The following is a 113,328-nucleotide window of genomic DNA, read 5'->3' on the forward strand; positions in this document are numbered from 1 at the left end:
CGACGACAGGGACTTCAGACTAACAATGCAAACCTGCGTCGCTGCGCTCCGACTGCCTGGCCGGATGAGCGTGGAAAGGGTGGCCGGATGTTGGTGGACTGGGTGGCCGGATGGCGTGGAATGCGCAGTGATAACGCAGAATTGCCTATGAAACGTTTCATCCAAGGTGACCATCGAGGACAAAGCGCTCTGCTTCCCGAAAGCCTTGACGACTACGTCAGTGATACCAATCCGGTGCGCGTAGTCGACGTCTTTGTCGACGAACTCGACTTAGTCAATTTGGGGTTTGATAGCGCTATTCCTGCTGATACAGGCCGACCTGGTTATCACCCTGCGATCCTGCTAAAGATCTACATCTACGGCTATCTCAACCGAATTCAGTCGAGCCGGCGCCTGGAGCGAGAAGCCCAGCGTAACGTCGAATTGATGTGGCTGACCGGGCGTTTGATTCCGGACTTCAAGACCATTGCCAACTTCCGAAAAGAAAACAGCAAGGCCATCCGAGGCGTCTGCCGCCAGTTCGTTATGCTGTGTCAGCAGTTGGGATTGTTTGGAGAAAATCTGGTCGCTATCGACGGCAGTAAATTCAAGGCCGTCAATAACCGCGACCGCAATTTCACCAGCGCCAAGCTGAAACGGCGGATGGAAGAAATTGAATCGAGTATCAATCGGTACCTGATTGCGCTCGACGAAACCGATCAACAAGAACCCTCGGTCGCTCAGCCCAAGGCTGCTCGTCTGCAAGAGAAAATCGACAAGCTCAAAGCTCAGATGAAAGAGTTGCACGTCATTGAAACTCAGCTCAACGAATCACCTGATAAACAGGTCTCACTGACCGATCCAGACGCCCGTTCCATGATGACGCGCGGCACTGGAATCGTCGGTTACAACGTGCAGACAGCGGTGGATACCCAGCACCATTTGATCGTTGCCCATGAGGTGACTAACGTCGGTTCCGACCGCGATCAACTCAGCTCAATGGCCAAGCAGGCCCGCGAGGCTATGGCGTCAGAAACGTTGTCGGTAGTGGCTGATCGAGGTTACTTCAAAAGCGAAGAGATCCTGGCTTGTCACGATGCAGGCATCACTGCCTATGTGCCCAAGCCGATGACCTCTGGGGCCAGAGCGGACGGGCGTTTCAATAACGATGCCTTCATCTATGACGCGGTAAAAAACGAATACATTTGCCCGGCTGGAGAAGCACTGATCTGGCGCTATACCACCATTGAAAAAGGCCTGACGTTACACCGTTACTGGAGTTCGAAATGTAGAGGCTGCGCAATGAAACCGCAGTGCACACCGAGTACGGAACGGCGGGTTCGACGCTGGGAGCATGAAGCTGTACTGGAGGAAATGCAGAACAGGCTGAGCAACGCGCCGGAGATGATGCGAGTCCGCAAGCGTACGGTCGAGCATCCCTTCGGGACACTCAAACAATGGATGGGCGCCACACATTTCCTGACACGAAAGCTGAACGGAGTAAGTGCGGAGATGAGCTTGAACGTCCTCGCCTACAACTTGAAACGAGTCATTAAAATTCTCGGTACCAGCGGTTTAATGAAGGCGCTGTCGGCCTGAAGAAGTCTGTATTTTGGCCACCCAGCAAGGTAGACGTGGTGCTAGGGGCTCCCAGGCCCTCGTGATGATCCGCAGAACTTGTTGTGAGCAATTACTCAGCTAACAGCCGTCAGCGCTGCACGCCGACAGTGCACCAGCGCGTTTTTACACACTCTGGGCCATAAGCGGCCAGTCATCAAAGCCCCAAAAATGTCCCGAGGCGAGTATCTAGTCACGCCAGTCAGGCCGTCATTGTGAGCAAGGCTAGAGGTTTCAGGCACTTGCTAGCTGGAGGTAATCTCAAATAGATTTTTGCACAAATAGGCATCCTCTCTTTGAATGAAATCTTCGGGGCTTTCATTGCAAGAATAAGCTTCGAAAACGTGATTGATAATCTTCTTCGCTTGGTCCGTAGTAAGGACAGGAATGTCTATCAGGTCAAGAAGAGCATCGGCTATCTCGTTTAAACTAATGCAGTACTCTTCAGCGGCAACCCTAAGCAGTGCTCGCATATCGCCATGTTTACTATCTGAATTTACATCATTTTTGAGAAATTCAAGTGGCTGTTCCAAGATTTCAAAAGGGTAAATCTTTTGATACCTGTCGCAGTATTCTATAAGGATCCGCCTAACCTTCACGCCATCAGGTTTTGGAGAGCTAGCCCCTAACAGCGCATTAATTTTCGTATTAGCTATCCAGCTTTTCATCGCGAAATTTACCCTGCTTAGCGCTTATTTAAGGGACGTCGACTGGCGGCTCTTGGCCGACAGACGTCTATCATAACAGGCAGAAACCGCTAGTTAGGAGCCATTTGGTGTTGCGTGTAAGAATTTACCGCCTTTAGCTTCAACTGCCGAGCGAACTGCCGCGGCATCTGATGTCGAGCCGATAAATGCAAGTTGCAACTTAGGGAGCATGCTTGATGTGTTACTTAAGGCTGCAATAGCTGAGTTGGCTGCAAAAGAACTATTGGTTCCTGAGATGGCGACACGAACATCAGCTTTGCTTGCAGGGGCAATTATTTGGTGGATGCTTGAAACAATTGGAGATTCTAAACCTGCACTTCCGATAAGCGCGGATGCCATAGCTCCGGAAATGCCGTTATTCGCTGCGGGAACCCAAACTAAATTGAATTTTTGTTGCTCAAATAAAATTGCCGCAGATTGTGCGGCTTGCTGTGGCGATTGGCTCCCAGTTGTAGCGCATCCTACTAATGCAAATAACAAAATTGTGAATGCCGCGAAAAGTTTCATAATTGCTCCTGGATATTTATTAGGCGACGGTTCTGTCGAGAATCACTGAGTGTATGTTGTATAACTTTCCATCGCCATACATAACCTCTTGATCATCATAAAAGGTGATTTTGTAAGCGCGACAGTGATGGGTACATCATTGCTGATGCATTAGCAGACTGCCCACCGTCTGCTTTGGGCCCAGCCCAGACGTCGCGCCAAGCCTTGGCTGTCGCCTTACTCCTGAGTTATGCGACGACTCATTCAGGCATGATGGCAAAGGCATTTCGATGTCGCGTTAGTGCGGATTCGCTGGGCCGTTGCTTTCCGTCGTGAGAGGCAGGAATCGGCCAAAAGCGGACCTTCTGTAAGGAGTGACAACCAGGTCTGGTGGACGATGCCCAATCGAATCCACTATCGCCTAAGTGTTAACCTTCTGTATGGCACGTACTAAGCCGTTTTTTGAATTTTCAGCTTGTGGTTGAGTAATATCGCGCATTTCAGTCCTGAAATCGGTGGAGCAATGCCAGCAGAAATAGAGCAAGAGGATGGGCTGACACTGACCATCATTCCGTGTCCAAGCGGCCGAACTGGTTGCATTGTCGTTCGACTCGCGGGTACTGATCTGCACGCAGAAATTACATCAGAATGGATTTCCTCTGCGGATAACCAGCATCTACTTGACGGGTTCTTCGCCTCGGTATCGCAACTTGAGGAAGGCGTCTCGAAAGACTGGCTTTCTGAAAGCGAGGATTTTGCGATCTCGGCCTGTCTGGATCCTGCTTTTCCGGGATCTGTTTTCTTGCGCGTCTACTTGGGTTCAACGTCAGATGACGGCTGCGATTGGCAAATAAATGCTTCTCTGTTGGTCCTCCCGAGCCAAGTCGAGCGTTTTGCCAAAGAATTGTCCGCCCTTTAACGACGTGGCCTAACTCAAGGTATTGAACCGCAAATGAGCAAACTGGGTTGCAAGTGTGGCCATGTGATTACCGATCAGACCGACAGCTTGCCCTATAAGGCAAGCCTGCTTCGCGACGAGGTAGAAAATGAATTTTGGGAAGAAGTGCACGGTGAGCTCAAATCTTTCGTAGCGGCTGCGGAGTCTGGGGACAAGGTCGCGATAGCTGAGAAATTTGGCGAGCTCACGCCATTGCTCAGCGCTACCGACGAACTGCAGGGCCGGATATCCAGCATCTACATTCACAGAATGTCGACTGCCTACGAATGCCAGAACTGTGGACGCCTTTGGGTGCAAAGGGATGCCAGTGAAAGATTTGTCTACTATGTTCCTGAGAAAGGCGCATATGCGGCAATCCTGGAAGTCGCTTCAGGAGAGCTTGGCGATCGAGATTGAGTGCGCGCGATCGGCCAGGAGCAGTCTCTCGCCAAGGGCAGCCATCGACTGTGGAGTCAGCGCTGCGACTCTTCGGCAAATGGTGGTACAAACTGAGCATATGACGACATGGATAAAGGCGAAATGAATCTGCTGAGTCCCGATCTGCGTGAAGACCTCCTCGAAGTGCTGGATGAGGTCTCTACACTGATGTCCGCTGAATATGCGCAGCTTGGCCCCTTGCCTGATGATCATCCACTGGCACAGTCAGGTCTTGAGAATGGGGCAGAGATCGTTCTGGACTACATCGCACACGGCGAAGCGAGTGTCGCACTCGATCATCTGTTCTACATGATCAAAGAGCCTCCTCTCGCTATCTCTGCCAGGTCTGCCGAGAAGCTGGCTCGGCTTGCCAAAGTGTTCGAAATGCCCTTGAGCTGGAGGGCATGAGGTCTGATCGGAGAGTAGAACAGGACGCGCCATTGGCGTAGCGGAAGACGGCTATCGGCCAGAGGCGGACGTAATGGCGTTTGTGTAGTATCTGTCTCTCTTCCCACCTGTATGAGGTGCCCGATGTCTAGCCGACACTCCCCATCCCCTACAAGAGCTGCCCTAGACCTGCAAAACGCACGTTCGCTTTTGGGAAAGCGGCTTAGTGTGCTGCTGCACGATCAGTACTATTTCAACGACGAGAAAGATCTGGGAGACATAGGTTCTCTAGAGTGGCGTTTTGGCGAGCGAGAAGTTGTATCCATGTATCTCTTGAGTGATGGCGAGAGAGTAGGCGCCGACTTGTTGTCTTCTGATACGCCGGCTTCCTTCGAGATAGAGTCGAACGTGACCTGCTCCTGGAAGAGGGAAAACCTACTTGCAGGTCTATCAGCAACCCACCTCGAGAACACAAAAATTTGCGCAGTTGAGGGGATTCTTGACTCTTTCAACGGGCAAGAGCCTTGGCTGGCCGGATTCAGAGTTACGTTCGAGACCGGTGACTCATTGATCTACCTTAACCAGGGCGACGACGCCGTCGTATTGATTAATGCGCTACCGCCAGTAAGTGTAGGTCTCGAAACCCGCTTCGTTACCTCAATTTAATGACAGCTATGGGTCGACTGCTGCCAGATATCGGGGTCAGACCACGTTATCTAACGTACTGGCCTCCCTCCGATCCCGACACATTTCACACGAAGCAATGTGCAACGCGAGGTGGTGAGAAGCGCACAAGCCCCTCCCACACCCTAGACCCATCCCTGATAAACTGCGCCCCATTCGCCTCGTTGACTCAGATCCCCAATGCCCCTACAAACAGCTCCCCTCTCCCGCCGCTTCTCCGTCGCTCCCATGATGGATTGGACGGACCACCATTGCCGGTACTTCCTGCGCCTGCTCTCCAAACACGCGCTGCTCTACACAGAAATGGTCACCACCGGCGCGATCCTGCACGGCGATCACGAGCGCTTCCTGCGTCACAACGAAGCCGAGCACCCGCTTGCGCTGCAATTGGGTGGCAGCGTGCCTGCCGATCTGGCGGCGTGTGCGCGCATGGCCGAGGCTGCGGGGTATGACGAAGTAAACCTGAACGTCGGCTGCCCCAGCGACCGGGTGCAGAACAATATGATCGGCGCAATTCTGATGGCGCACCCTGCCCTGGTAGCCGATTGCGTGAAGGCAATGCGCGATGCGGTGTCGATCCCGGTAACGGTGAAGCACCGCATCGGGATCAACGGACGGGACAGTTATGCCGAGCTGTGTGATTTCGTCGGCCAGGTGAAAGAGGCGGGCTGCACCAGTTTTACCGTGCATGCGCGGATTGCGATTCTGGAGGGGTTGTCGCCGAAAGAGAATCGCGACATTCCGCCGTTGCGCTATGACGTAGCGGCGCAGTTGAAACGGGACTTTCCGGAGTTGGAGATTATTCTCAACGGCGGAATCAAGACGTTGGAACAGTGCCATGAGCATTTGCAGACGTTTGATGGCGTGATGCTGGGGCGGGAGGCTTATCACAATCCTTATTTGCTGGCGGAGGTGGATCAGCAATTGTTTGGCAGCGCGCAGCCGGTGATCAGTAGGGCTGAGGCGTTGGCGCAGTTGCGGCCTTATATTGCTGAGCATTTGGCTGCGGGGGGCACGATGCATCACATTACTCGGCACGTGTTGGGGCTGGGGACGGGTTTCCCGGGGGCTCGCAGGTTCAGGCAGTTGCTGTCGGTGGATATTCATAAGGCGAGTGATCCGTTGGCGTTGCTGGATCAGGCAGGAGAGCTGTTGGAAGGACGGTGATGAGGGTGTGTCAGTCGGGGCAGGAGGTGACTGGACTGACGCTTTCGCGAGCAAGCCCTCTCCCACAGTTGGATTAGCTTACCTCTGGTAAATATCGGCGGCTGTGGTGCCGCTATCGCAGGCAAGCCGGCTCCGACATTTTATCGTGGTGTTCATGCGCTACTTCGGTTGAACCTGCTGGCCGTTTTGGCCTCCTATTTAGCAGCCAGACCTGCCATTCAAACGGCTGTTTTCAGGTTGTTGCCCTCGCAAACGATCGAACGCATTTGCGCCCTTGAGCGCCTGCCGGCGCTCGGGTAATGTCATCAGACCCATAGGACAGAGCACGCCCATGACTTCCAAGCTGGAACAACTCAAGCAATTCACCACCGTCGTAGCCGATACCGGCGATTTCTCCACCCTCGCCAAGCTCAAACCGCAAGACGCCACCACCAACCCTTCCCTGCTGCTCAAGGCCGCCTCGATCCCAGGCTATGCCAAGCTGCTGGATGAGTGCGTCAAGGACTGCAACGGCGACGTGGGCCTGGCCAGTGACCGTTTTGCGGTGGCGGTGGGTCAAGAGATCCTCAAAGTAGTACCGGGCCGCATTTCCACCGAGGTGGATGCCCGTCTGTCGTTCGACACTGACGCCGTACTCAAGCGTGCGCACCGTCTGATCGACCTGTACGACAAAGCCGGCGTTGGCCGCGACCGCGTACTGATCAAGATCGCTTCCACTTGGGAAGGCATCCGCGCCGCCGAACAGCTGGAAAAAGAAGGCATCCAGACCAACCTGACCCTGCTGTTCTCGTTCGCCCAGGCCGTGGCGTGCGCAGAGGCTGGTGTGTTCCTGATTTCGCCGTTCGTGGGCCGTATCTACGACTGGTACAAGAAGGCCAACGGCAACGACTACACCGGCGCCGAAGACCCAGGCGTGCAGTCGGTGACACGTATCTACAACTATTACAAGGCCAATGGCTACAAGACTGTGGTGATGGGTGCGAGCTTCCGTAACCTGAGCCAGATTGAAGAGTTGGCTGGGTGTGATCGCCTGACCATCAGCCCGGATCTGCTGGAGAAGCTGGCGGCGGATGAGGGCACGCTGGCGCGTAAGCTGTCGCCAGGCCATGCCGGTGAAGCCCGGGTGCATTTGACTGAAGCGCAGTTCCGTTGGGAGTCCAACGAGGATGCGATGGCGACTGAGAAGTTGGCTGAAGGGATTCGTCAGTTTGCGCGAGATCAGGAGAAGCTGGAGGCGCTGCTGACTGCCAAGTTGTAAGGCGGGCAGTTGCAAAAAGGGCGGTACCTTCGCGGGTACCGCCCTTTTTTGTGCCCACGGGCTCAAGCCGGCCTCGGCTCAACTGTGTTTCAGCAGTTGGGGATCAGTGGCGTTCCAGGGCATTCACGAGGTCGTGAAAGGCTTCGCGATTGGACTCGTTGAGGCCCATCAGGATCTTGTGTGCCTCCAGCACCTTCAAACGCACCACTTCCTCGGACTGGTCCTGCGACGGCAGGTCAGTCAGGCATTCCGGGCAGGGGATCGGGCGATCAACGATGTTGAACACCTGGTCGAAGCCCATGGACTGCAGCAGCCGGGTAATGTCTTCATGGGTGGTGACGACCGTAGGCAACAGGCCGACCTTCTGCCGAGACAGAATGGACAACTTGGCCAACAGCCCAAGGGTGGTGCTATCGATGCTGCGGGTTTCGGTCAGATCGATCACGATCGCCGAGAAATTCAATGCTGTGAAGATCCGCTCAATCGTCGCATCCAGCGCCGAACACAAGGTCAGGCGCACTTCACCGACAAATTTCAGGACGAAGGTCCCATCTTGCTCGGCGAATTGGATTCTTCCGGTACTCATCAAAGATTCCTGCTCAACACCAATAGGGCGATATCATCCGGCATCTCCCCTAGCGTGGCCAATCCAAAAACCTGCCGCAGGCCATCCAGGCTGCCGCCCGCCGACTTGACCTTTTGGGGCAAGGCGGCTTCTTTCTCTTTGAGTGTAGGCTCTGGAAGGAGGTCCAGGATGCCGTCGGACATCAGCGTAAGGCTGAACGTCGGCGGCAGTTCCAGGATGTGGTCTTCGTAGGTGGCTTCATTGAATAAGCCTACGGGCAGACCACGCCCTTCCAGGTAACGCACACTGTCTGGAGTGTATAACACTGGCATCGGCAGGTGGCCGCCGATGCTGTAGGTCAAAAGACCGGTTTCTTCGTCAATAACACCGCCGACCATCGTCACGTGCTTGCCCAGCTTGCAGCTGATCAAGCCCCGGTTTATGTGGCCCAGCACCGCGGAAGGGGTGAACTCCGGCAAGGTGCCATTGCGTTTGGATTCGAACAGCAGCCGTGTGGTCATGAACTTCAACAATACGGTGACAAAAGCCGAGGAAGCACCATGGCCGGAGACGTCGGCCAGGTAGAACGCGACACGCCGCTCGTCAACGCGGAAGTAATCGACAAAATCACCCGACAGGTACAGCGAAGGGATGATCTGGTGTGCAAACTGGAATTCGTCGATGGTCCAGGGGCTGACTGGCAGCATGTTCATCTGCACTTGGCGACCGGCGTTCTGGTCTTCCTGAAGCAGGTTAAGGCTGGCTTCGAGTTCGCGGTTGGCGGTTTCGAGCTTTTCACGGTAGCGCTGGTTTTCTACCAGAAGGCGTGCACGATCCAGGGCACGGCGCACCGAGTGCTCCAGCACCGCCAGGTCTTCAAGGGGCTTGATCAGGTAGTCGGCAGCACCCAGGCGCAGGGCTTCGACGGCATCATTCATCACGCCGGCGCCGGACACGACAATCACCGGCGTCTGCGGGGCGAGCTCAGTCACCTGCCGAATCAGCTCGAGGCCGCCCATCTGGGGCATGCGCAGATCGCAGATCACGAGGTCGGGCTGGTCGCGCTCGAATACCTGGAGACCCTGTTGGCCATTACTGGCCTGCAGGACGCTGAAGCCACTGTCTTCCAAATAGGCCGCGAGGCTCGCGCGCACTACTTCGTCGTCATCGATTATCAGCAGCGTGGCACTGGTTTTTTGCATGTGGGCAAACGGCGCCAGAATTAGGTTGGCGTAGGCGGCTCGGCAATGGCCGGGCTCACGTACTGGATTCGCTTTCTAGCCTCTCTGTCCTACAAAGCATTGGGATTTTGCCCATGCACAAAGGTAAAGCAGAGGTGCCCTTCTAAGGCGCAGACGGTACTCCCATCCGACAGGGGTTTCAAGCTCATGCCGATGGTCGCCGGACGTCTTTACACCGCAAATCACCGGGAGTTATAAGAACAGGCACGACCACAACACAAAGTAAGGATGAAACCTATGAGCGAGCATGAGCGCGACTACGCTGAAAAACGCGATTTCATCCGCATGCGTGTGGATGCCGATGTGTCTCTGATCCACGCGGGGCAAGAGATTGCCGGGGTTTGCGTGGACCTTTCCAGCTCTGGTATGCAGGTAAAGGCAACTCGCGAGTTCAACGTCGGCGACCTGCTGACGGTGCGCATCGATTCGGAGCACGCCGCACTGAAAGGACTGGAGGCGGACACCGAGGTGGTGTGGGCCAAAGCCAAAGGGGAAGACCAGCACCTTGGCCTCAAAATCCTGAAGATGCGCTGAAAGACGCGCACAAAAAAGGCGACCGCTGGGGTCGCCTTTTTCATTTCAAAACGTCACAGCTTAGAAGTCGTCGACAACCTTGCCATCCTTGACCTTGAACTCGCGGTTCTGCAGGTAGGCGTTGCGGATGAAGGTGTACTTGTCACCTGTGATCAGTTTTTCGCTGTCGAGCAAACTGGCGCGGGCGTCAACAATGCCCAGCCCCATGACACTGTTGCGCAGGGAAACATCATCCATGTAGCGGTACGGCTGCGTGTAGCTGTCCACGTACTTGGACGGCGCATCGCGCAGTGTGCTTGGGCCCAGCAGCGGGATCATCACGTATGGACCGCTGCCAACACCCCAGTAGCCGAGGGTCTGGCCGAAGTCTTCATCGCTGCGTTGCAGCCCCATTTTGGTGCCCACGTCAATAAAGCCGAGCACGCCGAAGGTGGTGTTGACCAGCAAACGGGCAGTGTCGACCCCGGCATTGTGAGGCTTGAGCTGCAGCACGTTGTTGGCCAGGTTGCCGACATCGCCGATGTTGCGGAAGAAGTTGTGGATACCGTCTTCGACAAATTGCGGGGTAATCCACTCATAGCCTTGGGCCAATGGCTTGAGGGCATAGGTATCAACGGTGTCGTTGAAGGTGAAGATCGGGCGGTTGACGCTTTCCCATGGATCATCTTCCGACGCTGCGTGTGCGGCGAACGGGGCCAGCAAGACAGTGGCACACACCGACAGCTGAGCGAAGTAGTGGCTCCAGCGCATAGCTTTTGCTCCTTGAATGGTCTGTCATGGGCGCTATGCCCTGAATAAGGCGCTCAGTATATGACGGAAGTGTCCAATTAGGCAGCTTCCGGGAAGCTGTCGCACGCAAAATGGACAAAATTCCTACAATTAACAATCTTGTCATCGACTTGTCATCTAGCCTCGATAGCGTCAGAGCTATTTCAGGGATGTCGACATGCCTCACGCCGAAATAGCCATCGCCAGTGCTCCCGCCTTGACTGCCGTTTTGTTTGGCTTGAGTGGCTGCCTGGTGGACTTCGGTTCCCGGGCGCGCACCGATTCGACCGCCCCCGATTCCCAAGCCACACTTGGCTCGCTGAAAATCCTGCGCAGCCTCAAGGAGCAAGGCGTCCCCTGCGCCTGGCTGGATGAACTCCCTCCCTCTGTCACTACGCCCCTGGCCGTCACGCTGCCAGACTGGGTCAAGGCGACGCCACCTTCCTCGATCCGCTGGCCGGCGCCGCATGCCTGCTGGCAAGCCTTGATGGCGCTGAACATCGAACGCCTGGGAGGCTGCGTGTTGGTCAGCGGCGAACCGCGCCTATTGCAATCCGGGCTCAATGCCGGGTTGTGGACCATCGGCCTGGCCTCCTGCGGCTCGCTGTGCGGCATGGCACCCGAACAATGGCAAGCGCTGACCGAACAGGAGCGCGAACACAAGCGCGGCAAGGCCACCGTCGCCCTGTACGGGTTGGGCGTGCACTCGGTCATTGATCACCTGGGCGAACTCGGCACCTGCCTGGCCGACATCAGCCTGCGCCAGCTCAAAGGCGAAAAGCCCTGACACGGATCATGCACAGTCGCCGCCGGTGGATTAATCTACAGGTCAGCCCGTAGACCTTTCTCGGCGTGCCGCGGTCTATGCCAGTGCCTATCGATAAAAGGAAACATGTCATGCCTGATCGCAAAAAACTGGAAGAACAGGTCGAGATCCTGCGCGGGCAGTTGGAACAGGAACCGCCGCTGTCGGAAGAGAAACGTGAAGCGCTGGAGGCCTTGATTGCCAAGTTCGAATTACAACTTGAACTGGAACCGGCCACCCAGACACCCAGTATTTCTGACGATGTGAATCAAGCTGCTATCGAGTTCGACGCCGAACACCCGGTCATTTCCGGGACTTTGCGCAACATCATGGTCACTTTGGGCAACATCGGGATCTGATTCCTGCCCCAAGCCAAACGCAGAACCCAATGGGGGAGCTGGCTTGCGATAGCGATCTTTCAGTCATTATTCAGTCGACTGATACACCGCCATCGCAGGCAAGCCAGCTCCCACATTGGCTTTATATGAAGGCTACTGACGGGCCAGGCGCACGTTCTGGAACGCCACCTCCTCCGTGCTGCGATACGGGTTGATATCCAACCCGCCACGCCGCACATACCGCGCATATACCGTCAACTTCTCAGGCTTGAGCAAACGCTGCAGGTCGAGAAAAATGCGCTCTACACACTGCTCGTGAAAGTCCGAGTGCTGGCGAAAGCTCACGAGGTATTCCAGCAGACTGGCGTGATCCAGCGCCGAGCCACGGTACTCCACCACCACACTGCCCCAGTCCGGCTGGCTGGTCACCGGGCAGTTGGATTTGAGCAGGTGGCTGTGCACGCTCTCCTCCACGATGCGCGATTCATCGCAACGCAGTAATTCCGGGCGCGGATGCTCGTAGCTGCTGACGTTGATATCCAGCTCATCAATGCACACGCCGGGCAACGCCATCACGCCTTCGGCCTCAATCTCGGCCAGGCTGCGGATGCGCACGCTCACCGGTTTGCCGGCAGCGGCGCTTAGGTCGGTACGCAGAGTCGCCTCAAGACTGGTCGTATCGGCAAACGCGGTCTGGTTCAGCGAGTTGAGGTACAGCTTGAACGACTTGGACTCGATGATGTTCGGCGAGTCGGCCGGGATACTGAATTCACCGATAGCCACCACCGGCTTACCCGACGGCAGCAGCCAGGACAGTTCGAAGCAGTTCCAGAAATCCACGCCCTTGTAAGGCAAGGTCTCGGCGCTCAGGCCCAGCTCGGCCCATTTGGCGGCACGCGGGATCGGGAACAGCAACGAAGGGGTGTAGGTGGAGATGTATTCACTGGACTTGCCCAGCGGCGAATGTTCGGCTGCGGGATGCATGGCGGAAACCTGGCTAAATAAACCGCGCCAGTCTACCAGCCTTTGCTACTACCCTTAAGAAACACAGCGCCGCCCCACCCAGTAGCAGCTGTCGAGTCTCGGCGAGGCTGCGTCAGCGGTGCGCCTGACACTCTGCAAACGCAGCCTCGCCAAGGCTCGACAGCTGCTACGCAAAGCTCAGGCAAGCGCTTCACCAGGCTCGCTTCAAGACGCCATCTGCGAATTAGTTGACGTTAAGCTTGCCGACCATGCCCGCCTGGTAATGCCCCGGAAGATTGCAGGCAAACTCCAGGCCCGTGGCCTTTGTAAAAGTCCAGGTCAGCTCGGCAGTTTTACCAGGCTCGACCAATACGCTATTGGGATCATCGTGCTTCATCGCGCCATGGCCCATGGCGCTGTGGTCCATTTCGCCCATACCGGTGGCGGTGAGCATGCCACTGGCCTGCATCTGTAACATTTCCTTCTGGTGCTCGGCATGCATGGCCGCGTCACCCAGGTTGAATTCGTGGAGCAACCGGCCCTTGTTGACCAGTACAAAGCGCACCGTCTCACCAGCTTTTACGTCCAGGGACTTGGGCGAAAAGGAAATGTCCTGCAGCGTCACTTTCACGGTGCGCGTGGCTTTGCTCGCCGGGGCTGCCTGGCCGAACGCATAGGCGTGCGCCGCATCAGCCACCGCATCGAAACTCAACGCCAGCAGGCAACCCGCCAACAACAGGGGTGTACGTAACGCCATGTCTATTCTCCAAAAATGTGTAACGCGCTTGGGCAGCACTCTAAGATAACGTCGCTGCCAGCCAGCTGACTGCTAGATTACAACTTTGTCAGCTTAGCCCCCTGCCCTGGCACCCAAGGTATAAAGCCGTCGTGAACCGTTGCCAAGAGCCGCCCATGAAACTGCTGATCGTCGAAGACCAACCCAAAACCGGCCATTATCTGCGCCAGGGACTGGCCGAGGCGGGCTTTACAACCGAATTGGTGGCCGACGGTACCAGCGGCCAGCACCTGGCACTGACCGGGGACTACGACTTGCTGATCCTCGACGTGATGCTGCCCGGCCGTGATGGCTGGCAAATCCTCCAAGCCGTGCGCAGTGCAGGCCTGGACATCCCGGTGCTGTTCCTCACCGCGCGCGACGCGGTGGAAGACCGTGTGCACGGTCTTGAACTGGGCGCAGACGATTACCTGGTCAAACCCTTCGCCTTTTCCGAACTGCTGGCCCGCGTACGCAGCCTGTTGCGCCGTGGCAGCAGCTCGCCTCAGGAAACCGCACTGCACCTGGCCGACCTGCGCCTGGACCTGATCCGCCGCCGCGTCGAACGGGACGGCCAGCGTATCGACCTGACCGCCAAGGAATTCTCCCTGCTGGAATTGCTGCTGCGCCGCCAGGGCGAAGTGCTGCCCAAATCGCTGATCGCCTCCCAGGTCTGGGACATGAACTTCGACAGCGACACCAACATCATCGAAGTCGCGATCCGCCGCTTGCGCCTGAAAGTCGACGATAACTTCCCTACTAAACTGATCCACACCGTACGCGGCATGGGTTACGTGCTGGAGGAGCGCGTCAATTGATCAAGCGCCTGTCCCTGGCCAGCCGCCTGGCGCTGCTGTTTGCCGCCTGCACCGCAGTGGTGTCGTTGATCGCCGGCGTGCTGTTCAACCACGCCAGCGAGGCGCACTTCATTGAGTTGGACCAGCAACAGCTCGACAGCCAACTGGTGGCGCTGCGCAGCACCTTGCAGGGTGTCGATTCGCCAGGTGCATTCGCCAGACGTGAAGCGCAACTGCGCGCCGAACTCAATCGCCAACCCGAGCTCAGGCTGCGCATCACCGCCGCCGGCCACCGCTGGCTGGACGATGCGCCAAGCGTGAACTTGCCAGACGCACCCGGCCTGCACAGCCTGCAAAATGCCGGCACCGACTATCGGGTGTACAACGCGCCGCTGAGGGCAAACCAACCCGACTCACCCCAACTGACGCTGATGCTCGACATCACCCACCACCAACATTTCCTGCAGCGCATGCAGCACCTGATCTGGCTCACCGTCGGCCTGTCGGCCCTGGCCACCGCCCTGCTCGGCGCCTGGGCCGCGCGCAGTGGGTTGCGGCCGTTGCGACGCATGGGTGAAGTGGCTGCCAGTGTGTCCGCGCACTCCCTGACCCAACGCCTGCCTCAGAAACACATGCCGGTGGAACTGGCCGAGCTGGCCCAGGCCTTCAACGCCATGCTGGGTCGCCTGGACGATGCGTTCCAGCGCCTCTCAGCGTTCTCCGCCGATATCGCCCATGAACTGCGCACGCCGCTGTCGAACCTGCTGACCCATACCCAAGTGATCCTGACCCAGCCACGCCCGCTGGAGGATTACCGCGAAGCGCTGCACAGCAACCTGGAAGAGCTGCAATGGATGGCGCAGTTGGTCAACGACATGCTTTACCTGGCCAAGGCAGACCATGGTTTGCTCATGCCTAAGCGTGTGCCTTTGGCGCTGGCTGATGAAGTGGATGCTTTGCTTGAGTTTTTCGCGTTGCTGGCGGAAGACGCCCAAGTCAGCCTGATTCGCGAAGGTACTGCCCATACGCTGGGTGATCGCAGCATGTTGCGCCGGGCCCTGTCGAACTTGCTGGATAACGCGCTGCGGTTTACGCCAGCGGGCGGCGAAGTAAGGGTGCAGATGACGGATGGCGTGAGGTTGACGGTTGAGAACACAGGGGAAGGCATTCCACCCGAGCTGTTACCGAAGTTGTTTGACCGCTTCTATCGGGCTGATCCAGCGCGGCACGAGGGCAGCAGCGAGCACGCGGGGCTGGGGTTGGCGATTACCCAGTCGATTGTGCGGGCGCATGGGGGGAGGATTTTTTGTGAGTCTGAAGTGGGGTTGACGCGGTTTGTAATTGAGTTGCCCATGGAGGGTTGATGCAAGCTGGGCCAGCCCTTTCGCGAGCAAGCCCGCTCCCACATTCGACCGAGTACATCCTGTGAAATGCGGTCAAAATGTGGGAGCGGGCTTGCTCGCGAAAGCGGTCTTACATCCTACGAATACCTGAGGGCATGCGCCGGCTCTATCTTCGCCGCCCGATACGCCGGGTACAGCGTCGCCAAAAAGCTCAACACAAACCCCGCCGCGCAGATCAGCACCACATCCCCACCTTGCAGCTCCGAAGGCAGGTTGCTGACAAAGTACACATCCGAACTGAAGATGTGCTGCCCGGTGACTCGCTCCACCCAAGCCACCAGCTCACTCACGTTCAGCGCCGCTATCACGCCAAGCACACCACCGATCAAGGTGCCGACGATACCGATCACCGTGCCCTGCACCATGAAGATCGCCATGATCTGCCGTGGCGTGGCGCCGATGGTGCGCAGGATCGCAATGTCTGCGCCTTTGTCGTTCACTACCATGATCAAGGTAGCAATGATGTTGAACGCCGCCACAGCGACGATCATCAGCAACAGCAGGCCGATCATGGTCTTTTCCATTTTCATTGCGCTGAACAGGCTGCCTTGAGTGTGCGTCCAATCATCAGGCTTATAGGCCGCGCCCAGGCTGGCGGCGATATCCGCCGAGACCTTGGGCGCCGCATACAGGTCTTTCACCGCCAGGCGCACGCTTTGCACCTGGTTCGGCTGCCAATGCTGTATCTCGGCCGCGTCGGCCATGTGGATCAAGGCCATCGAACCATCCAGCTCGGCGCCAACCTTGAAGATCCCGACCACGTTCAAGCGCTGCATGCGCGGGGTGATCCCTCCCGGTGCGGTGCTGATTTCCGGCACGATCAGGGTCAGCTTGTCCCCCACATTCAGGCGAAAACGCCGGGCAGTGATTTCGCCGACTACCACGCCGAACTCGCCGGGTTTCAGGTCATCCAGTTTGCCGCGCACGATGTGCTGGGCCACGATCGACACCTTGCCTTCCTGCGCCGGGTCGACGCCGCTGATCTCGATCGGCTGCATCGCGCCCTTGTAGGAAAACATGCCGTCCATCTGTGTGAAAGGTACTGCGGCAGTCACTTCCGGATTCTTCATCGCGGCGGCAGCCACGGGCTGCCAATCGTCAATCGGGTTCACGCCGACGATGGTGGCGTGGGGCACCATGCCGAGAATGCGCGAGCTCATTTCGCGCTGGAAGCCGTTCATCACCGACAGCACCACGATCATCGCCAATACGCCCAAGGCGAGGCCGATCATCGAGGTCATCGAGATAAACGATACAAAACGGTTGCGGCGCTTGGCGCGGGTATAGCGCGTGCCGATGAAAATCGATAACGGTCTGAACATTCGCGTGCACCGCCTGAAAAAATGAAAAAGCCCGGCGCTTAAAGCACCGGGCTTGAAACGGGTCAGATGGCGACCAGATGACCTTCCTGCAGGTGCAACACGCGGTCCATCTGCCGGGCCATGCTCATGTCATGGGTCACCACCAGGAACGCGGTGCGCATCTGGGTGCTCAGTTCCAGCATCAAGTCCTTGATGCCCTGGGCAGTGTGGGAGTCGAGGTTGCCGGTGGGCTCGTCGAGCATCACCAGGCCCGGGTTGTTCACCAGGGCGCGGGCAATCGCCACACGCTGACGCTCGCCACCGGACAGTTCGGCCGGCTTGTGTTCCAGGCGATGGCCGAGGCCGACGCGTTCCAGCAAGGCCTTGGCGCGCTGGCGGGCTTGCGGGATCGCGGTCTTGCCGATCAACAGCGGCATGCACACGTTTTCCAGCGCCGTGAATTCCGGCAACAGGTGGTGGAACTGGTACACAAAGCCCAAAGAACGGTTGCGCAATTGGCCACGGGCCTTTTCGCCCAGGGCCGACAGTTCTTCACCGGCCAGCCATACGCTGCCCTGGGACGGCGTATCAAGCCCGCCCAGCAGGTTCAGCAAGGTACTTTTGCCGGAACCGGAACTGCCAACGATCGCCACGCGCTCGCCGGGGTGCAGCTCAAGTTGCAGGTTGGACAACACGACAACAGATTCCGGGCCCTCCTCGTAGGATTTACCCAGGTTTCGGCAGCTCAGGATTGCTTTTTCACTCATGCCCGATTCACTCATAACGTAAGGCCTGTGCTGGCTGGGTACGCGCCGCGCGCCAGGCTGGATACAGGGTGGCAAGGAAACTCAGGACCAACGCAGCGCCGCCCACCATCAACACGTCCTGGGTCTGCACCTGGGACGGCAAGTAGTCGATGAAGTAGACGTCAGCGTTGAGAAACTTATGGCCGAGCACGTTTTCCAGTGCGGCAATGGCGGCGCTGACATTCAACGCCGCCAGGATCCCGACGGCGGTGCCGATCAAGGTGCCGACCACGCCAATCACCGTGCCTTGCACCATAAAGATCGCCATGATCTGCCCCGGCGTGGCGCCAAGCGTGCGCAGGATGGCGATATCGCCCTTCTTGTCATTCACCACCATCACCAGCGTGGAGATGATATTGAACGCCGCCACGGCGACGATCAGCAGCAACAGCAGGCCGATCATGGCTTTTTCCATGCGGATGGCCTGGTACAGGTTGCCGTGGGTACGGGTCCAGTCGCGGGCGTAGTATTGGCTCTCACCCAAATGCTGGGCGATTTCCCAGGCACCGCGCGGCGCGTCGAACAGGTCGTTGAACTTCAGGCGCAAGCCCTGCACCTGGTCCGGCTGCCAGCGATGCAGGCGGGCCAGGTCGGTGAGGTTGGTCAGGCCGAGGTAGCCGTCGATCTCGCCGGCACCCACGTGGAAGGTGCCCACCACGGTAAAGCGCTTCATGCGCGGAAACATGCCGGCCGGGGTCACAGTGACTTCCGGCGCGACGAAGGTCAGCTTGTCGCCGAGGCCCACGCCGAGCTTGGCCGCAGCCTTGTCGCCGATCACGATGCCGAAGCTGCCCGGCGCCAAGTCATCGAGTTTGCCCTGCAACATGAACTTGTCGATGATCGAGACTTTACGTTCCTGGGCCGGGTCGATGGCATTGAGCAGGATCTTCTGCACCTTGCCGTCGTTGGTCAGCAACCCCTGCATCTGGGTAAATGGCGCAACGGCCAGTACCTTGGGGTTCTGCTTGACCTTGTCGGCGAGGCTTTGCCAGTCACTGATGGGCGCATCGCCCTCAATAGTCGCGTGGGGCACCATGCCCAGCACGCGGGTGCGCATCTCATGATCGAAGCCGTTCATCACCGAGAGAACCACGATCATCACGACCACGCCCAAGGCGAGCCCGATCATCGAGGTCAGGGAAATGAACGACACAAAATGATTGCGACGCTTTGCACGGGTATAACGCGTGCCGATAAATACGAAGAGAGGTCTGAACATGTCGGGGCTTGTTCGGAGGAAAAGAAGACGTCCCGGTGGCGGGGTCTGGTAAGCAGCTTTACACTCAGACCATTACCGTTACCTGGGGTTCGCCATGTCGACATTAGATGAAGAAGAGCGCCGCGAATACTACCGTATCGACGACATGATCGCACTCCAAATCAAAAGCCTGTCTGCCCCCGAAGCGGCGAGCAAGGAAGTGTTGCTGGATGATTCGCCGCTGTTCAACCTGCTCAGCGAGTTGCACCTGAGTGAATTCGAAGCCCAGCACCTGTTGCGTCAGCTCAGCGAGAAGGATCGCACCCTCGCCGCCTTCCTCCGCGTGCAGAACAAACGCGTGGACCTGCTCAGCCAAATCATGGCGCGCGGCCTGCTGGATGAGGTCGGCGCACCGCAACCGGTGATCATTTCCGAAGGCGGTATCGACTTCCAACACCCCACTCCCCTGGCGACTGGCGCGCACCTCGCGGTCAAACTGGTGCTGATGCCCCAGGCGCTCGGCCTGCTGCTGCGCGCGCGCGTCACCCATTGCGATCCCAAAGGCGATGCCTTTGACGTCGGCACGGAATTCGAATCCATGACCGATGCCCAACGCCAACTGCTCGCGCGCTACATCCTGCAGAAACAGGCCCAGGAACGTCGCCTGGCGCGGGAACAAAGCGACGACATCTGAATGTGTATTCACTACGCCAGTCATCCTGGCGCGAAGGAGCAACTGTGACCCTGATCTACGGCCATCGCGGTGCCAAAGGCGAAGCACCGGAAAACACCCTGACCAGCTTTCAGGAGTGCCTCAAGCACGGCGTACGCCGTTGCGAACTGGACTTGCACCTGTCCATGGACGGCGAGCTGATGGTCATGCACGACCCGACCCTCAAACGCACCGCCGACCGGCGTGGCAAGGTCGTCGAGTATTCGGCGGCGGACCTGGTGAAGATGGATGCGCGCAAAGGCGGCCCGGGCTGGATCCAGCCGTGCCCGATCCCGCGCCTGGAGGAGCTGTTCGAAAAGTGCGACTTCGATCACTGGCAACTGGAAGTCAAAAGCGCCTCACGCACCCGCGCCGCCACCACGGTGCTGGCGATCCGCGAGATGGCCGTGCGCTTTGGCCTGATGGACAAAGTCACCGTCACCTCAAGCTCAAGGGAAGTATTGAAAGCAGCGGTTGACCTCACCCCCGACCTGTCACGCGGCCTGGTGGCCGAGTACGCCTGGCTCGACCCGCTGAAGGTCGCGCAAAACTACGGCTGTGAGTATCTGGCGTTGAACTGGACGCTGTGCACCCCTGAACGTCTGGAAAAAGCCCAGCGCCAGGGTTTGCACGTATCCGTGTGGACAGTCAACGAACCTGCGCTGATGCGCAGGCTCGCCGACTTCGGCGTAGATAGCCTGATTACAGACTTTCCCGGTTTGGCCACTGCCACCCTCGGGAATTACTGAAATCGGTCTCCCCGGCCGGCTCAGGCCACCGGCCGGAGCCGCTCAAAAAAGCCGGTTGAGGCCGTCGTAGGCAGCTACCCGATAGGCTTCAGCCATGGTCGGGTAGTTGAACGTGGTGTTGACGAAATACTTGAGGGTATTGAGTTCACCCGGCTGGCTCATGATCGCCTGGCCGATGTGCACGATCTCCGAAGCCTGGTAGCCGAAGCAGTGCACGCCGAGCACTTCCAGGGTTTCACGGTGGAACAGGATCTTCAGCATGCCTTGCGGCTCACCGGCGATCTGCGCACGCGCCATGCTCTTGAAGAACGCCTTGCCCACTTCGTAGGGCACCTTGGCCTTGGTCAGTTCGTGCTCGTTCTTGCCGATCGAGCTGATCTCGGGAATCGTGTAGATCCCGGTCGGCACGTCGTTCACGTAGCGCCAGCTGCCATTGTCGACGATGCTGCCCGCCGCCGAACGGCCTTGGTCATGGGCGGCACTGGCCAGGCTCGGCCAGCCGATCACGTCACCGGCGCCGTAGATATTGGTCACGCAGGTACGGTAGTTTTCGTCGACCTCGATCTGACCACGACTGTTGACCTTGACCCCGATGTTTTCCATGCCGAGCTTGTCAGTGTTGCCGGTACGGCCGTTGCACCACAGCAAGGCGTCGGCCTTGATCTTCTTGCCGGACTTGAGGTGCAGGATCACACCGTTATCCAGGCCTTCGACCCGCTCATACTCTTCGTTATGGCGCACGGTAATGTTGTTGTTGCTGAAGTGGTAGCTCAACGCCTGGGAAATTTCCGAGTCGAGGAAGCTCAGCAACTGGTCACGGTTGTCGACCAACTCCACCAGCACACCCAGGCCGCTGAAGATCGAGGCGTATTCACAGCCGATCACGCCGGCACCGTAGATGATCAGTTTGCGCGGGGTGTGGCCCAGGCTCAGGATGGTGTCGCTATCGTAGATACGCGGGTGGTGGAAATCGATATCCGCCGGACGATACGGGCGTGAACCGGTGGCGATGATGATGTGCTTGGCCACTAGCTTCTCGACCACGCCGTTGGGGCAAACCACTTCGACGGTTTGCTCGTCGGCGAAGCTGCCAGTGCCGAAGAACAGGTCGACACGGTTACGGGCGTAGTAGCCCGTACGCGAAGCAACCTGCTTGGAGATGACTTTCTCGGCGCTTTTCAGCACGTCCGGGAACGAGAACCAGCGCGGCTCACCAATGGCCCGGAACATCGGGTTGGTGTTGAACTGCATGATCTGGCGCACCGAGTGACGCAAGGCCTTGGACGGGATGGTGCCCAGGTGGGTGCAGTTACCGCCGACTTGGCGACGGCTATCGACCATCGCCACCTTGCGCCCGGCCTTCGCGGCGTTCATCGCCGCACCTTCTCCAGCTGGGCCGGAACCCAGTACCACCACGTCGTAGTTGTAGACAGCCATGCGTACTCCTCAGAACAGGCCAGGCGTACGGTTGGACGCCGGGCTAAATCATGCCGCGGCCAGCGGTCATGAAGGACAATTTGGCTCAAGTGTGTGAACCGGGGCACAGTCTATATAAGGCGTAACGCCGCGCACATTAACCCTTGGTCGCGTCGTAGGCCAGTATTGCCTTTACTACACAGCGCAGATTATCCCTGAACCCTGCCGCTGCCGGAAAATGAATTACCCTGTAGTCACGCATCTTTTCGGGACGGGCCATTATGCGGCATATAGTTTTCTGTTTATTACTGATGCTGTCGATCACAGCACACGCCAATGAGGCGGAACGGCTAAAGCAGGCCAACTTCCCGGCACAGTCACAGGAACTGACCCTGAAAAACCAGGCTGTGCTCACCTACCTCTGGGCCGACGTGTACGCGGCCGCGCTGTATACCCCTTCGGAATTGAGCGCCAAACAGGCCTGGGAGCAGAAAAAGGCGCTGCGCCTGACGCTGTATTACTTTCGCGACATCGACCGCAATGACGTGATCAAGGCGGCCAATACGACCCTGGAACGCCAGCAAGCCAGCGCGAGCTTGAAGCCTGAGCTGGAAAAACTGCATGCCCGCTTTCGTGACATTCAAGCCGGTGATCGATATGCCCTGGATTATCGACCAGGGCGTGGCTTGAACCTGGAGATCAATGGGCAAGTGCTGTTCAGCAGTCGCGATGGCGCGCTGGCGAGGGCCTACCTGGGGATCTGGTTGGCGCCCAAGGGGTTGTCCGAGGAGTTGCGCAGCAAATTGCTGAATTGAGGATTTGCGCCGACTGAACTGCCGCCTTCGCGAGGCACGTCGAATCGTCGCACCGCCGCGCCCACATTTTGACCGCGTTTTTTCAGGGAGTACACGGTCCAAATGCGGGACCTGGCTTGCCTGCGAAGCGGCCCCACAGACAACACAAAACCCCCAGCCATGAAAAAGCCCCGAACCAGTCGGGGCTTTTTCACTTACCGCTAATGCTTAGCGTGGAAACGCAGGCGGGTTGACCCCAGCCATGTCTTCCATCACGCGAACCACCTGGCAGCTGTACCCGAACTCGTTGTCGTACCAGACATACAGTACAACGCGGTTGTCCTGGGTAATGGTCGCCTCTGCGTCCACCACTCCGGCGTGGCGCGAGCCAACGAAGTCAGTGGAGACCACTTCCTGCGAGTTGACGTAGTCGATTTGCTTGTGCAGATCGGAGTGCAGCGCCATGTAGCGCAGGTACTCGTTCATCTCTTCACGGGTAGCGGCTTTCTCAAGGTTCAGGTTGAGAATCGCCATCGACACGTTAGGCGTCGGCACGCGGATCGCGTTACCGGTCAGCTTGCCGGCCAGCTCAGGCAGGGCCTTGGCAGCAGCAGTGGCAGCACCGGTCTCGGTGATCACCATGTTCAACGCGGCGCTGCGGCCACGGCGATCGCCCTTGTGGAAGTTGTCGATCAGGTTCTGGTCGTTGGTGTACGAGTGAACCGTCTCAACGTGGCCATTGACGATACCGAACTTGTCATTCACCGCCTTCAGCACCGGCACGATGGCGTTGGTGGTGCAGGAAGCGGCGGACACGATCTTGTCGTCAGCCGTGATTTCAGCGTGGTTGATGCCGTGCACGATGTTCTTCAGCTTGCCCTTGCCAGGCGCGGTCAGGACAACGCGGTCGATACCTGGGCAGGCCAGGTGCTGGCCCAGGCCTTCGGCGTCACGCCATACGCCGGTGTTGTCCACCAGCAGAGCGTCCTTGATGCCGTACTGGGTGTAATCCACCTCGGACGGGTTCTTCGCGTAGATCACCTGGATCAGGTTACCGTTGGCGGTGATGGTGCTGTTTTCTTCGTCGATGGTGATGGTGCCGTTGAACGAACCGTGTACCGAATCGCGGCGCAGCAGGCTGGCGCGTTTGGTCAGGTCGTTCTCGGCGCCTTTGCGCACCACAATGGCCCGCAGGCGCAGGCCGTCGCCACCACCGGTTTTTTCGATCAGGATGCGCGCCAACAGGCGGCCGATACGACCAAAGCCGTACAGCACAACGTCGGTGCCTTTGCGGGCTGCGGCGCTCTGCTGGCCAACCACATCAGCCATTTCTTCACGCACGAACTGCTCGGCGCTGCGGCCTGCGCCTTCTTTGCGGAATTTATAGGCCAGCTTGCCCAGGTCTACCGAAGCCGCGCCGAGCTTGAGCTCGCTCATGGCTTTGAGCAGTGGGAATGTTTCGTGGACGGAGAGTTCGCTGTCGTCGGCGGAACGGTGACGCGCAAAGCGGTGAGCTTTGAGAATCGCGATGACAGACTGGTTGATCAGGCTGCGGCCATAGATCGAGCTCACCACATTGTTATTGCGGTACAGCTGACCGATAAGCGGGATCATCGCTTCTGCGAGTGCTTCACGGTCGATCCATTCACCAAGACACTGGTCGGGCTTCTGAGTCACGGGAACCTTCCACATGTAGGGGCTGAAAAAAGGGGCTACATTATGCCGCCCGACTGCCCTTGGAGCAATGCGCGTCCTACAACAAAAAAGCTTTGCGCAAAAAAGCCACCCCGCTGGAGCCCAGTAAATACGCGGGTTCCAGAAGACCTCTCTTTGGGCAACAACGCCGACTTGTCCGTAACCCTCCAAAACAATCGCGTATTTCGGCACTACATATTGAGTCAAAACACGCCATTGTTTGTCTTAGCCACTACATTTCCTACAAACCGTAATAGGCTCAGTCAGAAACTGACAGGCGGCACCTCTGGCCGTTACAATTACCGACTTTGTCGCAACGCTTGGAGCTCAACCTTCCGTGCCCGTTCTGCGTCTACCGCTTCTCCCTGCCGCGGCAGGTAAACAGCACTGGGGCAACCTGCCCGGTGCCGCCCTTAGCCTGGCCATCGCCGAGGCTGCCAGCGCAGCCAAGCGCTTTACCCTGCTGCTCACCGCCGACAGCCAAAGTGCCGAACGGTTGGAGCAGGAGCTGAGCTTCTTCGCCCCCGATTTGCCGGTGCTGCATTTTCCCGATTGGGAAACCCTGCCCTACGACCTGTTCTCGCCGCATCAGGACATCATCTCGCAGCGCATCGCCAGCCTGTACCGCTTGCCGGAACTGGCCCACGGTGTGCTGGTGGTGCCGATCACCACGGCACTGCATCGCCTGGCACCGACCAAGTTCCTGCTGGGCAGCAGCCTGGTCCTGGATATCGGCCAGAAGCTCGATGTGGAACAGATGCGCACGCGCCTGGAGGCCAGCGGCTACCGCTGCGTCGACACGGTGTACGAGCACGGTGAATTTGCGGTGCGCGGTGCGCTGATCGACCTGTTCCCGATGGGCAGTAAACTGCCCTATCGCATCGACCTGTTCGATGACGAAATCGAGACCCTGCGCACCTTCGATCCGGAAAACCAGCGTTCCATCGACAAAGTCGACTCGATCAAGCTGCTGCCGGCCCGGGAATTCCCGCTGCAAAAAGACGCGGTCACGCGCTTCAAGGCGCGCTTCCGTGAGCGTTTCGACGTCGACTTCCGTCGTTGCCCGATCTTTCAGGACTTGAGCAGCGGGATTACACCCGCGGGGATCGAGTACTACCTGCCGCTGTTCTTCGACGAAACGTCTACCTTGTTCGATTACTTGCCCCAGGACACGCAAGTATTCTCGCTGCCGGGTATCGAGCAGGCGGCAGAAAACTTCTGGAACGACGTGCGTAACCGCTATGAAGAGCGCCGCGTTGATCCGTCCCGGCCTTTATTGCCGCCCGCCGAGCTGTTCCTGCCGGTAGAAGATTGCTTCGCGCGCTTGAAAAACTGGCCACGCGTAGTTGCCAGCCAACAAGATGTGGACGCGGGTAGTGGCCGCGAGCGCTTCCCGGCGGGGACACTGCCGGACCTGGCGATCCAGGCTAAAGCCACACAACCGCTGGAAGCGCTGTCCAACTTCCTGGGCGACTTCCCTGGCCGCGTGCTGTTTACCGCTGAGTCCGCCGGGCGTCGCGAAGTCCTGCTGGAGCTGCTGGAACGCCTGAAGCTGCGACCGAAAACCGTCGACAGCTGGCCGGACTTTGTAAAAAGCAAAGAACGCCTGGCGATCACCATCGCACCGCTGGACGAAGGCCTGTTGCTGGACGACCCGGCCTTGGCGCTGATCGCCGAGAGCCCGCTGTTCGGCCAGCGCGTGATGCAACGTCGACGCCGCGAAAAACGCGCCGACGCCAACAACGACGCGGTGATCAAAAACCTCACCGAGCTGCGCGAAGGCGCGCCGGTGGTGCATATCGACCACGGCGTTGGCCGCTACCTCGGCCTGCAAACCCTGGAAATCGACAACCAGGCCGCCGAATTCCTCACCATGGAATACGCTGAGGGCGCCAAGCTCTACGTGCCGGTGGCCAGCCTGCACCTGATCGCCCGCTACACCGGCAGCGACGACGCCCTGGCGCCGTTGCATCGCCTGGGTTCCGAGACCTGGCAGAAGGCCAAGCGCAAGGCCGCCGAACAAGTCCGCGACGTCGCCGCCGAACTGCTCGACATCTATGCCCGCCGCGCAGCGCGCGAAGGTTACGCGTTCGCCGACCCGAAAGCCGACTACGCCACCTTCAGCGCCGGCTTTGCTTTCGAAGAAACCCCGGACCAGCAAACCACCATCGAAGCGGTGCGCGCCGACATGCTCGCGCCCAAGCCGATGGACCGTCTGGTGTGTGGCGACGTGGGCTTCGGCAAGACCGAAGTGGCGATGCGCGCCGCCTTCATCGCCGTGCACGGCGGCCGCCAGGTAGCGATCCTGGTGCCGACCACCCTGCTCGCCCAGCAGCACTACAACAGCTTCCGCGATCGCTTTGCCGACTGGCCGGTGACCGTGGAAGTGATGAGCCGCTTCAAGTCGGCCAAGGAAGTGAACGCCGCCATCGCTGACCTGGCGGAAGGCAAGATCGACATCGTGATCGGCACCCACAAGCTGTTGTCGGACGATGTGAAGATCAAGAACCTCGGCCTGGTGATCATCGACGAAGAACACCGTTTTGGGGTGCGTCAGAAGGAACAACTCAAGGCCCTGCGCAGCGAAGTCGACATCCTCACCCTCACCGCCACGCCGATTCCGCGCACGCTGAACATGGCGGTGTCGGGCATGCGCGACCTGTCGATCATCGCCACGCCACCGGCGCGGCGCTTGTCGGTACGCACCTTTGTGATGGAGCAGAACAAAAGCACGGTCAAGGAAGCGCTGCTACGGGAATTGCTGCGCGGCGGGCAGGTTTACTACTTGCACAACGATGTGAAGACCATCGAGAAATGTGCTGCCGACCTCGCCGAATTGGTACCGGAAGCGCGCATCGCCATCGGCCACGGGCAGATGCGCGAACGCGAACTCGAACAGGTGATGAGCGACTTCTACCACAAGCGCTTCAACGTGCTGATCGCCTCGACCATCATCGAGACCGGTATCGACGTGCCGAGCGCTAACACCATCATCATCGAGCGCGCCGACAAATTCGGCCTGGCGCAGCTGCACCAGCTGCGCGGCCGGGTGGGTCGCAGTCACCACCAGGCGTATGCCTATTTGCTCACGCCGCCGCGCCAGCAAATCACTTCCGACGCGGAAAAGCGCCTGGAAGCCATCGCCAACACTCAGGACCTGGGCGCCGGTTTTGTACTGGCCACCAACGACCTGGAAATCCGTGGCGCCGGCGAGCTGCTGGGCGACGGCCAGAGCGGGCAGATCCAGGCGGTGGGTTTCACCCTGTATATGGAGATGCTTGAACGCGCGGTGAAAGCCATCCGCAAAGGCGAGCAACCGAACCTCGATCAACCCTTGGGCGGCGGTCCGGAAATCAACCTGCGCTTGCCGGCGTTGATTCCCGAAGACTACCTGCCGGACGTGCATGCGCGGTTGATCCTGTACAAACGCATCGCCTCGGCCACCGACGAAGAAGGCCTCAAGGACCTGCAGGTGGAGATGATCGACCGCTTCGGCCTGCTGCCGGAACCGACCAAGAACCTGGTGCGCCTGACCTTGCTCAAATTGCAGGCCGAGCAGTTGGGCATCAAGAAAGTCGACGCCGGGCCGCAGGGCGGGCGCATCGAATTTGAAGCACAGACCCCGGTGGACCCATTGGTGCTGATCAAGCTGATCCAGGGCCAGCCGAACCGCTACAAGTTCGAAGGGGCTACGCTGTTCAAGTTCATGGTGCCGATGGAACGGGCTGAAGAACGCTTTAATACACTGGAGGCGTTGTTCGAGCGCCTCATCCCGAAATCTGCTTGAAGGACGCCCCAATGCGCCTGTTCCGCATTTTGAGCTTGTTGTTGGTGGCAGTGGCACCTGCGGCATTTGCCGATAGCCCGTACCTGGTGGAAATGATCCTGGTGCGCCAGAACGCAGAGCCGCCGCTCAACAGCCGCGCCGCCCCGGAAAACTGGGATGCTGGCGCAGCGCGCCTGGGCGATAAACTGAGCCCGCCGCGCTTGTCCAACATTGTCGATAAGCTGCGCGCTGACGCCACCTACACGGTGCTGTTACACAAGGCGTGGGAACAGAACCTGGGGGAGCAGCCGGTCAACGTCGCAATCTCCGACGGCCAGGAGCAGTTTGGTCAGTTTCCTATCGAAGGCGTATTGAGCCTGCAACTGGGCCGATTTACCGATATCGATGCGAACTTCTGGATCAACCAGTTCGACAGCAACGGCAGTGTGATCGCCAGCGAACACTTGAGCCAGACCGACGTGCGCACCAAGAACAACCAACTCAACTACCTGGATGGCGGCCACCTGGCGCTGCTGATCAAGATCACCTCGCTGACCGCCAAGCCACCCAGCGCACCACCGCCCGACATTCAGGACTGATCCAGCGCCATGGCCCTGACGTCGTCGCTGACCAAACCCCTGGCCCCTTCGTGGGCCAATCGCTTCAAAGAGCAGAGCCTGGAGCGCGGGCGACGTTATGCCTTGGAGAACCGGGTGCGCATCGTTGAGTCCGGCGACAGCACCATCATCGCAAGCTGCGAAGGCTCGGGCAGCAACGTTTATCGGCAAACCATCTCGCTGCGCGAATCGGCCAAAGGCACGCTGATACTGGTGGACAGCCGCTGTACCTGCCCGGTGCACAGCAACTGCAAACACATCGCGGCGGTGCTGCTTAAAGTCCAGGAAACCCTGGCCTACCCGGCCGCCGCACAGGATGCCGAGTTGCTGGAAAAACTCCAGGCCGTGCTGGAAAACCGCGTGGCGTTGCCGCAGGTGGTGATGGAAGACGTGCTGCCCGTACCGCGTTTGTGGTTGGCCAGTGTCGAGTTCAGTGCATTTGAACCGCGCAACGGCAAGATGCAGCGCTACATCCAGCACCGCGCGGCACTGTCCTTCAACTACTTGGGCAATTACGTCAGCGGGCAGAAAAACGCCGACATCATCGTGCGCCAGGACACCCAGAGCCTGCGCATCAAGCGGCATCCCGAGCTGGAGCAACCCTATCGCGAGCAACTTCGGTTGCTCGGTTTCAAGATCGCCACGCGTCAGAGCAAAGCCCTGCCGGAAAGCGCCGGCGAGCTGTTCGAGCTGGTCAATGACAGCGCCTGGCTGAACTTTACCCTCAATGCCTCGCCGACCTTGCGGGCCGAGGGTTGGGAGTTGCAGATCGAAGAAGATTTCGGGTTCGACCTGAGCGCCGTCGATGACTGGTACGCCACCGTCGATGAAGGGCCGGAACGTGACTGGTTCGACCTGGAGCTGGGGATTATCGTCAACGGCGAACGGCTGAGCCTGCTGCCGATCCTGCTGAACCTGATGCGCTCACACACCGAGATCCTGAATCCGGAAAAACTCGCGCGACGCCGCGATGATGAGCTGATCCTGGTGAACATTCCCGGCTTGCCCAATGGCCATGGTCCGCTGCAAGTGGCCTTGCCTTACGGCCGGCTGAAACCCGTGCTGGCCACCCTGGGCGAGTTCTACCTGCAAGAAGCCGGCAGCACCACGCTGCGCCTGGCCAAGGCTGATGCGATTCGCCTGAACCCGCTGGAAGACCTGCCACTGCAATGGGAAGGTGGCGAAAAGATCCGTAACTTTGCCCAACGCCTGCGGGATATCAAGGATTTCACCTGCGTGGCGCCCGAAGGGCTGAACGCGACCTTGCGCCCGTATCAACTGGAAGGCTTGAGTTGGATGCAGTCGCTGCGTCAGCTGGACGTTGGCGGGATACTTGCGGATGACATGGGCCTGGGCAAAACCCTGCAGACCCTGGCGCATATTCTCACTGAGAAAGCCGCCGGGCGCCTGGACCGGCCGTGCATGGTCGTGATGCCCACCAGCCTGATTCCCAACTGGCTTGATGAAGCAGCGCACTTCACGCCACAGCTCAAGGTGTTGGCGCTGTATGGCGCAACGCGCAAGAAACACTTCGCCAACCTGCAGGACTATGACCTGCTGCTGACCACCTACGCCCTGCTGCCCAAGGACATCGAACAGCTCGCCGCCCTGCCCTTGCATGTGCTGATCCTCGATGAAGCGCAATACATCAAGAACCCTAATAGCAAAGCCGCCCAGGCGGCGCGCGAGCTGAATGCGCGGCAGCGCTTGTGCCTGAGTGGTACGCCGCTGGAAAACCACTTGGGTGAACTGTGGTCGCTGTTCCACTTCCTGTTGCCGGGCTGGCTGGGCGATGTAAAAAGTTTCAACCGCGATTACCGCGTGCCCATCGAAAAGCGCGCAAGCGATGTACGATTGCAGCACCTAAACGGTCGGATCAAACCCTTCCTGCTGCGACGCACCAAGGAACAGGTGGCCACGGAGTTGCCGCCCAAGACCGAGATCATCCACTGGGTCGACCTCAACGAGGCGCAGCGCGATGTGTACGAAACCATGCGCCTGGCCATGGACAAGAAGGTGCGAGACGAGATTACCCGCAAGGGCGTGGCGCGCAGCCAGATCATCATTCTTGAAGCGCTGTTGAAGTTGCGTCAGGTGTGCTGCGATTTACGTTTGGTCAACGACGCCGCCCTGCCCGCACGGGGCAGTAGCTCGGGCAAGCTCGATAGCTTGATGGACATGCTCGAAGAACTGTTTGCCGAAGGACGGCGAATTTTGCTGTTCTCCCAGTTCACCTCGATGCTGAGCCTGATCGAAGCTGAGCTTAAAAAGCGTGGCGTGGCCTACGCGCTGTTGACCGGCCAGACCCGCGATCGGCGTACGCCGGTAAAGGACTTTCAGAGTGGCAAGCTGCAGATTTTTCTGATCAGCCTGAAGGCCGGCGGTGTAGGCCTGAACCTGACCGAAGCCGACACGGTGATCCACTACGACCCATGGTGGAACCCAGCTACGGAGAATCAGGCGACTGACCGGGCGTACCGGATCGGGCAGGAGAAGCCGGTGTTCGTCTACAAGATGATTGCGCGGGGTACGGTGGAGGAAAAAATCCAGCACCTTCAGAAGGAAAAGTCAGACTTGGCGGCGGGTGTGCTGGATGGGCGCACGACCGGGGATTGGCAGTTGGGCAATGAGGATATTGAAGCGTTGTTTGCGCCGTTGCCCCACAAGCAAGAGAAGCGTTGACGGTTAGACCGCTATCGCAGGCAAGCCAGCTCCCACCTTGGAATGCACTCCCATGTGGGAGCTGGCTTGCCTGCGATAGCCGCGACGCGGTTTTCAGCCGACCAGCTGAGCATCCCGCAACGCGGTAAGCGCCGCCAACCACCGCGGATCCTGCTTGTAATCCGTCGAAGCAATCGCCTGCCCCCGCATCCGCGCAATGCGCGCCGATGGGGTGACCCTCATACGCTGAGCGGCCGTCAGTGCCAACTCAGCCGCCGCCCGATCATTGCACACCAGCCCCATATCACAACCAGCCGTCAACGCGGCTTCAATCCGGCTGGCCGCGTCACCGACCACATGTGCACCGGCCATCGACAGGTCATCGCTGAAAATCACCCCATCAAACTGCAATTCGCCGCGCAAAATATCCTGCAACCATCGACGCGAAAAGCCAGCTGGCTGAGCGTCAACCTGCGGGTAAATAACATGCGCCGGCATCACCGCCGCCAACTGCTTGCTCAGCCGCGCGAACGGCACCAGGTCATTCGTGCGAATCTCTTCCAGGCTACGTTCGTCATTGGGAATCGCCACGTGGGAATCAGCCTCAGCCCAACCGTGGCCCGGGAAGTGTTTGCCTGTAGCAGCCATGCCGGCGCTGTTCATGCCACGGATAAAGGCACCGGCCAGCACGGCGGCGCGCTCGGGGTCGCCTTCGAAGGAACGGGTGCCGACGACTGCGCTGCGTTGATAGTCCAGGTCGAGCACCGGGGCGAAGCTCAGGTCGAGGCCCACGGCCAGTACTTCAGTCGCCATGACCCAACCGCACTGCTCGGCCAAGTACTCGGCATTCGGGTTATCCGCCAGCGCACGCATGGCCGGCAGGCGCACAAAACCCTGGCGCAGGCGCTGTACACGACCGCCTTCCTGATCGACTGCCAGCAGCAGATCCGCGCGCACGGCACGAATTGCCGCGCTCAATTCACGCACCTGGCGCGGGTGCTCGATATTACGCGCGAAAATGATCAGGCCGCCCACTTCAGGCTGGCGCAGCAAATGGCGGTCCTCGGCCGTCAGCCAGGTACCGGCAACGTCGACCATCAAAGAACCTTGCAGGGCAGCAGTCATAAACCTTCCTTAAATAACGCACGCAACCCGTTGCCCTCACGCGGCGCGAATGGCGCGGTGAGCACAACGGGTTGCGAATAAATAGCTGAAATCGGCATGGCGGCTAGCTTAGCGGATGCAAGCGGCCTCGCACACCCGGGGCGGTTAAACCTTGGCGACAGCCGGCGTGGTTTTACTGCGCGGACGCAATTGGGCGGCGGCCATGGTCGGGTCGGTCACGCCGGTTTCGGCACGCATGCCGGCGGCGAGGAATGGCACCATGAGGCGCATGACCTGTTCGATGGAGGTGTTGACGCCGAAATCGGTCTCGGCAATAGCCCGCAATGCCTTGATCCCAGACATGCTGAACGCTGCGGCACCGAGCATGAAGTGCACGCGCCAGAACAGTTCGATGGGCGGAATGCGCGGGGCGGCCTCGTTGACCAGCAACATATAGCGACGAAATACCTTGCCGTACATGTCTTCCAGATAACGTCGCAAGTGACCCTGGCTCTGGCTGAACGCCAGGCCCAGCAGACGCATGAAGATCGACAGGTCGTTGCCGCTGCGCGGTTGAACCACCAGGGCTTGTTCAACCAGGATTTCCAGCAGGTCTTCGAGGGTAGGCTTGTGATCAGCCTTGGCCTGGCGGCGCTCCAACTCACGGTCGAGGCTGGCGCAGAACGGCCCCAGAAAGCGCGAGAACACCGCCTGGATCAGGGCCTTTTTCGAGCCAAAATGGTAGTTCACTGCAGCAAGGTTGACCCCAGCCTTGCTGGTGATCAGCCGCAATGAAGTTTCAGCAAATCCTTTTTCCGCGAACAATTGCTCGGCAGCATCAAGAATGCGTTCAACGGTTTCCGACTGGGCCATGGCTACTCCGCCTGACAAACACTTGTTTGAAACATACGTTTCAGACTGTGTCTTGTCAAGCCTGCGGGTTCGCTTTCCGGCCGGGCAGTCATGTAGTTCATCGCTATTTAATCACATCCCTAACGGTCTGTAGGCAGCGCTATCTCTGCCTTGTGGGAAGCATGCCCGATGACCGTCCAGCGGAGTGATAGAAAAGGATGATTGCCAAGCGCAGTCCACTGTATATAATCCCAGTCACTGTATAAAAAGACAGAGCGATCAACATGCTAAAACTGACGCCACGCCAAGCTGAGATTCTGGCTTTTATCAAGCGCTGCCTCGATGACAACGGCTACCCGCCGACGCGAGCGGAAATTGCGCTGGAACTGGGGTTCAAGTCCCCCAACGCCGCCGAAGAACACCTTAAGGCCCTCGCTCGCAAAGGCGCGATCGAGATGACTCCGGGTGCATCACGCGGTATTCGCATCCCTGGCTTCGAAGCCAAGGCCGACGAATCGACCCTGCCGATCATCGGTCGCGTCGCCGCCGGTGCGCCAATCCTGGCGCAGCAGCACGTCGAGGAATCTTGCAACATCAACCCGACCTTCTTCCATCCTCGCGCCGATTACCTGTTGCGGGTCCATGGCATGAGCATGAAGGACGTGGGCATCTTCGACGGCGACCTGCTGGCCGTTCACACCACCCGCGAAGCCCGTAATGGCCAGATCGTCGTCGCCCGTATCGGCGATGAAGTCACCGTCAAACGCTTCAAGCGCGAAGGCAGCAAGGTCTGGCTCCTGGCCGAGAACCCTGAGTTCGCCCCGATTGAAGTTAACCTGAAAGATCAGGACCTGGTGATTGAAGGCTTGAGCGTCGGCGTCATTCGCCGCTAAAGGAGGCATCATGCAGCTCATCCACACCCCACAACACACACAACTGTCGCTGTTCGAGGCCTTCATGGCCCAACCCCTTGCGCCCATCCTCAAGGAAACGGTCGAGGCGCCTTGGGGCGCCGAGCCTGAGGCGTTCAGTGAATTGTCGTTGCGCGGTGCGGCGGGGAGTTGCCTGAGCCTGCTGGCGCCGATCCTGCGCGAATTGAGCGAAGAGCAGGACGCCCGCTGGCTGACGCTGATCGCTCCGCCGGCCAGCCTGACCCAGACCTGGTTGCGGGACGCCGGCCTCAACCGCGAGCGCATCCTGTTACTGCAACCGCGCGGTGCGCAAAGTGCCCAGCAGTTGACCTGCGAAGCCTTGCGCCTGGGCCGTAGCCATACGGTGGTGAGCTGGTTGAATCCGTTGAACGCTACCGCCAAGCAACAGTTGATCAGTGCGGCACGCGTTGGCGATGCGCAGAGCTTGAATATTCGATTGGGATAAATGTCGCGCAGCCCTTTGATAGAAGGGCGTGTGTAGTGAGCGGGCTTGTCGAATCGTCGCACCGCCCGCGATGGGCTGCAAAGCGGGCCCTAAATAGATTGATGCGATATATCAGATATTCTACGGTGGCCGGTTTTTGGACCGCTTCGCAGCCCTGCGCGAGCAAGCTCGCTCACTACAACGCCGGGACTCAGTGAAGCACCCGCGGCCCATCTTCTTTCTCCGGTTCGCCTTCAGCCAAGCGACCTGCCATCTGTACACCCACGCTCAACATGGCTTTAGCCACTTCCACGTGCTGGCCCTGCAGGAACACCTTGGCGTCCTCGGAAAAATCCAGAATAACCAGAGAACCTTCGTCCTCAGCCCGGCGCAGCTCGATTCGGCCGTCAGGCAACTCAACAATTTCCAGAAAGGACGTCGGCATAAAAGTCTGTTCTCCACGAAAGACGGGAATTATATCAGTCATCCACCCAACCCCGCTGACGATCTGGACAGGTTTCTTTACGGCTTGATGAACGGTGCAGAGCTGACTCGATTCGAATGTGGGAGCGGCAGCTCAACGCTCCCATATTTTAATCGAGCCCTCTCAGCACTCGCTCAGGCCTTCGCGATAGCGCAGCGCCAGTTTTTTTAGCTCCTGGCGCCAGCCTTCCAACTCTTCCCGGCTCAACGGCTTGGGTTCGTTCTCTTCAACTGCCACCGCTACGATCAGCGGCTGGGTCACGTCACCCTTGGGAACGTGGGGAACACGCGGCGGCTGGAACATGTCGGCATGCGCCTTGAGCAAGCGCGCGATCCAGCTGTCGGGGCTTTGCGCCATTTCCACCAGCTCGGCCAGTTCCGGGATCGCCATTGTGTCGAGCACGTCGCGGTTAATGATCATTTCTGCGCGCGGCGAACCGGCCTGGGGCAGACGGTAAAACCCGGCGATTTCATGGCACAGCCCCAACAAGGCACCGTACAGGTGGAACAACGCGGCTTCACGCCCCGCCTGGACGAGCGCAATGGCATTCATCTCCTTCCCTTCCTCGGCACGGCCAAGGGCTTCCAGGGACAAACCCGCGAAGTAAATTTTCTGATTGGTACGGGTATAGAGTTCGTTGGCCATGCGGCAGTCTCCACAACGAATAAGCGTGATGCTGGCTTAACAGTGTTACGGATCAGCCAAGCGCACTGCAAGCGCAAAAAAAGGCCGCCTGTGCAGGCGGCCTTGGTCGTTAGCGGATCAGTCGATCAAGCGCCCTGGCGCTTGTCTTCGACCTTCCACTTGCCGCCGTCGTAGAATGCTTTCCAGCCGGTCGGTTTGCCGTCCACTTCCGACTGCACGTACTGCTCCTTGGTCTTGCGGCTGTAGCGGATCACGGCTGGGCGACCATCCGGGTCCTTCTTCGGCGCTTCACACAGGAAGTGGTACTTAGGGTCGATCTCATCCTTGTGCGGCACGATCTCCAGCACCAGCGGCGCACGGGTCTCGCGGTTTTTCGGGAACTGGCTGGCAGCCAGGAACAGCCCCGAAGCGCCGTCACGCAGGATGTAGGTGTCGTTGACCTTCTCGCACTTGAGTTCAGGCATCTTCACCGGGTCCATCTTCGGCGGCGCCGCGTCACCACTTTTCAGCAGTTTGCGGGTGTTCTTACAGGTCGGGTTAGTGCAACCGAAGAACTTGCCGAAACGGCCGGTCTTGAGCTGCATCTCACTGCCGCACTTGTCGCATTCCAGGCTCGGACCCTCGTAGCCCTTGATGCGGTAAGTGCCCTCTTCGATCTCGTAGCCGTTGCAATCCGGGTTGTTACCGCAGATGTGCAGCTTGTGTTTCTCGTCCAGCAGGTAGGCGTCCATCGCCGTGCTGCAGATCGGGCAACGGTGCTTGCCACGCAGTACCAACGACTCGGATTCACCCTCATCGTCGGCCGCGATTTCATCACCTGGCACCAGGTTAACGGTGGCCTTGCAGCGTTCTTTCGGCGGCAGGCTGTAGCCCGAGCAACCGAGGAACACGCCAGTGGACGCCGTACGGATTTGCATCGGGCGGCCGCAGGTCAGGCACGGGATGTCGGTCATCACAGGCTGGTTGGCGCGCATGCCGCTCTCAGGGCTTTCTGCTACTTCGAGCTTCTTCTTGAAGTCGCCGTAAAACTCGTCCAGCACATTTTTCCAGTCACGTTCGCCCTGGGCCACGTCATCGAGGTTCTCTTCCATGCCGGCGGTGAAGCCATAGTCCATGAGGTTCGAGAAGCTCTCGGACAGGCGCTCAGTGACGATATCGCCCATCTTTTCCGAGTAGAAACGACGGTTATGCAGCGCAACGTAGCCACGGTCCTGGATGGTCGAGATGATCGCTGCATAGGTCGAAGGACGACCGATACCGCGCTTCTCCATCTCTTTCACCAGGCTGGCTTCCGAATAACGCGCCGGCGGCTTGGTGAAATGCTGGGACGGGTCGAGCTTGATCAGCTTCAGCGTATCGCCCTGAGCCATATCCGGCAGCACTTCGTCATCGCCAGGCTTGGCGATCTGCGGCATCACACGGGTATAGCCGTCGAACTTGAGGATACGCCCCTTGGCACGCAGCTCGAAGTCACCAGCGCCCACGCTCACGGTGGTGGACAGGTATTGCGCCGGCAGCATCTGGCACGCCAGGAACTGGCGCCAGATCAGCTCGTAGAGGCGCTCAGCGTCGCGCTCCATGCCGCTCAGCTTGCTCGGCTCAGTGTTGGCGTCGGAAGGACGAATCGCTTCGTGAGCCTCCTGTGCGCCTTCCTTGCTGCTGTAGACGTTCGGCTTCTCCGGCAGGTACTTCTTGCCGAACTCGGTTTCAATATAAGTACGCGCCATGGCCACCGCGTCTTGCGACAGGTTGGTGGAGTCAGTACGCATATAAGTGATGTAGCCGGCCTCGTAAAGACGCTGGGCCATCATCATGGTTTTCTTCACGCCAAAGCCCAGGCGGTTGCTCGCGGCCTGCTGCAGGGTGGAGGTGATGAACGGTGCCGACGGCTTGCTGCTGGTCGGTTTGTCTTCACGCTTGACGATGCTGTAGCTGGAAGCCTTGAGCTTTTCCAGCGCGGCCATGGCCTGGGCTTCGTTCAGCGGCTTGAAGGCCTCGCCTTTCTCACGGGCCACTTCAAAGCGCACATTGGCGCCCTTGGCAGTGCCGAGGTCGGCGTGCACTTCCCAATACTCTTCGGGGTTGAACGCACGGATTTCGCGCTCACGCTCCACCACCAGCTTTACCGCAACCGATTGCACACGGCCAGCGGACAAGCCACGGGCGATCTTCGCCCACAGCAGCGGCGAGACCATATAGCCCACGACGCGGTCGAGGAAACGCCGGGCCTGCTGGGCGTTGACGCGGTCGATATCCAGCTCGCCCGGCTTGGAGAAGGCTTCCTGGATGGCTTTCTTGGTGATTTCGTTGAACACCACGCGCTTGTAGCGGCTGTCATCACCGCCGATGGCTTCCCGCAGGTGCCAGGCAATGGCTTCCCCTTCGCGGTCCAAGTCCGTCGCGAGATAGATGGTGTCAGCATCCTTGGCGAGCCGGCGCAGCTCCTCAATGACCTTTTCCTTGCCTGGAAGGATTTCGTACTTGGCCTTCCAGCCATGATCCGGGTCCACACCCATGCGCGAGACCAGTTGCTTGCGCGCTTTCTCTTTAGGCGTGAGCACCGGACCTTCGCCCGCGGCCGCCTTGCCGCGCTTGGCGGCAGGCTCCTTGCTGGCGCTAGCCGAACCGCTGGTGGGCAGGTCTCGGATATGGCCGATACTCGACTTCACCACGTACTCGTTGCCCAAGTACTTGTTGATGGTCTTGGCCTTAGCCGGGGATTCCACAATGACCAGCGATTTGCCCATGGATCGGAAAATTCCTGAATTCGAGAAAAGAAAGGCAGTTGGCGCCTGTCGCGGCAACGCTATATATAGTGGCAACAAGGTGAGGTCAAGCGCAGCATTCTGCGCGACCTGCCGTTATTGCCCGAAAAAAAGACTCGGTTCGGCCTGGACCAGAGCAAAGCGCGGGACCTGCTCGCCGTCAACTTCGACGCTCTCCAGGAACATGCTCAATGGGCGCACCCAAAAGCCGTAATCGCCATACAGTGCTTGGTAAAACACCACTTCTTCTTCAGTCTCGGAATGCCGTGCCACATTAAAAACACGGTACTGCGGACCTTTATAATGTTGGTAGAGCCCTGGTTCGACTTTCATGCTCTGGCCCTCTTACAAAATGTGTTGAAAAAAAAATATTAAAAATTCCAAAAAACAAAAACCGGGGCACTGGGCCCCGGCTTCCGTCAACCCAACGCTTAAACGCGTTCGAAGACGGTCGAAATGCCTTGGCCGAGACCAATGCACATGGTTGCAACCCCGAGGTTGCCGCCATTTTGCTTCATCACGTTAAGCAAAGTGCCGGAGATACGCGCACCGGAGCAACCGAACGGGTGGCCCAGGGCAATCGCACCGCCATGCAGGTTAACCTTCTCGTTCATCTTGTCGAGCACTTTCAAATCTTTCAGCACTGGCAGGGCCTGTGCGGCGAAAGCTTCGTTGAGCTCGAAGAAGTCGATATCGGAGATAGTCAGGCCTGCGCGCTTCAAGGCTTTTTGTGTGGCCGGTACTGGACCATAGCCCATGATCGCCGGGTCCACACCCGCCACCGCCATCGAACGGATCACGGCCAGCGGCTGAATACCCAGGTCCTGGGCACGCTGCGCCGACATCACGATCATGCACGAAGCACCGTCGGTGATTTGCGACGACGTACCGGCTGTCACGGTGCCGCCCTTTGGATTGAAGGCAGGCTTGAGGGCCGCCAGGCTTTCCAGGGTGGTGTCCGGGCGAATGGTTTCGTCATAGTCGAACAATTTCAGGAAACCGTTCTCGTCGTAGCCGTTCATCGGGATGATTTCATCCTTGAACTTGCCTTCCACGGTCGCCTTGTGAGCGAGTTGGTGGGAACGCACGCCGAACGCGTCCTGGGCTTCACGGGTAATGCCGTGCATTTTGCCAAGCATTTCCGCAGTCAAACCCATCATGCCCGAGGCTTTTGCTGCGTACAGCGACATGTGCGGGTTAGGGTCGACGCCGTGCATCATGCTGACGTGGCCCATATGCTCCACGCCACCGACCACGAACACATCACCGTTGCCGGTCATAATTGCCTGGGCGGCAGTGTGCAGCGCGCTCATCGACGAGCCACACAGGCGGCTCACGGTCTGGCCGGCCGCGGTGTGCGGGATCTGGGTCATCAGCGACGCCATGCGCGCGATGTTCCAGCCCTGCTCCAGCGTCTGGTTGACACAGCCCCAGATCACGTCTTCGACTTCGTTCGGGTCAACCTTGACGTTACGTTCCAGCAATTTGCTGATCAGGTGCGCCGACATGTCTTCGGCACGGGTATTGCGGTGCATGCCGCCCTTGGAGCGGCCCATCGGCGTGCGACCGAAGTCGACAATCACCACGTCTCTTGGATTCAAGCTCATAAATATTCTCGCTCTAGTCGTCTGGGCGCTTAACCGAAGAAGCTCTGGCCATTTTTGGCCATTTCACGCAGCTTCGCGGTCGGGTGGTACAGCGGGCCCAAATCAGCGTACTGATCAGCCAGGGCAACGAACTCGGCCACACCGATCGAGTCGATGTAACGCAGCGCACCACCACGGAATGGAGGGAAACCAATACCGTACACCAGGCCCATATCGGCTTCGGCGGCGGTTTCGACGATGCCATCTTCCAGGCAGCGCACGGTTTCCAGGCACAGGGCGATCATCATCCAGTTGATAATGTCTTCGTCCGACACCTCACGCTGTTCGTAGATGACCGGAGCCAGCACTTCGTGCACCGACGGGTCGGCCACTTTCTTCTGCTTGCCCTTCTTGTCGGCCTCGTAGGCGTAGAAGCCCTTGCCGTTCTTCTGGCCCAGGCGCTTGGCTTCGTAGAGCGCGTCGATCGCCGAACGGCGGTCGTCTTTCATGCGGTCCGGGAAGCCTTCAGCCATTACGTCACGACCGTGGTGGCCAGTGTCGATGCCGACCACGTCCATCAGGTACGCCGGGCCCATTGGCCAGCCGAATTTTTCCATGACTTTGTCAATGCGCACAAAGTCCACACCGGCGCTGACCAACTTGGCGAAACCGCCGAAGTACGGGAACAGCACGCGGTTGACCAGGAAGCCCGGGCAGTCATTCACTACGATCGGGTTCTTACCCATTTTCTTGGCGTAGGCAACGGTGGTGGCAACAGCCTGCTCGCTGGATTTCTCGCCACGGATCACTTCCACCAGCGGCATCATGTGCACCGGGTTGAAGAAGTGCATGCCCACGAAGTTTTCCGGACGCTTGAGGGCCTTGGCCAACAAGCTGATGGAAATAGTCGAGGTGTTCGAGGCCAGGATGGTGTCGTCCTTAACCTGGGCTTCCACTTCTGCCAGTACGGCTTGCTTGACCTTCGGGTTCTCGACAACCGCTTCAACCACCAGGTCGACGTGGCCGAAATCGCCATAGGACAGCGTAGGACGAATGCCGTTAAGCACTTCAGCCATCTTCGCGGCGGTCATGCGACCTTTGTCCACGCGGCCGACCAGCAGCTTGGCGGCTTCCGCCAGGCCTTGCTCGATGCCATGTTCGTTGATGTCTTTCATCAGGATCGGCGTGCCTTTGGACGCCGATTGATAGGCGATACCGCCGCCCATGATACCGGCGCCGAGTACGGCAGCCTGGTTCACGTCCTTGGCGATTTCGTCGTAGGCCTTGGCCTTTTTCTTCAACTCCTGGTCGTTCAGGAACAGGCCGATCAGGCTCTGGGCCGCCGAGGTTTTCGCCAGTTTGACGAAGCCTGCCGCTTCCACTTCCAGGGCTTTGTCGCGACCGAAGTTCGCGGCCTTCTGGATGGTCTTGATCGCTTCAACCGGCGCCGGGTAGTTCGGGCCGGCCTGGCCAGCCACAAAACCTTTGGCGGTTTCGAACGACATCATTTGTTCGATGGCGTTGAGCTTGAGCTTTTCCAGCTTCGGCTGACGCTTGGCCTTGTAGTCAAACTCGCCACTGATGGCGCCCTTGATCAGGCTCAGTGCCGCTTCGGCCAGTTTGTCCGGGGCAACCACGGCGTCGACGGCACCGACTTTCAGCGCGTCTTCAGCACGGTTTTCCTTGCCGGCGGCGATCCACTCGATGGCGTTGTCGGCACCGATCAGGCGCGGCAAGCGTACGGTGCCGCCGAAACCTGGGTAGATGCCCAGTTTGACTTCAGGCAGGCCGATTTTGGCAGTGGCCGACATGACGCGGAAGTCCGCTGCCAGGCACATTTCCAGGCCACCGCCCAACGCGATGCCATTGATCGCGGCGACGGTCGGTACGTTGAGGTCTTCGAAATCACTGAAAATCTTGTTGGCTTCGAGGTTGCCAGCCACCAGCTCGGCATCGGGCAGCTTGAAGTTCTCGACGAATTCGGTGATGTCAGCGCCGACGATAAACACGTCCTTGCCGCTGGAGACGATCACACCTTTGATCGATGCATCAGCCTTGATGGCGTCTACGGCCTGACGCAGTTCATTCAGGGTTAGACGGTTGAACTTGTTGACGGACTCACCCTTGAGGTCGAATTTCAATTCGACGATGCCACTTTCAAGAGCCTTAACCGTGATGGCTTTACCTTCGTAAATCATCAACTGATCTCCACGATATGGAAGCTGAACAGTACACATTGAACGCTGGCGAAACGGCGTGAGCATTGATGATTTCGTCAATGTTAAAGCCCATCCGCCAGGCACACCCGCCAATGCGATAGTCGGGATTCTGTATGAGTCGTCTGACAGACAAACGCTCAATTCATACGCCCGTTTGATTTGGGTATGCCACCTTCATCCAATTCCGGGCAATTGTCAATCGCTCGAAAGGCTAGGAAAAACGCGACTTTCCAGTCATTTCAGAACCCGAGTCATAGACCCGCAACCCGTCAATATTCAGCTATTCACTCAATCAATAATAGAAAACATACGGGAAAAGGCTGCACAGAATGGGATATGCCGCTAGGCTAGCGACAACCGTAACGCGCCTGGATGAACATCCGACGCGGAAAACACAGATTACCGGCCTGCCTGGCCAACTCCAGCCCGATGAGATGTCGGGCTTTTTATGGCCGGCTGTTTATCAGGCCAGGGCTTTAAGCAGCGTATCAATCTCCTTCAGGACGCTCGCGTCGCCCTTCTCGCCCCAATACAGGGCGATCATTTGCTTGTCGGCCTCGATCTTGTAGACGTTGTCCGGCAGCTTCGCAAAATACGGCAACAACTTTTCATCGACGCACACTTCACGCCACTGATTCACCCATACCCCTGGTTCCAACTGCCAATAGCTCCAGAGCGCCGGCGTGCTGCCGCGCCGTGGCCGGCAATACTGCGCGCACGGGCTCGGCGGCTCATGCTTTAGCCAGTGCGGCCACGCCTGGGGCGACAGTTGCATGGCCATGCCGATGCGGCGCGCCTCCATGCGCAGGGCCATGCGCCCGCTCTGATGGCGCGACGGGCGCAGCCATGCCAGAGGGCTCAGAACCACCACAAGGATTGACACCACTATCCAGACCGTCATATGTGTACTCCCGAATTTCTAGATGAGCGGATTTGACCTGACGCAACCGCATCCGCTTGAAAGCAGCCATACTGAATTTATTGCAGTCCCTTGGAGGAACGCCTCATGCCCTACAAACATATTCTGGTCGCTGTCGATCTGACCGAAGAGTGCGATCCGGTGATCAAGCGCGCGCAGGAATCTGCGTTGGCCAATGGCGCCATACTGTCGCTGGTGCATATCGTCGAGCCCATGGCCATGGCCTTTGGCGGTGACGTGCCGATGGACCTTTCCCAGTTGCAGCAACAACAATTTGACCAGGCCAAGGAGCGCCTGGACCGTTTGATTCTCAAATACCCGCACCTGAAAAAGGAAGACTGCCACCTGACATACGGCCAACCGCGCCAGGAAATCCACCACTTGGCCAAGGAAAAGGCTTGCGACTTGATCGTGGTGGGCAGCCATGGCCGGCACGGTTTGGCGTTGTTGCTGGGTTCTACTGCCAATGATGTACTGCACGGCGCGCCGTGCGATGTATTGGCGGTGAAACTGGTGAAGAGCTCCTAAGAACACTGAAAATCAACTGTGGGAGCTGGCTTGCCTGCGATAGCGGTGTGTCAGTCGCCAGGTGTATCAACTGACAGACTGCTATCGCAGGCAAGCCAGCTCCCACATTTAACTGTATTCCCCTATAAAAAACCCGGTGCTCACCTAAGTGAACACCGGGTTTTTTAATGCATTGGAATCACTCAGGCGTCCAGCTCAGCCCAACGCTCAACCAACACTTCCAGCTCTTGGTTCAAGGTTTCCAGGGAAGCGATGACCTTGGCAGTTTCCGCCGCCGGACGCAGGTAGAAACCCGCGTCAGCCATGTCTGCTTCTATTGCCGCAATCTGCTTTTCCTTGGCTTCGATATCCGCTGGCAAGGCTTCCAACTCACGCTGCAGTTTGTAGCTGAGTTTTTTCTTGGCCGCCGGTGCGGCTTCCTGAGCGGGTGCAGCAGCGGCCACCGGAGCAACGACGGCAGAGGTCAAGTCGGCCTTGCCGGACTTGCTCTCGGTCACGCCCAACAGACGCGGCGAGCCGCCCTGGCGCAGCCAGTCCTGGTAACCACCGACATATTCACGCACCTTGCCTTCACCTTCGAAGACCAGGGTGCTGGTGACCACGTTGTCGAGGAATGCCCGGTCGTGGCTTACCATCAGCACAGTGCCGTTGAAGGTCAGCAGGACTTCTTCCAACAGCTCGAGGGTCTCCACGTCGAGGTCGTTGGTCGGTTCGTCGAGTACCAGCAGGTTGGCCGGCTTGCTGAACAGCTTGGCCAGCAGCAGGCGCGCACGCTCGCCACCGGACAAGGCTTTCACGGGTGTACGCGCACGTTGCGGGCTGAACAGGAAGTCGCCCAGGTAACTGAGTACGTGCCGGCTCTGGCCGTCGATGTCGATAAAGTCGCGACCTTCGGCGACGTTGTCGATCACGGTCTTTTCCAGGTCCAACTGATGGCGCAACTGGTCGAAGTAGGCCACGTCGATGCGCGTGCCCTCTTCCACGCTGCCGCTGGTCGGCTGCAGACCATTGAGCATCAGCTTGAGCAAGGTGGTCTTGCCGGTACCGTTGGCACCCAGCAGACCGATACGGTCGCCGCGCGCCAGGACCATCGAGAAGTCCTTGATCAGGAACGGGCCGCCCGGGTGCGCGAAGCTCACGTTATCGAGGACCATTACCTGCTTGCCCGACTTGTCGGCGGTGTCCAGCTGGATGTTGGCCTTGCCGGTGCGCTCACGACGCTCGCTGCGCTCAACGCGCAGGGCTTTGAGGGCGCGTACGCGGCCTTCGTTACGGGTGCGGCGCGCCTTGATGCCTTGGCGGATCCAGACTTCTTCCTGGGCCAGTTTTTTGTCGAACAGCGCGTTGGCGGTTTCTTCAGCCGCCAGAGAGGCCTCTTTGTGCACCAGGAAGCTGGCGTAGTCGCCGTTCCAGTCGATCAGGCCGCCACGGTCCAGTTCGAGGATGCGCGTGGCCAGACTTTGCAGGAAGGCACGGTCGTGCGTGATAAACAGCACGGCGCCCTGGAAATCCTTGATGGCTTCTTCCAGCCAGGCGATGGCGCCGATGTCCAGGTGGTTGGTCGGTTCGTCGAGCAGTAGCAGGTCCGGCTCGGACACCAGGGCCTGGGCCAGCAACACGCGACGACGCCAGCCGCCGGACAACTCGGCGAGGGTCTTGTCGGCCGGCAGTTGCAGGCGGCTCAAGGTGCTGTCGACCAGTTGCTGCAAGCGCCAGCCGTCACGGGCTTCGAGGTCTTGCTGGACGTGCATCAGCTTGTCCAGGTCTTCTTCGGTGACACAGTTCTGCGCCAGGTGATGGTATTGCGCGAGCAACTCGCCCACGCCATCCAGGCCTTCGGCAACCACGTCGAACACTGTCCGTCCGTCGGCCACTGGCAATTCTTGCGGCAATTCGCCAATCTTGAGGCCCGGAGCGCGCCAAACAGAGCCGTCATCGGGCTTCTGGTCGCCTTTTACCAGCTTCATCATGCTGGATTTGCCGGTGCCGTTGCGGCCGATGATGCACACCCGCTCACCACGGGCGATCTGCCAGGACACCTTGTCCAACAACGGCATAGCGCCGAAAGCAAGGGACACATCGCTGAATTTGAGCAGGGTCATACGCTTCTCCAAAAACTGGGCGCGCATTCTACCTGAGTTGAGGGTGGGATGCGGCTGGCATTTTCGCTGCCGACACGTTCTGTAGGACATTTCCCACGAACTTGATCCAACCGGCCTGCAAAGCTTTCAACGGTCGCGGGCAAAAGGCTAAGCTAGGGGCAATCAGTGTCGGCGATGCCGGTGCTAGTCGTGATTTCTCTGCACGGACGTCTCATGCGCAGTCGCCTTTTCAACTTTTTATCTTGCCTGCTTCTTTCCGCCACCGCCGCTCAATCCGCCCAGGCCGTGGACCTCACCACCCAACGTCAATATTACGATGAAGCCAAACGCGCCCTGGCCAAGGGCGATACCGGACCCTACATGCAATACAGCCAGGCCCTGGCGGACTATCCGCTGACGCCCTACCTGGCCTACGACGAACTGACCGCCCGCCTGAAAAACGCGAGTAACCAGGAAATCGAACAGTTCCTCGCCAAAAACGGCGACCTGCCCCAGGCCAACTGGATGAAGCTGCGCTGGTTGCGTTGGCTGGCCGAACGTGACGACTGGCAGACGTTTGAAAAGTATTACGACGCCAAGCTCAATTTTGTCGAACTGGACTGCCTGCATGGCCAGTACCAGCTCACCCACAATCTGAAAGCCGAAGGCTACAAGACTGCCGAAAAACTCTGGATGACCGGCAAGTCCCGACCGGCGGCCTGCGATGTCACCTTCGGGCAATGGGCGGCTGACGGCCAACTCACCGAACAGAAAATCTGGGACCGCGCCAAGCTCGCCGCCGAAGCGCGCAACTACGCACTGGCCAACAGCCTGGTGAAAACCCTGCCCACCCTCGGCGTCCAAGGCCGCTTGATGGTGGATGTGGCGCAAAAGCCCGACATGCTCAGCGACCCATCACGCTTCCTGCCGGCCACCGAGGCCATGTCTGACGCCGTGGGGCTGGGCCTGCGACGCCTGGCACGCAAGGATCCGGACAAGGCCATGACCCTGCTCGACGGCTACGCCAGCAGCATGCACTTCTCCCGTGACGAAAAAGTGTCGATCGCTCGAGAGATCGGCCTGACCCTTGCCAAGCGCTTCGACCCACGTGCGCTTGAAGTAATGACCAAGTACGACCCTGAGTTGCGCGACAACACCGTCTCCGAATGGCGCCTGCGCCTACTGTTGCGCCTGGCCCGCTGGGAAGATGCCTATCAGTTGACTCGCAAACTCCCACAAGACCTGGCGACCACCAACCGCTGGCGCTACTGGCAGGCCCGTAGCCTGGAGCTGGCCGAGCCGAAAAACCCCCAAGCACTGGTCTTGTACAAGAACCTGTCGCGGGAGCGGGATTTCTACGGTTTTCTCGCCGCTGACCGCTCCAAGGCGCCCTACCAGCTGAACAACAAGCCACTGGTGATGAGCAAGGCGTTGGTCAACAAGGTGCGCAACACGCCTGGCGTGCGCCGTGCCCTGGAGTTCTATGCGCGCGGCCAGATCGTCGATGGCCGCCGCGAGTGGTACCACGTCACCCGTCACTTCAACCGTGACGAAATGGTCGCCCAGGCCAAGCTGGCCTACGACATGAAGTGGTACTTCCCGGCCATCCGTACCATCAGTCAGGCGAAGTACTGGGACGACCTGGACATCCGCTTCCCGATGGCCCACCGCGACACCCTGGTGCGTGAGGCCAAGGTACGCGGCCTGCATTCGAGCTGGATATTCGCCATCACTCGCCAGGAAAGCGCCTTCATGGATGACGCCCGCTCCGGCGTCGGGGCCAGCGGCCTGATGCAACTGATGCCCGGCACCGCCAAGGAAACTGCGCGCAAGTTCAGCATCCCCCTGGCCTCCCCGGCCCAGGTGCTGGACCCGGACAAAAACATCCAGCTCGGCGCGGCTTACCTGAGCCAGGTGCACAGCCAGTTCAACGGCAACCGCGTCCTCGCCTCCGCCGCCTACAACGCCGGCCCCGGCCGCGTGCGCCAATGGCTGCGCGGTGCCGATCACTTGAGCTTCGACGTGTGGGTAGAAAGCATCCCGTTCGACGAAACCCGCCAGTATGTGCAGAACGTGCTGTCTTATTCGGTGATCTACGGGCAGAAGCTCAATTCACCCCAGCCGCTGGTGGATTGGCATGAGCGGTATTTTGATGATCAATGACCGGTAATGCCGGTCATGTAGGCGCTGTCGAGTAAAACGAGGCTGCGCGCTTTTTGCCCGCCACAATGAAAATGCCCGCATTGAGAGATGCGGGCATTTTTTTCAGCGGGATTTAATGTGAAGCAGGCTCTTCCACCCCATCACTGAACTGCAACGCCGCCAACCGCGCATACAACGGATTGCTCGCAATCAACTGTTGATGCGTACCTACTGCCACCAGCTTGCCCTGGTCCATTACCGCAATCCGGTCAGCATTCTTCACCGTCGCCAAGCGATGCGCGATCACCAGCGTGGTACGCCCCTGCATCAATTGCGGCAGCGCTTGCTGGATCAGGTGTTCACTCTGGGCATCCAGCGCGCTGGTGGCCTCGTCCAGCAACAGGATCGGCGCGTCCACCAGCAACGCGCGGGCGATGGCCAGGCGTTGGCGTTGGCCGCCGGAGAGGCCCATGCCGCCGTCGCCGAGGTGGGTCTGGTAGCCATTGGGCATTTGCAGGATGAAGTCGTGGGCATGGGCGATGCGCGCGGCGGCTTCGACGTGTTCTGAAGTGGCCGTCGGGTTGCCATAGCGGATATTTTCTTCGACGCTGCCGTAGAACAGCGCCGGGCTCTGGGATACCAGGGCGAAGTGGCGGCGCAGGTCCATGGGGTCGAGATCGGTCAGCGCGTGGCCTTCAATCAGGATGCGGCCTTGCTGGGGATCGTAGAAACGTAGCAACAGGTCGAAAATCGTCGATTTGCCCGCGCCGGACGGGCCGACCAAGGCCAGGGTCTCACCGGGATTGATCGTCAGGTTCAAGCCGTCGATGGCGAAGCTGTCCGGCCGTGACGGGTAGGAAAAGCGCAGGTCGTGTAGCGCCATGCGGCCGCTGACCCGCTCAGGTAATTGGACAGTGCCGCTGGCCGGCGCCTGGATGTCGTTGCTCGACTGCAACAACTCGCCAATCCGCTCGGCGGCACCGGCGGCGCGCTGCAATTCGCCGAGCACTTCGCTCAGGGTGCCGACGGCACTGCCGACGATCAGGCTGTAGAACACAAATGCCGCCAGCTCACCGCCGGAAATGCGCCCGCTGATGACGTCCATGCCGCCGACCCACAACATCACGCCCACGGCGCCGAGCACCAGCATGATCACCAGGGTAATCAGCCAGGCGCGCTGTGTGATGCGTTTACGCGCGGTGGTGAATGCGTCTTCCACGGTCATGGCGAAGCGCTGTTCGTCCTGCACCTGGTGGTTGTACGCCTGCACGGTCTTGATCTGACCGAGGGTCTCGGACACATAGCTGCCCACATCAGCGATGCGGTCCTGGCTTTGTCGCGACAGGCTGCGCACGCGCCGACCGAAAAGCAGGATCGGCGCCAGCACCAGCGGCAACGCCACCACCACGATACTGGTGAGCTTGGGATTGGTGACAAACAGCAGCACGATGCCACCGATGACCATCAAGGCGTTGCGCAGGAACAGTGACAGCGACGAGCCGATCACCGACTGCAGCAAGGTGGTGTCGGTGGTCAGCCGCGACTGGATCTCCGAACTGCGGTTGTTCTCATAGAAGCCCGGATGCAGGTAGATCAGGTGGTTGAACACCTGCCGACGGATATCCGCCACCACCCGCTCGCCAATCCACGACACCAGGTAAAACCGCGCAAACGTGCCCACGGCGAGGCCCAATACCAGGATCATGAACAGTCCAATGGACTGGTTGAGCAGGTGCGGTGACTGGGTCATGAAGCCCTGGTCCACCAGCAAGCGAATGCCCTGCCCCATGGACAAGGTAATACCGGCCGTGACGATAAGCGCCAACAGGGCGCCGAGCGCCTGCCAGCGGTAGGGCCCAATGAAACGGCTGGCCAGGCGAATTGCGCGGCGTTGACGGGCTGAGAACATGGAGGGCATCACCTGTGGAGGGGATAAAGTTATCTACACCACAACATTGGGGGAACTTGCCTAAATAACAATGAGTCAGGTTAATTATGCCCCGCGATGTTGCCCCTAGAGGCTACCGGTCTAACGCCTGGCTGGAAATTTGTATCGGTTTCTGGTCGACTGGGTGTCTGAACCGCTGAACGGGTAGGAAGTTGTAACAGCTCGGTCACGCGGGGGTCTTAAAGTGGGTATACAACCTGATGAGGAGACAGGCCATGGCCTTGCAAAATAGCAGCGATGCCAACATTGAAGTGATCCGCCAGCCGCAGCAGTTGCCTTGCTCGTACATCGACGCCCAGGGCCGTGAAGTGCAGATCACCGAAGAGATGATCCAGCAAGCCTGCAGCGAACTGGAAGAAAAATTAGTCAAGCCTGCCCAGCAAGGCTGAAGCGCCACGCTCTTTCAAACCCGGCCCAGATGGCCGGGTTTTTTATTGGCGTTTAAATCGTCTGCGCGCCCAATGCGGAAACAATACTGGCCAGCGCCGTCGACGCCCCATTGATTCGCACCTTCACACCGTCGATCTCTCGGCGTGCGGGATAATGCTTGCGCAGCAGGTCAAAAGCCTTGCGCTGCTCTTCCACGGTTCCCACAAGGCTGCGGCGGAAATCCGCATCATCGCGGCGCGGGTCGTACACGCTGCGGCACAGGGTTGTCAGCGCCCAGGCCGGATCGGTCGATGCATTCAAATGCACCTCGTCCAGCCACAACGGTGGCAGCAGGTCGCTCAGTTGAATACCCGGTTCCTGGCCCAAGTGCGAACAGAACGCCTTATAAATCTGCGCCGTGCCGCGCTGCCGGCCTTCCAGGCTGTAGCCGGCGATGTGCGGCGTGGCCAGCACACACAAGTCAGCCAGGTCGACATCCACCTGCGGTTCGCCTTCCCACACATCCAGCACCGCTTGCAGGTCTTCGCGTTCCAGCAGTACCTCGCGCAGGGCGGCGTTGTCCACCACTGCGCCACGGCTGGCGTTGATCAGCCAGGTGCCGGGTTTGAGTTGCTCAAGGCGCTGGCGGTCAAGCAGGTGCCAGGTAGAGCCGTTGCCGGATTTGGTCAGCGGCGTGTGCAGGCTGATCACATCGCATTGCTCGATGATCTGCGCCAGGCTGACGTAATCGCCATCTTCGGCGATCTGCCGTGGCGGGTCGCAGACCAGGACGTTCCAGCCCAGGCCCTTGAGCACCTTCACCAACCGCCCACCGACTTCACCGGCACCGACCACGCCGTAAATGCGCTGATTGAGGTCGACGCCTTCGATCTCAGCCAGGGTCATCAGGCTGCCCAACACATAATCCACAACGCCACGGGCATTGCAGCCGGGGGCGCTGGCCCATTGGATGCCGGCCCGCTTGAAGTAGTCGAGGTCCAGGTGATCGGTGCCGATGGTGCAGGTACCGACAAAGCGCACCTTGCTGCCCTCCAACAGGGCACGGTTGACGTTGGTCACCGAGCGCACCAGCAATACATCGGCCTGCTCGACTGTAGCGCGGTCGATGGAACGGCCGGGCACGCGGCGAATCTCGCCAAACCCTTGGAAGAATGCATCGAGCAGCGGAATATTTTCGTCGGCAACAATCAGCATGGCAGGCTCCTTTGGCGGACCCGCAGTGTACAGGCATCGCAGCCCGCGCTTACAAATCGCTAACACAGGTTTTTTCCTGACCGATGCGTCAATGCGTAGAATCCACGGTCCTTGCGCTTACCTCGATCGGACATCTGCACGTGAACACTGCCACCGCCATCCTCAGCCGCCCCGTCCGCATCACCCGGGAAGTCGGCGGCCTGCTGACGCTCGCCTTGCCGATCATGATCGGCCAACTGGCCACCACCGCGATGAGCTTTGTCGATGCGGTGATGGCCGGCCGCGTCAGCCCCCAGGACCTGGCAGCGGTGGGCCTGGGCAACTCGATCTGGATTCCGGTCTACCTGCTCATGAGCGGTACGCTGCTGGCCACCACGCCGAAAGTCGCCCAACGCTACGGTGCGGGTCATTACAGCGAAATCGGGCCATTGGTGCGTCAGTCATTGTGGCTGGCCTTGGTGGTCGGCATTATCGGCGCACTGCTGCTGCTCTGCGCCGAGCCGATCCTGCATGCGATGAAGGTTGAACCGGACCTGATCGCGCCCACCATGGGCTACCTGCATGGCATCGCCGCCGGTATGCCGGCCATTGCGCTGTATTACGTGCTGCGTTGTTTCAGTGATGGCCTGGGCCGCACGTTGCCCAGCATGGTCATGGGCCTGTTCGGCCTGGCACTGAATATTCCGCTGAACTACATCTTCATCTATGGTCACCTTGGCCTGCCGGCCATGGGGGGCGTGGGCTGCGGCTGGGCCACGGCCATTTCGATGTGGGCGATGATGCTCGGCCTGGCCGTCTGGAGCCGTTGGGGCCCGGCCTACCAGAGCAGCGAACTGTTCAAGCGTTTCGACTGGCCGCAGTGGGCGGTCATCAAGCGCGTATTGGGGATTGGCTTACCCATCGGCATCGCGATCTTCGCCGAGTCGAGCATCTTCGCGGTGATCGCCCTGCTGCTTGGCGGCTTGGGGGCCACGGTGGTGTCCGGTCATCAGATCGCGCTGAACATCAGCTCTATGGTGTTCATGATCCCTTACTCCTTGAGCATGGCCATCACCGTGCGCGTGGGTCAGGCGCTGGGGCGTGGGGAACCGCGTGAAGCGCGCTTCGCCGCCGGTGTTGGCATGGGCACGGCGCTGGCCTACGCCTGCCTGTCCTGCAGCCTGATGCTGCTGTTTCGCGAGCAGATTGCGGCGATCTACACCCCGGACCCGGTGGTCATTCATTTGGCTTCGACGTTGATCGTGTTCGCCGCGCTGTTCCAGTTCTCCGACTCGATCCAAGTGACGGCGGCCGGCGCATTGCGCGGCTATCAGGACACACGGGTGACCATGGTGCTGACCTTGTTCGCGTACTGGGGCGTGGGGCTGCCGGTGGGTTACGCCCTGGGCCTGACCGACTGGCTGGGCGCACCGAGCGGCCCAAGCGGCTTGTGGCAAGGGCTGATCGTGGGCCTGAGCTGCGCGGCGGGGATGTTGCTGGTGCGCCTGGCGCGCAGTGCACGCCGGCGCATTCGCGCAGGCAAGGCGCGGGGTTAAGCGGACTTCTTGCGGATCCAGTACAGGTACGTACCGGCCAGCGCCTGCTGATCCACCAGTTCGTGGTCAAGAAACACGCAGAACTTGGGGATATCGCGGCGCGTGGACGGGTCGGTCGCGATCACCTTGAGCAAGCCGCCAGGCGGCAGGTCGCGGATGTGCTGGTGCAGCATCATGACCGGTTCCGGGCAGTTGAGGCCGGTGGCATCCAGCACAGCGTCTACGGGCAAATCGAGGGGCTGATTCATACATCACTCCTGAAACAGACCCGCTCTCCTGTGGGAGCGGGCTTGCCCGCGATAAGGGGCACATTCACTATAAATATCGACTGTTATACCGCTATCGCGGGCAAGCCCGCTCCCACATTTTGAGCGGTGCCCGACTTGAGATCAGCGGGCCTTGGGTTTCTTGGCAGTTTCCAGCCGACGCAAATGGCAGGTCACTTCCTCACGGTCGTGATACAGCTGCTTGCAGCCGATCTCCACGCGAATGCCGCGCGCCTTGAAACCGTCTTCGATGCGCTCCAACAAGCGCTTCACTTCGGCGTAACGCTGCTTCATCGGCAACTTCAAGTTCACCACCGCTTCACGGCAGTGCCCCTCGCCGATCCAGGTTTCCAGCAGCGCGGCGTTACGCGCAGGCTTCTCGACGATGTCGCAGACCATCCAGTCCACCGGCTGCTTGGGCACGAAGGTAAAGCCGTCGGCCATCAAGTGCTGCACCAGGCCGGTGTCCATCAGGCTTTCGGCCATGGGGCCGTTGTCGATGGCGGTCACCAGCATGCCGCGGTTGACCAACTGCCAGGTCCAGCCGCCCGGCGCTGCGCCGAGGTCGACGCCGGTCATGTCGCCGTGCAGGCGCTCGTCCCATTGGTCGCGGGGGATAAAGTGGTGCCAGGCCTCTTCCAGCTTGAGGGTCGAGCGGCTTGGCGCGTCACGCGGGAACTTGAGGCGCGGGATGCCCATCGGCCACATGGCCGAGTTGTTCGGCTCGGCCAGGCCCATGAACACTTCACGGCCGCTTTTGAAGGTCAGTAGCAGGCGCGGCTTGCTCGGGTCATCCACCAGCTTGCCGGCGCTCAATAAAGCTTTACGCAGGTGCACTTCGAATTTTTTGCAAAAATTCGAGAGTTCCTTGCCGTCGTTGGTGTCGACCATTTCCAGCCACAGGCTGCCGCACACCGGAAAACCCTGCAGGTGAGCGAGGATCACGCTGATGCGGTCAGTTTCCGGCAGGTCGATGAATACCCCGCGCGCCCACTGCCTTGGGAAGATCAGCTCGGCAAAGCGCTGGCCGTGCATCAGGCGCTGAGCGCCGTCTTCTTCGGTGCAGACAAATTCGGCGCAGGCGCTGCCTGTCTTGGCCTTGGCATAGCCGGAAACGTTCAGGCGCGCGGCAAGGTCCGCGATCTCGGAACAGACTTCGCTTTCAAAACCCGGGCGGCAGTGCATAAAAAGGGTGTTCATCAACTCTCCTGGTGAATCAACCGACGTTGCGCTGTCGCAATGCCTGTCATGAAAACCCGCGCATGATAACGGAGTTCGGAACCTTGGACTTAACGATAGAGTCCAGTTATTAGCCTGCTAATGAAAACAGGGCTAAGTTGATAGCTCTGTTCGTCCCGTCAGGTCCGTAGCCGTGCGGACCATAAGGAGTCGTGTCATGTCATCGCTTGATAGCCTGAGTACCCTTAAAACTCTTGAAATAGACAGTAAAACCTACCACTACTTCAGCCTGCCCGAAGCCGCCAAGCGCTTGGGCGACCTCGATAAGCTGCCGATGTCGCTCAAGGTGCTGCTGGAAAACCTGCTGCGCTGGGAAGACGGTAAGACCGTCACTGGCGCCGACCTCAAGGCCATTGCCGCCTGGCTCAAGGAGCGTCAGTCCGACCGTGAGATCCAGTACCGCCCCGCCCGGGTGTTGATGCAAGACTTTACCGGTGTGCCCGCCGTGGTCGACCTGGCCGCCATGCGCGCCGCCGTGGCCAAGGCCGGTGGCGACCCGCAGCGTATCAACCCGCTGTCGCCGGTGGATTTGGTGATCGACCACTCGGTGATGGTCGACAAGTTCGGCAACGCCGACGCCTTCGAGCAAAACGTCGACATCGAGATGCAGCGCAACGGCGAACGCTACGCCTTCCTGCGTTGGGGCCAGAGCGCCTTCGATAACTTCAGCGTGGTGCCACCGGGCACTGGCATCTGCCACCAGGTCAACCTCGAATACCTCGGCCGCACCGTGTGGACCAAGGACGAAGACGGCCGCACCTACGCCTTCCCCGACACCTTGGTTGGCACCGACTCCCACACCACCATGATCAACGGCCTCGGCGTACTCGGCTGGGGCGTGGGCGGGATCGAAGCGGAAGCCGCGATGCTCGGCCAGCCGGTGTCGATGCTGATCCCGGAAGTGATCGGCTTCAAGCTCACCGGCAAATTGAAGGAAGGCATCACCGCCACTGACCTGGTGCTGACCGTGACCCAGATGCTGCGCAAGAAAGGCGTGGTGGGTAAATTCGTCGAGTTCTACGGCGATGGTCTGGCCGACCTGCCGTTGGCCGACCGCGCGACCATTGCCAACATGGCCCCGGAATACGGCGCCACCTGCGGCTTTTTCCCGGTGGATGAGGTAACGCTGGACTACCTGCGCTTGTCTGGCCGACCTACGGAAACCGTAAAACTGGTTGAGGCCTACACCAAGGCGCAGGGCCTGTGGCGCAATGCCGGCCAGGAGCCGGTATTCACCGACAGCCTGGCGCTGGACATGGGTAGCGTCGAAGCCAGCCTCGCCGGGCCAAAACGCCCACAGGACCGTGTGTCGCTGCCAAATGTCGGCCAGGCATTCAGCGACTTCCTCGACCTGCAGTTCAAACCCACCAACAAGGAAGAAGGTCGCCTCGAAAGCGAAGGCGGCGGCGGGGTTGCCGTGGGCAATGCCGACCTGGTGGGCGAAACCGACTACGAATACGACGGCCACACTTACCGCCTGAAAAACGGTGCCGTGGTGATCGCCGCGATCACCTCCTGCACCAACACCTCCAACCCCAGTGTGATGATGGCGGCCGGGCTGGTGGCGAAAAAGGCTGTGGAAAAGGGCCTCACCCGAAAACCCTGGGTGAAAACCTCGCTGGCCCCGGGCTCCAAGGTGGTCACTGATTACTACAAGGCCGCAGGTCTCACCCACTATCTGGATAAACTCGGCTTCGACTTGGTGGGTTACGGCTGCACCACGTGCATCGGCAACTCCGGGCCGTTGCCCGAGCCGATCGAGAAAGCCATCCAGAAAGCTGACCTTGCCGTAGCATCGGTGCTCTCCGGCAACCGCAACTTCGAAGGCCGCGTGCATCCGCTGGTCAAGACCAACTGGCTGGCGTCACCGCCCCTGGTCGTGGCTTATGCCCTGGCCGGCACCGTGCGTATCGATATCAGCAGCGAACCGCTGGGTAACGATCAAGCGGGCAATCCGGTCTATCTGAAAGACATCTGGCCCACCAGCCAGGAAATCGCCGATGCCGTCGCTCAAGTCACCACGGGGATGTTCCACAAGGAATACGCCGAAGTGTTTGCCGGTGACGAACAGTGGCAAGCGATTGAAGTGCCGCAAGCCGCGACGTACGTGTGGCAGAAAGACTCCACCTACATCCAGCACCCGCCATTCTTCGACGATATTTCCGGGCCTCTGCCGGTGATCAAGGACGTCAAAGGCGCGAATGTGCTGGCGATGCTGGGAGACTCGGTCACCACTGACCACATCTCCCCCGCCGGCAACATCAAAACCGACAGCCCTGCAGGCCGTTACCTGCGAGAACAAGGCGTGGAGCCACGCGACTTCAACTCCTATGGCTCACGCCGAGGCAACCATGAAGTGATGATGCGCGGCACCTTTGCCAACATCCGCATCCGCAATGAAATGCTCGGCGGCGAGGAAGGCGGTAATACGCTGTACATCCCTACCGGCGAGAAAATGCCGATCTACGACGCCGCGATGAAATACCAGGCTTCGGCCACGCCGCTGGTGGTGATTGCCGGCCAGGAATACGGCACAGGCTCAAGCCGTGACTGGGCGGCCAAAGGCACCAACCTGCTGGGTGTGAAGGCCGTGATTGCCGAGAGCTTCGAACGCATTCACCGCTCCAACCTGGTGGGCATGGGCGTGTTGCCGCTGCAGTTCAAGCTGGACCAGAACCGCAAGTCGCTGAAGCTGACGGGCAAGGAGCAGGTCGACATTCTTGGGCTGACGGAAGCAGAGATCGTGCCGCGCATGAACCTGACGCTGGTGATTACGCGGGAGGATGGCAGTACAGAGAAGCTAGAGGCGCTGTGCCGGATTGATACGTTGAATGAAGTGGAATACTTCAAATCCGGCGGCATATTGCACTACGTGTTGCGCCAGCTAATCGCTTCCTGACAAACGCTGGAGATCTAATGTGGGAGCTGGCTTGCCTGCGATAGCGGTGTATCAGTTGCAGGTAGGCTGGCTGGCCCACCGCCATCGCAGGCAAGCCAGCTCCCACCGTTTTGAACGCGTTTCAAATTAGCCGAAGAGCCACTTCCACAGCAGCACCAGCACGACGACCGCCAACACCGGCCGGGCAATCCGGTACGCCTTGGGATGCTTGCGCTTCCACTGCTTCACCACACCGCTGAACGTGTCACTGAACGTCTTGCTCCAGGCATACGCCTGGTTGATCCCACCCACCCGCTCGTCATCCAGGTTCTGCGGTGCAGTCGCGCGGCCCAACTGCTTGCTGACCCAGCGGTTGACGCGGGTCATCACGCGGTTGCTCAGCGGCCGCTCAATGTCGCAGAACAGAATCACACGGGTCTGCTCGGTTTCGTTCTTGACCCAGTGCACGTAGGTTTCGTCGAACATCACGTCGTCACCGTCGCGCCAGGCGTATTCCTCGCCGTCAACAAAGATCCGGCAGGCGTCGGAATTCGGCGTGGACAACCCCAGGTGGTAACGCAGCGAGCCGGCAAACGGGTCGCGATGCGGGTTAAGGTGGCTGCCGCCAGGCAACAGCGCGAACATCGCGCCTTTCACGTTAGGAATGCTGCTCACCAGTGCTACGGTTTTCGGGCACAGTGCCTCGGCCGACGGCAGGGGTTTGTCGTACCACTTGAGGTAGAAACGCTTCCAGCCCTTCTTGAAGAACGACCCGAAGCCGGCGTCGTTGTTCTTTTCGGCAGCGCGGATGTAACCCTCGTCGAACAGGTGCATGGCCTCTTCGCGGATCACTTCCCAGTTGTCCTTGAGCACGTCCAGTTCCGGGAACTTGCTGCGGTCCAGGTACGGTTTGGACGGCACCGCCGAGAACAGGTACATCAAAGCGTTATACGGGGCGAACAGCGCCGAATGGTTGACGAATTGGCGCAACATCGGCAAACGGGCCTTACCGCGCAGGTGCACATACAGCGTGCTGCCAATAAACAACAGCAACACCGACAGTTTGGCGGCCAAAGAAAAGGTCATGCAGCAACTCCTGGAAATAAGCGCCTGGCCAACAGCAGACGTAGCAGCCGGCCATGATAAACATTTGGGCCAGTATGCAGAAGGCCTAGCTTACCTGCGCTGATTCACATCAAGCCTGGTTTTCCTGTTCGGTAAACAAATCGCTGAACAGCATGCTCGACAGGTAACGCTCACCGGAGTCCGGCAGAATCACCACGATGGTCTTGCCTTGCATTTCCGGCTTCTCGGCCAGGCGCACCGCCACGGCCATCGCGGCGCCGCAGGAGATGCCGCACAGAATCCCTTCTTCTTGCATCAGACGCCGTGCCATGGCCTTGGATTCGTCGTCGGTGACCAGTTCCACGCGGTCGACCATCGACAGGTCGAGGTTTTTCGGCACGAAACCGGCGCCGATGCCCTGAATCTTGTGCGGGCTCGGCTTGATTTCCTCACCGGCCAGCGCCTGGGTGATCACCGGCGACACGATTGGCTCGACGGCCACCGACAGAATCGGCTTGCCCTGAATGTTCTTGATATAGCGCGACACGCCGGTGATGGTGCCGCCGGTACCCACGCCCGCGACCAGCACGTCCACGGCGCCATCGGTGTCATTCCAGATTTCCGGGCCGGTGGTTTTTTCGTGGATCGCCGGATTCGCCGGATTTTCGAATTGAGCCGGCATGAAATAAGTGGCCGGATCGCTGGCGACGATTTCGCCAGCCTTTTCGATAGCGCCCTTCATGCCCTTGGCCGGTTCGGTCAGCACCAATTCGGCCCCCAGGGCCTTGAGCACTTTGCGCCGCTCGATACTCATGGACGCCGGCATGGTCAGCAGCAATTTATAGCCACGGGCAGCGGCGACAAACGCCAGGCCGATGCCGGTGTTGCCGGAGGTGGGTTCGACAATGGTCATGCCCGGCTTGAGTTTGCCAGTGCTTTCAGCGTCCCAGATCATGTTGGCGCCAATGCGGCATTTCACCGAGTAACCCGGGTTACGCCCCTCGATCTTGGCCAGAATGGTCACGCCACGCGGTGCGATACGGTTGATCTGAACCAGCGGCGTATTACCGATGGAGTGCGCGTTGTCTGCAAAGATACGGCTCATGACGGGTCCTATTTGGCAGTTTCCAGAAAGGCCCAAGGGTATGCCTCACCTCTCGAAGCGTCCAGTCGGAGGAACGTTGTCGCATTCAAAACAGTCAACCTCCTAACTGCAAGGAGATCTGCACCATGAAACGTCGTTACAGTTGGCCGCTATGGACCGTCGCCGGGCTGGTGGTGGTATTGGTTGCCTTGAACATCGCGCTGCCCTATCTGGTGCGCAACTATTTGAATGAAAAGCTCGCCGACATGGGCGACTACCGTGGCGAAGTCACTGATGTGGACTTGGCGTTGTGGCGCGGTGCCTATCGCATCAATGGCCTGAAGATCGTCAAGGTCGACGGCAAGGTGCCCGTACCGTTCGTCAACGCGCCGTTGATCGAATTTGCCGTGAGCTGGCACTCGTTGTGGTACGACCATGCGGTGGTCGCCGAGGGGCATTTCGTCAAGCCGGAGCTCAACTTCGTCGACGGCGGCGCCAACAAGCAGGCGTCACAGACGGGTGAAGGCACCGACTGGCAGGAACAGTTGAGAAAACTGCTGCCGATCACCCTGAATGAAATGCGCATTGAAGACGGCAAGATTTCGTTCCACAACTTCAATTCCAAACCGCCGGTGAACATCAACACCACCTCGGTCAATGCCAGTTTCTACAACCTCACCAACGTGGTGGACGTCAAAGGCAAGCGCGACGCGCGCTTCGAAGGCAAGGCCTTGCTGCAAGGCCAGGCGCCACTGGAGGCCACGGCGACGTTTGATCCGCTGAGCGACTTTGAAGAATTCGAGTTCCGCTTCCGCGCCCGCGACCTGCAGCTCAAGCGCATGAATGACTTCGCCTCGGCCTACGGCAAGTTCGACTTCAAGGCCGGCACCGGCGACGTGGTGATCGAAGCCCAGGCCGAAAAAGGCCAACTGACGGGTTACATCAAACCGCTGCTGCGCAACGTGGAAGTGTTCGACTGGAAGCAGGACGTGGAGAACAAGGACAAGAACATCTTCCGCTCGATCTGGGAAGCCGTGGTCGGCGCCAGTGAAACAGTGCTGAAAAACCAGAGCGAAAACCAGTTCGCCAGCCGCGTCGAGCTCAGTGGCAGCGTGCACCAGCAAGATGTCAGCGCGTTCTCGGCCTTTATCTCGATCTTGCGTAATGGATTCATCCAGGCATTCAATGCGCGCTATGAACAGCCCAAGCCCTCGGCGGACTAGGCCTGACTGACCATTCAGAGACTGAATAGTCCGTCTGCGTTCACAGTCGCCAGGGCTGCGCGGTATAGTCCGGCCATTGATGAATTCGAGGAAATACCGATGAAGTTCGAAGGCACCCAGGCCTACGTTGCCACCGACGACCTGAAACTGGCCGTCAACGCCGCCATCACCCTGGAGCGACCGCTGCTGGTCAAGGGCGAGCCTGGCACGGGCAAGACCATGCTTGCCGAGCAACTGGCCGAATCCTTCGGCGCCAAGCTGATCACCTGGCACATCAAGTCCACCACCAAGGCCCATCAGGGCCTCTACGAGTACGACGCGGTCAGCCGCCTGCGCGACTCGCAACTGGGCGTGGATAAGGTGCACGACGTGCGCAACTACTTGAAGAAGGGCAAGCTCTGGGAAGCCTTCGAGTCCGAAGAGCGGGTAATCCTGCTGATCGATGAAATCGACAAGGCCGACATCGAGTTCCCCAACGACCTGCTGCAAGAACTCGACAAAATGGAGTTCTACGTCTACGAAATCGATGAGACCATCAAGGCGAAGAAGCGCCCGATCATCATCATTACCTCCAACAACGAAAAAGAGCTGCCGGACGCGTTCCTGCGCCGCTGCTTCTTCCATTACATCGCCTTCCCCGACCGCACCACCCTGCAAAAGATCGTCGATGTGCACTATCCCGACATCAAGAAAGACCTGGTCAGCGAAGCGCTGGACGTGTTCTTCGACGTGCGCAAAGTACCCGGGCTGAAGAAAAAACCGTCCACCTCCGAACTCGTCGACTGGCTCAAGCTGCTGATGGCCGACAACATCGGCGAAGCCGTGCTGCGCGAGCGCGACCCGACCAAGGCCATCCCGCCGCTGGCCGGTGCGCTGGTGAAGAACGAGCAAGACGTGCAGTTGTTGGAGCGTCTGGCGTTCATGAGCCGTCGCGGTAATCGCTGATGCTGCTCAACCTGTTCAACGAGATGCGCGCCGCCAAGGTGCCGGTGTCGGTGCGCGAGCTGCTCGACCTGATCAACGCGCTGAAACAGCGCGTGACCTTCGCCGACATGGACGAGTTTTACTACTTGGCCCGGGCAATCCTGGTGAAGGACGAACGGCATTTCGACAAGTTTGACCGCGCCTTCGGCGCGTATTTCAACGGCCTGGAAAAACTCGACGACCACCTGCAGGCACTGATCCCCGAAGACTGGTTGCGCAAGGAATTCGAACGCTCGCTGAGCGATGAGGAACGCGCGCAGATCCAGTCCCTCGGCGGCCTCGACAAATTGATCGAGGAATTCAAGAAACGCCTGGAAGAACAGAAGGAACGCCACGCCGGCGGCAACAAATGGATTGGCACCGGCGGCACCAGCCCGTTCGGTTCCGGCGGCTACAACCCCGAGGGTATTCGTGTCGGCGATGCCGGCAAGCGCCAGGGCAAGGCGGTGAAAGTCTGGGACCAGCGCGAGTACAAGAACCTCGACGACCAGGTCGAGCTGGGCACGCGCAACATCAAAATCGCCCTGCGCCGCCTGCGCAAATTCGCGCGCCAGGGTGCGGCGGAAGAGCTGGACATTGACGGCACCATCGACCACACCGCCCGCGATGCCGGGCTGCTGAATATCCAAATGCGCCCGGAGCGACGCAACACCATCAAGCTGTTGCTGCTGTTCGACATCGGCGGCTCGATGGATGCCCACGTGAAAATCTGCGAAGAGCTGTTCTCCGCGTGCAAGACCGAGTTCAAACACCTGGAGTACTTCTACTTCCACAACTTTGTGTACGAATCGGTGTGGAAGAACAACCTGCGCCGCACGTCCGAACGCACGTCAACCCAGGACCTGCTGCACAAGTATGGCGCCGATTACAAAGTGATCTTTATCGGCGACGCGTCGATGGCGCCGTATGAGATTACCCAGGCGGGTGGCAGCGTCGAGCACTGGAATGAAGAGCCGGGGTATGTGTGGATGCAGCGCTTCATGGCCAAGTACAAAAAGCTGATCTGGATTAACCCGTATCCGAAGGATACTTGGGGGTATACGGCGTCGACGGAGATTGTGCGGGAGTTGGTGGAGGATCAGATGTATCCGTTGACCCTGCGGGGGTTGGAAGAAGGGATGCGGTTTCTCTCCAAATAAACGGCGCGCCCACATTTTGAACAGCGCCGTTAGTTAAATCGGCGCAAATACTCAATGTGCTGCTGGTAGGCTGTCGGTTGTACGACCGGCGCCAACTTCACCTTCTCTCCCGGCAAGCACTGCGCCAATCGCGCCAGCGACAGCGGCGTCAACGCCCCCAGACGCGGATACCCCCCAATCGTCTGCCGATCATTAAGCAACACAATCGGCTGCCCATCCGGCGGCACCTGGATCGCCCCCAGCGCAATCCCCTCGGAAATCAACGACGGTCCCTGGTACTGCAACGGCGTGCCCAGCAAGCGCATGCCCATGCGGTCGGCGCGGCTGTCGAGGGCCCATTCGGTGTTGAACGCATCGAACAGGCTTTGGCCGCTGAACTGACCGATCTGCGCGCCGACAATCACGTCCAGCGGCTTACCGGATGGCACCTCCTGGGCATTCAGCACCTTCATTGCACCGCCTGTACCGGAATAGACCAGGCGCCCGCCTTCGGCCAGCGCCTTGCCAAAACCGTCTACCCCGCCCAATTCCTCCCGCACAACGGTGGCGCAACTGCCCAGCACATCCGGCGCATCGAACCCGCCCGGCGCCGCCAGGTACGCGCGCGCCCCACTGAAAGGCTGGGTGAAGCGCAAACGCTGGCCCTTTTGCAGGATAAAACTGCGGCCGGGGCTGATAGCGCGCTCGTCGACATACGCACCCAGGTCTGCACCGGCCAGAGCCAGCAGGCAATAATCGTCGGCTTGCACGGTAAAGCCGCCGAGGGTGATTTCCACCACTGGCGCGTCCAGTGCGTTACCCAGTAGCCAGTTGGCCCAGGACATCGACACCCAATCCAGCGCGCCGCCCTGGGTCACGCCCAAGTGGCGCACGCCAAAGCGACCGGCGTCCTGCAGCAGGCACAGCGGCGTGCTGGCCTCGATGATCAAGCGGCTCATGCCTGTGCCTCCAACGGGGTGTCATCGCCACCTAATTTGATGAACTGGGCGTGATCGACCGGTTCGAAACGTACGGTGTCGCCCGGTTGCATCAGGCTGTAGCCGTCGCGATCACGGTCGAACAGCTTGGCCGGGGTGCGGCCGATCAGGTTCCAGCCACCCGGGGATACCACCGGGTAGGCGGCGGTTTGCCGTTCGGCGATGCCCACGCTGCCGGCCGCCACGCGCTTGCGCGGGGTGTTGAGGCGTGGCGTGGCGAGGATTTCATCCACCAGCCCCATAAAGGCAAAGCCAGGCGCGAAGCCAAGGGCGAACACCTGATATTCGTGGGCGCTGTGGCGGCGGATCACGTCGTCGATGGCCAGCCCGCTGCGTTGGCTGAGCAAGGTCAATTCCGGGCCGACGCTCAGGTCGTACCACACCGGCAGCACGTGGCGCTGGCCGCCGCCCTGGGCTTGCGGCTGCAGGTCGGTGAGGGCGTGAGTGATCAGCTCCCGTGCCTGGGCTGGGCTCAAGACGGTGAGGTCGTAATGCACCATCAAGGTGGTGTACGACGGCACCAGGTCCACCAATGCCGCGCCAAACCCTCTGCGCAGGCGCTGGCTAGCGGCGAGCATCCAGGGCATGTTGGCTTCGGCGATTGCATCAAACAGACGTACCATCAGGCAGTCGATGGCCACCACTTCAATCCGTGGCTTCATGCTGGTTTCAAGGCCTCGCGGATGCGCTGTACAGCTGCGACGGAACTGGCGTTGTCGCCATGCACGCACAGGGTATTGGCCTGTAAGGCCAGCGGGCTGCCGTCGCTCGCGGTTAGCGCCTCGCCACGGGAAATGGTCAGGGCTTGCTGCACGATGGTCTCAGAGTCGTGGTGCACCGCGCCGGGCAACTGGCGGGACACCAGATGGCCATTGTTGTCGTAGGCCCGGTCGGCGAAGGCTTCGAACCACAGGGTCACCCCATATTCGTTACCCAACGCCTGGGCCACGCTGTTGTCGCGAGTGGCCAGCAGCATCAGCGGCAGCTCGCCATAAGCGGCGACGGCCTGGATCACGGCGCGCAACTGCATAGGGTTGGCCATCATGTCGTTGTACATCGCGCCGTGGGGTTTAACGTAGCTGACCCGCCCACCTTGCGCCCGGCACATACCTTCAAGGGCGCCGATCTGATAGTGCAACAGGTCCTGGATTTCCTGCGCAGTGTAAGCCATGGAGCGGCGGCCGAAGCCCTGCAGGTCCTGGTAGGCCGGGTGCGCGCCGATTTGCACGCCGTGCTTGAGCGCCAGGCTGACGGTTTTGCGCATGATGCTCGGGTCACCGGCATGGAAGCCGCACGCCACGTTGGCGCAATCAATGAACGGCATGATCTCGGCGTCCAGACCCATGGTCCAGTTGCCGAAGCTTTCGCCAATATCGCAATTCAGTAGCAAACGGCTCACGGTAGGTGCTCCTGTAGGCTTTGTTTTTTTGTAGTGTGGGTTTTTTTACGCAGAACTCGCAACTTGTCCTGACACCCCAACGGCGCTTATCGTGGAATAGCTCGATTTTTGGCGCTGGCCCGGTGCGGCGTCCAACTAATAAAAACCGATCCATGCATAAGAAAAAGTTGATCCCATGAATTTGAAGTTTCTCGAAACCTTCGTCTGGGTGGCCAAACTCAAGAGTTTCCGCCTGACCGCCGAGAAGTTGTTCACCACCCAGGCCTCGATCTCAAGCCGCATCGCCGTGCTGGAAAACGAGCTGGGGGTGAAGTTGTTTCTGCGTGACTCACGCGGCGTGAGCCTGACCCCGGAAGGCTTGAAGGTGCTCGATTATGCCGAGCAGATGCTGGTGACCCTGCAGGGTTTGAAGCAGTCCCTGGAGACCACCAGCAGCAAGGTCGGGCGCATCCGCATCGGCGCCATGGACACGGTGATCCACACGTGGCTCAGCCCGCTGGTGGCGGAACTGATGGACCATTTCCCATTGGTAGAAATCGAGTTGGTCGCCGATACCGCGCTGAACCTCAGCGATCAACTGCAAAAAGGCTTCCTCGACCTGATCCTGCAAACCGACCTGCTGCGCCTCGAAAGCGTACGCAGCCTGGAGCTGGCCAGCCACCCCATGGCGTGGATCGTCGCCAGCCAATCAATCTACAATCGGGAGTACGCTTCCCTCGCCGAACTGGCCCAGGAGCGCATCATCACCTACTCGAAAAATTCCCACCCGCACCAGGACGTCATCAGCCTGATGCAGGCCAACGGCGTGGCCGCGCCACGGATGAACTGCGTGAACTCGGTGTCGGCGATTACCCGCTTGCTGCGCGATGGCTTTGGGATTGGTGCGTTGCCGCCGGTGCTGGTCAGAGAAGAGCTGGCGCGCGGGGAATTGGTGATGCTGCCGATGGCGCAGCGCTTGCCGAACTTGCAGGTGGTGGTGTCGTGGCGTGTGGGGGTGGAGTTGGTGGAGGAGATTGTGGGGTTGTGTCAGAAAGTCGTTGCCCGCTATGCCGGGGAAGTCGGTGAAGACAGAATGTTACTGACGAAACCCGATTAAACTGTGGGAGCTGGCTTGCCTGGGATAGCCATCGGTATCTACACATTCTAAATGTGATATCGCGTAGCAGAGGCTCGCTATGCCTAGGCTGCGATAGCGGTGTATCAGTCACTGATAAATAGCTATCGCAGGCAAGCCGGCTCCCACATTTGACCGCATCGGTCTTTAGAGGCCTTTGAGGTCACGCTCTTCTATCGGCCGGCTCTGGCGCAGGCGCTTGCCGCCCAACACCACCCAGTCGATCAGGCGGAACAGGCATTCGATGCCAAACGACAACAGCATCGCCCCGCCCAACCCCCAGCCCATGGCTTCGGGGGTCAGCAGGATCTGGTAGCTGTAGCCATTCCAGGTTTCCTGGCGAATATCCGGGTCCGCCGCCACCGCCACTTGCAGGGCGCGGATGTACCAAGGCCCTTGCATCGCCTGGAACTGCTTGTCCAGCGCCACTTGGCGGTCAAGCATGGCGCCCAGGCTGTTGGCGTCGCTCTGGAACACGGGATCATCACTGGCGCGGTAATGCGCCACCAACGCCTGCAAGTCACCGTTGAAGAACTGCCGTGCGGTGGTTTCGAACCCGCTCAAGCCGGTCTGGGCCTCGATCAGGTGAGCCTCGACGCGCTTGGCGTAGTCGTTGATAAACCCGGGCACTTGCACGCCGACCAACAGGCCGATGGCAAACAGCACCAACCGCAGATAACTGAGCAACATGGTCGATATCCTTACTCGGTGATGCCTTGGCTGACGCATTCACCGCGTCGCCACAGGCTCCATTGGCCCGGTTCGTAACGGGTCCAGTTTTCGTTGTCGGTCAAAGGCTCGGTGGCGATCACGGTGACGAGATCATTGGGTGTGGTTTCGGCCTGAAAATCGACGATCACGTCGACATCTTTCAAGCGCGCCGGCCCAAAAGGTGCGCGGCGGGTAATCTGCGCCAATTTGGTCGAGCAGTAGCAGAAAAGCCAGTCGCCATCGCTGAGCAGGCAGTTGAACACGCCTATGCTGCGGTATTCGGAACAGGCGGCAATCAGGTCCGGCAAGACGTTTTCAATCTCCACCGGCTCAGGAAAGGCTTCGCGCACGCGATTGAGCAAATCGCAGAACGCCGCTTCGCTGTCGGTATCGCCCACCGGGCGGTAGAACGTGGCGCGGGGATTGAAGTCTGCCAGTTGGCCGTTATGTGCGAAGCACCAGTTGCGCCCCCACAGTTCGCGCACAAACGGGTGGGTATTGGCCAAGCTGACCTTGCCGACGTTGGCCTGGCGAATATGGCCAATCACCACTTCACTTTTGATCGGATAACGCTGTACCAGCAACGCGACTTCCGACTCACTGCTCGCAGCCGGGTCCTGGAACAAGCGCAGGCCACGCCCTTCATAAAACGCAATGCCCCAACCGTCGCGGTGCGGGCCGGTGCGCCCACCGCGCTGCATCAGCCCGGTAAAGCTGAACACGATGTCGGTGGGGACGTTGGCACTCATGCCCAATAATTCACACATGCCAGGGCTCTCGCTACAACGTTAAAGGCGTGGTTCGACCCGCATACCGCTCACAGGCTCAGGACGGCGGAAAGGTACGTCATCGTCATCGCTTTCAGGTTCAGCGGCCAATGCCGCATCGGCGGCGGCCTTGCGCTCACGGCGAGCGTTGGCGGCGCGCTCGATGGGCCAGCGGATCAACACGATCACGAGGTACACGCCAAAGGCAATCATGGTGTACATGAACAAATCGGAAATGGCCCGCCAGGCGTTGTTGCCGACCTTGAGCAACAGGTCCAGGGCGGTTATCGCCACGGCCGGCGCGAACTGGGTCTTGACCGGATCGACGATGGTCGGGCTGAGCAGCAGCACCGCCATCAGCAATTGCAACGGCTCGCGCAGCCAGCGCCAGATCCAGCGGGTCATGCGCCACCACACCAATAGGCAGCCCAAGGCAGCGAAGGCGTAAAGGCCCCAAGCAGTCAGATAGTCGTTCTCGGTCATGGTGTCCATGGCAAGGTTGGCAAACAGGCGGCTATGATAACGGCTTTTGCGTGTCGCGGCTGCAATGCCTGCCACCGTCTGCCAGATAGAGAATAATCCATGCCTATGTCGACACCCCCGATTGCCCGCAAGGCCCAAGGCCCAGATCCGTACGCCTGGCTGCAAACGCGTGACAGCGCTGAGGTACTCGATTACCTCAAGGCCGAAAACGCCTGGCAGGAAGCCCAGCTCGCCGACCAGCAGGCCCTGCGCGAAAGCCTGTTCGAGGAGATCAAGGGGCGCATTCTCGAGACTGACCTGTCGCTGCCCTCCCCCTGGGGACCGTATCTTTACTACACCCGCACCACCGCCGGTGACGAATACGCCCGCCACTACCGCTGCCGCCGCCCGGATGACGACAGCAATCAGGTGGATGACAGCAGCGAAGAATTGCTGCTCGACCCGAACGTGCTCGCCAATGGCGGCTTCTTCTCCCTCGGCGCGTTCAGCATCAGCCCCGACCACCAGCGCCTGGCCTACAGCCTGGATACCAGCGGTGAAGAGGTCTACACCCTGTACGTGAAGGAATTGGCCAACGGCAAGGTCAGTGAACTGGAGTTCCAGGACTGCGACGGCAGCATGACTTGGGCCAATGACAGCCTGACCCTGTTCTTCGGCGAATTGGACGACACCCACCGTCCGCACAAACTCTACCGCTATCGCTTGGATGGGACGGCGGCGCAGGAAGTGTTCCATGAGCCGGACGGGCGTTTCTTCCTGCATTGCTACCGTTCCAGCTCCGAGCGCCAGTTGCTGCTGGCCCTGGGCAGCAAGACCACCAGCGAAATCTGGGCGCTGGACGCCGACCAGCCGCAACTGGACTTTACCTGCCTGGCGCCACGGGTCGAAGACCATGAATACGATGTCGACCACGGTCAGTTGAATGGCGCGTGGACCTGGTTTATCCGCAGCAACCGTGATGGCATCAACTACGCATTGTTCGTGGCGACCGACATTGGCGACGTGCCGACCGAGGCAGAGTGGCAAAACCTGATCCCCCACAGCGATGACGTCATGCTCGACGGCGTGAGCCTGAATGCCAGCGCCATGACCCTGAGCCTACGCATTGGTGGGCTGCCCGTGATCGAAGTTCACCCGCAAGGCGTGCCGGCTTATCGGGTGGAATTGCCCGACGCCGCCTACAGCCTCTACGTTCAAAACAGCCTGGAATTTGTCAGCGACAAGATTCGCCTGCGCTATGAGGCGCTTAACCGCCCGGCCCAGGTTCGCCAGCTGGAACTGGCCAACGGCGCACAGCAGGTGCTCAAGGAAACCCCGGTGCTTGGCGTGTTCAATGCCGACGATTACGTCAGCCAGCGCCTGTGGGCCACCTCGGCGGACGGCACACAGGTGCCGATCAGCCTGGTGGTCAAGCGCGACCAGTTGGGCAAGCCTGTGCCGCTGTACCTGTACGGCTACGGCGCCTACGGTTCGAGCCTCGACCCTTGGTTTTCCCACGCACGCCTGAGCCTGCTCGACCGTGGCGTGGCCTTCGCCATTGCGCATGTGCGCGGCGGCGGTGAATTGGGCGAGGCCTGGTACCGCAATGGCAAGCAGGAGCACAAGCAGAACACTTTCAGCGACTTTATCGCCTGCGCCGAGCACTTGATCGCCAAGGGCCTGACCACCTCCAAACAACTGGCAATCAGCGGCGGCAGTGCCGGCGGCCTGTTGATCGGCGCCGTACTTAACCAGCGTCCGGAGCTGTTCCAGGCGGCGATTGCCGAAGTGCCTTTCGTCGACGTGCTTAACACCATGCTCGACCCGGAGTTGCCGCTGACCATCACCGAGTACGACGAGTGGGGCAACCCGCAAGAGCCCGAGGTGTATGCGCGCATCCAGGCCTATGCGCCGTATGAAAACGTCAGCGCCCAGGCCTACCCGGCCATGCTGGTGATCGCCGGCTACAACGACAGCCGCGTGCAATATTGGGAAGCGGCCAAGTGGGTGGCCAAGCTGCGCGCTACCAAGACCGACGACAACCTGCTGCTGCTCAAGACCGAATTGGGCGCCGGCCACGGTGGCATGAGTGGTCGTTACCAGGGATTACGTGACGTAGCACTCGAATATGGCTTTGTGTTCAAGGTATTGGGGCTGGTTTAAGGAACTTAGTGCGGCGGTTCTGTCTGAACACAGGACCGCCCTACATGATTGATGGATCAAGATTGCAGCCATGACACTACCCACGCTTCTCAACGACGAAATCCGCGACATGCTCATGGACTGCGGCCTGTTCGACCCGCTGTTTCCGGAAGATTTTCACGTCGCCGCCGGCTACTTCAACATCAGCAGCATTGCCCGTGACGAAGCGATTTTTCTCGAGGGCGATGCCGGTACTTTCATGTGCATCATCCACAGCGGCCAGGTGGCGGTGCAAAAAACCAATAGCGACGGCCAACGCCTGACCATCGCCACCCTGCGCAGTGGCCGGGCCTTTGGTGAAATGGCGGTGCTTGACGGCGAGCGGCGCTCCGCCAGTTGCGTGGCCGCCAGTGACTGCGTGCTGCTCAACCTGGGCAAGGACGCCTTGGAAAAGATGCTCAACGAAACCCCCAGGGTTGCCGCCAAGATCATCCGTGCGATTGCCATCGCCCTGTCCAAGCGCCTGCGCATGGCCGATGGGCAGCTGCTATCGCAACAGTTTTAACCGCCGGGCGTCTTCGGTTTGCTGTCGTTCTGCTGCAGGCCGGGTACCGTCTGGTCCTTCGGCGGCGTCGGCAGCACGATGGGCACAAGGGGCGGCGAGCCGTTAGTCTTGGGCATGGCCGGTGGGGTGACTTGCGGGTACAGCGTCGGCGTCGGCGTGCCCGGTGCACCTGGCGTAGGGGCCGGCGCAATCGGTACGGTTTGCAACTCCTGAGCCTGCGCTGTACCGGATGCGAGCGCGCTCAACACAATGACCGTTAGAATGCTGCACTTCATCGATGGCTCCATGGCCTGACCGGAATGTCACAAGGCTACTCCCAACCGCGCAAGAATGCCCTTCCCAATGAGATTTCCATGAAACGTTTCGTTCTGCTCGACACCACCCCGATCCCCGACAACGGCGGTGCCTTGTGCCTGTTCGAATACGGTGAAGATTTTGTCATCAAGATCCAGGGCGGTGACGGCGGCCAGTTGATGAACACGCGTATGCACGGTTCCGAAGATGCCTTGGCGCAAATCCCCTGCTGCAAAGTCGCCGGTCGCCCGGATTCGCGGGTATTGATCGGCGGGTTGGGCATGGGGTTTACCCTGGCTTCAGCCCTAAAGCACCTGGGCAAAACCGCCGAAGTGGTTGTTGCGGAGTTGGTGCCGGGCGTCGTGGAATGGAACCGTGGGCCGCTGGGAGAAAAATCCGGCCGCCCGCTACTGGATCCGCGCACGGTGATCCGTATGGAAGATGTAGCCAAGGTGCTGCAAGCCGAGCCCCAGGGCTTTGACGCGATCATGCTGGACGTCGACAACGGCCCCGAAGGCCTCACGCAAAAAGCCAACAGCTGGCTGTACTCCGCCGCAGGCCTGGCCGCCTGCGCCAAGGCCCTGCGCCCCAAAGGCGTGCTGGCCGTATGGTCGGCCAGCGCCGACAAGCTGTTCAGCGACAAACTGCGCAAGGCCGGTTTCAAAGCCGAGGAAGTGCAGGTGTTTGCCCATGGCAACAAGGGCACCCGGCACACCATCTGGATTGCGGAGAAGCTCAAGGGTTGATCACACCGCAAGCCCGCTCCCACATTTTTAATCGGAATTAGTTTCGAGAATTGCGGTAATCGATCACGTACGGCACTTTTTTGTCGAAGGTCTTTTCCAGCTCATCCCGGTCGAGCTTGGTCATGCCACCCAACTGATGAGAGGTAAAACCGCTATCCCCGACCTGCGACCCCGGCGCCAGGCTGACCATGCGCTTGGCTACAGCCTCAATCGCATCTTTGTAGCCGCCTTTCTTGTTCAGGTTGAACGCGGCCAGGTCAATCTGCGTACGCAACCAGTTGCCCCAGTAAAACTCCAGGAACTCCGGCGCGATCTCCCCAGCCTCCGGCTTGCCATAGGCCGCCTTACGGGTGAAATACACCAGGCTGCGGAAGGTGTCGTCCTGCAGGTTTTTGAAGCCCAGGTGCGCGGGCAACTGCTCGGGCGGCAGCGTCTGCCCCCTGTTGTCCTTGAGCCAGACTTTGCGCGCTGCCTCCATCCGCCGCCAGAAGCTCGCTAAAGTCGGGCTGTTGCTAAAGTCGTCGGTAACCTTGACCCACATCTTCAACCGAGGGCCACCGCCGGGCACTTCCCATAAAGTGGTGAAACTGTGGTGACCGTCGGTCAGGTACAGCTGGCCAGCGGGGCCGAGCACCACGGTTTTCATGTCATCGGGATGGGTGCCCACCGGGTCCTTGCAGGTGAAACTGGAGGGTTTGTGCAGGTCTGCGTTCTTGGGCACCTTGTCAGCTTCGCCCTGGCCGTTGGTTTCGCAGTACTCATCGAAGACCTTGGCGGGTTTGTCGGCAAACAGCCCGAGGCTGTAGTAGATCTGGTCGAAGCCCACCACGCCCTGGGTCGGGTGCAAGTGTTCGAGTGCAACCTCGATCACTTGGCCGGGTTTTGGCGTGGAGAACGCTTGGGCCTGGGCAACCACCCCACACAGCAACAACGCAGCAGTCCATGATTGCAGACGCATGATATTGAGCTCCTTATCGACAAAGTGAAGCGGTCATTTACAACGCAAGCGGCTAGAATCAACCTTATCCGTGAACCACCCAATAGCCAGGAGCCATGATGAGCTCGACCAATCCGCCCTCCCACACCGCCAAGCTGGATCGTATCCTCGCCGATGCCCAGCGCGACCGGGAAATGGGCTATCGCGACAAAGCCTTGAAAATGTACCCCCACGTGTGCGGCCGCTGCGCCCGTGAGTTCGCCGGCAAACGCCTGAGTGAGCTGACCGTACACCACCGCAACCACAATCATGATGACAATCCCCAGGACGGTTCCAACTGGGAGTTGCTGTGCCTGTACTGCCACGACAACGAACACTCGCGCTACACCGACCAGCAGTACTTCGGCGAAGGCTCCACCAGCAGCCCGACAATTGCCAAGGCGACGCATAATCCGTTTGCGGCGTTGGCTGGCCTTATGAAGAAAGACGGCTGAAAGCATCAAGCTGCAAGCTGCAAGAAAAAGCCGCTCCGCTTTTAACTTGCAGCTTGTAGCTTGCCGCTATAATGCTGCCTTTTTAAGGCACCCTTCCCCGTGGGCAATAAACGCTACAGCTGCATCGGTCTGTATAACCCCAAATCCCCCGAAAACGTCGGCTCGGTCATGCGTGCCGCCGGCTGCTACGGCGTGGCCTCGGTGTTCTACACCGGCGTGCGCTACGCGCGCGCCCGGGATTTCATCACCGACACCAAGAAAGTCCACCACGACATTCCGCTGATCGGCATCGATGACCTGAAAAAGATCCTGCCCCTGGGCTGCATCCCTGTCGCTGTGGAGCTGGTGGAAGGTGCTCGCGCGCTGCCTGAATACACCCACCCCGACCGCGCGCTGTACATCTTCGGGCCGGAAGACGGCTCCCTAGACAAAGATATCCGCGACTGGTGCGAAGACGTGGTCTACATCCCGACCACCGGCTGCATGAACCTCGCCGCCACCGTCAACGTGGTGCTCTACGATCGACTGGCCAAGGGCAACAACACCCGTTCGGGCCCCAAGTATTGATTTTTCCGGAACATCCGGCAGGTGCCAGCAGTCAGCTACATATCACTAGCCCACGTTGGAGACAGATCATGAGCGACAGCAAAACCTTGCGTCCTATCATCGAACACGCCCCGTTTGAAACGCAGCCGCAGCAAAACGTACACGGTTGGGAGCGCATCGGCTCGGTGGCCGGTGGCGTGATGATGGTGGGCAAAGGCCTGCGCCGTGGCGGGATTTTCGGCTTGATCCAAGTGGCGATCGGCGGCGTGGCGCTGGCGCGTGGGTTCACCGGGCACAGTTCGCTCAAGGACAAACTTGCACAGGGCCGCCAGGAAATGAACACGGTGCGTGCGAAGATCGAGCGGGCCGGGGAAGAGTTGCAGAACTTGAAGACCAAGGCGGAAGTGGCGGCTGAAAAAGCAACCAAGTAGTCCAGCCGAACTCGGTTAAATGTGCGCGCTTGCCCGCGATAGCAGTGTGTCAGGTTGCTGGCTCAGTAGCTGATAGACCGCTATCGCAGGCAAGCCAGCTCCCACAATGATTTCCGTCAACGCAATAATTTGCTGTCCAGCACCACTGAGGGCTCGCCAGTAATGCTCTCAGCCAGCTTTACGAACTCCGCAGTGGTGATGCTGTTCGCGCGCATCACCGCCTGAGACAAGTCATCCAGCGACCGTTTGTTATGAGTCTTCACCCGAATCTCGCGATCCAACTCCTGTAACACCATCACCGCCCGTGCCACCGTCGCGCCGCTGACATGCTCGCCGCGCAGGCTGGTCACGTCCTTGCCTTCCTTCGCCAGGCGCGCCTGGATGGCCTCATACCGCTCATCGGTAATGCCTCCGGCTCGGCGCAGCAGTTCGATCGCGTAATACTCGCCCAACCCCTCGCTGACCCAGTCACTGGCGTCGTGATCATTGAAGCGCCCAATCGCCTGCACCACTTCACGGATCAACGGGCTGATGCCGTTCTCACCGACCAGCGACGTGCGGCTGTTGAGGTAAATCGAGTCGCGCGCCGCCAGCGCGCCACGGCGCATCGGGTCACTGGCGCCCACCACCAGCAGCTTGGCCGGACGACGCGGGAACGCTGCTTCTACTTGGGGCCAGACAAAAGTCAGCAACGTCAGCACATCCATGCGCCGCATGGCCTGGCCCTTGGGCGAGGCCACGCTGACTTCAGTCTCGCCCAGGCGCACGCGACGGCTGCCGAGGGTGCCGGCGAGCATCCAGCCGGTGGGTCGGTCGAACAGGCGGGAGACGTTATCAATGCGGAATTTGTTCTTGCCGATACGCGGCCATGCGGTTTCGACGCTTTTCCAGCCAGCCGGCAGTTCGAACACCAGCCGGGAGACCAACTCGACACCGTCTTGCTGGTCGAGCCGCGCCGTCGGCACCAGGTCTTCACCGCGAAACAGCGCCCAGCTCGGCGTCATGCGCGCTTCATAGGTGCCGGGCTTGCGCGCGTGGGTGAGGCGCACGCGGTAGGTCAGGCTGGCCTTGTTGGCGCTGGGTTGCCACAGGCCACGGTGCTCAGTGATGCTCCATCGGCCGTCGGCCTTGAAGTCGCTGTAGTCACCGTCGTGGCCGAGGTCGAAGTTCAGGCTGCGCACTGCCGAGCCCTGTGACAGGCTTACGCGCACCTCGGCCTGATCGCTCTGGGGCAGGAGTTTGACGTGATAATCCAAGTCAACTTTCTTCGCGCTCCACGCTGGCATGCTCAGCGCCAGCAGTACCAGGCTCACCCCCAACCGCCCCCCTTTCATACACACTCCTTTTCAGCCGGCACGAAAAATCAGGTAGTCCTCCCAGTCGTCCTCGGGCACGCTGCCTTCGCTGAGCATGCGCCCGGACTGGGAAATGCGTTCTTGGTGCACAGCATCGCGGTCGCCGCAGACCAAGTGGTGCCACAGTGGCAGGTCCTTCCGTTCGCTGACCAGGCGATAGCCGCAGGTCGGCGGCAGCCATTTGAACTGATCCGCCTGGCCCGGGGTGAGCTGGATGCAGTCCGGCACCGATGCACGACGGTTGGGGTAGTCGGTGCACTGGCAGGTTTTCAGGTCAAGCAGTTTGCAGGCGATACGCGTGTAATAGACGCTGTTGTCGTCTTCATCCTCGAGCTTTTGCAGGCAGCACAGGCCACAGCCGTCGCACAACGACTCCCACTCCTCCTGATCGAGGTGTTCAAGGGTTTTGCGTATCCAGAAAGGTTCGACTTTGGCGGCCATGGCTCTACATCAGTATCGGTAGGTGAAAAGGCCGTCAGTCTAGTGCCCACGGCCCCTGGGGCCAAGCGCTTACGACTGGCGGTGTAACACCACTTGTCAGTCTAGTGAGCGCGCAGTAGCCTTGAACGCCGAATTGACGATCAGGAACTGCTCCATGACACGTGTTGCCGACTATCCGATCGATCCCCAGTTCACCGACCGCTGGTCACCCCGCGCCTTCACCGGCGAAACCATCTCCCAAGAAACCCTGCTGAGTTTCTTTGAAGCCGCGCGCTGGGCGCCGTCCGCCTACAACTCGCAGCCATGGCGTTTTCTTTACGCGCGCCGCGACACGCCGGACTGGGAGCGTTTCCTGGGTTTGCTGAATGAATTCAACCGTGGCTGGGCGCAACACGCGTCGGCTCTGGTGATCATCGCGTCGAAAACCGACTTCACCGCCCCCGGCGCCACCGAAGAAACCCCAGCGCTGTGGCACACCTTCGACACCGGTTCGGCCTGGGGCCACCTGGCGTTGCAAGCCAGTATCAGCGGCTGGCACACCCACGGCATGGCCGGCTTCGATCAGGAGCTGACCCGCAAAGAGCTGAAGATTCCAGACGGTTATGCGCTGCATGCGGCCGTGGCGGTTGGCAAGCTGGGCGATAAATCGACCTTGCCGGAGTACCTGCAAAGCCGTGAAGCGCCAAGCCCGCGCCGGCCGTTGAGCGAGCTGGTGTCGGAAGGTGATTTTAGCCTCTGAGCCCGGCACCCTGTTGTGCGGCGAGCCTTGAAGGTCTCGCCGCACAACCTCAGACGGCAGGTTCCTGTTTGGGCACTAACCCCGGCGTCACGTCGTAGAGCGGGCCATAGTCGAGCAACAACTCATCGCCGGCCTTGATGTCCTTGAGCGCCACATAAAACGACAGGTTCTTGCCCACGGCGATGGAAATCACGTTGTTGCTCTGCCACGCAGGCCCATTCCTCAATTGTGACGTGTTCACCAGGCTCAGAGTATTACCGCTGTTCAAGGCACTCACCGAGCGCGTGCCCGAGCGTGTGCCGAACAGGTACGTCAGCACTGCCCGCGAGCCTTGCTTGCGCTGCTCCTGAAACAGGGAGGCGTCGGTTGCATGATATTTGCCGGCGTAAGGGCCGAGCACTTCGAATTGCGCGATGTCTCGCCGTGCCCATACCGAAGCACCACGGGCTGGCCCGCCGTCATCCAGCGGCGTCACCACTTCAAGCATCTGGTCGAAACGCGGCCCATGGCTGCCTTCGCTTCGCAGCCAGTCCTTGATCGAGTCTTTGATCCGGTCGGCCACCACCTTTTTCTGCGCCGGCTCCAACCCGTCAAGCAACCCATACCAATGCGCAATGCGAATATCATCGATCGGCCCTTCAATCGCCTGGGTCAAGCTGAGCCTGGGGTTGGCCGGGTCCTGTAAAATCGGCAGCGTATTATCCACCGAATGGGTCCCCAGCGTGCGCAACGGGACAACCTCCGGCTCGGTCTTGATAATCGCCGCAGCGGCCGGAGGATCGCCGTCGGCGGGTTTGGACAAATCCAGTGGGGCATCCTGCGCCGGGGGCATGTTATCCGGTGCAGGCCGTTTGCGCGTCGCGCCTGGGGCAGGAAACCTGGCAGCCGGCTGGGTAGCCAGGTTTTCCTGCGCCCTGCTCAGACGTCGCGCCCCCGAGGTGTTGAAGGAGCCATCGCTATACACATGAGCTTTCCAGTCCACTGGATTGAGCGTGTGTTGTCGCCGGAACGCCTCTTGGGTCACCCGATTGTTCGGTTGCCGGGAGAGCCGGTGCCACTTCAGCAAATGATCGTCAGTCAGCTGGTTGTACTTGCCGCCGCCGGCCCTGAACAACAGCGCTTCGCCGCGTGGCAGCAGGCCGCCGGTGTGTTTGACGCAGGATTTGAAGTCGCCCACATCAAGATGATGGAGGCTGGCGAATCCTTCCATGGTTGCCGCATCCCGCGCTTGTTGGGTCATGCCCTGCCAATCACGCAGATGGTGGGGAGTCAGCGTGCGCGAGGGCGCACCTGCCGCGCGGTCGCGTACGATCACGCCTGCGGCACTCAACGTTCCGTCGGGCTGCACGTAATACGTCAGGGTCGGCAGGTTCAAGCGGTGCTGCCTCGCAAACCCCTTCAGCGTGAGCCGCTGCTGCTCCTGGCTGGAGAGCGCCTCCCATGCGCGCAGGTGCGTGGCGTCAATGTGGGCGCCGCCCAACGCGGCGAGGTGCTGCCACTGGTCACCCTGAACATGCTGGACCAGTAGCTCGGTTTGCCGGTTATTGTGATAAATCCGCGCCTGCACCACGCCCTCTTCAGTGCGTGTCACCTGGCGAACTTCATAGACGGCGGTGTCGCCGCTGCTGTCGGTATGGCGGATATGGGAACGGTGACCATCGGCGGCGACATACACCCCTTGGCTATTGCGCGTCAGCCCATCCAGGTTCGACTCCGCCACCTTGAATTGCCGATACTGCGCATTATCCAATTCGCTGGCGTGCTCGATATGCGCCGTGCTGACTGCGCCGTCCACGGCCCGGGTATGCGCGGTGAAATCTTCGAGAGGGCTGCCGTAAGGTTGCATTGCGTCGGCATCGAACGCGTACCAGCGGCCGTCCTTGAGTACCGCCGCGCCATCCACCCGACGTTCGGCCACGCTGAACGTGCCAATGGCCGCAGCGTCATAGTCTTTGCTCATGGCCTTGAGCACGTCATAGCTGCCCGTGGCACCCCGCAGCCGATTGATCGCGGCGCTGCCTTTTGCAACCGCGAAGCTGATGCTACCCACTGCTAGATCACCAAACCCGCCCAGTGGATCGAACGCACCGATGGCGGCGGTGCCGATTACCTTGGTCGCACGCAGCGCTTTGCTTGCAGTGGAAATGGCCGTCGCGCCGATCTTGGCGACTTTGCCGGCGGTGGCCAGGCCCGCCGTGAGAAAACCCAGTACATCCAACGCAAGGTCCATCGCGCCGTCGCCGTAGTTGCCATTCTGGAAATTGACAATGGCCGATCGCAGCGGCACCAGGTTCAGCAAAAACGTTTCAAACGCCTTGGCCCTGTCATGCTGGCGGTCTCCGGTGGTCTTGCCCCTGGCCTCTTCCTTGATGGCAGGGTCATCCAGCGCCAGATGTTCGACGAATGCAGCAGCGATCGCTTCGCTTCGCGCACTGTTGAAACTGTCCGGCGGCGCCGTTCCCGAGGTCCGCTCGCGACTTAGCTCGCCTACGGCTTCGGCGGGTGTGAATACCTTGGTCTCCCGTACCCGATTGGCGTCCCTTGAGCGTTGCTCGCGGGCTTTGTAGAGCTGTGCAGGTTGTACCGTGCCGTTGTGAAAATCGATCTCATACGCCGAGGCCACGCCGTTTCGCTCAGTCTTTACCAGCAACCGCGGTTGCTTCGGGCCTCGCGTTTTTGAGGTGAAATCCAGCCCAAGCGTGTGGGAAGTCTGCTGAAACAGGGTGATTTTGCCGAACTCGACATTACGTCGATGCTCCAAAGGCAATTGTGCAATGAGGTGTTTGACCGTAATGCCGATGGCGGATTTTTTGCCGCTGATGAATGTGTCGAACTGCTGATCGAACGCCTCGGTCACACCAAACCTGGGATTGGCATTCAAGGCTGCCAGCGGCAGGCGATTATCCGCCGAGACGAATGGCGCCGGGCTGGGCAAATCCATCATTGCGATATCGAGCAACGAATGGTCCCCCACCAGCGATGTGCGGTGCCCCGGCCCAGCGTAGTTGTGCGTGGCTAACAGCCTCTCTTCAAACAACGCGCCAAGGTCGCCAAACCGCTCGACGAGTTTGGCCAGCGCGATGTCTCTGCGCATCGGCATCGCTTGATTCAATGCCTGTGAAGCCGACAAGCGCTGGCCAAGCCGGACATTGAACGTCGCCCTGACACTGTCCAGTTGTTCGCTCGAGTATTGATCATCGCCGCGTCTTTCGATCACACCATTGGCCACGCCCCAATCTGCCAGCGCCGTTTTGCGCGCACGTTCGGTCATCACGGGATCGACCATGGCCGCATGTTCTGCCCGGATCATGACCTGGGCGAATGTCATGTTCGCAACCGTTCCCGGCGACTGTGCCTCAATCGTCGCCGCCGCCACCGACAGGCTGACCCACGCCGGGCTGCCGTACGTGAGGTTGCCGGGCAGGTCCTTGACCAGAAACTCGGGGGCCTTGTTTGCCAACAGCAAATAAGCGCCAGCGTTGGCCATCAGCGGGCTGCTTTTGCGCTGGGTGATCAGATGCTGGCGCAGGCCCTCGACCACCACCGCGGCAGGCTCGCCCCAATGTTGCTCTTGCATCAAGTCAAAGCCGGCCACTTTATTGCGGTGCGGCGCGGAGATTGATTCAGGGTCCAGGTGCAGATTGATTGCCGCGAGCAGATAGTCATTCGCGCTGTTCTCGGTGGCGATGCCACCCAGTCCGTGTTGCAGCGTCTGTCCCAAGCGCTGCGCTGCGGCGGAGCCGATCAGCGTGTTCAGCGCCTTGACCGGGTCAACCAACTCATCAGGGGAAAGCGTGTTGGGGTAACTGAGAAAGTCCAGAACCCCTTTGGTCTGCATCACCAGCGGCTGCTCACCCTGTGCATGATCATGCCGCTGGGTGATGTCGCGCATCCTGCGCTGTTGATCCGGGCTCAACGGATTCGGCCATGAGAGCGCGCCGCTCAAGTTGCCAAGCGGGTGCTGCAAGGCCCGGTCGCTCACAGCGTCGGCCAGGGATGTCAGCGAAAACAGGTTATACGGCAAGCCCAGTCCCTTGCCCTGAATAAATGCCGCGAGATTGACCGTGCTACCCAGTGCTGCGGCGTCGGATGATTCAGGCCGCACGGCCATAGGCGTGGTTTGAAGTGTGGTCTTGATCATTTCGGCAGTGGGGTTTTCGGCCAGGCGTGCGGCGATCTCATAGAGCTTGACGCCCAGCGTTGCAAGGTTGCCCTTGTCGCCCAATGACGCGTGTAACGTCGAGGCACGGTGGGTTTTGCCGGCGACGTCCACAGACGGCTGCGTCGTCTGTTGGACCGCCGGGCTGGACGAGATGACCTGCTGCTGACGAGAAGGGAAATCAATGATGTTCATAGTGATTACCTGTCGCCAGCACGCACGAGTTCGTTGAAGTCGCTCTGCAACTGAGCCTTTTTGCGTGCGTAATCACTAAGGGTCATGTCATGCAGAAACTTGTCGCTGGCCAACATTTCCGGGCTCAGTGACTGAATGTCCACCGGATAGACTTTTTTATCTTTCAACGAGTACAGAAAGTTATTCAAATGCAGATCGTTATGGTAGATCCCTTTGTCTTCCATGCCTTTCAACGCGTCATCCAGCCAGATGCGGACTACTGGGGGCAAGCTGCGCTTGGGCACATCATCCAGTGCGATGCCATCCAGTCTTTTCATTTTGATGTAGGAGCGCCCGTCCTCCACCATGGCCTCTGCAAAACCGGCACCATAGTAGGTATTCAGACGGTGCGCCTCGGAAGTGGCGTAATCGGGGATCTTCGTGGCGGCTTTCGTGTGAAGGTCTTTGTAAACACTTTTGCCATCCAGGCTTGCGTAAAGAGTGCTCTCGCCGCCGCCGCCAATCACTGGTCCCAGGTCTGCTTTCACGGAAGACCCGTTACCGCCCCGCGCCGTCAAACGCTGCCATTGATCGCCCTGTACGTGCTGGACCAGTAGCTCGGTTTGCCGGTTATTATGATAAATCCGCGCCTGCACCACGCCCTCTTCAGTGCGAGTCACCTGGCGAACTTCATAGACGGCGGTGTCGCCGCTGCTGTCGGTATGGCGGATATGGGAACGGTGACCATCGGCGCCCACATAGACCCCTTGGGTGTTGCGCGAAACCCCGGCTATTTTCGATTCGACGACGCCGTAATTGGCAAACAGCGCATTGCTCAATTCATTACCCGGCGCTACACCTATCACGCCGTCGACGGCCCGTGTGACGGGAGAAAACCCTTCGAGCGGGCTGCCATAGGCCTGCAGCGTGCGCGCATCCAGGCCATACCATTTGCCGTCTTTGAGCACCGCGCCGCCTTCGATGCTCTGACCTACGGCCTTGAACGTCCCAGTGGCTGCCACGCCGTGCTGTTGGCTGGCGGCCTTGAGCACGTCATAACTGCCCGTTGCACCGCGAAGCATGTTCACGCTTTCGCGTCCCTTGGCGAACGCCAACCGCGTGACAGTACCCAGCGCGTACCCGCCCGCCATCGCCAAATCGCCCAGGCCGTTGAACGGGTTGAACATTTCGATCGTCGCGGCGCCCACAAATCGCGCAACCTTCGACAGCCCGCCGAGTGTTCTGACGCCTTTCGAAAGTGCCTTGCCGGCCTGCGCAGCCTTGCCCGCCCCCAAGGTGACAAGACCCATTACATCCAGGCTCAGATCAAACAGGCCGTCGGCGACTCTGCCGTTCATAAAGTTGACGATGGCCGATCGCAGTGGGATGAGGTTGAGGAAAAACTCGCCGATGGCCTGGTCGGTGGCTCTGCCCTGATCAAATGACGTCACGCCGCGTGCCTGTTGCAACAGGTCGTCATTGCCCAACCCCAGCGCCTTGACGAATACCTTGCCGATGGCTTTGCTGCGGCCGGAACCATAGGACTGCAGGTGGACGGAGGGCAGCGGCTTTTCGGTGTATTGCCCGGGTGGTAGATCAAACAGGCTGGTCTTGCTGACGATATTTGCGTCTCGGGACTCCAGGTTTTTTGCCGTATAGGGCGGTGTATAGCGGGCTATCAGATAGTTCTGTTTTTTGATGCTGCCATTTCTGGTATCCAGCTCATAAATATTGACCGCTCCATCCAGGGTGGTTTTCACCTGCAGCGTATGCCCGCGAGTGTGCAGGGCCTGCGGCGAAAAAAATCCCCGGCTATCTTGTATTGATCGGTGCGAAAAAATTCGAGCGCACCATATTCGAAGTTGTTTCTGTCCTCCACGGGCAGGGTGGAAATCAGATACTGGACCAGGCCTCCGTGACCCTGTTCGTGTGACGCGATGGCCTTGTCATACTGCGCACCGAAAGCATCGTTGACGTCCAGCCGGCCGGTTTCATACAGCTGGCAGAACACCTCGCCCGGCACCCGCTTATCCCGCGCCAACCAATGCTCCTGGGCATTGAGTTTGCCGCCTTCCATGACGATATCGAGCATCGAATACAGCCCGGGAAACGCGCCCGGCCGTCCTGGGTTAAGCCAGGCCTTTTGTAAGGCGGGCAGTTCGAATGCCTGCGGATCCAGCGTTGGAAAGTGCTCCTTGAGCGTGGCAAGCGCCATGGCCCGTCGGCTGGGTATCGGCGTTTGCACCGCGGCACACGCGTCCGTCAGCGTGCTGAGTTGACGGTTATAACGTGTGCGTACACGCTCCATCTCGGTTTCGCTGGGCATCGCTGAAGCGACGTTCAGCAATGCGTTGGCCGCCCCCCAGTTCACGAGGGCCAGTTGCTCGGCCGCTTGCACGCTAACCCCGCGCCCAGTGAGGGTATCGGCATGCGCCACGACTTCGGCGTAGCTCATCGTGTGCGCACGTCCGGGCGAGTCGGCTTCCACCTTGGCCGTGGCTATCACCAGTTGCGTCCACAGCAGGCTGCCGTAGGTCACGCTGGCGGGAACGTCTTTGACCAATAACTCCGGGGCGGTTCTGGCCAGCAGCAGGCAGGCTGCCAGGTTCGCGGTTTGCACCGTGGCTCTGCCCTGATCGATCAGATGACGACTGAGCCCGTCAATCACCTCTGACGCAGGTTTGCCCCAATATTGGCGCGCCGCAAGATCAAACCCGGCGACGCTGTTTGGGCGCGCAACACGCAGCTCCGGGTCCAGGCCCAGGTGGATGGCGGCCAGCAAATAGTCGTTGCTACTGGTGGCCGTCGCAATGCCGTTCACCCGGGTTTGCAGGGCCTGCCCTAACGCTTGAGCCTTAGAGGATCCGAGCAGTTTTTGCAGGGTGATGTCGGGTGTATTCAGGTCAGCATTGGCGACCGAACTGCCACTCAGCAAATAACCCAATGCGCCCTTGCGTGCATCCACCAGCGGCAGCCCCGGTAGAGTGGCGTCGGGGTCCTGCAACAGTGTGATGATCGCATCTTGGTCGGACTTGGACAGAGGCATTGGCCAGGCCAGCGCCCCGCCGAAATTACCCAGCGGTGGGGCCGTCGCTTGGCGCGGGGCCTGTGCTGTCGGCTGCGCTGCCAGGGCCGCCGAAGGTTCGGGCACGCTCGTTGCGCCGGGGTCGACGATGGATGCTGGTGGTTGTGTCGAGATGGATACGTGGGGGAAACTGGAGCGTGAGGAATTGCTGGCGATCATGTGCACACCTGTCCATAGCTGAAGGAACGTCCTGCCGGGCACGCGATTAGCGGCCTAGGCGTTCACTGGGTGTACAAACCCAGTGAGGAGGTTCCAGCGCAACTGTCAGGGTTCATGTCAGGGGCAAGAGCTAAGGGCAGATGTGGCTCGAGTAGCAGGTCGACTTAGTACCCGCGCTCGAAACTCACTTCACCGCGCAACGCAGTCTTTGCTTGATACGCGCGCAGGTTTTCCAGGAACAGCGCCACCATCATCGGCGGCGAAGTCGGCGCCGAGCTGTGCCCAGTCAACAACAACCCCCAGGCGGTCCAGAACGGATGACGCTGCGGCAGCGGCTCCTGACGGCAGACATCGATCACTGCGCCCGCCAAATGCCCTTCCTTCAAGGCCTCGACCAAGTCAGCATCGACCACCGCCACACCGCGCCCGACGTTGATAAACACCCCCGTCGGCTTGAATTGCTTGAACAGCGCTGCGTCGAACACATCATGGGTATTCGGCGTGTTGGGCAGCAGGTTGATCACGTAGTCCACCTCCCCCACCAGCCGGCCCAGTTGGTCGAGCCCAGCCACTTCGAGAAACGGTGCCTGCTCACGCGCTTCGCTTGCGATGCCATACAGCTTCACGCCAAACGGCACGAGGAACCCGGCAACGCTCTGCCCGATGTCGCCGGTGCCGACGATCAACGCCTTGCGCCCCGCCAGGCTCTGGCCCAAGCGGTTGTCCCACTTGCGCTCGACCTGGCTGACCAGGCGCGCCAACACTTCGCGCTCGTGGCCGAGCATATAGGTGAGGACAAATTCAGCCATGACCTGGCCAAAGATGCCGACCGCGCGGGTCAGGCGGTAGTCGCGCGGCAAGCCTTCGGCCAGCAGCGGCGTAATGCCAGCCCAGGTCGATTGCAGCCATTGCGGATGATGGCCCTGGCGCAACAACGTCGCCAGCAGGTCGGGCTGGCCCAGCCATACCGGGCAATCGGCGGCCAGGCGCGACAGTTCGGCGGAGTCGCCGCTGGTCAGCACCTCAAGGTCCGGGGCCAGGTCACCCAGCAATCGAGCGTAGAGCGGGTGATCCTGTTCAGCAATCAGAACACGCATGGTTCAAACCTTTCAAAAACAATACGGACGGCCGCCCGCATCCTTACGGCCACCGCCCACTTATACGATTCCATTGAAGACTGTGCCCTGAACAGGGCACTCACCCATCACATCGGGTCGTTACGGCGCAGCAGCTCTTCGGGCAAGTGTTCGATGTACTCGTCCTCGGCCGGCGGCATTTGCAGGTGGTAACCCTGCTTGTCGAGGTTTTCCAGGACCACGGCGATGTCCTCACGGGACAGTTTGCGCTCCGGCGTCAGCACCATGTCAAACGCGTGATGCGCCTTGCCGAAGGCGTCCATCAAGGGTTCAGGCACGCGCTCCAAAGCATCACTTTTCAGCACGTAGAGGTACATCCCGTCTTTTTTCTTGCTGCGATAGATGGAGCAAATACGTTTCAAGGCTGTTCTCCGGCAGTGGCCAGGCTGTCGAGCAGCGCCTGGCCCATCAACTCGCGGCGCCAGCCACGCAGCGAGTCTGGCAATTTATAAGGCCCATCGGGGTAGCCACTTTTGACCAGGGCTTCGAGGGTTTTCTTGCGCAGCATCAGTTCCGGAGCCATGTCCAGGCGCTCGGCGAACGTTTGGCCCAAGGCGCGCAGTTGCTTGATCAATGCAGCGGCATCCACCGGCAAAGGCTCGGCAACGGCAGGTGGCCATTGGTCCATCGGCACGCTGCCGGCACGTTTGATCAGGTCGAGCAGAAACGGGCCGTCCTGACGCACGGTGCGCGGGTGCATGTCTTCGATCTTGCCCAGGGCGGCGAGGTTATCCGGCTGGGATTTGGCCAGGGGCCACAACGCGTGTTCGCGGATGATGCGGTTGCGCGGCAGGTCACGGGCGCGGGCTTGCTGCTCGCGCCAGGCACACAGCTCACGCAGCACGGCGAGTTGGGCACGTGAGAGTTTCCACGCCAGCTTGGCGTCGCGGTACACCTCGTACGGGTCGACTTCGCGGCGCAGGTTGGCGACCAATTCGGCACCATCGTCCAACACCCAGGCGTATTTATCGTCGGACAACCGCGGACGCAGACGGATGTACACCTCGGCCAGGTGCAGCGCGTCTTCGGCGGCGTAGCTGATCTGCGTCTCGGACAACGGCCGCTGCAGCCAGTCCGAACGGGTCTCGCCCTTGGGCAGTTCGATATCCAGCACGGCTTGCACCAGGCGCGAATAGCCCATGGAGAAGCCAAGATTCAGATAAGCGGCAGCCAATTGGGTATCGAACAACGGCACCGGCAGGCTGCCGGTCAGGCGCAGCAACACTTCCAGGTCTTCGCTGCAAGCGTGCACCACCTTGATCACCGCCGGGTTTTCCAGGAGGGCGGCCAACGGTTGCCAGTTGTCGATGGTCAGGGGGTCGATCAGGTAAGCGCGCACGCCATCACCGATCTGGATCAGCCCGGCAATAGGATAAAAGGTGTCGACCCGCATGAATTCGGTGTCGAGGGCGACGAATGGCAACTGCTGCCATTCGGCGCAATGCTGGCCGAGGCTATCGTTGTCGCAGATCCAGTGAATATCGATGGCCACACGGCTCTCCCTTGAAGAATGGCGCGCAGTATATATCGCGAAAGGGACTTGCGAGCATCCGCAGTGCAGAGGCGACCATGAAAACTCAGGCAAGACTTGAAGAATAGTCCGACAGGCGGGACTTATCCTCTCTTACGCAGTACGTAAACCCGCCACACGCTTGAGCCTGGCATGAATTCCTGATAATTCAGGACCTTGAAGCCGGCCTGCCGAAACTCGTCCTCTACGGCGGTACGAGAATTGACAGAAACGATCACCGTGTCGCGGCTGACCCGGTGAAATTCGCGCAGTAACGCCAAGCGCCCTTCACTGCTGGGGACATGGCGAAACAACTCCAGGCAGAAAATGCAGTCCACTGCGTTCGCCGACAAGCCGATTGAAAATGCCGAGCCCTGAAACGTCTTGACTCGTTTGAGCAAGGACGCCGGGTGGTGACTGCGTGCGTGGTCGAGCATGTCCTGGGAATTGTCCGATGCCAGGATCACCCGGTTGACGTGTTCGGCCAACACCGGCCAGAAACGCCCGGAACCGCAGGCCAGATCGAGCACCAGCCCAGGTTCACCGGCGACCTTCAACGCCTGGCGCACCAGCCACTCGTCGCGCCATGACGCCAGGCGCCGCCGCAGTCCCGGCGGGCGCGTATCGCCGCAAACCCGAGCGTGCTCACGGTCACAGCGCTCGGCGTATTCGATCTCGATGGAGGATGGTGGTGGTGACGGCATCGCGGGCTCATGTAAGTAGAACAGTAGTGAACGACCTTGATTGGCAGATTAAACACCACAACGTGAAAAAAAGGTCGAAGCCACCACCGCCCTTTCACCGGCTCACGCCTGATGCAAATACCAGCGCCAATCCTGCTCCCCTACCTCGCCCATGAACTGGCGATACTCAGCGCGTTTTACCGCCAGGTACACGCCGAGGAATTCACTGCCAAATGCCTCCCGCGCCCAGCTTGAACCTTCCAGCGCGCGCAGAGTGGTAAGCCAGTCGGTCGGCAGCAGCTCCTTGGCCTGGGCGTAGCCGTTGCCCTCCACCGGAGCGCCGGGGTCGCGCTGTTCACGGATGCCACGGTGAATGCCGGCCAGGATTGCGGCAGCCGCCAGGTAAGGGTTGGCGTCGGCGCCGCAGATGCGGTGTTCGATATGCCGGGAGTTGGCCGGCCCACCAGGCACACGCAGGCTGACGGTGCGGTTGTCCACGCCCCAAGTGGCGGCCAGCGGCGCGTAGCTGTTGGTTTGGAAGCGACGGTAAGAGTTGGCATTGGGGCAGAACAGCAACAGCGAATCGAGCAAGGTGCTGAGCATGCCACCCACCGCCTGGCGCAGCAGCGGCGTGCCGTCAGTGGCTTCGCTGGCGAACAGGTTATTGCCCGCGGCGTCCGCCAGGCTCACGTGCATGTGCATGCCAGTACCAGCCAGGTCATCGAACGGCTTGGCCATGAAGCAGGCGGTCATCCCGTGTTTGTGCGCCACGCCCTTGACCAAGCGTTTATAGCGCACCGCTTCATCCATGGCTTGCAGGGCGTCGGTACGGTGTTCAAGGGTGATTTCCACTTGACCGGGGGCGTATTCGGAAATCGCCGTGCGCGCCGGGATGCCTTGCAGTTTGCAGGCGCTGTAGAGGTCGGCGAGGAACGGCTCGATCTGTTCCAGCTCGCGCAGGCCGTAGACCTGGGTCGAACGCGGGCGCCCGCCATCCACATCCCGCGCCGGTTGTGGCCGGCCATTGCTGTCGGGTTTTTGGTCAAGCAGGTAAAACTCCAACTCCGCCGCCATCACGGGGTAATAACCATCGGCCTTGAGCCCGTCGATCACTTTGGCCAGCAAATGCCGGGGATCAGCCACGGTGGCGGGCAGACCTTCGGTGGGGTGCATGCTGACCTGCACCGCCGCCGTCGGGATCAGCCGCCACGGCATGCGCTGCAAACTGCCGCTGATCGGGTAGGCGCGGCAGTCGATATCGCCCACCTCCCACACCAGCCCGGAGTTTTCCACGTCGTCGCCATTGATGGTCAGGCCCAGGATAGTGCTGGGCAAGGGCCGGCCGCTCTCGTACACCGCCAGCAGCTCATCGCGGTGCAGCAACTTGCCGCGTGGCACACCATTGTTGTCGAGGATAAACAGCTCGAACATTTCGATGTCCGGGTTGTGTTCGAGGTAAGACCGGGCTTCGTTCAGGCAGGCAAACACACTCATGGGCATTCTCATACGTTTGTGTAAAGCAGACGCGCAGGTGCACGCCATCCAAGGGATGGATCAACGTAGGAATGAGGTATCTGGTGGGCGTGCGTGACGGCAGTGGAACAAGGCCCAGAACGCGAGATCGGACGGCAGTGTCGCGGGGAGGGTGTCGGGAGAGCCGTCCATGCAGGGATCACAGTGCTGAAGATAGCGGCCAGCCTCACACGCCTGCACAGGTGGGTAAATTCAGGGTTGATGGAGTTTGGTTGCGACTTGGCTAAACATTCGCAACGCCTTGCCACCCTGCCCAACGCTGGAAATAATGACCGCCCAAGACCATGCCCCAAGGACTCGACCGCATGAAAGCTCTTTTTGCCCTGTGTGTATTAGGTATGGCCACCAGCGCCCTGGCCGACACCGCCCCTTCGCGTCTAGACCAGGTGCTCCAACGCGGCACGCTCAGCGTCTGCACCACCGGCGACTACAAGCCCTACACCTCCCTGCGCGCCGATGGCAGCTACGAAGGCATCGACATCGCCATGGCCGAGTCCCTGGCCAAGAGCCTCAACGCCAAAATCCAGTGGGTGCCCACCACCTGGAAAACCCTGATGCCGGACTTCCTCGCCCAACGCTGCGACATTGCCGTGGGCGGCATTTCGGTGTCGCTGGAGCGCCAGAAAAAAGCTTTCTTCAGCCAGGCCCTCGGCGTCGACGGCAAGATCCCGCTGGTGCGCTGCGCCGATGTGCAGCGTTATCAGACCGTCGAGCAGATCAACCAACCGCAGGTCCGCGTGATCGAGCCCGCCGGCGGCACCAACGAAATATTCGCGCGCGCCCACTTGGGCCAGGCGCAAATCCGCTTGCATGACAACGTGACCATCTTCGACGAACTGCTGGCGGGCAAGGCCGACGTGATGATCACCGACGCCAGCGAAGCGCGTTACCAGCAAAAGCTCAAGCCAGGGCTGTGCGCGGTCAACCCTGAGCGGCAGATGCAGTACAGCGAAAAAGCCTTCATGCTGCCCCGCGATGATGTGGCATGGAAAAGCTATGTCGACCAATGGTTGCACCTGAGCGTGGCCACCGGGGTGTACGACGGCATCGTCAGTCAATGGCTGGCGGCGCCCTGAGCTACGCTCTTGTCACATCAATAAAAACGAGGGATAGGTTATGACGCGATTGCTTCGAATCACCTGGCTGCTGCTGTTGTGTTTCAGCCAGGTGCATGCCGCGACGGCTCAGGATGAGGATGCGCAGGCGGCCAAGGCGCTGCTGGAGAAAGCCTTGGCCTACTACCAGAGCAACGGCGACAAGGCCTTTGCCGCGTTCAGTCGCCAGGGGGAGTTTATTGATCAGGATCGCTATGTGTTCGTGGTCGATACCCAGGGCGTGCTGCTGGCCAGTGGCGGGCCCTCCTCCGCCTTGATCGGACGCGATGTGTCCGACGTACTGGGACCGGATCTGCGCCAGTCATTTAAAGACGCGCTGAAGGTGCCGGAAGGCCAGGGCATCCAGCAGGCCGATTACCGCTGGCAGAACTGGAACGATGGCAAGGTCGAGCACAAGCACGTGTTCTACCAGCGCGTGGGCGAACGCATCCTGGCCGTGGGTTATTACTTGCCACGGGCCACACCGGAACAGGCACGCGCCCTGCGCAACAAGGCAGTGAACGCATTGCTCAAGGATGAGTCGGGCACGCTCAAGGCGATCAACTCCTTGCAAGGCGGCTTCTTGCAGGATGACCTCTACGTGTTTGTCGTCGACCTCAATACCCGACGCTACGTGGCCCACGGCACCACCCTGCGGCTGATCAACACCGACTTCAGCAAGATCAAGGACCCCGACGGCAAGCCGGTGGGCGAGCCGATCCTCAAGCTGATGGCCGAGCAGGACCAGGGTGAATACACATACCGCTGGAAAAACCCGGTGACCGGCAAGGTCGAGAACAAGCATGCGTATGTGCGCAAGGTCGGGCATTTCATGGTGGCGGTGGGTTACTACAGCCCCTGATTGGACTTGAAATGCAATCTCCTGTGGGAGCTGGCTTGCCTGCGATAGCGGTGTATCAGTAACAGCTGTGCAAGCTGAACCACCGCTATCGCAGGCAAGACAGCTCCCACATTTTGAACTGCATCATGCCGGTTATTTTGCCTTGTCTTCGCGACCGCGCAGCACGCGGTTGGGCATCGCAATCGCCGCCGCCAAGCCCAACAACGACACCGCCGCACTCACCATCAGCAAATGCCGGAACGTCACCGCCAATTCCCCGCGCAAGGCGTCCTGCGCCGGGCCGGGAGCAGCGTTGAGGCCATCAAGCAACACATTACCGGAGCTACCTTCAACGGCCAGCGCGCCGCTGGCCAGGTGGGCGAAGCTGGAATCCTGCAACAGCGCCAGCAACAGCGCCGACATGCACGCCACCCCCACTGCCCCACCGAGGGAACGGAACAGGTTGGTGGTGCTGGTAGCGACGCCGATATCGCGTTGTTCCACCGAGTTTTGCGTGCCCACCAGCGAGGTGGGAAATTGCATGCCGGCCGCGATCCCGCACAGCAGCATAAACACGGCTGTCAGCCCCACCGCCTGAGGCGCGCTCAAGGCCATGCCGAGAATCGCAAAGGGGCTCAACAGCGCGCCGCTGAGGATCATCGGTTTATAACGCCCGGTCACCGAGGTCATGCGCCCGGCAAAATAGGCGCCCATCGGCAAGCCCATTGCCAGCGGCAGCAGGTGCAGGGCGGCGCTGTCGGCACCTGAGCCGGTCACCGTCTGATAACGCAGCGGCATCAGCACCGTCAGGGAAATCGCCTGGAAGCTGGTGAAGAAAATCGTGCACCAGCACAACACCGCGCTGCGGTTGGCGAACAAATGCATCGGCAACAACGGCTCACGCGCGCGGCGTTCGTGCCAGACAAACAGGCTCAACGCCAGCAGCGCACACGCCAGCAGGCCCAGTACTTCATTGTCACGCCAATGATGGCCCTGGCCGATTTCGGTGATGCCCAGCAGCAACGCGGTCAGGCCGACGATCATCAGCACGGTGCCGAGGTAATCGATGATCGGCTTGCGCTGCGGCACCGGCAGCCCCACCAGGGTGCGATGGGCCACGTACCAGGCGCCGGCGCCCAATGGCAGGTTGATCAAAAATACCCAGCGCCACGACAAGTACTCGGTCATGTAGCCGCCGAGGACCGGCCCGGCCACGCTGGCCACCGCGTACATACTGCTGAAATAGCCTTGGTAGCGTCCGCGTTCACGGGGCGGGATGATGTCGCCAATGATCGCCTGGCTCACCGAAATCATGCCGCCGGCGCCGATGCCCTGGAGGATCCGCGCCAGCACCAGTTGCTCCATGCTTTGCGCCATGCCGCAGAACAGCGAGGCCAGGGTGAACAGGCCCATGCCGATCAGCATCATCGGCCGGCGCCCATACAGGTCGCCGAGCTTGCCGTAGATCGGCACGGCCACGGTCATCGCCACCATGTAGCCGGAAATCACCCAGGCCAGCAGGTTGACGTCGTGGAACTGCGCCGAAATGGCCGGCATGGACACTGCGACAATGGTCTGGTCCAGGGCACCAAGGAAGATCGCCATCATCAGTGAGGCGAGGATACTGCGCACAGCGGGAAGCGGCGGAGCGGGCTGATTGAGGTGCGTCACGGCAAGACCTTCGAGCAGGGCCCGCGGGAAAGTCGGCCCGCGGGAATGCTCGATACGATAGCAGGCTACTCGATAGCTTCGTAAGGAAGTCCGACGTAATTTTCTGCGATGGTTTTGCGCCCCGCCTCGGAGTGGATGAAGTACTCAAGCTCACTCTCTGCAATGCGCTGACTGAAACCGTCCGCCTCGGGAAATTGATGCAACATCGAGGTCATCCACCAGGAAAACCGCTCGGCCTTCCACACCCGCCGCAGGCAGATGGCGGAATAGCGTTCCAGCAAGTCCACGCGCCCCTCGCCGTAGACCTTGAGCAGAATCCGATACAGTGTGCTCACGTCACTCGCCGCCAGGTTCAAGCCCTTGGCGCCGGTGGGCGGCACGATATGCGCCGCGTCGCCCAGCAGGAAAAGGCGGCCGTACTGCATCGGTTCCACCACGAAACTGCGCAGCGGCGCGATGCTTTTTTCGATCGACGGACCGGTCACCAGGTTCTCGGCGAGTTGGCTGGGCAGGCGGGTTTTCAGCTCGTCCCAGAAGCGTGCGTCAGGCCATTCATCAATAGGTTCTTCCAGCGGCACTTGCAGGTAATAGCGGCTGCGGGTCGACGAACGCATGCTGCACAAGGCAAAGCCATGCGCGTGCTTGGCGTACACCAACTCAGCGTGCACGGGCGGCGTGTCGGCCAGTATACCCAGCCAGCCGAAGGGGTAGACCCGCTCGAAGACCTTGAGCGATTCGGCCGGGATCGATTGGCGCGCAACGCCGTGGTAACCGTCGCAACCGGCAATGTAGTCACACTCCAGGCGAAACGCCTCACCCTGGTGCTCAAACGTCAGCCAGGGTCGATCACTTTTAAGGCCGTGGGGCTGCACGTTATGGGCTTCATAAAAAGTGGTGGCGCCAGCGGCGGCACGCGCGGCCATCAGGTCGCGGGTGACTTCGGTCTGGCCGTAGATCATCACCGACTGGCCGCCGGTCAAGCCCTTGAGGTCGATATGGGTGAGCTGGCCGTTCAGCGCCAGCTCGAATCCGTTATGCACCTGGCCTTCGCTGTCCATTCGCTGGCTGACGCCGGCCTGCCTCAACAGGTCGACCATGCCTTGCTCCAGCACCCCGGCACGAATGCGCCCTTGCACGTAATCGGCGCTCTGGCGCTCTAGGATAAGGGTCTCGATACCCGCATTGTGCAGCAGTTGACCGAGCAGCAGTCCAGAGGGACCGGCGCCGATGATGGCGACTTGGGTTTTCAGCGTTTTCATTATTTTTATGGCCCGCAAGTTCCACCCGAACGGACAGGGTGAAAGAGTTGTCATTGGTCTTGTTGCTGACATTTTTCACTTGAGCGAGCAGCATAAGAAGGTGAAAACTGAGCCAAAGCCTGCGCTTTTTGCCAATTGGGGCGATTACCGCACCACTGTCCTGCGTATCGGATTGAAACCATGACCAAAACCGCGATTCCGGTCTTCAAGCTTTACGGGGAAGACCAGCAATGGCCGACCCCCGATTTGTTGCACTGTGAAACCATTTCCCGGCGCAGTCGGGAATACCAGTGGGAAATCCAACCCCACCGGCACGCGGATCTGTGCCAGCTGCTCTACGTGCACAAAGGCCAGGCACAGCTGGAAATCGAAGGCCAGCGCACCACCTTGAATGAAGCGACCCTGCAGGTATTGCCGCCGTTGTGTGTGCACGGGTTTCGCTTTCCCGAGGATGTTGAAGGCTATGTCGTGACGCTCGCAGCGCCGCTGGTCAGCCATCTGCAAGCACAGCTGGGCGCAACGGTAGACGGCTTGCAGGCATTGGGCAGTTACCCGGCAGGCAAAGACCGTGATTACCTGAACAGTCAGTTTGCCCGTCTGCAGGATGAATACGCCGACGACCAGCCAGCGCGGGACATGATGATGCATGCGCTGGTCAGCGTGCTGCTGGTGTGGATCAGCCGCCAGGCCATCCAGCATCGCCACCCTCGGGCGCCCAGGGGGCGTGAATACTTCCGGCGCTTTACCCAACTGGTCGAGCAGCATTACCGCGAACACCCGAAGATCGAGGACCTGGCCCACAAGCTGGGGATCTCGGTCTCACACCTGAACGGAACATGTCGGGAGTTGGGTGGGCAGCCTGCGCTGCAGATCATGCATGACCGCCAGTTGCTGGAAGCCAAGCGTCTGCTGACTTACACCAGCATGACCATTAATGAAATGTCGGAGGTGTTGGGCTTTTCCGACCCGACCAACTTCTCACGGCTGTTTCGCCGACGGGTCGGGTTTTCGCCCAAGGCGTTTCGCGAACAGCTGAAGGCCGACGCGCCGCAAAGCTGAATGTAAGCGCGGGCTTTTGTGGGAGCGGGCGGTTTTAGCGCAAGGCACTGAAACTGCCGGTACGCGGAACACATTGGTCCTGATGGCAGCTGATCGCAAAGGTCGGCTGCAGACGCGTTTGCTCCACACGGTAGGCGGCAGCCCCGTACAGCGCGCTGGCGAGTGCGCACAGGCTGAAAATCATCAGGTATTTTCTGGTTTTAATACTCATGGCACAGACCTCTGAGCGGATCTACAGGGTGCTATCCAAAGCATAGGTCAACGCGCGCGAGTTGCCATTATCAGGCGACATTCAACACGGTTATGTCGACCTAGAGACCCACATCCCATGCGGGCTCTTCCGGGAACCGCACCACCAGGAAATCCAACAGGCTGCGCAGCGCCGATGGCATGTGCTTGCGCGAGGCGTATACCGCGTAAATGTTCATCCGGCGCGGCTCTGCATCGGGCAGCAGGCGTACCAGTTCACCGCGGCGGATGTAGTCGCCGGCCTGGTAACTGGGCAGCATCGACACCCCTGCCCCGGCCAGCGTCACGCGCAACAAGGTGCTGGCCTCGTTGGAAGTGATATTGCCGTTGATGGGCACCGAAACGTGCTCGCCACGCTCTTCGAAATGCCACAGGCTTTTACCGAAATAAGAGTGGGTGAGGCAGTTGTGCCCGGCCAGGTCTTCGACTTTCTGCGGGGCCGGATGCTCCAGCAGATAAGCCGGCGTGGCGCAGACCACTGAGCGACACACCGTCAGCCGGCGGGCGATAAGGTTGGGGTCCAGGTCATTGCTGGTGCGGATGGCCAAGTCGATACGCTCATCCACCAGGTTCACCGTGCGGTCGAGCATCTGCAGGTCAACCGTCACCCGCGGGTAGCGCTTGACGTACTCGGCGATGGCCTGCGCCAATTGCGCCTGGCCGAAAGACGTACTGACACTCAGGCGCAGCAGGCCGCGGGGCGCGTCGTCGGGCTCGCTGACAGCGGCCTGCATATCGCCGCTCAGTTCCAGCATTTGCCGACAACGTGGCAGGGTTTCACTGCCGGCCGCCGTGAGGCTGAGCTTGCGCGTGGTGCGGTGCAGCAAACGTGCGCCGACCCAGTCTTCCAGCTCGGCCAGGTAGCGCGACACCACCGGCCGCGACAGGTCCAAATGGTCGGCGGCGGCGGACTGGCTACCCAGGTCCACCACCGTGACAAACACGCGCATTGCTTGAAGACGATCCATGATTTGCCCGATTTTAGAAACAAACTATGTCCCAGCATCGCATTTTTAGTCTGGTTTTGTGCAACTAAGCTTTGTGCATCCCTTACCCATGCTGGAGCTGTCCGATGTTCTCAACCTTCAAGCGCCTGACCCTGGCCACCGCTGCCTTGGCCTTCGCCGCCCATGCGGCTGCGGCCGACCTGACGCTGGACGTGTACAACCCAGGCGAAGCCGCGATCTTCCCGGTCAGCTCGGTGCTGGTCAGCGGTGCCAAGGACGCCATCCTGGTGGACGCGCAATTCGGCAAGGGCCAGGCCGAGCAGTTGGTGCAAAAGATCCGCGCCAGCGGCAAACACCTCACCACCATCTACATCAGCCATGGCGATCCGGACTACTACTTCGGCCTCGACACCCTCACCGCCGCGTTCCCCGACGCCAAGGTGCTTGCACCGCAACCGGTGGTCGACCACATCAAGGCGACCGTTGCCGGAAAACTTGAGTTCTGGGGCCCGAAAATGGGCGCCGACAAGCCGGCCAAAACCATCGTCCCGCAGGTGCTTGAAGGCCACAGCTTGACCCTCGAAGGCCAACAACTGGATGTCATCGGTCTGGATGGCCCGCAGCCGGATCGCAGCTTTGTATGGATCCCGTCGATCAAAGCCGTGGTCGGTGGTGTGCTCGTCGCTGAAAACATCCACCTGTGGATGGCCGACACCCAGAGCGCGCAATCCCACAAAGATTGGCTCGCCACCCTGCAACGCATCGAACAGCTCAAACCTCGCACCGTGGTTCCAGGCCATTACCTGGGCACACCGTCGTTGAAATCGGTGGCCTTTACCGCCGACTACATCAAGGCCTTTGACGTCGAGACCGCCAAAGCCAAGGATTCCGCTGCCCTGATCGCGGCCATGAAAAAGCGTTACCCCACCCTCGCTGACGAGAGCTCGCTGGAGCTGAGCGCCAAAGTCGCCAAGGGCGAAATGAAGTGGTGAAGCGTTTCAAACCTTAACCGTCCTGGAGAACGTCATGAGCAAGATTGCAATCATTGGGGCCACTGGCCGTGCCGGTAGCCAACTGCTGGAAGAAGCGCTGCGCCGTGGGCATAGCGTTGTAGCCATCGCACGTAATACCGACAAGCTGGCCGTTCGCCCTGGCGTCACCGTCAAACAGGTTGACGCACTGGACGCAGATGCCCTGCAACACGCCGTCAGCGGCAGCGATGTGGTGATCAGCGCCGCACACTTCGCCACCCTGCCCGCCAGCGCCGTGATCGGGCCGGTGAAAAAAGCCGGGGTGAAACGCCTGCTGGTGGTGGGCGGTGCCGGTTCGCTGTTGCTGCCGGGTGGCGGTCGGGTGATCGACAGCGAAGGCTTCCCGGCAGAGTACAAAGCCGAGGCCAGTGCGGGGGCTGCGTTTCTCGATGCGCTGCGTCAGGAGAAGGAGCTGGATTGGACCTTCCTGTCGCCCTCGGCGGAGTTTGTTGAGACCGAACGCACCGGTAAATTCCGTGTAGGCAAGGACGATTTGTTGGTGAGCCGTGAAGGGCGTAGTTGGATCAGTTTTGCTGATTACGCGATTGCCCTTATCGACGAAGTGGAATCACCAAAGCACTCCCGCCAGCGTTTCACCGTGGGCTACTGACCCAACGCGGTTAAAAACTGTGGGCGCTGGCTTGCCTGCTCCCACATGTTGATCAACGGAGAATCAGTCACCTGCAATTTTTCAATAGGCACTGCGACTTTCTCATTTGCCCCACGCCTCCCCTCCATGGCCTGATTCGCCCTTGCTCACTCAAGGCCCGCTCATGGAAACCGTTCACACCAAACCCACCACCGCCCTCTGGCTGATGATCAGTGTCGTGCTGGTCGCCCTCAACCTGCGCCCATCAATGGCCGCCGTGGGCCCACTGTTGTCATCGATTCGCGGCGACATGCCGTTGAGCTTCAGCAGCGCGGCGTTGTTGACCATGTTGCCGGTGACGGCCATGGGCTTGGCGATGTTCTTTGGCATGGGCCTGGCAAAGCGTTTTGGCGAACACCGCAGCATTGTGCTGTCGCTGCTGGTGATTGGCATCGCTACGCTGTCGCGGTTGTTCCTCGATTCGGCGCTGGAGCTGATCGTCAGCGCCATCGCGGCCGGGGTGGGCATTGCGATGATCCAGGCATTGATGCCGGCGCTGATCAAGTCGCGATTCAGCGATAACGTCTCGCTGTTCATGGGCCTGTACGTCACCGCGATCATGGGGGGCGCTGCGCTGGCGGCGTCGTTCGCGCCCTTCGTGCAAGTGCAGACCGGCAGTTGGCGCATTGGCCTGGCAATCTGGGCAGTGCTCGCGGTACTGGCGCTGGCGTTCTGGCTTGCGCAGCGCTCGGTGCTGCCGCCGTTGCCGCAAGCCAATGCCGGCCCACAGGCATCGTTTTTCGGTAACGGCCGGGCCTGGTTGCTGGCCGTCTTTTTCGGCCTTGGTACTGCGTCCTACACCTGCGTACTCGCCTGGCTGGCGCCGTACTACGTGGAGCAAGGCTGGAGCGAACAGAACGCCGGTTTGCTGCTGGGCTTTTTGACGGCAATGGAAGTGGTGTCCGGCTTGATCACCCCCGCCATCGCCAACCGTCACCGGGATAAACGCGGTGTGGTTGCGGTGCTGCTGGTGCTGATCATCGTCGGTTTCTGCGGTTTGATTCTCAGCCCGCAATACCTGAGCCTGCTGTGGCCCTGCCTGCTCGGCCTGGGCATTGGCGGGCTGTTCCCGATGAGCTTGATCCTGTCCCTCGACCACTTGGACAACCCGCGCCGCGCCGGCGGCCTCACCGCGTTTGTGCAAGGTATCGGCTACTTGATAGCCGGGCTGTCGCCGCTGATCGCGGGGATGATCCGCGATCAACTGGGCAGCTTCGAATGGGCCTGGTGGTCGCTGACGGCGGTGATCGTAGTGATGCTGCTGATCGTCACGCGCTTTAACCCAAAACACTACGCACACCATATCCACTGAAGTCGTGTTGCAAACAGTATTTGTCTCACGCCAAACATAGAAACGCCCTACAGAGCTTTCTAATGGCACGCTCGTTCCGTTAAGCTTTTGCGCTGTCTTGTACTGAGTTCGGTACAACGGGTTTACGGACGAAACCGATGTTAAACAGTAACTTGCTCAGAAAGCTCGACATGCAGGACTTGATGGTATTTATCGCCGTCTATGACCAGAGCAGCGTTACCGAGGTGTCCGAAACGCTGTTTGTCAGCCAGTCCACCGTGAGCTACAGCCTGAAGAAGCTGCGCACCAGTTTCGAAGACGAGTTGTTTATCAACACACGAGCGGGCATGCGCCCGACGTACAAGGCCACCACCATGTACGGCCATGTGCAGAAAATTCTCGAGAGCATCAACCTGTGCCACGCCGGTGGCCAGGCCTTCGACCCGACGCAAAAGGCCGTGACGTTCAACGTGTGCGCGCCGGAATATTTCGAACAGTTGATCCTGCCGCGCCTGTTGAAGCACTTCGACCGCGCCGACCTGCCGGTGATCGTCAATGTACAGAAGCTGGAAACCGACATCCCCGCCGACGACCTGCGCGATGGCCGTCTCGATCTGGTGATCTGTTTCGGCCCCAACTTCCACCGCGCCCATAAAGACTTCCGCACACAGATGCTGCTCGAAGACGACCTGGTGTGCGTGTTCGATAAACGCTCAGCGCCGCGCGAACCGGCCTTCAGCCTGCAAACCTTTGTCGAGCGACGGCATGTGTTCCCCACGCCGTGGACCTCCGACACCAACATGATCGACGGCTGGCTGGCGCGCCAGGCCCACAAGCGCCAAGTGATCGCCCGCGCCAACAGCTACAGTGCGGCGCTGAAGATGATCACCGGCACCGACTTTATCGTCACCCTGCCGCGCCGCGTGCAAAAGCTGTTGGCGCCTGCGGCGGTGTTCGGCCATTGCGAGGCGCCCAACGGTTTGCCGGGGTTCACGCTGGAAATGCAGTGGAATGAAACCAGTGAACAGGACAGTGCCAATACCTGGTTTCGTGAGCAGGTTGTAAAAGTCTGCGCGGACCAGGGCTTGCTGTGAAAGGACCCTACGCCGGTGGCATCGTTGCGGTGTCAGCCGATGACGGCTTTGCTGTAGGCATCGCGGTCCATGTCCACCAACAGGACACTCAGTTGAACCTGTATATCCGCCGGCCAGTCGCTCGCGTCCTGCAACGCCGCCAGCAAGCTTTCCGACAACTGCTTCTTGACCTGTGGTGACCGCCCGCTGAGCAGCGAAAGCTTCAACGCGACAAACCCACGCGGATCGAGGGAAGTGCCTACCTGGAAACTCTCGACCTTGACCGCACGGCTTTTGATATCGAACTCGGAACCGAACTGGCCGGAGACCATCAGCACGTTGTTGAGCCGCAACAGGACTTTCTCGACGGCAAGGCCTGTCAGGTTGGCGGTGTATTCCAGGTGCAGGTGTGGCATGAAGGGCTCCAAATTTATTGTAGGAAGTTTCGCAGGTATACCATGCGAGTCAGGCCTGGGTCGCCAACCCTCGATCACTCATGAAGGCCTCCAACCGCGACCGCACCCAACGCTCAGCCGGGTCAGTGTCCACATGACTGAGCCAGACCATGGACAAATCCAGGGTCGGCGTCTCGAACGGGAACGGCTCACAGAACAGGTGGCCCGACACCGCCATGGCCTCGGCGGTGTAGTCCGGCAGGCTGGCGATCAGGTCAGTGCCGGCGAGCAACGCCGGCAGCGCGCTGTATTGCGGCACCGACAACACCACGTGGCGTTTGCGGCCGATTTCCGCCAGCCACTCATCGGCAAACCCCGACACGTTTGCGGTGTGGGACACCAGCACATGGGGGCGTGAGCAATATTCATCGAGGGTCAGCGGTGTGTCGGAAGCATCGGCGCGCAGCAAGCGCGGACGGATATGGCGCAGCAGCTTGCGCTTGGCATTCGCCGGCAGGCCACGGGTCTGGGTGATGCCGACGGTGATATCGCCGGAGGCCAGCAGGTCGGGAATGCGCCAGTAGTCCACATGCTGCACCACAAACACCACTTGCGGCGCTTCCTGGCGCAACGCGCGTAGCAACGGTGGCAGCAGGCCGAACTCGACATCGTCGGATAGGCCGATGCGAAAGGTCATGGTGCTGATGGACGGGTCGAAATCGTGGGTCAAGCTCAGGGCCGATGACAATGAATCCAGGGCCGGCGACAGGTGCTGGATGATTTCCTCGGCGCGCGCGGTGGGCTCCATGCGATGGCCGACACGAATGAACAAGGGGTCGTTGAACAAGGTGCGCAAGCGATTGAGGGCCGAACTGATGGTCGGTTGGCCGAGAAACAGCTTCTCCGCCACCCGCGTGACATTGCGCTCGAGCATCAGCGCTTCGAACACCACCATCAGGTTGATGTCGGCCTTGCGTAATTCATTGCGATTCATCGGCGCCTGCCCCTTTCCCCAAGACAAGCCGCAGTTTAGAAAGCGCGGGGGCCTGCGTCTATGTGCACACTGTTCATCCAGCCGCTTTGCAGCTATAAAACAGCACGCCAAGGTCGCAGGAACACGCCCGTGCTGGTCACTCTCGCCTCGGCCATTGTATTGGCCGGTTTTTGTATCTGGGTCATCCAGCTGATTGCCAACCCTACCGCCCGCACACTGCTGCGGGTGTTTGTCGGCCTGTGCCTGGCGGCGATGGTGGCGTATGGGGTGCTGGCGTCGGGCTTTCCTATTTCGTTGCTGGTTTCATAATTGCCTGTGGCGCGGGCGCGTGCTCCTGGCCCTGACGTAAACGCAAGGCTGCCAATGCCGCGATCACCAACACCACCGCAATCACTTTCAAGCCGTTCATCGCGTTGCCGGTGCTCATCTCGATCGCCCCCATCACCGACGGCCCGACAAACCCGCCCAACAGCCCGCAGGCGTTGACGAAACCCAGCCCGCCCGCCAGCGCAACGCCTTTGAGGCGCGAGGCCGGGTACAAAAAGATGATCGACTGCACCACAAAGAACATCACCGCCGAGAGGCAAAAGCCCAGCAAACTGAACACTGGCCCCGACATCGAGGCAATGCCCAGGCCCAACGCCATGGTCAGCAGCCCTGTGACCAACAAGCGACGGCAACGCCCGGGCGTGGTGGCAAAACGCGGAATCAATACCGCGCCGAGTGCCGCCGCGATCCAGGGCAATGAGGTCAGCAAGCCGACGCTCATGGTGCTCAGTTCGCCGTACTTGCTGATGATGCTTGGCAGGAAAAAAATCACCGTGTAGATGGTGATCTGATGGCAAAAGTACACAAAGATCGCCAGCAGAATTTGCGGGGTCAGCCAGTTTTTCAACGAGTGCCCGCCCTCGCCCGCGCCCTCTTCGGTTTCCAGGGCGATGCGCTGTTCGATCCCACGCGCTTCCTCGGCCGACAGCCACGGCGCCTTGCTTGGACGGTCCGGCAGTTTGCGCCAGACCACCCAGGCAAAAGCCACCGCCGGCAAACCTTCCAGCAGGAACATCCACTGCCAGCCGTGCCAGCCGAGCAGACCGTCCATGCGCATCAACGCCGCGCCTACCGGGCCGCCGATGATGTTGGCGAAGCACACGCCGAGCAGGAAGTAACCGGTGGCACGCGCCCGTTGTTCACGATTGAACCAGTAGGTGAGGTAGAGCATGACACCGGGAAACAGACCGGCTTCGGCAATGCCCAGCAACAGGCGCAGCACGTAAAACGAGGTCTCGCCCTGCACAAAGGCCATCGCCGCCGAGATCAGGCCCCAGGTCACCATGATCCGGGCGATCCAAAACCGCGCGCCGACCTTGTGCATGATCAGGTTGCTGGGGATTTCCGACAGCGCATAGGTCAGGAAAAACAGCCCCGCGCCCAATCCGTATGCAGCGGCGCAAATGCCCAGGTCGACATCCAGGTGATGCTTGGCCAGGGCGATGTTGGTGCGGTCCAGAAAGCTCAAAATATAGGCGATGATCAGCAAGGGCATCAGCTTGACGAACATCAGTTTGTTTAACGCCTGCGGCTCGCGGGCGGGGGTGGCGATAGTCATCGGCAATTCCTCTTGGCGCCCCGCCAGCCGGGCTGGGGGGCGCATCAGTGTTGTTCTAGGAGTCGAGTTGCACAGCCAACGCCGGCGGGCGATGTGAAAACAGCTGCAGCAGCGCGCCGCCGAGGGCGCAGCCGGCCATCACGAAAAAGCACACGGTGTAGCCATGCAGCGTGGTCCAGCCGCCGCCCATGGCAATCAGGCTGCCCATCAGCAACGGCGCCAGGCCGCCACCGATAAACATCGCAGTGGTGATGATGCCATTGGCGGTGGAGGTCGCCGACGGCTCGGCAGAGTCGCAGGCCACGGCGTAGTAGATCGGCCACACCGCATTCGCCACCAGGCCGAACAGCAGTTGCACCACGATGATCAAGGTCAGCGTATTGGCGAAGTAGAACGCGCCGACACTCGCCGCCATCCACAGCCCGCAGATGATCAGGGTGGTGCGCCGGCCAATGATGTCCGACAGGGACGGCCACACCAGTTGCCCGAGAATGCCGGTGAGGGTGAACACCACGCTCATCCCCGCCGACTCCGCCAGCGACAGCCCGGCGATGTTGTAAAGGTAGGCCGGCAGTACAATGTTCACGCCCATGTACACCACTTGCGTGAGCATCGTATTACCGGCGGTAAGGGCGATATTGCGGTTGCGCAAGGTGGCGATAAACGTACGCCAGGCCTCGCCTTTGACTTGGCTGGCCGGTGCGCTGTCGGGCGGGGTCATGCCTTTGGCGGCGATGTCGACGTACAGCGCCGTGATGCGCTCGGCCGTCGAATAACGCGCCCAGAAAATCATCAGCGGCAGCGCCACCACGAAGGCGAAGAAGAACACGTAACGCCAGTTGTCCTCACCAAACACGGTGATGACAAAACTCGCGATAATGCCACTGAGCATGGCGCCAATCGGGTAGCCCGTATGGTGCGCGCCCAGGGCAAACCCGCGACGCTCCACCGGCCACCATTCGGCGGTGTTGCTCACCCCGACCGGCTCGCCCCAACCGGCACCGAGGTTGACGCCGACGCGCAGGGCAATAAAGGTCGCGAGGTTACCGCTCAAGGCTTTGAAGCCGGACAGAAACGAAATCGCGGTGTAGCCCAGCACCAACGGCACTTGGAAGCGCGCACGTTTCCAGCCGCCGCCATAACGGTCGCTCCACATGGAGCCGGGGATATCCAACAGCGCCAGCGCGAGCATGACCACCGTGGCCACGGTGCCCCATTGGTCGGCGGACAAATCGAAATGCTTGGAGATGGTCGGCCCCAGGCGCAACACGATCTCACGGTCGTAGGCGTTGAGGATCCAGATCATCCAACAGACCAGCAGCGACACCCAGGAATGCCGGTGAATGCTGCGCAGCGACGCTTTTTTTATAGTTGCCATGGGCCTCTCCAGGCGCGCGAAGGCGCGCACTGACACAAGGTTGCGAAGGAATATGCCTTATTGAAAAAACGCGCTAGCTGGCGAACCTTCGCTCAGCTATTCCTTGCACGCCCAACCCGGTAATGGCGAACAGCGCACCGCGCTGCTGGCCGTCTGCCGGGAAACGCGGCAGCGGCGGCTTGGCCATGGAGGTCACAAACAGGGTGTCGAGATTCGGCCCGCCGAAGGTCAGGCTGGTGACCTTTTTCACTGGCATCTGGATGATGCGGTCGACCTGGCCATCGGGGGTGTAGCGCACCAGTTTTCCGGCGTAGACCAGCGCTTGCCACAGACAGCCTTCGGCATCCACGGTGCAGCCATCGGCGGCGCCACCCGTGCGGGTGTCGACGTTGGCAAAGGTGCGGCGGTTGCTCACGTTGCCGGTGGCGAGGTCGTAGTCGTAAGCCCAGATATCGCCGGACCAGGTGTCGCAGAAGTAGAAGGTTTCACCCGACGGGCTCCAGCACGGGCCGTTGGACACGATGATGCCTTCGTCCAGGGTGTGCAGGCTCAGATCGGCATCGAGCCGGTAGAGCTTGGCACTGGCGCTGTCCTCCAGCGTGTCCATCGAACCGAAGATGAAGCGGCCCTGGCGGTCGACCTTACCGTCGTTGAGGCGGTTGTTTGGCAACTGCGGTTCCGGGTCGATGATCTGGTTGAGCTCGCCGCTGTTGAGGTCGAGGGTGTGCACGCCGTTTTGCAGGGCGACGATGGCACTCTCACCGTTGTGGCGCAGGGCCATGGAGCCGATTTTCTGGCCCACCTCCCAGGCACGCAATTCACGGCCGTCGTCGGTGCAGCGCAGGATGCGACCGTCGGCGCTGTCGATCCAATACAAACGTTGTTGCTCGACGTCCCACACCGGGCCTTCGCCCAGGGTGGTCTTGACGTCGACAAGCACTTCGATACGCATGGTGTGATCCCCTTATTGTTGTTGTGCGGGATACAGGCCGCGCTTTGCCGCGGCCCTGTGTGTGTTTAGAAGTTGACTTGGTCGCGCCCCTTGAGCCCAAGGATTTCCCGCGCTTCGTCCGGCGTGGCGACGCGATGCCCCAGGGCTTCGATCACCGTACGAATGCGCCGTACCTGGTCGGCATTCGACGCCGCCAGTTTTCCCGGACCGTCCCACAGTGAATCTTCCAGGCCAACCCGCGCATTGCTGCCCATGGACAAGCCCATGGTCGCCAACGGAATCTGCCCACGTCCGGCGCCGAGGATCGACCACACGTAGTCATCGCCAAACAGGCGGTCGGCGGTACGTCGCATGTGCGCCAGATCTTCCGGGTGCCCGCCGATGCCACCGCGCAGGCCGAACACCGACTGGATAAACAAGGGTGGCTTGAGCAAGCCGCGCTCCAGGAAATGGGCAGCGGTGTAGAGGTGACCGATGTCGTAGCACTCGATCTCAAATCGGGTGCGGTTCTCGGCGCAGGCGTTGAGGATGTGAGTGATGTCGCGGAAGGTATTGCGGAAGATCCGGTCGTCACTTTCTTCCAGGTATGGCCTTTCCCAATCGTGCTTGAAGTCAGTAAAGCGGTTGAGCATTTCGTACAGCCCGAAGTTCATCGAGCCCATGTTCAGCGAGGCCAATTCCGGCTTGAACTGCATCACCGGTTGCAGGCGTTCTTCCACGCCCATGGTCGGTGCGCCACCCGTGGTGATGTTGATCACTACGTCGCTGGCGGCTTTGATTTGCGGCAGGAATTCGGCGAACAGTGCGGGGTCCTGGCTCGGACGGCCGTCGTTCGGGTCACGGGCATGCAGGTGAACAATCGCAGCGCCGGCTTCAGCGGCAACGATGGCGGCATCGGCAATTTCCTGCGCAGTAATCGGCAAATGCGGTGACATCGACGGCGTATGAATCGCGCCGGTGACAGCGCAGGTAATGATGACAGGACGTTTTTTGGACATGACGATTCTCCGACTTTTATTCTTATGAAAAAAATCCTGGGTACAGCGCGAGGTGTTCTTCCGTGACTTACAGGTACTCGACGTTACCGTCGACGCTGATCGCCTGGCCGGTCACGTTGCGCGCGGCGGGTGAACAGAGAAACAACGCCATGGCGGCCACGTCTTCGGCGGTGACCATGCGCTTGAGGGAAATCTTGTTGAGGTATTCCTGACGCATCTCGGCTTCGGGCACACCGACCTGCTCGGCACGGGCGCGGATCACGCCGTCCATGCGCGGGCCTTCGACGATGCCAGGCAGCAAGGCGTTGACGCGGATGTCGCTCTCGCCCAACTCCGAGGCCAGGGATTTCATCAAACCGACAATCGCCCATTTGGTCGCCGCATACGGGGTACGCCACGCGTAGCCCAAACGCCCCGCCACCGAGGCGATATGCAGCAGATGGCCGTGGGGCGACGCCTTGAGCATCGGTACCGCGTGGTGGGCAAAGCGGTATTGCGCGGTGAGATTGATGTTGATAGTGGCTTGCCACTCGGCGTCGCTGATCGCATCGATCCCGCCAGTAGGCCCGGCGATTCCGGCGTTGTTGACCAGCACATCGAGGCCGCCGAAATGCTCGTGCTGCACCTTGAACACCGCCTCGATCTGCGCGGCATCGCTGACGTCGGCACGGGTGGCGACCGTGCCAGGGTATTTGTCGCGAAACGCTGCCAGGGCGGGCTCGCTCACATCACACACATGCACCTGGGCACCGGCTTCGAGATAGGCCGCCGCCAGCACTTCACCAATGCCGGCAGCCCCACCGGAAATCAACACACGTAACCCAGGATAGGGCTGCAGCCGTTGTAGGACACTCATGCACGTTTACCTCCTGAAACAGACGACCGCGAACGGTCGTTCTTGACGAGCAGGCGCGCCAGGGAATCGGCGGCCTGCATGATGTCATCGGTCACCGCCGCGCGGGCGCCGGCGCCATCACGGGCAGCCAGCGCTTCGACGATGCGCGTGTGCGCCTCCATCGAGCGTTGCAGGTGAGCTTTATCCGGGGCGACCAGCGCAAAGCACGGGCCCATGTGCAGCCAGAAGTTTTCCACGGCGGCCATGGTCAACTCGGCCTGGGCCACGGCATAGATACGCCGGTGAAACGCAAAGTTGGTCCACAGGTAGCGGGACACATCGACTTCGTCGGCGGCGTGCTGCATCTGTTGGCAGAGGTCGGTGATTTCGTCGAGGTCGGCTTTTTGCAGGAGCAGCACGGCCTTTTCGGCCAGTAAACCTTCAAGGGCGACCCGTGTATCACGAATTTCACGCAGACGTTCTACCGTCATCAGGCGTACGCGCAGACGGGAGGTTTCGGTGACTTCAAAGGCGTTTTCGGCGCTGAGGCGTTGCAGGGCTTCACGCACCGGCATCGGGCTGGAACCGAGGGCTTCGGCGAGGCCGCGGATGGTGAGTTTCTGGCCTGGCTGAAAACGGCCACTCATCAGCGCTTCGCGGATCTGGCGATAGACCTGGTCTTGCAAAGTATCGCGGGACACCTGGCGCAGGGTGGGCAGGAGGAGCGGACTGTCTGTCATGAGGCAAAACCTGTGTTGTCGTTCTTATGGGCCCAATATGTGATCACAAATCAAATATGTCAAATAGCTTCCCGACTTCATAGGTGCGCTACGACATTTGGACTGCGCTGCGGATTGATAGCTAACAAACATCAGTCCATCCAAATTTGTTACTTTTCATTTCTAAATGTGTCAGCCACTATCCTCGGTCATAGGCGAATCAAGCACTTTAAAAAGACCGCTGGAGACACAAAACCATGACTAGCCCTCACCGGCCCGAATCTGCCCAATCTAAAGTTGGCGCGGTTTTTCGCGTTACTTCGGGTAACTTCCTCGAACAGTTCGACTTCTTTCTGTTCGGTTTCTACGCCACTTACATTGCTGCCGCGTTCTTCCCTGCCGCTAATGAGTTTGCGTCATTAATGATGACCTTCGCCGTATTCGGCGCAGGCTTCCTGATGCGTCCGTTGGGCGCAATCATCCTGGGCGCCTACATCGATGACGTCGGGCGCCGCAAAGGGCTGATCGTGACCCTGTCGATCATGGCCAGCGGCACGCTGCTGATCGTGTTGGTGCCCGGTTATCACACCATTGGCCTGTGGGCACCTTTGTTGGTCTTGCTGGGCCGTTTGCTGCAAGGCTTCTCGGCCGGCGCGGAACTGGGCGGCGTGTCGGTGTACCTGTCCGAAATGGCAACGCCAGGACGCAAGGGTTTCTACACCAGCTGGCAGTCGGGCAGCCAACAGATCTCCATCGTGATCGCCGCCGCATTGGGTTATGGCTTGAACGTTTGGATGGAGCCCGCTGTGGTCGCCGATTGGGGCTGGCGCATTCCGTTCGCCATCGGCTGCGTGATCATCCCGTTCATCTTCATCCTGCGTCGCAACCTGCAGGAAACTGAAGAGTTCGCCAATCGCAAGCACCGTCCAACCCTGCGCGAAGTGCTGGCGACCCTGGTGAAGAACTGGACCGTGGTGATCGGTGGCATGCTGATGGTGGCCATGACCACGACGGCGTTCTACCTGATCACCGTGTACGCGCCGACGTTCGGCAAGACCGTGCTGCACCTGAGCACCTCCGACGCCCTGCTGGTGACCTTGTTGGTGGCGGTGTCGAACTTTATCTGGCTGCCGATCGGCGGCACCTTGAGCGACCGTTTCGGCCGCAAGCCGGTGCTGATCGCCATGACTGTATTGACCGTTCTGACGGCATATACAGCATTGTCCTACGTCGTGAACGCACCCAGCTTCGCGCACATGCTGGAAACCCTGCTGTGGTTCTCCTTCCTCTACGGCATGTACAACGGGGCCATGATCCCGGCCCTCACTGAAATCATGCCGGTGGAAGTGCGCGTGGCGGGTTTCTCCCTGGCCTATAGCCTGGCGACGGCGATTTTTGGTGGGTTCACCCCAGCGATCTCCACGTGGTTCATTCACATCACTGGCGATAAAGCGTCGCCCGCCTACTGGATGATGTTTGCTGCGGCGTGTGCGCTGTGCTCGACCCTGGCGCTGTATCGCCACGCCAACGCCCGTGGGCAGGTGATGCAAGAGGCTGCACAATGAAGCCACTGCTCAACACCTTGGCGGCGGTGGCTCTCAGCGCGATGGCGCTGACGGCCCAGGCCAAAGCGTTGCTTCAATATTTGTCATCGCCTCAGGCGCAACCCGTGGTGCAATCCACCGGACTGGACCCGGTGTCACGCTGACCGAAACGGCATCTCCCGCACCCACCGCTCCAACTCCAGCGCCGCTGGCGGCAAGGTCCGCCCGCGGCGTTTTATCAAGCCCACATTACGCAGCACCTGCGGCAATACCTGCCCGATCATCGTGGGCGCGTGGGCGCTACGTTGCAGGGGAACCGATGACTTTGCCGTTATCACCTTGCTACAAATATGAAGTCATACATATCAGTGGGTTATTGGGTTTCTGCGGCCACGCAATCGTTGAAATGGGTCAATACTTGAGACCTGACCTACACAACGGGAGACGCACACACTCATGGAAACCCATCACTTCTGGATAGACGACGAGTCGCCGGATATCGGCATCGATCAGTTGCTTCATGCATCACGTCAATGGTCCAGTAGGATTGAATCCTACCCAACCTCGGCGGACTTCCAAATGCGCTCGACCCAGCAAATGAGCATTACGTTGCCAATCGAAATGGCCGCCTTGGTCAAGGCCAAAGTCGCGGCGGGTGAATATGCCACCGAGAGCGAAGTGATTCGCGACGGCCTGCGGGCCATGCTGGCACGTGACCGTGCCATGGAAGACTGGCTGCGGGACGAGGTGATTCCTGCGGCTGCCGCCCTCAAGGCCGAGCCCGACCGAGCGTTGTCTGCTGAGCAGGTTCGCGAACATATGGCGACCAAGCGTCAGCGAAAAGACACGGGGAAAACGTGAGCTACACGGTCGTCTTTTCGCCTCAAGCCTTGGCGCAACTCGACGCCCTTGAAGACTGTGTCAGCGATGCCGCGTCCCCCTCTACTGCTGCGCGCTTTATCGACAATCTCATCGGCTACTGCGAAAGCCTTTCCCTGTTTCCCTTGCGTGGCACTTGCCGTGACGACCTGCTACCCGAGTTGCGCATCACTCACTGTCGACGCACCACCGTCATCGCGTTCATGGTAGGGCCCGATTCCGAAACGGTGTCGATACCGGGTGTGTTTTACGGTGGCAAAGACTACACGGCAATGTTGCAAAGCGATTGGGGTTAGCCCCGACAACAAGGGTGATCATTGTGCCGACCGGTCGAGGGAGTTATCTGCTGGCCGAAGGCGGGAGGAACCGGGTGTTGGAATGGGTGCCCGATACTCACACGCCTTCACCATAAATCGCGCTATAGCTGAAAACGCGCCACCGCCTCGCTCAACGAAACTGCCAACTGCGCCAGCTCGCGACTCGCCCCATTGATCTGCCCGGCGCCGGATGAGGACTGCGCAGACAAGTCGCGAATGTTGACGATGTTGCGGTCGACTTCCTTGGCAACCTGAGCCTGCTCTTCTGCGGCGCTGGCAATGACTAGGTTACGTTGGTGAATCTGGTCGATGGAGTCGGTGATCTGACTCAACGCGCCTCCCGCACCTTCAGCCATGGTCAAGGTAGCGGCAGCGCGCTGGGTACTGGACTGCATTGATGTCAACGCGTGGTCAGACCCCGTGCGCATCGCGGTCACCATCTGATCGATCTCCAGCGTCGACTGCTGCGTACGGTGTGCCAGTGCGCGCACTTCGTCAGCCACGACCGCAAAGCCACGTCCGGACTCACCGGCCCGCGCAGCCTCGATGGCGGCATTGAGGGCCAATAGGTTGGTCTGTTCAGCAATGGAGCGAATCACGTCGAGCACTTTGCCGATATCACGCGATTGTTCAGCGAGGGTCTGCACCAGCGTCGAGGTTTCACCAATATTTGTGCTCAGGGCCTGAATGGCGCTGACGGTTTCGCCGACACGGTGCTGGCCTTCGCGCGCCGTTTCATTGGAGAGGCGAGTGGACTCTGAGGTGGAAACCGCATTGCGCGCTACTTCATCCGCCGCCGAGGTCATCTCGTTGACGGCGGTGGCGGCTTGCTCTATTTCAGCGGTCTGCTTTTGCAGGCTGCGGCTGCTTTGATCAGTGATGCCATTCAGGTCGGTGGCGGACGATGCCATCTGCCCCGCCGACTGACGGATCAGTTGTAAGGTCCCGCGCAGGTTGGCTTGCATGGTCTTGAGTGCTACAAGCAGGCGGGTCACTTCGTCGTCACCGGTAACAGCCACCGTTTGGGTCAGGTCGCCATGGGCCACGTTTTCTGCAGCCCGCACCGCATGGCTCAGCGGGCCGACAATACTGCGCGTCAGCAACCACGCCAGCGCCACTGTGCTCAACGCCGCCAGGAGCACGAAGCCGAACACCATGGTGCGCGAACGACTGTACTGCGCCTCGGCCATCTGTCCCTGCTGGTTGATCTGCGCGTTGTAGTAGTCGGCCAGGGCATTGAGCTGCGCACCGGAGCCATCAATCACCGTTTTCATGTCCACCAGCAGCAGCTTGTTGAGTTCGGCGCCCTGCTGCTTGTCGGCAAGGACGAAAGATTGGGCCAGGCCTTGCTGGTACAGGCGCAGCGAAACCTGGAACTGGTCATAGAGCGAGCGTACCTCAGGGGTGTCGATCACCGCCTCGAGGTCAGCCAGCCTTTTGATCAGGTCCTGGCTGCGGGTGTCCATCTGGCTGCGGTATTGTGGAAGGCTTGCGGGATTCGGATCCAACGCCATGCGCAAAGAGATCGTACGAATGCGCAGCATGATTTCGCGAATGTCCGCCACCAACCGTATCTTGGGCACCAGCCCGCTCTCAACCTGCACCGCACTGGCACGGATGCTCGCCATGTTCGACAGCGCAAAAAAACCCAGCAGGGCCACGAGCAAGGCAATCAAGACAAAACCCAGACCCGCACGGCGGGCGATGGACAGGCTGCGAAGGGACATTTTCGGGAAGCTCTCTTATTTAGAAATACGATGTCGTATGAGAGAGTTTCGGCTCGCGATGGCAGGACTTT

Annotated in this window: 107 protein-coding genes and 3 pseudogenes; 49 read left to right on the plus strand and 61 right to left on the minus strand. The window is 60.0% G+C overall.

All coding sequences use genetic code 11. The annotated features are described in order from the left end of the window. Positions 1-147: 147 nt before the first annotated feature. A complete protein-coding gene (locus AACY08_RS20160; RefSeq protein ID WP_339471256.1) occupies positions 148-1,578 on the plus strand; it encodes an IS1182 family transposase in 1,431 nt (476 codons plus the stop codon). 263 nt (positions 1,579-1,841) lie between these two features. On the opposite strand, the gene AACY08_RS20165 is transcribed toward AACY08_RS20160, so the two are convergent. Both AACY08_RS20165 and AACY08_RS20170 read right to left on the minus strand, forming a co-directional pair. After that, a complete protein-coding gene (locus AACY08_RS20165) occupies positions 1,842-2,264 on the minus strand; it encodes a hypothetical protein (RefSeq protein ID WP_181640493.1) in 423 nt (140 codons plus the stop codon). Between the two features lie 93 nt (positions 2,265-2,357). Further along, complete coding sequence (locus AACY08_RS20170; protein ID WP_139372194.1) at positions 2,358-2,810, minus strand: hypothetical protein; 453 nt, start codon at positions 2,808-2,810, stop codon at positions 2,358-2,360. A gap of 454 nt (positions 2,811-3,264) precedes the next feature. Here AACY08_RS20170 and AACY08_RS20175 point away from each other — a divergent pair, with 454 nt between their 5' ends. From AACY08_RS20175 to tal, 6 genes are all read left to right on the plus strand, one after another. Continuing rightward, positions 3,265-3,708 (plus strand): DUF6228 family protein, encoded by a 444-nt coding sequence (locus tag AACY08_RS20175; RefSeq protein WP_339471120.1) that lies wholly within the window; start codon positions 3,265-3,267, stop codon positions 3,706-3,708. Positions 3,709-3,741: 33 nt separating this feature from the next. Continuing rightward, complete coding sequence (locus tag AACY08_RS20180; RefSeq protein WP_339471122.1) at positions 3,742-4,143, plus strand: hypothetical protein; 402 nt, start codon at positions 3,742-3,744, stop codon at positions 4,141-4,143. Between the two features lie 123 nt (positions 4,144-4,266). Next, positions 4,267-4,572 carry a hypothetical protein gene (locus AACY08_RS20185; RefSeq protein WP_339471124.1) on the plus strand — a complete coding sequence of 102 codons (306 nt, stop codon included), beginning with the start codon at positions 4,267-4,269 and terminating at the stop codon, positions 4,570-4,572. A 207-nt stretch (positions 4,573-4,779) separates the two neighbouring features. Further along, a complete protein-coding gene (locus AACY08_RS20190) occupies positions 4,780-5,217 on the plus strand; it encodes a hypothetical protein (protein ID WP_339471126.1) in 438 nt (145 codons plus the stop codon). Positions 5,218-5,415: 198 nt separating this feature from the next. Further along, complete coding sequence (dusA, locus tag AACY08_RS20195) at positions 5,416-6,402, plus strand: tRNA dihydrouridine(20/20a) synthase DusA (RefSeq protein WP_339471128.1); 987 nt, start codon at positions 5,416-5,418, stop codon at positions 6,400-6,402. Positions 6,403-6,733: 331 nt separating this feature from the next. Beyond that, complete coding sequence (gene tal / locus AACY08_RS20200) at positions 6,734-7,660, plus strand: transaldolase (RefSeq protein WP_339414851.1); 927 nt, start codon at positions 6,734-6,736, stop codon at positions 7,658-7,660. A gap of 103 nt (positions 7,661-7,763) precedes the next feature. Here tal and rssC read toward each other — a convergent pair whose 3' ends face one another. Together rssC and rssB are read right to left on the minus strand one after the other, a co-directional pair. Then, entirely contained in the window at positions 7,764-8,246 is a 483-nt protein-coding gene (gene rssC, locus AACY08_RS20205; protein ID WP_029293846.1) for an anti-sigma factor antagonist RssC, read from the minus strand. Next, on the minus strand, positions 8,246-9,427 hold the full coding sequence (gene rssB / locus AACY08_RS20210; RefSeq protein WP_339414852.1) for a two-component system response regulator RssB: 1,182 nt from the start codon (positions 9,425-9,427) through the stop codon (positions 8,246-8,248). The genes rssC and rssB overlap by 1 nt, the downstream gene beginning before the upstream one ends. Positions 9,428-9,703: 276 nt before the next feature. Between rssB and AACY08_RS20215 the strand changes: the two genes are divergently transcribed. Beyond that, the gene (locus AACY08_RS20215; protein WP_339414853.1) at positions 9,704-10,000 is read left to right on the plus strand and encodes a PilZ domain-containing protein; all 297 of its coding nucleotides are present in this window, start codon (positions 9,704-9,706) and stop codon (positions 9,998-10,000) included. A gap of 60 nt (positions 10,001-10,060) precedes the next feature. Here the strand turns inward: AACY08_RS20215 and AACY08_RS20220 are convergent, their stop codons facing one another. After that, the gene (locus AACY08_RS20220; RefSeq protein ID WP_049709410.1) at positions 10,061-10,750 is read right to left on the minus strand and encodes an MlaA family lipoprotein; all 690 of its coding nucleotides are present in this window, start codon (positions 10,748-10,750) and stop codon (positions 10,061-10,063) included. Positions 10,751-10,946: 196 nt separating this feature from the next. Here AACY08_RS20220 and AACY08_RS20225 point away from each other — a divergent pair, with 196 nt between their 5' ends. After that, positions 10,947-11,555, plus strand: coding sequence for an HAD family phosphatase (locus AACY08_RS20225; protein WP_339471131.1), 609 nt, complete (start codon positions 10,947-10,949; stop codon positions 11,553-11,555). A gap of 110 nt (positions 11,556-11,665) precedes the next feature. Next, complete coding sequence (locus AACY08_RS20230) at positions 11,666-11,932, plus strand: DUF4404 family protein (protein WP_339414855.1); 267 nt, start codon at positions 11,666-11,668, stop codon at positions 11,930-11,932. Positions 11,933-12,064: 132 nt separating this feature from the next. Here AACY08_RS20230 and queF read toward each other — a convergent pair whose 3' ends face one another. Beyond that, positions 12,065-12,895, minus strand: a complete 831-nt coding sequence (gene queF / locus AACY08_RS20235; protein ID WP_339471133.1) for an NADPH-dependent 7-cyano-7-deazaguanine reductase QueF — start codon at positions 12,893-12,895, stop codon at positions 12,065-12,067. A gap of 223 nt (positions 12,896-13,118) precedes the next feature. After that, positions 13,119-13,631 carry a copper-resistant cuproprotein CopI gene (gene copI, locus AACY08_RS20240; RefSeq protein ID WP_339471135.1) on the minus strand — a complete coding sequence of 171 codons (513 nt, stop codon included), beginning with the start codon at positions 13,629-13,631 and terminating at the stop codon, positions 13,119-13,121. 155 nt (positions 13,632-13,786) lie between these two features. Here copI and AACY08_RS20245 point away from each other — a divergent pair, with 155 nt between their 5' ends. Both AACY08_RS20245 and AACY08_RS20250 read left to right on the plus strand, forming a co-directional pair. Then, positions 13,787-14,467 (plus strand): heavy metal response regulator transcription factor, encoded by a 681-nt coding sequence (locus AACY08_RS20245; protein WP_339471137.1) that lies wholly within the window; start codon positions 13,787-13,789, stop codon positions 14,465-14,467. Continuing rightward, positions 14,464-15,810, plus strand: coding sequence for a heavy metal sensor histidine kinase (locus tag AACY08_RS20250; RefSeq protein ID WP_339471139.1), 1,347 nt, complete (start codon positions 14,464-14,466; stop codon positions 15,808-15,810). Before AACY08_RS20245 ends, AACY08_RS20250 begins: the two co-directional genes overlap by 4 nt. Positions 15,811-15,926: 116 nt before the next feature. Here the strand turns inward: AACY08_RS20250 and AACY08_RS20255 are convergent, their stop codons facing one another. The 3 genes from AACY08_RS20255 to AACY08_RS20265 all read right to left on the minus strand — a co-directional run bounded on the left by AACY08_RS20255 (position 15,927) and on the right by AACY08_RS20265 (position 19,175). Beyond that, positions 15,927-17,171 (minus strand): lipoprotein-releasing ABC transporter permease subunit, encoded by a 1,245-nt coding sequence (locus AACY08_RS20255; protein WP_339414860.1) that lies wholly within the window; start codon positions 17,169-17,171, stop codon positions 15,927-15,929. Between the two features lie 62 nt (positions 17,172-17,233). Then, positions 17,234-17,917 (minus strand): lipoprotein-releasing ABC transporter ATP-binding protein LolD, encoded by a 684-nt coding sequence (gene lolD / locus AACY08_RS20260; protein WP_164487915.1) that lies wholly within the window; start codon positions 17,915-17,917, stop codon positions 17,234-17,236. Positions 17,918-17,924: 7 nt separating this feature from the next. Continuing rightward, positions 17,925-19,175: a lipoprotein-releasing ABC transporter permease subunit gene (locus AACY08_RS20265; RefSeq protein ID WP_339414861.1), complete on the minus strand. Its 1,251-nt coding sequence runs from the start codon at positions 19,173-19,175 to the stop codon at positions 17,925-17,927. A 94-nt stretch (positions 19,176-19,269) separates the two neighbouring features. Between AACY08_RS20265 and AACY08_RS20270 the strand changes: the two genes are divergently transcribed. Both AACY08_RS20270 and AACY08_RS20275 read left to right on the plus strand, forming a co-directional pair. Further along, on the plus strand, positions 19,270-19,848 hold the full coding sequence (locus AACY08_RS20270) for a PilZ domain-containing protein (protein WP_339471141.1): 579 nt from the start codon (positions 19,270-19,272) through the stop codon (positions 19,846-19,848). Between the two features lie 44 nt (positions 19,849-19,892). Beyond that, positions 19,893-20,615 (plus strand): glycerophosphodiester phosphodiesterase, encoded by a 723-nt coding sequence (locus tag AACY08_RS20275; protein ID WP_339414862.1) that lies wholly within the window; start codon positions 19,893-19,895, stop codon positions 20,613-20,615. 42 nt (positions 20,616-20,657) lie between these two features. On the opposite strand, the gene sthA is transcribed toward AACY08_RS20275, so the two are convergent. Further along, on the minus strand, positions 20,658-22,052 hold the full coding sequence (gene sthA, locus AACY08_RS20280; RefSeq protein WP_220074510.1) for a Si-specific NAD(P)(+) transhydrogenase: 1,395 nt from the start codon (positions 22,050-22,052) through the stop codon (positions 20,658-20,660). Between the two features lie 260 nt (positions 22,053-22,312). On the opposite strand from sthA, the gene AACY08_RS20285 reads away from it, so the two are divergent. Beyond that, entirely contained in the window at positions 22,313-22,846 is a 534-nt protein-coding gene (locus AACY08_RS20285; protein WP_339471143.1) for a chalcone isomerase family protein, read from the plus strand. A 207-nt stretch (positions 22,847-23,053) separates the two neighbouring features. On the opposite strand, the gene AACY08_RS20290 is transcribed toward AACY08_RS20285, so the two are convergent. Further along, entirely contained in the window at positions 23,054-24,517 is a 1,464-nt protein-coding gene (locus tag AACY08_RS20290; RefSeq protein WP_339471144.1) for a glyceraldehyde-3-phosphate dehydrogenase, read from the minus strand. 340 nt (positions 24,518-24,857) lie between these two features. Between AACY08_RS20290 and mfd the strand changes: the two genes are divergently transcribed. Genes mfd through AACY08_RS20305 form a run of 3 tightly spaced genes read left to right on the plus strand, consistent with a single transcriptional unit; the run spans position 24,858 to position 31,585 of the window. After that, positions 24,858-28,307 (plus strand): transcription-repair coupling factor, encoded by a 3,450-nt coding sequence (gene mfd, locus AACY08_RS20295; RefSeq protein WP_339414865.1) that lies wholly within the window; start codon positions 24,858-24,860, stop codon positions 28,305-28,307. Between the two features lie 11 nt (positions 28,308-28,318). Then, on the plus strand, positions 28,319-28,885 hold the full coding sequence (locus AACY08_RS20300) for a CsiV family protein (RefSeq protein ID WP_339471146.1): 567 nt from the start codon (positions 28,319-28,321) through the stop codon (positions 28,883-28,885). 9 nt (positions 28,886-28,894) lie between these two features. Continuing rightward, on the plus strand, positions 28,895-31,585 hold the full coding sequence (locus AACY08_RS20305) for a DEAD/DEAH box helicase (protein WP_339471148.1): 2,691 nt from the start codon (positions 28,895-28,897) through the stop codon (positions 31,583-31,585). Positions 31,586-31,678: 93 nt separating this feature from the next. Here the strand turns inward: AACY08_RS20305 and nagZ are convergent, their stop codons facing one another. Continuing rightward, positions 31,679-32,689 (minus strand): beta-N-acetylhexosaminidase, encoded by a 1,011-nt coding sequence (gene nagZ / locus AACY08_RS20310; RefSeq protein ID WP_339471150.1) that lies wholly within the window; start codon positions 32,687-32,689, stop codon positions 31,679-31,681. 144 nt (positions 32,690-32,833) lie between these two features. Then, positions 32,834-33,541, minus strand: coding sequence for a TetR/AcrR family transcriptional regulator (locus AACY08_RS20315; protein WP_065874839.1), 708 nt, complete (start codon positions 33,539-33,541; stop codon positions 32,834-32,836). A 263-nt stretch (positions 33,542-33,804) separates the two neighbouring features. Between AACY08_RS20315 and lexA the strand changes: the two genes are divergently transcribed. Together lexA and sulA are read left to right on the plus strand one after the other, a co-directional pair. Continuing rightward, on the plus strand, positions 33,805-34,413 hold the full coding sequence (gene lexA / locus AACY08_RS20320; RefSeq protein ID WP_003172575.1) for a transcriptional repressor LexA: 609 nt from the start codon (positions 33,805-33,807) through the stop codon (positions 34,411-34,413). Positions 34,414-34,423: 10 nt separating this feature from the next. After that, a complete protein-coding gene (sulA, locus tag AACY08_RS20325; protein WP_339471152.1) occupies positions 34,424-34,897 on the plus strand; it encodes an SOS-induced cell division inhibitor SulA in 474 nt (157 codons plus the stop codon). A 190-nt stretch (positions 34,898-35,087) separates the two neighbouring features. On the opposite strand, the gene AACY08_RS20330 is transcribed toward sulA, so the two are convergent. From AACY08_RS20330 to AACY08_RS20360, 7 genes are all read right to left on the minus strand, one after another. Beyond that, positions 35,088-35,321, minus strand: a complete 234-nt coding sequence (locus tag AACY08_RS20330) for a hypothetical protein (protein ID WP_010212068.1) — start codon at positions 35,319-35,321, stop codon at positions 35,088-35,090. A gap of 162 nt (positions 35,322-35,483) precedes the next feature. Then, entirely contained in the window at positions 35,484-36,005 is a 522-nt protein-coding gene (locus AACY08_RS20335) for a DUF6586 family protein (protein WP_339471154.1), read from the minus strand. 125 nt (positions 36,006-36,130) lie between these two features. After that, on the minus strand, positions 36,131-38,752 hold the full coding sequence (gene topA, locus AACY08_RS20340; protein ID WP_339471156.1) for a type I DNA topoisomerase: 2,622 nt from the start codon (positions 38,750-38,752) through the stop codon (positions 36,131-36,133). A 114-nt stretch (positions 38,753-38,866) separates the two neighbouring features. Further along, the gene (locus AACY08_RS20345; protein ID WP_339414871.1) at positions 38,867-39,103 is read right to left on the minus strand and encodes a DUF1653 domain-containing protein; all 237 of its coding nucleotides are present in this window, start codon (positions 39,101-39,103) and stop codon (positions 38,867-38,869) included. A gap of 98 nt (positions 39,104-39,201) precedes the next feature. Next, positions 39,202-40,377 (minus strand): acetyl-CoA C-acyltransferase FadA, encoded by a 1,176-nt coding sequence (gene fadA, locus AACY08_RS20350; protein WP_026136849.1) that lies wholly within the window; start codon positions 40,375-40,377, stop codon positions 39,202-39,204. Positions 40,378-40,406: 29 nt separating this feature from the next. Then, complete coding sequence (gene fadB / locus AACY08_RS20355; protein WP_339471158.1) at positions 40,407-42,554, minus strand: fatty acid oxidation complex subunit alpha FadB; 2,148 nt, start codon at positions 42,552-42,554, stop codon at positions 40,407-40,409. A 484-nt stretch (positions 42,555-43,038) separates the two neighbouring features. Continuing rightward, complete coding sequence (locus AACY08_RS20360; protein ID WP_339471160.1) at positions 43,039-43,476, minus strand: hypothetical protein; 438 nt, start codon at positions 43,474-43,476, stop codon at positions 43,039-43,041. A gap of 105 nt (positions 43,477-43,581) precedes the next feature. Between AACY08_RS20360 and AACY08_RS20365 the strand changes: the two genes are divergently transcribed. Beyond that, entirely contained in the window at positions 43,582-44,022 is a 441-nt protein-coding gene (locus tag AACY08_RS20365; protein ID WP_049709433.1) for a universal stress protein, read from the plus strand. A 182-nt stretch (positions 44,023-44,204) separates the two neighbouring features. On the opposite strand, the gene AACY08_RS20370 is transcribed toward AACY08_RS20365, so the two are convergent. Next, entirely contained in the window at positions 44,205-46,124 is a 1,920-nt protein-coding gene (locus AACY08_RS20370; RefSeq protein ID WP_339471162.1) for an ATP-binding cassette domain-containing protein, read from the minus strand. 213 nt (positions 46,125-46,337) lie between these two features. Here AACY08_RS20370 and AACY08_RS20375 point away from each other — a divergent pair, with 213 nt between their 5' ends. Continuing rightward, entirely contained in the window at positions 46,338-48,266 is a 1,929-nt protein-coding gene (locus tag AACY08_RS20375) for a transglycosylase SLT domain-containing protein (RefSeq protein ID WP_339471165.1), read from the plus strand. Positions 48,267-48,378: 112 nt separating this feature from the next. On the opposite strand, the gene AACY08_RS20380 is transcribed toward AACY08_RS20375, so the two are convergent. Next, a complete protein-coding gene (locus tag AACY08_RS20380; protein ID WP_339437152.1) occupies positions 48,379-50,163 on the minus strand; it encodes an ABC transporter transmembrane domain-containing protein in 1,785 nt (594 codons plus the stop codon). A 245-nt stretch (positions 50,164-50,408) separates the two neighbouring features. Here AACY08_RS20380 and AACY08_RS20385 point away from each other — a divergent pair, with 245 nt between their 5' ends. Beyond that, the gene (locus tag AACY08_RS20385) at positions 50,409-50,582 is read left to right on the plus strand and encodes a PA1571 family protein (protein ID WP_339471167.1); all 174 of its coding nucleotides are present in this window, start codon (positions 50,409-50,411) and stop codon (positions 50,580-50,582) included. Positions 50,583-50,634: 52 nt separating this feature from the next. Here AACY08_RS20385 and pdxB read toward each other — a convergent pair whose 3' ends face one another. Continuing rightward, complete coding sequence (gene pdxB, locus AACY08_RS20390; protein ID WP_339471169.1) at positions 50,635-51,777, minus strand: 4-phosphoerythronate dehydrogenase PdxB; 1,143 nt, start codon at positions 51,775-51,777, stop codon at positions 50,635-50,637. A gap of 140 nt (positions 51,778-51,917) precedes the next feature. On the opposite strand from pdxB, the gene AACY08_RS20395 reads away from it, so the two are divergent. Then, positions 51,918-53,312, plus strand: coding sequence for an MATE family efflux transporter (locus tag AACY08_RS20395; RefSeq protein ID WP_339471170.1), 1,395 nt, complete (start codon positions 51,918-51,920; stop codon positions 53,310-53,312). Here the strand turns inward: AACY08_RS20395 and tusA are convergent. After that, complete coding sequence (gene tusA / locus AACY08_RS20400) at positions 53,309-53,560, minus strand: sulfurtransferase TusA (RefSeq protein ID WP_339414879.1); 252 nt, start codon at positions 53,558-53,560, stop codon at positions 53,309-53,311. The genes AACY08_RS20395 and tusA overlap by 4 nt on opposite strands. A gap of 141 nt (positions 53,561-53,701) precedes the next feature. Next, positions 53,702-54,778 (minus strand): 23S rRNA (cytidine(2498)-2'-O)-methyltransferase RlmM, encoded by a 1,077-nt coding sequence (gene rlmM, locus AACY08_RS20405; RefSeq protein WP_339471171.1) that lies wholly within the window; start codon positions 54,776-54,778, stop codon positions 53,702-53,704. 196 nt (positions 54,779-54,974) lie between these two features. Here rlmM and acnA point away from each other — a divergent pair, with 196 nt between their 5' ends. Continuing rightward, entirely contained in the window at positions 54,975-57,716 is a 2,742-nt protein-coding gene (gene acnA / locus AACY08_RS20410) for an aconitate hydratase AcnA (protein ID WP_339471172.1), read from the plus strand. Between the two features lie 126 nt (positions 57,717-57,842). On the opposite strand, the gene AACY08_RS20415 is transcribed toward acnA, so the two are convergent. Next, a complete protein-coding gene (locus AACY08_RS20415; protein ID WP_339471173.1) occupies positions 57,843-58,781 on the minus strand; it encodes an aspartyl/asparaginyl beta-hydroxylase domain-containing protein in 939 nt (312 codons plus the stop codon). A 109-nt stretch (positions 58,782-58,890) separates the two neighbouring features. Next, a complete protein-coding gene (gene cysK, locus AACY08_RS20420) occupies positions 58,891-59,865 on the minus strand; it encodes a cysteine synthase A (RefSeq protein ID WP_339414883.1) in 975 nt (324 codons plus the stop codon). 125 nt (positions 59,866-59,990) lie between these two features. Here cysK and AACY08_RS20425 point away from each other — a divergent pair, with 125 nt between their 5' ends. From AACY08_RS20425 to AACY08_RS20435, 3 genes are all read left to right on the plus strand, one after another. Then, entirely contained in the window at positions 59,991-61,067 is a 1,077-nt protein-coding gene (locus AACY08_RS20425) for a DUF748 domain-containing protein (RefSeq protein ID WP_339471174.1), read from the plus strand. 99 nt (positions 61,068-61,166) lie between these two features. Next, a complete protein-coding gene (locus AACY08_RS20430) occupies positions 61,167-62,012 on the plus strand; it encodes an AAA family ATPase (protein ID WP_003210690.1) in 846 nt (281 codons plus the stop codon). Continuing rightward, a complete protein-coding gene (locus AACY08_RS20435; protein WP_339471175.1) occupies positions 62,012-63,190 on the plus strand; it encodes a vWA domain-containing protein in 1,179 nt (392 codons plus the stop codon). Before AACY08_RS20430 ends, AACY08_RS20435 begins: the two co-directional genes overlap by 1 nt. A gap of 29 nt (positions 63,191-63,219) precedes the next feature. Here AACY08_RS20435 and AACY08_RS20440 read toward each other — a convergent pair whose 3' ends face one another. From AACY08_RS20440 to AACY08_RS20450, 3 genes are read right to left on the minus strand one after another with little or no spacing between them, the layout of a single operon-like run. After that, entirely contained in the window at positions 63,220-64,128 is a 909-nt protein-coding gene (locus AACY08_RS20440) for a 5-oxoprolinase subunit C family protein (protein ID WP_339438703.1), read from the minus strand. Beyond that, a complete protein-coding gene (locus AACY08_RS20445; RefSeq protein ID WP_339471177.1) occupies positions 64,125-64,829 on the minus strand; it encodes a 5-oxoprolinase subunit B family protein in 705 nt (234 codons plus the stop codon). Before AACY08_RS20445 ends, AACY08_RS20440 begins: the two co-directional genes overlap by 4 nt. Beyond that, a complete protein-coding gene (locus AACY08_RS20450) occupies positions 64,826-65,566 on the minus strand; it encodes a 5-oxoprolinase subunit PxpA (RefSeq protein WP_339471179.1) in 741 nt (246 codons plus the stop codon). Before AACY08_RS20450 ends, AACY08_RS20445 begins: the two co-directional genes overlap by 4 nt. Positions 65,567-65,741: 175 nt before the next feature. Between AACY08_RS20450 and AACY08_RS20455 the strand changes: the two genes are divergently transcribed. Continuing rightward, the gene (locus tag AACY08_RS20455; RefSeq protein WP_339471180.1) at positions 65,742-66,662 is read left to right on the plus strand and encodes a LysR family transcriptional regulator; all 921 of its coding nucleotides are present in this window, start codon (positions 65,742-65,744) and stop codon (positions 66,660-66,662) included. Positions 66,663-66,827: 165 nt separating this feature from the next. On the opposite strand, the gene AACY08_RS20460 is transcribed toward AACY08_RS20455, so the two are convergent. From AACY08_RS20460 to AACY08_RS20470, 3 genes are read right to left on the minus strand one after another with little or no spacing between them, the layout of a single operon-like run. Continuing rightward, positions 66,828-67,370, minus strand: coding sequence for a DUF2937 family protein (locus AACY08_RS20460; RefSeq protein WP_049709451.1), 543 nt, complete (start codon positions 67,368-67,370; stop codon positions 66,828-66,830). A gap of 11 nt (positions 67,371-67,381) precedes the next feature. Then, positions 67,382-68,158, minus strand: coding sequence for a class II glutamine amidotransferase (locus AACY08_RS20465; protein WP_339471181.1), 777 nt, complete (start codon positions 68,156-68,158; stop codon positions 67,382-67,384). Between the two features lie 21 nt (positions 68,159-68,179). Further along, positions 68,180-68,716, minus strand: a complete 537-nt coding sequence (locus AACY08_RS20470) for an MFS transporter (RefSeq protein ID WP_339414891.1) — start codon at positions 68,714-68,716, stop codon at positions 68,180-68,182. Between the two features lie 24 nt (positions 68,717-68,740). On the opposite strand from AACY08_RS20470, the gene AACY08_RS20475 reads away from it, so the two are divergent. Then, entirely contained in the window at positions 68,741-70,783 is a 2,043-nt protein-coding gene (locus tag AACY08_RS20475; RefSeq protein WP_339471182.1) for a S9 family peptidase, read from the plus strand. 70 nt (positions 70,784-70,853) lie between these two features. Beyond that, positions 70,854-71,327: a cyclic nucleotide-binding domain-containing protein gene (locus AACY08_RS20480; RefSeq protein WP_339414893.1), complete on the plus strand. Its 474-nt coding sequence runs from the start codon at positions 70,854-70,856 to the stop codon at positions 71,325-71,327. Here AACY08_RS20480 and AACY08_RS20485 read toward each other — a convergent pair. Next, positions 71,324-71,602: a hypothetical protein gene (locus tag AACY08_RS20485; RefSeq protein ID WP_339471183.1), complete on the minus strand. Its 279-nt coding sequence runs from the start codon at positions 71,600-71,602 to the stop codon at positions 71,324-71,326. The genes AACY08_RS20480 and AACY08_RS20485 overlap by 4 nt on opposite strands. A 78-nt stretch (positions 71,603-71,680) precedes the next feature. On the opposite strand from AACY08_RS20485, the gene AACY08_RS20490 reads away from it, so the two are divergent. Next, a complete protein-coding gene (locus tag AACY08_RS20490) occupies positions 71,681-72,367 on the plus strand; it encodes a hypothetical protein (protein ID WP_339471184.1) in 687 nt (228 codons plus the stop codon). Positions 72,368-72,404: 37 nt separating this feature from the next. On the opposite strand, the gene AACY08_RS20495 is transcribed toward AACY08_RS20490, so the two are convergent. Then, a complete protein-coding gene (locus AACY08_RS20495) occupies positions 72,405-73,325 on the minus strand; it encodes a ParB/Srx family N-terminal domain-containing protein (protein ID WP_339471185.1) in 921 nt (306 codons plus the stop codon). 98 nt (positions 73,326-73,423) lie between these two features. On the opposite strand from AACY08_RS20495, the gene AACY08_RS20500 reads away from it, so the two are divergent. From AACY08_RS20500 to AACY08_RS20510, 3 genes are all read left to right on the plus strand, one after another. Next, entirely contained in the window at positions 73,424-73,798 is a 375-nt protein-coding gene (locus AACY08_RS20500) for a YajD family HNH nuclease (RefSeq protein ID WP_057723014.1), read from the plus strand. Positions 73,799-73,897: 99 nt separating this feature from the next. Beyond that, entirely contained in the window at positions 73,898-74,365 is a 468-nt protein-coding gene (locus AACY08_RS20505; RefSeq protein WP_339471186.1) for an RNA methyltransferase, read from the plus strand. 68 nt (positions 74,366-74,433) lie between these two features. Further along, positions 74,434-74,775, plus strand: coding sequence for a YgaP family membrane protein (locus AACY08_RS20510; protein WP_339471187.1), 342 nt, complete (start codon positions 74,434-74,436; stop codon positions 74,773-74,775). A gap of 116 nt (positions 74,776-74,891) precedes the next feature. On the opposite strand, the gene AACY08_RS20515 is transcribed toward AACY08_RS20510, so the two are convergent. After that, on the minus strand, positions 74,892-76,109 hold the full coding sequence (locus tag AACY08_RS20515) for a hypothetical protein (RefSeq protein WP_339471188.1): 1,218 nt from the start codon (positions 76,107-76,109) through the stop codon (positions 74,892-74,894). 12 nt (positions 76,110-76,121) lie between these two features. Next, positions 76,122-76,571, minus strand: a complete 450-nt coding sequence (locus tag AACY08_RS20520) for a YcgN family cysteine cluster protein (RefSeq protein ID WP_049709459.1) — start codon at positions 76,569-76,571, stop codon at positions 76,122-76,124. 154 nt (positions 76,572-76,725) lie between these two features. On the opposite strand from AACY08_RS20520, the gene AACY08_RS20525 reads away from it, so the two are divergent. After that, positions 76,726-77,310, plus strand: coding sequence for a nitroreductase family protein (locus AACY08_RS20525; protein WP_339471189.1), 585 nt, complete (start codon positions 76,726-76,728; stop codon positions 77,308-77,310). Between the two features lie 49 nt (positions 77,311-77,359). Here AACY08_RS20525 and AACY08_RS20530 read toward each other — a convergent pair whose 3' ends face one another. The 8 genes from AACY08_RS20530 to AACY08_RS20565 all read right to left on the minus strand — a co-directional run bounded on the left by AACY08_RS20530 (position 77,360) and on the right by AACY08_RS20565 (position 89,710). Beyond that, entirely contained in the window at positions 77,360-81,664 is a 4,305-nt protein-coding gene (locus AACY08_RS20530) for an SET domain-containing protein-lysine N-methyltransferase (RefSeq protein ID WP_339471190.1), read from the minus strand. Between the two features lie 5 nt (positions 81,665-81,669). Next, positions 81,670-83,403 carry an OspG family effector kinase gene (locus tag AACY08_RS20535; RefSeq protein WP_339471191.1) on the minus strand — a complete coding sequence of 578 codons (1,734 nt, stop codon included), beginning with the start codon at positions 83,401-83,403 and terminating at the stop codon, positions 81,670-81,672. Next, entirely contained in the window at positions 83,400-84,887 is a 1,488-nt protein-coding gene (locus tag AACY08_RS20540; protein ID WP_339471192.1) for a hypothetical protein, read from the minus strand. Before AACY08_RS20540 ends, AACY08_RS20535 begins: the two co-directional genes overlap by 4 nt. 164 nt (positions 84,888-85,051) lie before the next feature. After that, a complete protein-coding gene (locus AACY08_RS20545; protein ID WP_339471193.1) occupies positions 85,052-85,984 on the minus strand; it encodes a D-2-hydroxyacid dehydrogenase in 933 nt (310 codons plus the stop codon). 107 nt (positions 85,985-86,091) lie between these two features. Continuing rightward, a complete protein-coding gene (locus tag AACY08_RS20550; protein WP_069022347.1) occupies positions 86,092-86,385 on the minus strand; it encodes a YcgL domain-containing protein in 294 nt (97 codons plus the stop codon). After that, positions 86,382-87,515 carry a ribonuclease D gene (gene rnd, locus AACY08_RS20555; RefSeq protein WP_339471194.1) on the minus strand — a complete coding sequence of 378 codons (1,134 nt, stop codon included), beginning with the start codon at positions 87,513-87,515 and terminating at the stop codon, positions 86,382-86,384. Before rnd ends, AACY08_RS20550 begins: the two co-directional genes overlap by 4 nt. A 122-nt stretch (positions 87,516-87,637) precedes the next feature. Continuing rightward, positions 87,638-88,237, minus strand: coding sequence for a class I SAM-dependent methyltransferase (locus AACY08_RS20560; RefSeq protein WP_339438721.1), 600 nt, complete (start codon positions 88,235-88,237; stop codon positions 87,638-87,640). A 102-nt stretch (positions 88,238-88,339) separates the two neighbouring features. After that, positions 88,340-89,710 carry a glutamine synthetase family protein gene (locus AACY08_RS20565; protein ID WP_339471195.1) on the minus strand — a complete coding sequence of 457 codons (1,371 nt, stop codon included), beginning with the start codon at positions 89,708-89,710 and terminating at the stop codon, positions 88,340-88,342. Between the two features lie 344 nt (positions 89,711-90,054). On the opposite strand from AACY08_RS20565, the gene AACY08_RS20570 reads away from it, so the two are divergent. Then, positions 90,055-90,825, plus strand: coding sequence for a transporter substrate-binding domain-containing protein (locus AACY08_RS20570; protein WP_339471197.1), 771 nt, complete (start codon positions 90,055-90,057; stop codon positions 90,823-90,825). Positions 90,826-90,865: 40 nt separating this feature from the next. Then, a complete protein-coding gene (locus tag AACY08_RS20575) occupies positions 90,866-91,705 on the plus strand; it encodes a cache domain-containing protein (RefSeq protein WP_339471198.1) in 840 nt (279 codons plus the stop codon). 132 nt (positions 91,706-91,837) lie between these two features. Here AACY08_RS20575 and AACY08_RS20580 read toward each other — a convergent pair whose 3' ends face one another. Both AACY08_RS20580 and pobA read right to left on the minus strand, forming a co-directional pair. Further along, entirely contained in the window at positions 91,838-93,355 is a 1,518-nt protein-coding gene (locus AACY08_RS20580) for an MDR family MFS transporter (protein ID WP_339437273.1), read from the minus strand. Between the two features lie 65 nt (positions 93,356-93,420). After that, positions 93,421-94,605 carry a 4-hydroxybenzoate 3-monooxygenase gene (gene pobA / locus AACY08_RS20585; protein WP_339471257.1) on the minus strand — a complete coding sequence of 395 codons (1,185 nt, stop codon included), beginning with the start codon at positions 94,603-94,605 and terminating at the stop codon, positions 93,421-93,423. On the opposite strand from pobA, the gene AACY08_RS20590 reads away from it, so the two are divergent. After that, entirely contained in the window at positions 94,583-94,798 is a 216-nt protein-coding gene (locus AACY08_RS20590) for a hypothetical protein (protein ID WP_339414910.1), read from the plus strand. The two genes, pobA and AACY08_RS20590, sit on opposite strands and share 23 nt — an antisense overlap. Then, positions 94,795-95,673 carry a helix-turn-helix domain-containing protein gene (locus AACY08_RS20595; RefSeq protein ID WP_339471200.1) on the plus strand — a complete coding sequence of 293 codons (879 nt, stop codon included), beginning with the start codon at positions 94,795-94,797 and terminating at the stop codon, positions 95,671-95,673. Before AACY08_RS20590 ends, AACY08_RS20595 begins: the two co-directional genes overlap by 4 nt. A gap of 34 nt (positions 95,674-95,707) precedes the next feature. Here AACY08_RS20595 and AACY08_RS20600 read toward each other — a convergent pair whose 3' ends face one another. Then, the gene (locus AACY08_RS20600; RefSeq protein WP_339414912.1) at positions 95,708-95,884 is read right to left on the minus strand and encodes a hypothetical protein; all 177 of its coding nucleotides are present in this window, start codon (positions 95,882-95,884) and stop codon (positions 95,708-95,710) included. 100 nt (positions 95,885-95,984) lie between these two features. Further along, positions 95,985-96,890, minus strand: a complete 906-nt coding sequence (locus AACY08_RS20605; RefSeq protein WP_339471201.1) for a LysR family transcriptional regulator — start codon at positions 96,888-96,890, stop codon at positions 95,985-95,987. A 104-nt stretch (positions 96,891-96,994) separates the two neighbouring features. Here AACY08_RS20605 and AACY08_RS20610 point away from each other — a divergent pair, with 104 nt between their 5' ends. The 4 genes from AACY08_RS20610 (at position 96,995) to AACY08_RS20625 (ending at position 100,934) form a co-directional block, all read left to right on the plus strand. Next, on the plus strand, positions 96,995-97,861 hold the full coding sequence (locus AACY08_RS20610) for an MBL fold metallo-hydrolase (RefSeq protein WP_339471202.1): 867 nt from the start codon (positions 96,995-96,997) through the stop codon (positions 97,859-97,861). 34 nt (positions 97,862-97,895) lie between these two features. Next, on the plus strand, positions 97,896-98,510 hold the full coding sequence (locus AACY08_RS20615) for an NAD(P)-dependent oxidoreductase (RefSeq protein ID WP_339471203.1): 615 nt from the start codon (positions 97,896-97,898) through the stop codon (positions 98,508-98,510). Positions 98,511-98,673: 163 nt separating this feature from the next. Further along, positions 98,674-99,861 carry a cyanate transporter gene (locus AACY08_RS20620; protein ID WP_339471204.1) on the plus strand — a complete coding sequence of 396 codons (1,188 nt, stop codon included), beginning with the start codon at positions 98,674-98,676 and terminating at the stop codon, positions 99,859-99,861. Between the two features lie 137 nt (positions 99,862-99,998). After that, positions 99,999-100,934 carry a LysR family transcriptional regulator gene (locus AACY08_RS20625; RefSeq protein ID WP_339471205.1) on the plus strand — a complete coding sequence of 312 codons (936 nt, stop codon included), beginning with the start codon at positions 99,999-100,001 and terminating at the stop codon, positions 100,932-100,934. 32 nt (positions 100,935-100,966) lie between these two features. Here the strand turns inward: AACY08_RS20625 and AACY08_RS20630 are convergent, their stop codons facing one another. Further along, positions 100,967-101,329 (minus strand): 5-carboxymethyl-2-hydroxymuconate Delta-isomerase, encoded by a 363-nt coding sequence (locus AACY08_RS20630; RefSeq protein ID WP_339414918.1) that lies wholly within the window; start codon positions 101,327-101,329, stop codon positions 100,967-100,969. Positions 101,330-101,378: 49 nt separating this feature from the next. Beyond that, positions 101,379-102,302, minus strand: coding sequence for a LysR substrate-binding domain-containing protein (locus tag AACY08_RS20635; RefSeq protein WP_065874789.1), 924 nt, complete (start codon positions 102,300-102,302; stop codon positions 101,379-101,381). A 129-nt stretch (positions 102,303-102,431) separates the two neighbouring features. Between AACY08_RS20635 and AACY08_RS20640 the strand changes: the two genes are divergently transcribed. Next, positions 102,432-102,611: a hypothetical protein gene (locus AACY08_RS20640; RefSeq protein ID WP_339456435.1), complete on the plus strand. Its 180-nt coding sequence runs from the start codon at positions 102,432-102,434 to the stop codon at positions 102,609-102,611. Here AACY08_RS20640 and AACY08_RS20645 read toward each other — a convergent pair. The 6 genes from AACY08_RS20645 to AACY08_RS20670 all read right to left on the minus strand — a co-directional run bounded on the left by AACY08_RS20645 (position 102,589) and on the right by AACY08_RS20670 (position 108,811). After that, positions 102,589-103,908, minus strand: coding sequence for an MFS transporter (locus tag AACY08_RS20645; RefSeq protein ID WP_339471206.1), 1,320 nt, complete (start codon positions 103,906-103,908; stop codon positions 102,589-102,591). The genes AACY08_RS20640 and AACY08_RS20645 overlap by 23 nt on opposite strands. A 55-nt stretch (positions 103,909-103,963) precedes the next feature. Continuing rightward, positions 103,964-105,286 (minus strand): MFS transporter, encoded by a 1,323-nt coding sequence (locus AACY08_RS20650; protein WP_339471207.1) that lies wholly within the window; start codon positions 105,284-105,286, stop codon positions 103,964-103,966. Between the two features lie 73 nt (positions 105,287-105,359). Continuing rightward, positions 105,360-106,238: an SMP-30/gluconolactonase/LRE family protein gene (locus AACY08_RS20655; protein WP_339471209.1), complete on the minus strand. Its 879-nt coding sequence runs from the start codon at positions 106,236-106,238 to the stop codon at positions 105,360-105,362. A 65-nt stretch (positions 106,239-106,303) separates the two neighbouring features. Next, positions 106,304-107,236, minus strand: coding sequence for a 3-keto-5-aminohexanoate cleavage protein (locus tag AACY08_RS20660; protein WP_339471211.1), 933 nt, complete (start codon positions 107,234-107,236; stop codon positions 106,304-106,306). A 67-nt stretch (positions 107,237-107,303) separates the two neighbouring features. Beyond that, a complete protein-coding gene (locus AACY08_RS20665) occupies positions 107,304-108,092 on the minus strand; it encodes an SDR family oxidoreductase (RefSeq protein WP_339471213.1) in 789 nt (262 codons plus the stop codon). Further along, positions 108,089-108,811, minus strand: a complete 723-nt coding sequence (locus AACY08_RS20670; RefSeq protein WP_339414925.1) for a GntR family transcriptional regulator — start codon at positions 108,809-108,811, stop codon at positions 108,089-108,091. The genes AACY08_RS20665 and AACY08_RS20670 overlap by 4 nt, the downstream gene beginning before the upstream one ends. 236 nt (positions 108,812-109,047) lie before the next feature. On the opposite strand from AACY08_RS20670, the gene AACY08_RS20675 reads away from it, so the two are divergent. Further along, on the plus strand, positions 109,048-110,355 hold the full coding sequence (locus AACY08_RS20675; RefSeq protein WP_339471215.1) for an MFS transporter: 1,308 nt from the start codon (positions 109,048-109,050) through the stop codon (positions 110,353-110,355). Positions 110,356-110,411: 56 nt separating this feature from the next. Continuing rightward, positions 110,412-110,498, plus strand: a pseudogene (locus AACY08_RS20680) (ABC transporter substrate-binding protein); the annotation flags it as partial. Here the strand turns inward: AACY08_RS20680 and AACY08_RS20685 are convergent. Then, positions 110,490-110,600, minus strand: a pseudogene (locus AACY08_RS20685) (LysR family transcriptional regulator); the annotation flags it as partial. The pseudogenes AACY08_RS20680 and AACY08_RS20685 sit on opposite strands and share 9 nt — an antisense overlap. Positions 110,601-110,790: 190 nt before the next feature. Between AACY08_RS20685 and AACY08_RS20690 the strand changes: the two are divergent. Both AACY08_RS20690 and AACY08_RS20695 read left to right on the plus strand, forming a co-directional pair. Further along, positions 110,791-111,195: a ribbon-helix-helix domain-containing protein gene (locus tag AACY08_RS20690; protein WP_445262035.1), complete on the plus strand. Its 405-nt coding sequence runs from the start codon at positions 110,791-110,793 to the stop codon at positions 111,193-111,195. After that, positions 111,192-111,509: a type II toxin-antitoxin system RelE/ParE family toxin gene (locus AACY08_RS20695; RefSeq protein ID WP_339471217.1), complete on the plus strand. Its 318-nt coding sequence runs from the start codon at positions 111,192-111,194 to the stop codon at positions 111,507-111,509. Before AACY08_RS20690 ends, AACY08_RS20695 begins: the two co-directional genes overlap by 4 nt. Positions 111,510-111,631: 122 nt before the next feature. Here AACY08_RS20695 and AACY08_RS30600 read toward each other — a convergent pair whose 3' ends face one another. After that, complete coding sequence (locus AACY08_RS30600; protein ID WP_445261428.1) at positions 111,632-112,495, minus strand: methyl-accepting chemotaxis protein; 864 nt, start codon at positions 112,493-112,495, stop codon at positions 111,632-111,634. Beyond that, positions 112,490-113,257, minus strand: a pseudogene (locus tag AACY08_RS30605) (MCP four helix bundle domain-containing protein); the annotation flags it as partial. The gene AACY08_RS30600 and the pseudogene AACY08_RS30605, both read right to left, overlap by 6 nt. Positions 113,258-113,328: the final 71 nt, after the last annotated feature.

The sequence above is a fragment of the Pseudomonas sp. EL_65y_Pfl1_R83 genome (assembly GCF_963970695.1).
In the GTDB taxonomy this organism is placed as follows: Bacteria; Pseudomonadota; Gammaproteobacteria; order Pseudomonadales; family Pseudomonadaceae; genus Aquipseudomonas; species Aquipseudomonas tritici.

Coding starts and splice junctions, on each gene's coding strand:
- AACY08_RS20510 (WP_339471187.1), top strand. CDS start 74,434: ATGAGCGACAGCAAAACCTTGCGTCCTATCATCGAACACGCCCCGTTT.
- AACY08_RS20500 (WP_057723014.1), top strand. CDS start 73,424: ATGAGCTCGACCAATCCGCCCTCCCACACCGCCAAGCTGGATCGTATC.
- rlmM (WP_339471171.1), bottom strand. CDS start 54,778: ATGAACACCCTTTTTATGCACTGCCGCCCGGGTTTTGAAAGCGAAGTC.
- AACY08_RS20330 (WP_010212068.1), bottom strand. CDS start 35,321: ATGCCGACGTCCTTTCTGGAAATTGTTGAGTTGCCTGACGGCCGAATC.
- AACY08_RS20220 (WP_049709410.1), bottom strand. CDS start 10,750: ATGCGCTGGAGCCACTACTTCGCTCAGCTGTCGGTGTGTGCCACTGTC.
- AACY08_RS20365 (WP_049709433.1), top strand. CDS start 43,582: ATGCCCTACAAACATATTCTGGTCGCTGTCGATCTGACCGAAGAGTGC.
- AACY08_RS20485 (WP_339471183.1), bottom strand. CDS start 71,602: ATGAAGTGCAGCATTCTAACGGTCATTGTGTTGAGCGCGCTCGCATCC.
- AACY08_RS20415 (WP_339471173.1), bottom strand. CDS start 58,781: ATGACCTTTTCTTTGGCCGCCAAACTGTCGGTGTTGCTGTTGTTTATT.
- AACY08_RS20305 (WP_339471148.1), top strand. CDS start 28,895: ATGGCCCTGACGTCGTCGCTGACCAAACCCCTGGCCCCTTCGTGGGCC.
- AACY08_RS20490 (WP_339471184.1), top strand. CDS start 71,681: ATGAAACGTTTCGTTCTGCTCGACACCACCCCGATCCCCGACAACGGC.
- sulA (WP_339471152.1), top strand. CDS start 34,424: ATGCAGCTCATCCACACCCCACAACACACACAACTGTCGCTGTTCGAG.
- AACY08_RS20545 (WP_339471193.1), bottom strand. CDS start 85,984: ATGCGTGTTCTGATTGCTGAACAGGATCACCCGCTCTACGCTCGATTG.
- AACY08_RS20385 (WP_339471167.1), top strand. CDS start 50,409: ATGGCCTTGCAAAATAGCAGCGATGCCAACATTGAAGTGATCCGCCAG.
- AACY08_RS20610 (WP_339471202.1), top strand. CDS start 96,995: ATGTTCTCAACCTTCAAGCGCCTGACCCTGGCCACCGCTGCCTTGGCC.
- queF (WP_339471133.1), bottom strand. CDS start 12,895: ATGCATCCCGCAGCCGAACATTCGCCGCTGGGCAAGTCCAGTGAATAC.
- AACY08_RS20515 (WP_339471188.1), bottom strand. CDS start 76,109: ATGAAAGGGGGGCGGTTGGGGGTGAGCCTGGTACTGCTGGCGCTGAGC.
- AACY08_RS20425 (WP_339471174.1), top strand. CDS start 59,991: ATGAAACGTCGTTACAGTTGGCCGCTATGGACCGTCGCCGGGCTGGTG.
- tal (WP_339414851.1), top strand. CDS start 6,734: ATGACTTCCAAGCTGGAACAACTCAAGCAATTCACCACCGTCGTAGCC.
- AACY08_RS20185 (WP_339471124.1), top strand. CDS start 4,267: ATGAATCTGCTGAGTCCCGATCTGCGTGAAGACCTCCTCGAAGTGCTG.
- dusA (WP_339471128.1), top strand. CDS start 5,416: ATGCCCCTACAAACAGCTCCCCTCTCCCGCCGCTTCTCCGTCGCTCCC.
- AACY08_RS20300 (WP_339471146.1), top strand. CDS start 28,319: ATGCGCCTGTTCCGCATTTTGAGCTTGTTGTTGGTGGCAGTGGCACCT.
- AACY08_RS20360 (WP_339471160.1), bottom strand. CDS start 43,476: ATGACGGTCTGGATAGTGGTGTCAATCCTTGTGGTGGTTCTGAGCCCT.
- AACY08_RS20480 (WP_339414893.1), top strand. CDS start 70,854: ATGACACTACCCACGCTTCTCAACGACGAAATCCGCGACATGCTCATG.
- AACY08_RS20180 (WP_339471122.1), top strand. CDS start 3,742: ATGAGCAAACTGGGTTGCAAGTGTGGCCATGTGATTACCGATCAGACC.
- AACY08_RS20375 (WP_339471165.1), top strand. CDS start 46,338: ATGCGCAGTCGCCTTTTCAACTTTTTATCTTGCCTGCTTCTTTCCGCC.
- AACY08_RS20270 (WP_339471141.1), top strand. CDS start 19,270: ATGTCGACATTAGATGAAGAAGAGCGCCGCGAATACTACCGTATCGAC.
- AACY08_RS20575 (WP_339471198.1), top strand. CDS start 90,866: ATGACGCGATTGCTTCGAATCACCTGGCTGCTGCTGTTGTGTTTCAGC.
- rssC (WP_029293846.1), bottom strand. CDS start 8,246: ATGAGTACCGGAAGAATCCAATTCGCCGAGCAAGATGGGACCTTCGTC.
- lexA (WP_003172575.1), top strand. CDS start 33,805: ATGCTAAAACTGACGCCACGCCAAGCTGAGATTCTGGCTTTTATCAAG.
- AACY08_RS20570 (WP_339471197.1), top strand. CDS start 90,055: ATGAAAGCTCTTTTTGCCCTGTGTGTATTAGGTATGGCCACCAGCGCC.
- AACY08_RS20255 (WP_339414860.1), bottom strand. CDS start 17,171: ATGTTCAGACCGTTATCGATTTTCATCGGCACGCGCTATACCCGCGCC.
- AACY08_RS20565 (WP_339471195.1), bottom strand. CDS start 89,710: ATGAGTGTGTTTGCCTGCCTGAACGAAGCCCGGTCTTACCTCGAACAC.
- sthA (WP_220074510.1), bottom strand. CDS start 22,052: ATGGCTGTCTACAACTACGACGTGGTGGTACTGGGTTCCGGCCCAGCT.
- AACY08_RS20670 (WP_339414925.1), bottom strand. CDS start 108,811: ATGACAGACAGTCCGCTCCTCCTGCCCACCCTGCGCCAGGTGTCCCGC.
- AACY08_RS20315 (WP_065874839.1), bottom strand. CDS start 33,541: ATGGCCCAGTCGGAAACCGTTGAACGCATTCTTGATGCTGCCGAGCAA.
- AACY08_RS20265 (WP_339414861.1), bottom strand. CDS start 19,175: ATGTTCAGACCTCTCTTCGTATTTATCGGCACGCGTTATACCCGTGCA.
- AACY08_RS20540 (WP_339471192.1), bottom strand. CDS start 84,887: ATGATCGCCAGCAATTCCTCACGCTCCAGTTTCCCCCACGTATCCATC.
- AACY08_RS20655 (WP_339471209.1), bottom strand. CDS start 106,238: ATGCGTATCGAAGTGCTTGTCGACGTCAAGACCACCCTGGGCGAAGGC.
- lolD (WP_164487915.1), bottom strand. CDS start 17,917: ATGAGTGAAAAAGCAATCCTGAGCTGCCGAAACCTGGGTAAATCCTAC.
- AACY08_RS20690 (WP_445262035.1), top strand. CDS start 110,791: ATGGAAACCCATCACTTCTGGATAGACGACGAGTCGCCGGATATCGGC.
- AACY08_RS20520 (WP_049709459.1), bottom strand. CDS start 76,571: ATGGCCGCCAAAGTCGAACCTTTCTGGATACGCAAAACCCTTGAACAC.
- AACY08_RS20630 (WP_339414918.1), bottom strand. CDS start 101,329: ATGCCACACCTGCACCTGGAATACACCGCCAACCTGACAGGCCTTGCC.
- fadA (WP_026136849.1), bottom strand. CDS start 40,377: ATGAGCTTGAATCCAAGAGACGTGGTGATTGTCGACTTCGGTCGCACG.
- nagZ (WP_339471150.1), bottom strand. CDS start 32,689: ATGACTGCTGCCCTGCAAGGTTCTTTGATGGTCGACGTTGCCGGTACC.
- AACY08_RS20430 (WP_003210690.1), top strand. CDS start 61,167: ATGAAGTTCGAAGGCACCCAGGCCTACGTTGCCACCGACGACCTGAAA.
- AACY08_RS20660 (WP_339471211.1), bottom strand. CDS start 107,236: ATGTCCAAAAAACGTCCTGTCATCATTACCTGCGCTGTCACCGGCGCG.
- acnA (WP_339471172.1), top strand. CDS start 54,975: ATGTCATCGCTTGATAGCCTGAGTACCCTTAAAACTCTTGAAATAGAC.
- copI (WP_339471135.1), bottom strand. CDS start 13,631: ATGGCGTTACGTACACCCCTGTTGTTGGCGGGTTGCCTGCTGGCGTTG.
- AACY08_RS20495 (WP_339471185.1), bottom strand. CDS start 73,325: ATGCGTCTGCAATCATGGACTGCTGCGTTGTTGCTGTGTGGGGTGGTT.
- AACY08_RS20225 (WP_339471131.1), top strand. CDS start 10,947: ATGCCTCACGCCGAAATAGCCATCGCCAGTGCTCCCGCCTTGACTGCC.
- AACY08_RS20165 (WP_181640493.1), bottom strand. CDS start 2,264: ATGAAAAGCTGGATAGCTAATACGAAAATTAATGCGCTGTTAGGGGCT.
- AACY08_RS20335 (WP_339471154.1), bottom strand. CDS start 36,005: ATGGCCAACGAACTCTATACCCGTACCAATCAGAAAATTTACTTCGCG.
- AACY08_RS20170 (WP_139372194.1), bottom strand. CDS start 2,810: ATGAAACTTTTCGCGGCATTCACAATTTTGTTATTTGCATTAGTAGGA.
- AACY08_RS20615 (WP_339471203.1), top strand. CDS start 97,896: ATGAGCAAGATTGCAATCATTGGGGCCACTGGCCGTGCCGGTAGCCAA.
- AACY08_RS20605 (WP_339471201.1), bottom strand. CDS start 96,890: ATGGATCGTCTTCAAGCAATGCGCGTGTTTGTCACGGTGGTGGACCTG.
- AACY08_RS20285 (WP_339471143.1), top strand. CDS start 22,313: ATGCGGCATATAGTTTTCTGTTTATTACTGATGCTGTCGATCACAGCA.
- AACY08_RS20370 (WP_339471162.1), bottom strand. CDS start 46,124: ATGACCCTGCTCAAATTCAGCGATGTGTCCCTTGCTTTCGGCGCTATG.
- AACY08_RS20600 (WP_339414912.1), bottom strand. CDS start 95,884: ATGAGTATTAAAACCAGAAAATACCTGATGATTTTCAGCCTGTGCGCA.
- AACY08_RS20625 (WP_339471205.1), top strand. CDS start 99,999: ATGTTAAACAGTAACTTGCTCAGAAAGCTCGACATGCAGGACTTGATG.
- AACY08_RS20455 (WP_339471180.1), top strand. CDS start 65,742: ATGAATTTGAAGTTTCTCGAAACCTTCGTCTGGGTGGCCAAACTCAAG.
- tusA (WP_339414879.1), bottom strand. CDS start 53,560: ATGAATCAGCCCCTCGATTTGCCCGTAGACGCTGTGCTGGATGCCACC.
- AACY08_RS20525 (WP_339471189.1), top strand. CDS start 76,726: ATGACACGTGTTGCCGACTATCCGATCGATCCCCAGTTCACCGACCGC.
- AACY08_RS20595 (WP_339471200.1), top strand. CDS start 94,795: ATGACCAAAACCGCGATTCCGGTCTTCAAGCTTTACGGGGAAGACCAG.
- AACY08_RS30600 (WP_445261428.1), bottom strand. CDS start 112,495: ATGCAAGCCAACCTGCGCGGGACCTTACAACTGATCCGTCAGTCGGCG.
- AACY08_RS20230 (WP_339414855.1), top strand. CDS start 11,666: ATGCCTGATCGCAAAAAACTGGAAGAACAGGTCGAGATCCTGCGCGGG.
- AACY08_RS20380 (WP_339437152.1), bottom strand. CDS start 50,163: ATGCCCTCCATGTTCTCAGCCCGTCAACGCCGCGCAATTCGCCTGGCC.
- AACY08_RS20675 (WP_339471215.1), top strand. CDS start 109,048: ATGACTAGCCCTCACCGGCCCGAATCTGCCCAATCTAAAGTTGGCGCG.
- AACY08_RS20665 (WP_339471213.1), bottom strand. CDS start 108,092: ATGAGTGTCCTACAACGGCTGCAGCCCTATCCTGGGTTACGTGTGTTG.
- AACY08_RS20435 (WP_339471175.1), top strand. CDS start 62,012: ATGCTGCTCAACCTGTTCAACGAGATGCGCGCCGCCAAGGTGCCGGTG.
- AACY08_RS20440 (WP_339438703.1), bottom strand. CDS start 64,128: ATGAGCCGCTTGATCATCGAGGCCAGCACGCCGCTGTGCCTGCTGCAG.
- AACY08_RS20465 (WP_339471181.1), bottom strand. CDS start 68,158: ATGTGTGAATTATTGGGCATGAGTGCCAACGTCCCCACCGACATCGTG.
- topA (WP_339471156.1), bottom strand. CDS start 38,752: ATGGGCAAATCGCTGGTCATTGTGGAATCCCCGGCTAAGGCCAAGACC.
- AACY08_RS20160 (WP_339471256.1), top strand. CDS start 148: ATGAAACGTTTCATCCAAGGTGACCATCGAGGACAAAGCGCTCTGCTT.
- AACY08_RS20530 (WP_339471190.1), bottom strand. CDS start 81,664: ATGAACATCATTGATTTCCCTTCTCGTCAGCAGCAGGTCATCTCGTCC.
- rssB (WP_339414852.1), bottom strand. CDS start 9,427: ATGCAAAAAACCAGTGCCACGCTGCTGATAATCGATGACGACGAAGTA.
- AACY08_RS20215 (WP_339414853.1), top strand. CDS start 9,704: ATGAGCGAGCATGAGCGCGACTACGCTGAAAAACGCGATTTCATCCGC.
- pdxB (WP_339471169.1), bottom strand. CDS start 51,777: ATGCTGATTGTTGCCGACGAAAATATTCCGCTGCTCGATGCATTCTTC.
- AACY08_RS20475 (WP_339471182.1), top strand. CDS start 68,741: ATGCCTATGTCGACACCCCCGATTGCCCGCAAGGCCCAAGGCCCAGAT.
- AACY08_RS20460 (WP_049709451.1), bottom strand. CDS start 67,370: ATGTTGCTCAGTTATCTGCGGTTGGTGCTGTTTGCCATCGGCCTGTTG.
- AACY08_RS20620 (WP_339471204.1), top strand. CDS start 98,674: ATGGAAACCGTTCACACCAAACCCACCACCGCCCTCTGGCTGATGATC.
- cysK (WP_339414883.1), bottom strand. CDS start 59,865: ATGAGCCGTATCTTTGCAGACAACGCGCACTCCATCGGTAATACGCCG.
- fadB (WP_339471158.1), bottom strand. CDS start 42,554: ATGATTTACGAAGGTAAAGCCATCACGGTTAAGGCTCTTGAAAGTGGC.
- AACY08_RS20290 (WP_339471144.1), bottom strand. CDS start 24,517: ATGTGGAAGGTTCCCGTGACTCAGAAGCCCGACCAGTGTCTTGGTGAA.
- AACY08_RS20635 (WP_065874789.1), bottom strand. CDS start 102,302: ATGAATCGCAATGAATTACGCAAGGCCGACATCAACCTGATGGTGGTG.
- AACY08_RS20590 (WP_339414910.1), top strand. CDS start 94,583: ATGATGGCGACTTGGGTTTTCAGCGTTTTCATTATTTTTATGGCCCGC.
- AACY08_RS20245 (WP_339471137.1), top strand. CDS start 13,787: ATGAAACTGCTGATCGTCGAAGACCAACCCAAAACCGGCCATTATCTG.
- AACY08_RS20645 (WP_339471206.1), bottom strand. CDS start 103,908: ATGACTATCGCCACCCCCGCCCGCGAGCCGCAGGCGTTAAACAAACTG.
- AACY08_RS20445 (WP_339471177.1), bottom strand. CDS start 64,829: ATGAAGCCACGGATTGAAGTGGTGGCCATCGACTGCCTGATGGTACGT.
- AACY08_RS20650 (WP_339471207.1), bottom strand. CDS start 105,286: ATGGCAACTATAAAAAAAGCGTCGCTGCGCAGCATTCACCGGCATTCC.
- AACY08_RS20345 (WP_339414871.1), bottom strand. CDS start 39,103: ATGAAAGTCGAACCAGGGCTCTACCAACATTATAAAGGTCCGCAGTAC.
- AACY08_RS20560 (WP_339438721.1), bottom strand. CDS start 88,237: ATGCCGTCACCACCACCATCCTCCATCGAGATCGAATACGCCGAGCGC.